Raw genomic sequence first — 109741 nt, 5'->3', positions numbered from 1 at the left:
CAAATTCGGCCGCGTCAACAAGCCGGCACGGCCCTGGCTCGGGCTCTACTCGACCGAGATCGACAACCGCGTGGTGGTGATCGGGATCTCCGCCAACGGCCCGGCCGCCCGCGCCGAGCTCAAGACCGGCGATGTCATCCTCGCCGTGGACGGCGACAAGGTCACGAGCCAAACCGCCTTCTACAAGAAGATGTGGGCGCTCGGCGCCGCCGGCGTCGACGTGCCGCTCACGGTGCATCACGAAGGCGTCACCTTCGACGTCACGGTGACGTCGACCGATCGCTTCAAGCTCCTGAAGGCGCCGAAGCTGCATTGATCCCAAGGACTGATCCCAAGGCTTGAGGACGCGGGCGATGACCGAGGCCGTGGTGGACGACATCGTGGCCGTGCTGCCGCCGCTGCTCAACGCGCTGGAAGCGCTCGGCTACTTCCAGCGGTATTTGCACCCGCCGGCCTTCGCCTCCGTGATGAACGCAATCGGCGCACCGGACGAGGCGCTGCAGGCCGCAGACACCGCGATTGGAGGGTGGCCGGAGCAGTTCGCCGGCCTCCGCGAGCGGCTCGATCGCGCCTGCAACGAGACGCTAGCCGCCTTTGCCGGCATCCGTGAGGTCGAACGCGGCAACGGCGATCTCGTCGCCGTCTTCCGGGCCCTGCGCCATGTCCCGCGCGCGCAGGAGGCGCTCTACCCGCTGGCGGCCCAGTTTCCGCCCGTGAGCAGCTTCTTTCTCAACGCCGCCAATCGCCAGAATCGCGATCTGCTATCACGACTGGAAACGGGCGCAGGCGAGCACACCGGCATCTTCCACGACCACAACGAGCCCGGCAGCCGCGGCGGCTTCTCGGTCTATGTCCCCGAATATTACACGCCCGTGCGCGCCATGCCGCTGGTGGTGGCGCTGCATGGCGGCAGCGGCAACGGCCGCGGCTTCCTGTGGAGCTGGCTACGCGATGCCCGCAGTCTCGGCGCAATCCTGGTGGCGCCGACCGCGACCGGTCCGACCTGGGCGCTGATGGGCGATGACACCGACACGCCGAACCTCATGCGCATCCTCGATACGGTGCGCAGCCGCTGGAGCGTCGATGCCTCGCGCATGCTTCTGACCGGCATGAGCGACGGTGGCACCTTCTGCTACGTCACCGGACTCGACCGCGCCTCGCCCTTCACCCACCTCGCGCCGGTCGCGGCGACCTTCCATCCGCTGATGGCGGAAATGGCGGACGCAACGCGCCTGCAAGGCCTGCCGATCTTCATCACTCACGGCAAGCTCGACTGGATGTTTCCGGTGCAGACCGCGCGGCAGACGCAGGCGGCGCTGTCCGCCGCCGGCGCCGACGTCACCTATCGCGAGATCGACGACCTCAGCCACACCTATCCGCGCGAGATCAACGCGGAGCTGCTGCAATGGCTGAATGGCAAATGAACAACCTCTCCTTAGATGCGCCGCATGGCCGCGGAACCATCGTGCCGTGCCGACGTTATCGGCGCGACACCGGAGGCTCGCGATGAGAACTTTTTTCGGAATGATCCTGGGCGCGTTGCTGCTTGCGGGCGGCGTCTATGTCTATGACTCCATGCAGACGTCGTCCGTCGCCAATGGCGAGGTCGCGACCACCAATCGCACCATTGTGAACTGGGATGTCGCGAAGGCCGATTGGGATGCGCTGCGCGATCGGGCGCACAAGGACTGGGTACGGATCTCGTCGAAGTAACGAGCCGATCATGAACAAGGTGCCGTCGCGAACACCGCGGCGGCGCCTTTGTGCTGACCACAATCAACGATACGCGCGTCAGTTCATCTTGGCCTTGCGGGCGTCGGCGATGACCTGCTCGAACTCAGCCATGCTGAGCACGCCGGGCACGCGGTATTTGCCGACGATGAAGGACGGGGTGCCTTGGAAGCCGAAGGCTTCAGCCTGCTCGTTGTTGCGCTTGAGGACGGCGTCGATGTCCTTGGCGTGGCCGGTGAGATCGCGCTTCAAGCGGTCCATGTCGACCCCGGCAGCCGCGAGCAGCTCGTTGATGCGCGGCTCGGTCAGGCGCGAGCTGACGCCCATCATGGCGTCATGAGCCTGGTGGTACTTGTCCTGGAATCTGGCCGCGAGCGCGGTCCGCGCCGCCGTGACCGAAACCGGCCCAAGGATCGGCCAGTCCTTCATCACCAGCCGCACCTTGCCATCATCCTGGACGACCTGGCGCAGCTCCGGCTCGAGCTTGCGGCAATAGGGGCAATTGTAGTCGGACCATTCGACGATGGTGATATTGCCGTCGGGATTGCCTGCGACGGGCGTGTCGGGATCGCGCAGCACCTTGGCTTCGGTCAGCACCTCGTCATCGCCGGTCGCCGCGCGCGCCGAGGCGATCCCACCCACCGCGAGAGCACCCGCCCCGATCAGCGTCAGCGCCACGCGTCGCGTCGGCACAAGGCCCTTATTCCTGAATCCAGCCATATCTCGTCCCGTTTCGGTCCCATCTCCATCGATACGGATCGAGACCGGCAATTGTTACAACTCATATAGAGCGTCGCGGCGGCGATGTCATCGCACCAGCAGCGTGACCGCCAGCGGCACCAGGAACGAGGTCACCAGAGCGTTCAGGCTCATGGCGATGCCGGAGAAGACGCCGGCGATCTCGTCGACCTGGAACGCGCGGGCGGTGCCGATGCCATGCGCGGCAAGGCCGGCGGCAAAGCCGCGGGCCCGGTAATCGGTGATGCCGGTGCGGTTCATCAGCGGCGTCACGATGATTGCGCCCATGATGCCGGTGAGGATCACCGCGACGGCCGCCAGCGATGGATCGGCGTGCAGCGATTCGGCGATGCCCATGGCGACGCCGGCGGTGACCGATTTCGGCGCCAGCGACAGCACGACATCGCGCGGCAGTCCGGCGAGCTCGGCCAGCAGCACCACAGACACCACCGCCGTGACCGAGCCTGCGATCAGCGCCACCAGCATCGGCACGATCGAGGCGACCACGCGCTTGCGATTCTCATAGAGCGGCACGGCGAGCGCGACCGTCGCAGGCCCGAGCAGGAAGTGCACGAACTGCGCGCCGGCGAAATAGGTCGTGTAGGAGGTGCCGGTCAGGAGCAGGAACGCGCCGATGATCCACATCGCATGCAGCACGGGATTGACCAGCGGATGGCGCCGCGTCGCCAGCGAGACCGCGTCCGTGGTTGCATAGACCAGCAGCGTTACGGTCAGCCACAGCAGTGGCGATTGCGAAAGATAGACCCAGAGCGAGAACGGATTGTCCTTCATCGCGCGTCTTGTTGCTTCAACAGGCGGCTGACGAGGCGGAAGGTCAGCACGGTCGCGAGCAGCGTGACGACCACGGACAGCGCGAGCACAAGGGTGATCGCGATGCCGTGAGAGGCGAGCAGATCGAGCTTCTGCACGACGCCGACGCCGGCCGGCACGAATAATAGTGAGAGATGGGCCAGCAGGCCCTTGCTCGCCGTCTCGACACCGTCATTGCGCAGCGGCCCGCGCGCGAGCAGCGTAAAGCGGTCGCGCGTCATCAGCAGGATCAAGAGCAGCAGGAGGCCCAGCACTGGTCCCGGCAACGGCAGGCCGAGGCCGCGCACGACGGCTTCGCCGATCAACTGGCAGAGCAGGATGAGACCGAGACTTGCAAGCATGACCATCGCATCAAGGGATGCGCTGGCACGCTTGTCAATCGCCGCTATGCGCGGGACGCGCGCGGTTCATGCGAAGTCGCAAGGCGTGGCAGCATCGCCATCAGTGTCCCGGTCATCGTGGCGATCAGCGTTGCCTTGCCGTCATGCTCGGCGTAGGCCTTTGCCTCGCAGAAGGTGAGTGTGCGGCCGGGCTTGACCACCTCGGCCTTGAAGACGAACCGCTCGCCGCGGGCGGGCGCGAGCAGCGTGGTCTTGAATTCGACGGTGAGGATATCGGCCTCCGGCGGCATCAAGCTGAAGGCCGCAACGCCGCAGGCATTGTCGAGCCCGGCCGTGATGATGCCGGCATGAATGAAACCGTTCTGCTGTGTGAGGGCCGGCGCATGCAGCATCGCCAGCTCGACCTCGCCCGGTGCGAGACGGACGATCACGATGCCGAGCGTGCGCATTGCCGGCTGGCCATCGAACATGGCGATGGAAGCCGCGCGATAGCCCGGGTTTTTCGACTCGAAGGCGGTCATGGCTCAGGCCTCGGCTGGTTCGGCAAGATGCCTCGAGGCCGCTTCGCGGATGACATCGGCAAACGGTACGGACTTCCGCAATTGGCGATCCATGTGCACGCCGGTGATCTCGCACGTCGCTGCGAGTTCGCCGGTTTCGGCATTCGTCATGTCGTGCCGGAAGCGGATCGACTTGTCGCTGATCTCGAGCAGATGACTGCGGATCTCGACGATGTCGCCGGCGAGCAGCTCGCGCTTGTAGGCAATGTTCTGCTGCACGGCGGCCATGCCGCGGCCGGAGCTGCGCAAGTAGCTCGGCGTCAGGCCGAGGCGGGCGAACAGGTTCCAGTTGGCCTCGTCGAACTTGCCGACATACCACATGATGTTCATGTGCCCGACATGGTCGCATTGCCACGGATAGACCGTGCCGCGATAGGTCGCCTCCTGTTCCATCGCACTCCCTCCGGCTTTTTCGTCTTTGAGCCTTGATACGGTAGCGTATCAAACCCGTGTCGCGTTAGCAATACGGCACCGTATCAAGACCGAGTGAGGCTTCCTTCATGAGTGACGGCAAGGGCGATGTCTGGGTCGAGGCTGGATTTGCCGAGCTCGCCCGCGCCGGGGTGGAGGGCGTGCGGGTCGAGGTGCTCGCCAAGAATCTCGGGGTCACCAAAGGCGGCTTCTACCGGCGCTTCGCCGACCGCGCCGCGCTGCTCGATGGCATGCTGGAAGCATGGCGCAAGGGCCGCATCGCCGCGATCGCGCAGCAGACAAGTCTCGACGGGCAAACGCCCCGCGAGCGGCTGAGGGCGGTGATCCAGCTTTATTCCGAGCGGCTCAATCCGGAAGGGATGGCGATCGAGCTCGCGATCCGGCAATGGGCCCGCTCGGACGAGAACGCCGCGGCGGCGGTGGCGAGCGTCGACGCGGCACGGCTCAAGCACGTCGGCGAACTCTATCGCGCGACCGGTCTTGCGGCCGAGGAAGCCGACGCGCAGGCTTTTCTGTTCTACTGCTTCATCTTCGGCCAGAGCCTGTTGTTCGGCGAGAGCGGTCCGCGCAAGCGGTCGCAGCTCGTGGCGAAATCGGCCGAGAAGCTGCTCGACTGAGCATGATCCGGACCCGAAGGGCCGCGTAAGCGCAAAGTGTGCAGTGGTTCTCCGAAAAGATCATGCTCGAAAAATTCAGGCGAAATGGCCGGAGCGTTGCTCCGGCCATCGTGTCAATTCGAAGCTCAGGCGGCGCCCTTCAGCTTCTTGGTGCATTCGCTGTAATAGCCGCCGCCCTTCTGAATCCACTTCAAGCCGCCATTGCCGTTGGTGGTCTTGTTGGCGTTGTACTGGTCGACGCAGGTGTGCAGGCGCGCCTTCCCTGGAGTCTCCTTGGCATATTTCGGATCGACCGCGTTCGGATAGACCGCGGGTCCCGCCGGCAGAGCCGGCGCGGCGGCCGGTGCCTCCTCCTTCTTCGCCTGCTTCGGCTCCGCAGGAGCGGCGGGCGCAGCCGCGGTGGGCGCAGCGGCAGGCGTCGCATCGGCGCCGCACTGGGCCTTGCGGAAGTCATTCCACTTCATGGTCCCGAGCGAGCCGTCCTTCTTGGCGGCCTGGTATTTCGCGCTGCACTCCTGCGCGGTCAGTGCCTGCGCCGGCGCGCTCGTCAGCAATGCCGCAACACCGGACGCTGCAATCGCACACAACAGTTTCGTCTGAATGGTCATCCCTGGGTCTCCTCCTTGGTCTTCCCCGACGGAAGCGAAACGAGGATTGCTATCCTAGCGTGCCGGCCGCTTCCGACAAGGATGCGATGAGTTGCGCCGGCAAAATATAGTGATCCCGCCGGCTCAACTCATTCATGTCGCGTTCAGCAACGCGAGCCGACGTTTCAGCCCTTCGCAATTCTCGCAAGCAGAGTGCACCACATGACCTTAACGTCCCGCCTCGCCGCCGTCGCTCTCGCCTCCCTGCTCGTCACCGGCACCGCCTTCGCGCAGACCGCCGCGCCGGCCGCCAAGACCGATACGAAGACCGATACTGCTGCCACCGCCGACAAGAAGGCGCCGAAGGAACGCTCGGCCGAGTCGCTCGAATGCTCCAAGCAGGCGGACGCCAAGGGATTGAAGGGCAAGGAGCGCAAGAAATTTCGCCGTGAGTGCAAGAAGGAAGCGAGGGCCGGCACCGCCGCGCCTGCCGCTCCTGCCGCCCCGGCCGCCGACAAGAAATAAGTCCGTCACGATCCCCTGCGAGCATCCGCGAGAGGCGTCGCGCATTGGGGCATGACGAGCCTGCAATTGTGCGCCTCCAGCCGATTTGCGATAAGGTGGTGTGAAGCAAATCACCGCCTCCCTGCCGTTCGAATGGCCGAGCCGTGCCAAGATCTTGAGCACGGTGGAGACGCTCGTCATCGGCACCGCCGGCGGCCTCGCGTTTCTGCTCGCCGGTCTTCCCGGCGGGCTGATCTCGGGTTCGATGATCGCGGTCGGGATCGCCGCGATCGCCGGCCGCCAGCTGACGCTGCCGCCGATCCTGACCCAGACCGTGCTGGTGCTGCTCGGCATCTCGCTGGGCTCGGTCGTCTCGCGCCATCTGCTTCAGCAGGTCGGCGCCTATCCCCTCACCATCGGGCTGCTTGCGCTCGCCACCTTCTGCTCGACATTCGGCTCGAGCTATTACCTCCAGCGCATCCATGGCTGGGACCGCACCTCGGCTTTCCTGGCCGGCAGCCCCGGCGCGCTGTCGCAGATCACGATCCTGGCGGTCGAGCGCGGCGCCGACCTGCCGGGCATTGCGGTGGTGCAGACCATGCGGGTCATCATTCTTACTGCTGCGCTGCCGATGGTGCTGGCGATTGCAGGGGTCGCGCCCACGGCTGCGCCGTCGCTGACGACGACCATCGCCTCGCCGCTCGACCTGCTCGAGCTGGCCGCGGCCTCGCTGGCCGCAGCGCTCGTGTTGCGGCTGATCAAGTTTCCGGCCAGCTGGATGTTCGGCGCGATGATCGCCTCCAGCGTGCTGCATGGTGCCGGATGGGTCGAGGGCGGCCTGCCGGACTGGGGGCGTGGCGTGGCGCTGGTCGGTATCGGCGCGCTGATCGGCAGCCGTTTCGCGCGGATGCGGATCAAGACGCTCGCCGGACACCTCCGCGCGGCACTGGGCTCGTTTGCCGTGGCCATCGCCGTCTCCGCCATCTTCGTCGGCATCGTGGCACTGACCACGCAGGTGAAATTCTCCGACGTCGTCGTCGCCTTCGCGCCGGGTGCGATGGATGCGATGCTGGCGCTGGCCTTGACGCTGCACATCGACCCGATCTTCGTCGGCGCCCATCACCTGTCACGCTTCGTGTTCGTGACGATCGCAACACCGGGCATCGTGCACCTGTTCGGGCGCACGCAGGACGATGTGGATGATTAGCGAGTTCTCCTCATCCCGAGCTCTCGTAGGGTGGGCAAAGCGAAGCGTGCCCACCGTTTTCAGACGAGGGACTTATGGTGGGCACGGCGCTTGCGCGCCTTTGCCCACCCACACATAATTCATCCGTGAAGCAGGCCGCGCTCCGAGAGGGCCTGCCTGAAGGCCTCCACCGACGTGTGGTGATGCGCGAACAGGCCCGCCTCTCGCGCGCCCGCGACGTTGGCCGCGAGATCGTCGACGAACAGGACGGTCTCCGGCCTTACGTTGAGCTCCGACACGCAGAGGCGATAGCAGCGCGGGTCCGGCTTTGCCGACTTGAACCGGGCCGAGGTGTAGATTCGGGAGCCGAACAGCGGACGCAGGTCCGGCAGCAGCGTGTCGATGTGGTCCGCGACCAGAGTGGTGTTGTTGGTCAGGACGGCAATGTTGACGGTTTGACGCAAGCTGTCGGCAATCTCCAGCATGGCGCGATCGGCCTGCATGGAACGGCGCCGCGCCTCGACCCACTCGTCGAGCGACAGCGGATAGCCGATGCGCTCGCCGAAGCCCCGCAGATAGTCCGCAGCCTCGAGCGCGCCGGAATCGCCGAGCAGCTCGAATCCGGATTCCCAGATCGCCTTGTAGACGAACTCGCTCGTCGCCCCTGCGAGCTCCGCGAGATATGCCACTCGCTTGCTCCTGTCGTACCGACAGAGGACGTTGTCCATGTCGAACAGGACAAGCTTGACAGCATCAATCACAGCAACACTCTAGAGCATGATCCGGAAAAGTGCGAAGCGGTTTTCCGAAAAGATCATGCTCAAACAAAGACCTAAAGCGCGATGACGATTCATCCAAATCTCATCGCGCTTTAGGCTAATCCAGCGCCGGCGGCTCGAACCAGTTCGTCAACGACAATCCGCCGTCGACGACGAAGGCTGCGCCGGTGACGTAGGCGGAGAGCTTGCTCGACAGCACCGTGAGCGCCATCGGCACGAGGTCGTTGGCCTCGCCGAGACGCCCGAGCGGAATGTGCTGCGCCAGCGCGGGATCCGCGACGAAGCCACCGGCTGCGATCGCGCCGGGCACCAGCGCGTTGACGCGGATATCATGACGGCCAAACGTCTTGGCCAGCTCCTTCACCAGCATGCCCAGCCCCGCCTTCGCGGTCGAATAATGCGGCAGGTTGCGCGGGGTGCCCGCATGCAGCGAGGTGAGAAACAAGAACGAGCCCGGCCGCTTCGCCGCGATCAGCCGTCTTGCGAGCTCGCGCGCCAGGTGAAAGCCGGCATCGAGATTGACGGCGTGCATTTCCTGCCATGTCCTGCGATCGACCGCGAGCGCGTGATCGGCCTCCCGCCGCGGCGGCGAGGCGCTGTGGACGAAATGCGTGACCTCGCCCAGCGCGGCATGTGCGGCCGTCAGCAGCTCATCGCAGGCCTCGAGCCTGGCGAGATCGCCGACCCAGGGCACGGCCAGATCGGGCCTCTCGCTCGCGCTGATCGCGGCGCGCACCCGCTCCGCGTTCACATCCGCGAACATGGTGCGGACGCCCTCGCCGACCAAGCCGAGCGCGATCGCGCGGCCAATGCCGTTGCCCGCGCCGGTGACGAGCGCGGTGTCGCTTGCGGGATCGAACGGCGCGGTGAACAGGCTCATGTTGCGCTCCGAGGCTGGGGAGCGCCAGGTTAGCCCACCGCCCGGACGGACGACAATTGCGCTCCGGCCCCATTGCCGAGCGGCGCACCGGACGCTAGCCTCCCGAAAAACGGAGGAGGTTCCAAGGATGCGCACCGGCTTTCTGATGACGGGCCTGTTGCTGCTGGCTGCGCCGGCTCAGGCAGGTGACGCGCCGCCGCGGGCGACCTATGTGACGATGGTCTTGCAGGCCTTCGCCGCCAAGGTGGAATGTCCGGGCACCGATCTCGTCTATCAGGACCTCGTGCAAAAGGCGCAGCAGATGCACCTGCCCGACGGCACCACCGAGAAGGTGCGCAAGGCGATCGCCTGGATGCACACCGGCGGCAAGATGGGCGAGAAACAGGACGATGATTTGATGGCCGAGGTCGCGGTCGCGACCCAGGCGACCGACATGGACCAGCGCCGTCTCGGCATGCCCGGCTGGTGCGAGGCGCAAAAGACCAACCTCGCCGGCCTGATCCGCAGCAAGGGCGGTTAGCGACATCTGGCGGCGTTAAGCACGCCGCCGGGAAACTCCGCTCCGGCCAATAAACGTCACATTCTTCGCCAGCATGCGGGCCTCTTCGAACAGGAGACCCCCATGCGGATTGCCCATTTCGTCTTTGCCGCTGCGCTCGCGGCGAGCACCGTGACGGCTGCCCCGGCCCTGGCAAAGAATACCGACGCCCAGAAAGGCGAGGAGAAGTCGACCTCGTCATCGTCCTGCAGTGCCTATCAGCAGGCGCCGGACGGAACGTGGGAGCAGCTTCCCTGCAAGGAAACCGGCGAACACGGGCAGCCGCAGACGCAACACCGCGCCCCTGCACAGGGAACGGAACGCTGGGAGCGCTGTGGTTCCCGCGGTCAGCTCTGGTGCGGACCGCGAATGATTTTCATGGCGGCCTCGATGTGACGCCACTCCCTGGCCTCATCGGCCTCGCCGCGGCCCTCGCAGGCCTGGGCCTGCTCCGCGACCTTCGCAATCGCAGCGAAACCGTGCTGTTCGAGCATCTGCCGGGCAACGGTATGGACCTGGATTTCGGACATCATGGGCGCTCTCCCGTTTGACCAAACCACGGGGGTTCGCTCGATCGCCCCGCGCATTTCCTAGAACGACCGAGTCCCGGGCCCCGTTCCGTCCATTCCAGCACACATGACAAAGGCGGCCCGCCACGCCCGGCGGACCGCCTTCTCACCCACCCCAAAACTGCGGGTCGTCGGCCGCGTCCCCTACGCGACCGCCACCTTCTTGCGCTCGAAGTCGTTCGGCACCTCGATATCGACCTCCAGGGTCGAGACCTCGTCGCCGCGCTCGAGCCGGACGATGACCTTGGTCGGGTCCAGCATCACGTGCTTGGACACGACGGCGAGAATTTCCTCACGCAGCACACCGAGCAGATCGGGCTGGCCGCGCATTCCGCGTTCATGGGCAAGCAGGATCTGCAGCCGTTCGCGCGCGACGGGTGCCGAGGCCTTCTTGCCGCGGAGAAGTCGAAGCAGACCCATGCTCATGCAGCCCTCCGTCGCAGCAGACGATCCATCAGACCTCTGCGCTCGGCGGGAACATGCATTGTCACGTTCTCGCCGCAGAGGCGCTTGGCCGCGTCCATATAGGCCCGCGCCGGCGCGCCATCCGCGTTCGACAGAGTCACCGGCGTGCCGACGTTGGAGGCCTTCAACACGTCCTGGCTCTCGGGAATGATGCCGAGCAAGGGCGTGGCCAGTATCTCGAGAATGTCGTCGATGGTCAGCATCTCGCCGCGCGCGGCGCGCGAGGGATCGTAGCGGGTGATGAGGATGTGCTTCTCGACGCGCTCGCCCTTCTCGGCCCGCACGGTCTTGGAATCGAGCATGCCGATGATGCGGTCGGAATCGCGCACCGAGGAGACTTCCGGATTGGTGACGATCACGGCCTCATCCGCAAAGCGCATCGCCATGGAGGCGCCGCGCTCGATGCCGGCCGGGCTGTCGCAGATCACCCAGTCGAAACGGCTGCGCAACTCGGCGATGACCTTGCCGACGCCCTCTTCCGTCAGCGCGTCCTTGTCTCGGGTTTGCGAGGCCGGCAGCAGCCAGAGGTTCTCCAGCCGCTTGTCGCGGATCAGGGCCTGCGGCAGCTTGGCGACGCCCTGCACCACGTTGATGAGGTCGAACACGACGCGGCGTTCGGCGCCCATCACGAGGTCGAGGTTGCGCAAGCCGACGTCGAAATCGACGACGACCACCTTGTCGCCGCGCTGCGCCAAGGCAGCTCCCAGCGCGGCGGTCGTCGTGGTCTTGCCGACCCCGCCCTTGCCTGATGTCACGACCAGTACCTTACTCATCTGAAATGTCTCCTTTGCTGGTCAGTTCAGTGCTGTAATTCGCATGGTATTCCCCTGCAGGAAGGCCTGCGCCGGCTTGCCGCGCAGGGCCTCGTCGATGTCGTCGGCGGTCTGATAAAACCCATCGATTGCAAGCAGTTCGGCTTCGATCTTCTGGCAATAGATGCGCGCGCTGGTGTGCCCGTTCACGCCCGCCATGGCGCGGCCGCGCAGCGCGCCGTAGACGTGGATCGAGCCGCCGGCGACGACCTCGGCGCCGGAGCCGACCGAGCCGAGAATGGTGACGTCGCCTTCCGGGAAGATCACGGTCTGGCCCGACCGCACGGGGTTTTCGAGCAGCAGCGACGTCGGCTTGGTCTCGGTCTTCACTTCGGCCTTCTTCGGCGCGCTCGGCTCGATCACGCAGCTGCGCCCGCCCGACAGCAGGGGCGGCATCATGGGTGTCAGCCGGCCCTCCTCCACGCCCTCGATGCCGAGCACGCGAATGTTGCGGTCGTGAAGGCTGGTGAGCAAATGGCCGATACCGGCCTGGCTGAGGTCGACCGAGGACAGATCGATCACCACGGGCCGCCCGGCGAAGAAGCCCGGCGACCGCGCGATGGTGGCGTCGATCTCATGCAGCCAGTCCTGGACAGGAACCGTCGGCGTGAACACGAAAGCCACATAGGAGCGCCCGCGCAGGCGCACCATTTGACGTTGGACTTTTGCTGCAGCCTCCATCGCGGCCGACTCGTTCCCTGTTATTGAATGGTTAACGATGCGGCGGATTTGGTTAACGGCTGGTTAATGTCTCCGTGGGGTTACGTGGGAGGGCCCCGCCTGCGTGTCCCGGACAAGCTGCAACGCACGAGCGTTGCAGCGCAGAGCCGGGACCCAGGGCAACACGGTATGCCGATCGATGGGCCCCGGCTCAGCAGCGCACCGTCGAAGAGACGCTGCGCTGCGTCCGGGGCACGAGAGTGCAAGACTTCGCTCAGCCCTTGCGCATCTTGCTGAGCAGATAGTTATCGTAAAAATTCTCCGCGATCTGCGTGTAGAACAACAGCTCCTTCATATACGCGTCGTGGCTGTCCTTGGTCCGCTTGAACAGGTCGCTCTTGGCGGCGAGCTCGTTCAGATGCTCCTGGGTCGCGTTGTAGCAGGCCTCCAGCACCGGTTGCGGGAACGCCTTCAGCTCCGCGCCGTTGGCGATCAAGCGCTTGAGCGCCGCCGGATTCACGCTGTCGTATTTTTCGAGCATCCAGGCGCCGGCCGCCGAGCCCGCCTGGTTGACGATCGCCTGATATTGCTTCGGCAGCGAAGCCCATTTCTCGTCATTGACGATCATGTGCAGCATGGCGCCGCCTTCCCACCAGCCAGGGAAGTAGTAGTACTTGGCGACCTTCTGGAAACCGAGCTTCTCATCGTCATAGGGACCGACGAACTCGGCAGCATCGATCGTGCCCTTCTCGAGGGCCGGATAGACGTCACCTCCCGCGATCTGCTGCGGAACGACGCCGAGCCTTGCCAGCACGTGGCCGCCCATGCCTGCGATGCGGAATTTGAGACCCTTGAGGTCGTCGACGGTCTTGATCTCCTTGCGGAACCAGCCGCCCATCTGGGTGCCGGAATTGCCGCAGAGGATGGCATGCGCCTTGAACGGCTTGAGCGCCTCGTTGGTGAGATCAGCGCCGCCGCCGAAATGCCACCAGGATTCCTGATGGCGATGGTTCATGCCGAACGGTGCACCGGTGGCATAGGCCAGCGCCGGCTCCTTGCCGATGTAGAAATAGAGCGGCGTCTGCGCCATCTCCACCGAGGCGGTGCTGACGGCATCGAGCGCCTGAAGACCGGGAACGATTTCGCCGGCCGCAAAGGTCTGGATCTGGAATTTGTTGTCGGTGGCCTCAGCGACGTATTTCGCAAAGGTCTGCGCCGTGCCGTAGATGGTGTCGAGCGACTTCGGAAAGCTCGAGGTCAGGCGCCATTTGATCTCGGGCGCGCTCTGCGCGATCGCAGGTGCGGCAACCAGTGTCGCGGCGCCGGCGACTGCGCCACCCCGAAGGAATGTACGGCGTTTCATAATGGGCAATCTCCCTAGAAGTAAGTTTCAAACACATGGCCTTGCGGCTACGGTCTTCGCGGACCGTTTGCCCGTTCCTAAAGCGGAGTTCAAGATGCGCGGAACGTCTGTAGCCCGGATGGAGCGCAAGCGTAATCCGGGACGGTGCCGCCGACGCACGCGCCCCTGGATTACGCTTTCGCTCCATCCAGGCTACAAAGCACTCACTTCAAAGCAATTTCGCGCTGACGAACAGCGCGCGCACGGCGTTGGTCGCCTGCACCGCCAGAATGGCGTTACCAGCGGCGCCTTCCAGAGCCGCGATGGCGTCCTCGTGCAGGGAGCGAAACTCCATCCACTCGACCGACTTGAAGTTGGTGAGGAATTGATAGGCCTGACCGACGGTCGCGATCGCCAACGTGTCACCGTTCAACTTGATCTTGAACGTCGTGCGCAGCGGAGTTTCGGAACTTGATGGATCACTCATGGGCTGCTTCTGGAGGAGGACGGCTTAACGAAGGGGAAACGGCAGCACCTCCGCCGTCGCAGGCGAATATCAGGAATCGGTGCTGGCGCGCTGCGAAGCGGTCGCCGCCCCGCGCAGGTTCGGCACCACGACCAGGCGGTTGAACTCGCCATTGTCGTAGGCCTTGAGGAAGCGATCATAGTCCTTGATCGAGACGCAGCCGTTGGAATCGCCGCGCGGCCCGAGCATGTAGTTGTGCGTGAGCAGGCCGACGCGGCCGAGCGCACTGGTGCCCTCGGTCGGCGTCATGCGCAGTGCCCGGACACCATGGAACAGCTTTTCGCGCGGCTTGAGGTCGTAGGTCGCCGGCGGGGTCGCGCCGACCATGCGCTGGTCGACATGCTCGGGGTCGTCCATCAGCGCGCCCATGCCGGAATGAGCTTCCAGCGCCACGCCGCTCGGCAAGTACACCGCCTTGGCCGAGATGTCATAGACCGCGGTCCGCGAATCGTAGCCGAGGGCGGCAAGATCCGGCGCCTTGGCGAACAGGCCGTCGCCGGGCGTCAGCGAGGCCAGCTTGATCTTGTCCGTGAATTTCTCGAAGAAGTTGCGGTTATCGACCCTGGGGCTGGTCTCCGCATAGGCTTGGCTGGAGGCGATCTGGGCGGAGAAGTCCGCCTGGACCGGACGCGAGCGCGGCATCGGAATGAGATCGGCGTGCTGTTGCGAGGGCCTCGCCTCCTCGACCGCGGACCGGTCGTCCTCGGTCAGGATCGAGCGCCAGTCGTCGCCCTGAAGCCTCTGGGCGAGCATCGCCTTGGCGTCCCGCAGCTTGAGCTGGACCGCATTCACGGCGGAGCGCTCCAGCGCCCGCAGGCCGAGCTCGCGGGCCGGCGGGCTGCCGGAGGCCGACGCGAACCGGTCCTCGAATGAAGGGGCACTCGCCGGCGGCAAGGCAGCCGAGACCAGCGGAGCCGAGCCGCCCATATCCGCGACCCACGCGGCAGCGCCAAGCGCGAGCGCGACCGCTGCCAGAGACAGCATGATCGTCTCGGCGCGCCCAACACGGCGGCGCGACAACAGCCTCTCGGCATGTGCTGCGTCGGAAACCATCAGATCCCCAAATCGACCCCCGGGGGTACCCAACCCCCACCCGGAGACTCTATACCAGCTACCACATTGGGAGCCAAAAGTTAGGCATAATCGCGGCCGGCAAGCCCCCTAAGGTATCCAATGACCGATCCTTTCGATCTCAACCGCTTTGTCCGGGCCCAGGACCCGGTCTATCGGGACGTCCAGGGCGAGCTGGCCCGGGGCCGGAAGCAGACTCACTGGATGTGGTTCATCTTCCCGCAGGTCGCAGGCCTCGGCTTCAGCGCCATGTCGCAGCGCTACGCCATCGGGTCCCGCGCAGAGGCCGAGGCCTATCTTGCCCACCCCGTCCTCGGGGTGCGCCTGATCGAATGCACGAGGCTCGTGCTCGCGGTCGAGGGCCGGACCATCAACGCGATCCTCGGCGCGCCGGACGACGCGAAATTCCGCTCGTCGATGACGCTGTTCAGCGCGGTGTCCGGCGAGCCCGTCTTCGACCAGGCGATTGCCCGATATTTCGCAGGCGAGCGCGACGGCGCCACGCTGGAGATCCTCTCGAAGCTCGACCGACCAGCGTAACGCCAGCGTCCGGACAAACGGACGCATACGGGCGGGGCATGGCGACCCGCAACGTAAACTTCGGATTAACACCAGCTGCCTATCCTTCGGGCAAAATAATTCTCCTCCCGCGCCAATTGCCGGACTGACCATGAAAATCGGTACGCTCCTGACTACCGCCATCGTCTCGCTGTCGACCGTGGGCGGCGGCCTCGCGGTTTACGTCGCCGTGACGAAGTACCAGACGATGGAGCGCATCTCCGAGGCGCAAGGCCGGCTCGCGATCGTCCGCGCCGTCAGCGACATCCCACGCTATCTCAATCCCGAACGCGGCTTTTCCACCAACATCCTCTACGGGCCTGCGACCATCGATCCCGCGCTGCTGGCCGAGCAGGACAAGCTGCGCAAAAAGACCGACGGCGCCCGCGACAAGATGAACGCGCTGCGCAAGGAGCTGCCCGGCCCGTTCGACGACGGCAGCACCATCGGCAGCAACATCGACGGCATCAATGCGAAGTTCACCGCGCTGCGCGAGGCGATCGACAAGGCGCTGGCAGGGCCGGCGGAGGCGCGCAAGGACGCCGCCAAGAAGATCGTCGCCGACAATGCCATGCTCAACGGCGGCGTGACCGCGCTGCTCAACGAGCAGGTCCGCCGCATGGCGATCCTGAACGGCGACGCGTACCGGCAGGCCAACTACGCCAACACCGCCATGACATTGCGCGACGTCGGCGGCTTCAACTCCAGCCTGCACAAGAATCTCGTCGGCGGCAAGAAACCGGCGACCGACACCGAGAAGGCCGACATCGGCCGCTCGCAGGGCCGCAACGATCAGCTCGTGATGGCGCTGCTGGAATTGCGTGGCAATCCGGCGACGCCGGCCAACGTCGCCGCGGCGCTGGAGAAGTTCAATTCGCTCTATGTCGAGGAGTTCGGCCGCGAGCTCAAGCTGGTGAAGGACGGTGCCGTCACCGGCAAGTACGAGCACGACATGGACACTTATTACGCCGCCACGCAGCGCGGCCTCGGCACCATCATCGAGGTCCGCGACGCTTTCTACGACAATGCCGAGCATATCCTCGCCGGGGCTTCCTCGGCCGCACGCACCAGCTTCACGATCGCACTCGCCGGCCTTCTCGGCGTGCTGATCGCGAGCGTCGGCCTCGTCGTGATGGTTCGTCGCCGCGTCTGCGCGCCGATCGTGACCCTGACGACGCGGATGTCACGGCTCGCCGATGGCGAGGTCGCGGAAGGAATTCCCGGTGCCGAGCGTTCCGACGAGATCGGGGCGATGGCCGCTGCGGTTCAGGTGTTCAAGGACAACATGATCCGGGCCGACCGGCTCGCCGCCGAGAAGCAGGCCGAGAACGACGGCAAGATGCGCCGCGCACAGGCGCTCGACGATCTCACCCGCGCCTTCGAGGCCAAGGTCACCGAGCTGGTCGGCGGCCTGTCCCGGGCCTCCGCGACCATGGAAAGCACCGCGCAGTCGATGACCTCGACGGCGGCGCAGACCAACAGCCAGGCCGCCGTGGTCGCCGCCGCCTCCGAACAGACCTCGACCAACGTGCAGACCGTCGCCAGCGCCACCGAGGAGCTGACCTCCTCGATCTCCGAGATCGGCCGTCAGGTCGCACAATCCACCGAGATCGCGGCCCGCGCCGTCGACAACGCCCGCCGCACCGGCGACACCGCCCGTGCCCTCGCCGAGGGCGCGCAGAAGATCGGCGACGTCGTCACGCTGATCCAGAGCATCGCCGAGCAGACCAACCTGCTCGCGCTGAACGCGACCATCGAGGCCGCCCGTGCCGGCGATGCCGGCCGCGGCTTTGCCGTGGTCGCCTCCGAAGTGAAGTCGCTGGCCGGCCAGACCGCCAAGGCCACCACCGAGATCTCCGAGCAAATCACGGCGATCCAGACCGCGAGCGACGAGACCGTGGCCGCGATCCGCAACGTCGCCGACGTCATCGCCGAGATCGACCAGATCGGCACAGCGATCGCCGCGGCGATCGAGGAGCAGGGCTCGGCCACCAAGGAGATCGCCCGGAGCGTCCAGGAGGCCGCCCGCGGCACCCAGGAAGTCAACAGCAACATCTCCGGCGTGCAGCGCGCCGCCGACGACACCGGAGCCGCCGCGAGAGAGGTGCTGGGCGCTGCCGAGCAGCTCTCGACGCAATCGCGCGATCTCGCCGGACAGTTCGACCGCTTCCTCGGCGAGGTCAGGGCTGCCTAGGAACGCGGATTCGTAGCTTCGTAGCCCGGATGGAGCGCAAGCGTAATCCGGGACGGTGCCGTTGACGTGCGATTTCCTGGATTTCGCGGAGCCTGTCATCGGGCGGCGCTTCGCGCCGACCCGTTGGCCCCATCCAGGCTACAGAACGTCGCGCAACGCGACGTCAATACGGCGGCGCCTTGCGCGCCCGCTGTGCTTTCGCCGCCTCGATCCACCACAGCAAATCGTCGGCAAAGCGCGGGAACGAGCGCTCCAGGGCCTTGCCGCCCTCGCCGATCGGCTCGCCGTCGGCCGACAATGTCTGCGCGATCGGACCGACACCGATGGTGCTCGACACCACCACCATGCCCATCTCCGACAGCGTGCCGTGCCAGGCCGTCGCGGCGCGCGCGCCGGACAGCCGGCCGGCCGAATAGCTCACGATCGCGGCCGGACGCCAGAACCACTCTTCGAGGAAATGGTCGGTGAGATTCTTCAGGCCGGGCTGGATGCCCCAATTGTACTCGCCGGTGACGAAGACGAAGCCGTCGGCGCCGCGGATCTGACCGGCCAGCTTCTCCAACGCCTCGGGCGCCGCACCCTTGGGATATTCCTTGTACATGCGGTCCAGCATCGGCAGGCCGATCGCCTTGGCGTCGATGAATTCGACCTCCTCGCCGCGGCCCCGCAGCCGATTGATGACGAAATTCGCAAGGCGGATGCCCATGCGGTCGGAACGGTAGGAACCGTAGAGGACGAGAATGCGATTGCTCATGGCCGAACGGTAGCACGAAACCGGCGTCAGGCCCTACTCGATTTGTCGCACTATCGTCCGCGACCGCGGGCCAGCGTTTGCGACGGCATCTCGCCGAACTGGTCGCGGTAGCTTCTGGAGAAATCGCTGAGATGCCAGAAGCCAAACGCCAGCGCGACCGCCTTGACGCTATCGGCCCCGGCAAGAAGCCGCCGGCGCACCAGCCACAGCCGGCGCAGACGCAAGTAGCGGTGCAGGCTCATGCCGCGATAGCGGCGGACGACGTCGTGCATGGTGCGAACGGACAGGCCGAGCCTGTGCGCGATCTCGTCGCTGTAAATCGGCTGCGACAGGTCGTCAGAGAGCAGCGCGTGGATATCCTGGAACATCCTGAAATTCCGTCCGTCGTTGGGGCCCAGGGTCCAGCGGGCCGAAACGACGCTTTCGAAGGCCTCGTCGACGGCTCCGAGCAGAGACTCCTTCATCGCCGCGCTCTTCAACAAGAGCTCCGGTGCCTCGACCGCGCCGGACGCCTCGGCCAGCACCTCGCGAACCACGCTGCGCAGCCGGTGCAAGCCGGCCGCGGAGATTTCAAAAATCTTGAAGCTCGAGAGCGTATGCGGCCAGCCACGATCCCTCACCTCCGGCCTGAAAACCACTGAGGCGATTTGCCTCTGCACCTCCTCAATGGTGGTGTAGGCCGCGCCGCCGCTGCCGATGACCACGACCGGTCGCGCACGTTGCGAGCCGTTGAAGCGAATGGGCACGTTAAGATCGTCCATCGTGAAGCCGATCGCCGTGCAATTCCCGACGAGCTGTGCGTCAACCAACCGCGGAAAGGCGTGCGTGAAATTCACGTCGCAGCCGGGTAACGACAGGATTGTCTGCTCAGCCGAAATCTTCCGTACGAAAGGCGTGAATTCGAAATTCAGCCCGCGTATGGCGTTTCGAAATTCGTCGACGTCTGAAAAGCGAAACGTCTCGAGTGCCGCCCTCGGCACATCATCAATGCTGTTCATGGCAATAAAGAAAGCGCAGCGTCGTGTTTGACGTGCGTCCGACCGCGTGCCGCTTCCCCCCTTCGATTTTTCCGTTGCACCGCAACGATCAAGCTTGTCCCGGTCAATTGAAGATGGGTTCAATTTAAAAGACAGGCCGGGACGTCATGTCCCGCCAAATTTCGATAGCATTTTCCTGAAATTTGGCGGTGCATTAATACCCCGGCATTTAATTCTCAAAATTAAAAATTAACGGATTCAAGGCGCAATAACGGACGTTGTACAGTCAAATCTTTTCAATTCAGGCTCCTGCCATGATGGCAAATTCGCCTGCTGATATTCTGGTCGAGTTGGAAGATGCAGTCGCAACGTGTCCGCTGGACCGCTGCACTCGCATCCTCTCCGGGATTTTGCAGCTGCTCACCAGCAGCCGCGACCGGCCTCAGGAACTGCTCGCCAATGTGGCCGACGGCGTTCTGCTGCGACTGACGGAGCGGGTTGAGGCGAGCGCGCTGATTGATCTCAGCATGACAATCGCGGAGCTCGAGGTGGCTCCGCCGAAGACCGTGCGACGCCTCGCCTCGCACCACGATCCGGAGGTGGCGTGCCCCGTCTTGCTCGGATCGCAGTCGCTGTCCGCGGCCGATCTCAAGTCGATCGCGGCCGCGACCGGCGAACGGCAGCAATGTGCGATCGCCGCCCGCGCGCCTATCGATCCGCTGGTGATCGAGACGCTGATCAAGGGCGGCGCCCGCAGCGTCTGTATTGCGCTGATCGGCAACACAGAGGCACGATTCTCCGATGCCGCTTACGTTGCGCTGGTTGAGAGGTGCCTGACGGACGATGAACTCACCAAGGCGCTGACGCTCAGGCCGGACACGCCCGAAGCAATCATGCGGGAATTGCTGTCGGCCTCGACAGCTCCGAAATCCGGCATGGGGAAGGCCACCGTCTCGCTTCAAGCCGCAACGGCCGCGCCAATCGCCCCCGAGCTGCCCTGCTCGGCCGCCTATGCACGCGCACGGCCGGAGATCGTCGCGCTCAACCGCGTCGGCAAGCTCAACGATTCCACGGTGAACCGCTTCGCCATCCGCGGCGAGACCGCCAACCTCGTTACGGCGCTATCGGTGCTTTCGGGGGCTCCCATCGAGATCGTCGAGCATGTCATGACCGACGACGATTGCGAGGGTCTGGTCATGGCCTGCCGTGCCTCGCGGCTGAACTGGCAGACCACGTTTGCCATCCTGAGCAACCGGTGCGGCACAAGGCTTTCCTTCGCCGATCGCGAACGCGCGCAGCACATTTTCGAGGCGCTGCTTCTGTCGACCAGCCAGTGGACGGTGCGTTGGGGGGAAATTGCCGCAAGCGCCAAGGAGAGCAGCCGGGGAAATCGCGGCGTAAGGATGGGGGTTAGCCGATGAAATTCAGCGGTCGCAAAGCCTTTCGCGTGAAAATGGATCACAGGCAGCCGATCAATCTCATGGGTTCGGACGGCACCTGGCGACGCAGCTGCGTCCTGCTGGACGTGTCGCAAAGCGGCGCCAAGGTCCAGGTCGAGGGCACGCTCGACGTGCTCCGGGCCAAGGAGTTCTTCATGCTGCTGTCGTCGACCGGCCTCGCCTACCGGCGCTGCGAACTGGTCTGGATCGACGGCACCACGGCTGGCATCCATTTCATTACCACTGGCGGCAAGAAGAAACCTGCAGACGCACCAGTGCCTGCGCAGAACCCGGTCCAGAGCAAGTAGATTCGAACATTCCACCCACCGTTTTGAGTCAGGCCGTGCAGCACGTTCGAACCAGATCCGGCCACGTCATTGGTGACGGGGGCATCCGAGAGGCAGGGACAGCTCGTCCCTTCCTGCATGTGCTGGCCGACACGTCCGACAAGCTCTCAGGCGTCTGCTCGATCCTCGAGGAAAAATTCACCGTTGCGGGCGAGCGGCTCGACGCCGATTCCAAGCTGTCGCAGACGCCGGCCGCCATCGTCATCCGCGCGGAGCTGCGCGACGTCGACAATATCGCCGCCATCAAGAAGCGGGCCGGCAAGCTGGCGAAGGCCAGGAAGCGCATCTTCCTGCTCGAGCACACCTCCCACGTCTGCATTTCGCAAGCCTACGCGCTCGGGGCGACGCTGGTCCTTCCCAGCACGGTCGGCCGGACCAGACTGCTGGCGGCACTGACCGATCCGGCCGACGGCGTGTCCGCGGCGTCAGGCGACACACTGCAACCGGACAGCGCCGTCGAGGCGGCGGCGACCGCTGTCGCATCGATGTTCACGGCTGTGACCCTGTGCCAGCCGCTTGACGTCAACGGCACTAAGGAAGCCGGTCGCCAGATCGCCGATCGCATCACCCAGCATGGCCTGACGGAGTGGCTCATGACGGTGCGGCGCCATCACGAAGGAACCTATCAGCATTGCCTGCTCGTGACCGGCATTACCATCGACTTCGGACTGAGCCTCGGCGTCGGCAGGGCCGACCTGGAACGTTTGTACTCGGCTGCCATGTTCCACGACATCGGCAAGGCACGGATTCCGCTCGCCATCCTCGACAAGCCGGGCCGCCTCGATGCCGCGGAACGCGCGCAGATCGAGACGCATCCGACCGCCGGCTACGAGTTTCTCAAGGACCATGACGGGATCTCGCGGGAGATACTCGATGCCGTTCGCCATCATCACGAGTACCTCGACGGAAGCGGCTATCCCGATGCGCTCTGCGGCGAGAGCATTGGCGACATCGTACGGATTCTAACCATCTCCGACATTTTCGCAGCGCTGATCGAGCATCGGCACTACAAGCCCACCATGCCGCGCGCGGAGGCCTACGACGTTCTGTGCGGGATGAATGGGAAGCTGGAAAAGGCGCTGGTCCACTCGTTCAAGCAGGTCGCGCTCACGCGGTGAGCGCGGCAGACCGGTCTCGAACGCGGCCTAATGCGTCGCACGATGGCTGGCGCGGCGCGGGATCGACCGGCAGGCCAGCCCCTCGGCCAGCAGCTTCATGTCCTCGTGCCGGCCGCTGCGAATCAGCCGGCCGAACTCTTCAGGGGTGAAAGGAAGACTTGGATCGTCATCGATCTTGTGCCGCAGTCGCGGACCGAAGAACCGCCGAAACAGGCTAGCCAGCCGCCGCATGTCAATTCCCTCGCGCCAGCAACAAACCTCTCAGTCCGCATATTGTTCCTCCCGCAACTTCGAGATTGCAAGAGGCCGCACGCGACACCGCACCAAAAATTTCCGCCAGAGAAAAATCTCCTCTTCGTCGTGCTAATCGGCAAAACCCACGTAGCGCACGAACTCGTCGTTGTGCTCGCGCTCCGAGCGAACCGCGTTCGCGGCAAAGCCGTCGTCGGGATAGCCCATCGCGACGCAGGTCATGATGACCTCGTCCTCCGGAATCCTGGCGACCTCGCGCACGATGTCGGAGCGCATGATGCCCTGCCCGTTGATGACCGAGCCGAGACCGCGGTCCCACGCCGCGAGCACGATGCCGTAGCAGAGCGCGCCGAGATCGAAATGGCAGACCGCGCCCGGATCGAGCACGCGGTCATAGGTCAGGACCAGCGAGACCGGCGCATCGAACTGGCGGAAGCCGCGCAGCACCCAGTCCTGCCGCATCGGCTTGTCGTCGCGCGCGATTCCCATCGCGCCGAACAACTTCTTGGCGATGTCGACCTGCCGCGTGCGATGCACGCCCTGATACTCGCCGTGGCTGACGATGTCGCGCTTGACCTTGGCGCCGCCGGCCATCTCCTCCATGTTGCGGCGGCGCACCTCTTCCAGCGGATGGCCTGTGAGCACGTGGACATGCCAGGGCTGGGTGTTCATCGACGACGGCGCGCGCTTGGCGTTCTCGATGATCGCCTCGATCACCGCGCGCGGCACCGGCTCGTTCCTGAAGCCGCGCACGCTGCGGCGCGACTGGACCAGCGTTTCGAATTCCACCTCTTGAACCTCCCTACCCGTTCATCCGCCTGCATCACGGCACGACGCCGTTGCCGATGCGGCGCGCAAAACCTATGCTAACGGCCAAGCAAGACCAAGAACCCTGTGAGGAAGCCCCATGGCCGCACCGCTCGATCCCGTCATCGCCCAGATCATTCCGCTCATGCCGATGCGCGATCCCGCGGTCATGACGCCACAGAGCGCCCGCGATTCCTTGCGCGCACTGGCTGCCTCGCGCGCCGCCATCCCGCCCCCGCCTGTCGGCAGCGTGCAGGATATCAAGGTGACAGGCGGCGCCGTCCCGCTTCCCGCGCGGGTCTACCGGGCCGGCACCACGCCGGCACCGACCGTGGTGTTCTTTCATGGCGGCGGCTGGGTTGCGGGCGACCTCGAAACCCACGACCGGCAGGCGCGCAACCTCGCGATCGAGACCGGCGCTGTCGTCGTCTCCGTCGACTATCGCCGCCCGCCCGAGACACGCTTTCCCGGTGCCTTCGAGGACGCCTTCAGCGCGGTACGTGACGTCCTCGACCGCGTCGCAGAATTTGGCGGCGATGCGAAGCGCCTCGGCGTCGCCGGCGACAGCGCCGGCGGCAATCTCGCGGCGACCACCGCGATCGCCTGCCGCGATGCCGGCATCGAGCTCGCCGCACAATTGCTGGTCTATCCCGTGACCGACGTGCTCGGCGCCTACGCCGATGCGCGCGAGAACGCGCGCTATCCCTCGCGCGCCGAAAATGCCGACGGCTACTTCCTCACGCGCGCGACGATGGAATGGTTCTGCGGCCACTATCTCGCCGATCCCGCTCACGCGAGCGACTGGCGCGTCTCGCCGCTGCGGGCCGCCTCACTGGCGGGCGTTGCGCCGGCGATCGTGACCACCGCCTGGTTCGATCCCTTGCGCGACGAAGGCGCCGCCTATGCGCGCGCGCTGGAGGCGGCCGGCGTCCGGGTCAAGCACCATGAGGGCCCCGGCCTGATCCACGGCTATTTCGGCATGGGCGACGCCTCGGACGTCGCGCGCGCCGAAGCGCAGCGCGCGCGGGCCGACTTCAAGACGTTGCTCGCACGGGGTGTATAGCCCCTAGCTGCGACGGGCCCGTTGCGCGTCGGTGTGCCCCCAGGTTTCGTCCCAATCCTGACCCGAGGCGTCGACCACGCGGCCACCGGCTTCAAAGAACTTGTTCGGCACCTGGAAGATCGCCAGGATCAAGGCCCCGTCCGGACACCAGGCCGCGTGCCGGCTGCCCGCCTCGCGCCAGATGAATTCGCCGGCCTTGCAGGCAATGCCCTTGGCCGGCCCCTCCTTGTCGACGAGCGCGCCTTCGATGACGTAGCTCTGCTCGATGCCGACATGCTCGTGATCGGGCAGCACCGAGCCCGGCGCAAAGCGCATCAGGGCGGTCATCAGACCGCTGCTCCGATCGAACAGCAGCGTCTTGGCCTCGCACCCTGGAAAGCGCGTCTTCTGCCAGTCCATGTTTTGCGGCTGAACCAAGTGAGAATGCCGATCGGCGGATTGTTCGCCCTTCGGGATCGCGGCGTCCATCACCATACTCCCTTCATCTCGACCGAACCGAGGCTAGCAGGATTGTCCGGCCGGGTCAGCGAGCGGTGCAACAAGACATTTGCCGATCGCGCGCGAAGAATCGGCAAGCGGACGGACCACAGGCGTCGATCTTGCTTGATTGCGCCATGATTCCCGGCTCCAATCCGCCCCGCCATTTCTGGTCTAGGGAGACACCTATGATGAAGCGGATTTTCCTCGCAGCGATCGTCGCCACCTTTGCAGCCGGCTCGGCCTTCGCGCAAGAAACCTGCGAGAGCAAGGCCGTCGGCAAGGACGGCAAGCCGCTCGCCGGCGCTGCCAAGACCTCGTTCCTGAAGAAGTGCAAGGCGGATGCCTGCGCACCCAAGGCCGTCAGCGCCGACGGCAAGCCGCTCGCCGGCGCCGCCAAGAACAGTTTTATGAAGAAGTGCGAAGTCAGCGCGTAAGGCGCAGTGCATTCGCGGCAGCGTTAGCGAACAATCGCTCCACGAACTCCGTCATGCCCGGGCTTGTCCCGGGCATCCACGTTCTTCATGACCCTTGAAAGTTCGTGGATGGCCGGGACAAGCCCGGCCATGACGATGCGGAGACACTTCACTCCCGCTTGAACCGATAGTCGAACGCAGCGCCCAGCGGCTTGATCCACCACTACGACCGCAACCCCGGCGCCTCCTGCCCGGTGCGCGCGACATATTCCGTGTAGCCGCCGCCGTACTGGTGGATGCCCTCCGGCGTCAGCTCCAGCACGCGGTTCGACAGGACGCTGAGAAAATGCCGGTCATGCGAGACGAACAGCATGGTGCCCTCGAAATCCGACAGCGCGGTAATCAGCATCTCCTTGGTGGCGAGGTCAAGATGGTTGGTCGGCTCGTCCAGCACCAGAAAGTTCGGTGGATCGAACAGCATCTTGGCCATGACGAGGCGCGCCTTCTCGCCGCCCGACAGCACCCGGCAACGCTTCTCGACATCGTCGCCGGAAAATCCGAAGCAGCCGGCGAGCGCGCGCAAGCTACCCTGCCCCGCGGTCGGAAACTGATCCTCCAGCGACTGGAACACGGTGCGCTCGCCGTCGAGCAGATCCATCGCGTGCTGGGCGAAATAGCCCATCTTGACGCTGCCCCCGAGCGCCACCGTGCCCTCGTCGGGTTCGCTCGCACCGGCAACCAGCTTGAGCAGCGTCGACTTGCCGGCGCCGTTGACGCCCATCACGCACCAGCGCTCGCGGCGGCGGATCATGAAGTCCAGCCCGTCATAGATGCGCTTTGAGCCGTACCCCTTGTGCACCTTCTTGAGCACCACGACGTCCTCGCCCGAACGCGGTGCCGGCAGAAAATCGAACGCGACGCTCTGGCGGCGGCGCGGCGGCTCGACCCGCTCGATCTTGTCGAGCTTCTTCACCCGGCTCTGCACCTGGGCTGCGTGAGAGGCGCGCGCCTTGAAGCGCTCGATGAACTTGATCTCCTTCGCCAGCATCGCCTGCTGGCGCTCGAACTGCGCCTGCTGCTGCTTCTCGTTCTGCGCCCGCTGCTGCTCGTAGAATTCGTAATTACCGGTGTAGGTGGTGAGCGAGCCGGAATCGATCTCGATCACCTTGGCGATCACGCGGTTGATGAACTCGCGGTCATGCGAGGTCATCAGCAGCGTGCCTTCGTAGTCGTGCAAAAATTTTTCCAGCCAGATCAGGCTTTCGAGATCGAGATGGTTGCTCGGCTCGTCGAGCAGCATGACGTCGGGACGCATCAAGAGAATGCGCGCCAGCGCCACGCGCATCTTCCAGCCGCCGGAGAGCTTTCCGACGTCGCCGTCCATCATCTCCTGGCTGAAGCCGAGGCCGGAGAGCGCTTCGCGCGCGCGACCATCGAGTGCATAGCCGTCCAGCTCCTCGAACCGGTGCTGCACCTCGCCATAGCGCGCGATGATCTCGTCCATCTGATCGGCCTTGTCAGGATCGGCCATATCCGCCTCGAGCTCGCGCAATTCGGCCGCGACCTCGCTGACGGGACCGGCGCCATCCATCACCTCGGCCACGGCGCTGCGGCCAGACATCTCGCCGACGTCCTGGTTGAAATAGCCGATGGTGATGCCGCGATCGGTCGAGACCTGCCCCTCGTCGGGCAGTTCCTCGCCGGCGATCATCCGGAACAATGTGGTCTTGCCGGCGCCGTTCGGGCCGACGAGACCGATCTTCTCGCCCTTGTTGAGGGCCGCGGAGGCTTCGATGAACAGGATCTGGTGGCCGGCTTGCTTGCTGACGTTGTCGAGGCGGATCATGAGGTCTTTTTGGGGGATTTTTGCGTTGCAGCGTCATAGGGCATGCGGGCCTCGAGGGGAAGCCCGGCGGGACAGTGATTCCACCCTCGCCGGGCGCCGATTCCGTCAGTTCACCAGGTCGAGGCGGGTACGGTGTGAAGCGACAAGCGGCTGCCCGACGGACCTCGGCAGATCGGCGCAATAAAAAGGCCCCGGTTGACGCCGGGGCCTGAGTTCACTGGGAAGATTCCAGATCAGTAGCGCGCCGCGACCGGAGCACCGAAACCGCCGAAGCGATAGTTCAGCCGAACTGTGACCATGTCCACGTCCTGGCTAACCCCGCTGCCGGTGAGGACGACCCCGCCGGGTGTGACCACACCTGCGTATCCAAAGTTGTCACGTCCCATCCAGAGATGGTCGTACTCGACACCGACCGACCAGTTCGGCGCAAAACCATATTCCCAGCCGACACCCAGGGCACCGCCCCAGCGCGTATGACTTGCCGAAGCCAGTCCGACCCCCGTGACGTTATTGAATATATCGAAGCGATTGTGGGTCACGGCGGCGCCGCCCTTCACGTAGAGCAGCGAAGCGTTCCATGCCCAACCGAGTTGCGCAGTGAACAGCCCAATGCCATCGATCTTGCCGGTCGTCGAGATCAACGGATCGATCAGGCTGACGCGCGTGTTCTTGATATCAGCCCAGTCGCCCTGCGCTTCCAAGCCGAGCACAAACTGATTGATTTGCCAGCGGTAGCCAATCTGTCCGCCAACCAGACCTCCGGAGCGATCGGCGCAGCCACCTGCCAGCGTCCCAGCGGGCGTTACGAAGTCGACGCAACCATGGCTTTGCCCCCAGCCTCCGTTGGCTCCGATGTAGAATCCGCTCCAGTTGTAGACCGCCACCACGGGTGCCGGCGGCGGCGCCTTGGCGGCCATGTCGGCCGCCTTGGCAGGAGCCGCCATAGTCAGTGCCGCCATGTTCAGTGCCGCGAAACCGACCGCAGCCATCAAAAGTTTTTTCATTGAATTGTCCCCTTGCTCAGCTCTCGTCTGTTCAAAAAAGCTCAGCCTCCTATGCAGGCTGGCGTGCATAAGCTCTGCGAACACATGAAAGCCTATGCGCGAAGGGATCATCGGCCCGTACCAAAATGGCAACACTCGAGCGTTATCACTATGCACGCTACCGTGCTTACTCGTCGCTCGATACTTGCGGGGGCGAGGTGCTGTCCCGCTCACCGGCAAGCCAGGCCTGAATGCATGCCGATGGAATGAGCCGCCGTGGAAGATGCGGATTGATCGTGCCGGCAAAGACGGACAGGCCTTCATCGAGCTTTGCGCGCGCGAACACCTTGGCGTCGTGCTCCGTCGTAAAAGTTCGCGTCTCGCGCGGACTCCGCTGTCTCGGCAGGATGCCTCGCCGCTGCACCTCAAAGGTGACATACCACGTTGGTGTCAAACGCCATCACCTGTTTCTTGATACGATGCCTCAGGAATCCCTCGCGCCCCGTCTCAGCATCGTGTCGCGCGTGCAGTGATGAGCCAGTTGATCCAAATCAATGGTCGGCGCGTTCATTGAGATTGCCCGAAGCCGGACATAACTCTCTTCGGGCTCACGGGGCAGCCGGCCTGCTGACCGCGGGAGCATCCGGGTCGCACCCGCGATACATGCCATGCAGTTGCTTGCCTTCGAGGAAAATGGTTCGGGACGTTAGACCTCCGCGACTGTCAAGCCGCCGCTGCACTGGCGCGGGGTACATCGAATACAGCATCAAAGTTGCGCCCCGATCCGTGAAGGTGCGTCCGTTCCTGCCGAAGTCCCACGCGGCATGAAAGGCCAATCTCGCTCTCGAGGTCACGCAAATATTGTCCGGAGCGATGGTTGCCAGCACAATCGTGCAGGCGGAGGCGCAAAGCCCGTCAATGACGACCGACTGACGCGAAGCACGCATTTTTTCGTACATTTTCACGTAGTAGGCGATCGATCCGCCGCGATCACCCGCAATGCGTACCGCGGAATGGCCCGGACCTGCGCCAGCCAGCAAAAGCATTCCTGCGAGGAAACCTGCTGCCGGAACTCTCATGTCGCTCGCTCGATGATGCGTGATGCCGATGGGTGGTGTGTTGTCCCAAGCTTGCGTGAGAAGAAGAGCTTGGGTCGTTTGGCTCGAGACAAGTTTCAGACAGGCAGATCGCCGCGGACATCGGTGCAGAGCGGATCGGCTTGCAGCGCCAAGGGCCGATCGGAAGATGACAGTCGCAATGAGATCTCGCGGCGCTTGCTCTGGAGCTGGCCGCCGAGCGGTAGCGGGACGGCGGCAGGCCTGCCGTCGTCCCCCGCGCTCGTCTCAATACCGATAGTACGGGTACTGGCCGGGGCACACCCAATTGCCGTAGGTGTCGTACGTGCAATTGCTGTACGCGCCGTAGGCGCCATAGGCCCCGGCTGCCGCGGCTCCTACCGCCGCCGCGCCTAGACCATAGGCCGCGCCCCTATATGCCCCGCGGTACACTCCACGAGCCACTGCCGCGCGCGCCACAGGACGGCCTTGTACCGGTCGATATCCGTAACCACGCCCAGCGACGCCATACCGGCCTCCTGCAACGCGGTATCCGCCGCCTCGTACATGCGCAACCCGCGCGCCGCCATGGACCGCTCCAGCGCGCATGCCGCCACCATGAAACCCACCGCCGCCACGGCGCGCGTATGCATCGTCGGGAACAAGGCTGATCGTGACGAAGACCAGAGCGGCCAGAGCAAAGAGAAGGAATCGAAGCATGACATTCCTCCATGACTTGCAAGGGGTGCCGTGCACTGGCGAGGCGATGCCGCTCGGGGATCGGCACCCGACGAGAGCCTTTGCTTCCACTCAAATGGACATTTGATTTGGATCAAATGTCTGCAACTTTGACTTCAGCTTTTTTGAAGTCTTCAGATCTGTCGTTCGCGGATCACAATTTTCCGCCGGACGTGCGCGCGTTCGTCACGCGGCCAATAGGGATTCTCCAGGCACATCGCTGCAAGTCCGATCGCCGCGGCCCGGCACTGATCCCACGATGTATAGGCGCACTCGAAATACGTGCTGCCACCCCACTCCCATTTCTGAAGGCAGACGGGGCGCCTGGGATCGAAAGTTTGAGCTGTAGCCGCGCCAACCATCAGGATCGCCGCACTGCCCAGCATCAGCCAACGGAGCATCCGCATCGCCACCTCCCTTGAATGTCAGCAAAGCTTCAGGTCGACCGCCGCTCTGCTGTCGATATATGTCACCCGGCCAGAATACCCTCAAGGCAGCCGCTGGAACGAAAGCGCCACCGCGCCCAAACCCATGCAAGCAGGATGCGATCGATGAGAATCAGAAGGTCGGCACTTCCCGTTGCGAAATCGTCGATCCGAGACGAAGGGCCGGGGCGAGCGGAATGGCATAGGTACTGCCTTATCACCTTGCCTGAGGAAGGCTCACGCGCCGGCCAACTGCTGGTGGTCAAGGTGGCGTCCGGTTCACACCTCACGGCTGACATCGGTGCGTCGGTCGGAATTTGTCGAGGTGGGCCATAATCAGACCTCAGGTTGTGAAAGCGCATCTGATGCAGACCCCTGCGGCCGCGAAGAAAGGACCCGCACTGGTTCAGTCTCAGTGGGGAACTGCCTCGATGACCTGGTAGTGCGAGCCTGCGCGAGCTGTGCCGCGCATCTCAAATCCGGCCGTTCGACATAGCGCGGAATACTCGTCGTAGCTCCGTTCAAGCGCCCCGAGCATGACGAGCATATTTAGGTCGCTGAATTTCGAGATCGGCCCCTCGTTCGGGGGCTCCACCACACGTTCAATGAGGAGTAATCTGGCTTCAGCCGTCATAGCGCGGCGGCAGGTCTTCAGGATAGAAATCGCTTCCTTATCGTCCCAATCGTGGATAATCGCCCGCATCACATAGGCGTCAGCCCCCTCCGGGATGGTTTCAAAGAAACTGCCTCCGACGATTTCGCATCTGTCGGCGACACCATGTTGGTTCAGAACTTCGGCCGCCTTGGCAACCACGTGAGGCTGATCGAACAGCGTTCCGCGCAGGCCCTTGTTTACGGCGAGAATTCCCGCCAGCAGTTGGCCTTCACCACCCCCGATATCCGCGACGTGACGAAAGCTGCTAAAATCGTAGGCGGCGATAATAGCTTCGATCGCGCCGCGAGAATTGGCCGTCATGGCTCGGTTGAAGATCGCGTTCTCATCTGGACGGGTGCTGCGATACTCCCATACGCTCTGACCATTGAGATGCCGAAAGGCACTCTCGCCGGTGCGGACGCTGTGTTCAAGATGGCCCCAGGCCTGCCAGGCATAAGGTCGGCCGACATATGCGGCCCAGCCGTCGAGTGGAGTCGGCGAGTCGGAACGAAGACACTCGCCCATCGGGGTGAGCGAGAACGTTTTGTTCTCGGCCTCATGGAAAACACCGACAGAAGCCAGCGCCCGCAAGAGCCGATAAAGTGTCCTCGGATGCGATCCGCTGAGCTGAGCAAGTTCGTTGCTGCTTAGGGGCCCGCGACTAAGGTGGTCGGCTATGCCAAGGCGGGCCGCCACGTGAATGGCCTGCGAAATCTGATAACCGTTAGTCAGCCGCGTAAGGTCCGACAAAGCATTGGTCGCCATGGTCTCACCTCCTGCTGCTGCCCCGCACAAAAGATGCATCGAGTACGAGACTTCCCGCAAACGGATGAAATCTCAGAAATTGCGGTGCGCACGATGTAACATAACGAAGATCCTTCAGATTCGAGGCCCGCTTAGGGTCACATGAGCTGACATTCAACGCAAACGCACGACAGTCCGTTCACGGCGGCAGAAATGCTCCTGCTACTGATCCGATGACCTCGGTGCTAGCTGCCGGTTGATAGGATCGGGCGAAAATGAAACGAGATGTCAGGGGTATCTCCGCTTCGGATCGACCATCCTGGCCGATGAGTATCAATCCGGCGCCGCCATTTGCGACATTCAGAATAATCGGCTCGCCGCTCCATGTCTTGATCGGGGCCATTGCTATGATGAGGAATTCGCCGACAGGCTGGTCGAAATATTGGATGCGCAATTGCGGACCGACTTCGGCCACAGCAAGTTCAAGGCCGAACTGCTGGGCGCGTGCGTAAACTCTAGCCAGACTCACGGTATCGGACGCGAACCCAAGCTGCGCAGGCGATAGATCGACAAGCTCCACATTTGTCTTCCGAGAGCTAACGATGAACGTCGGCCGAGCAAGGATTTCAGCGGCCTGACCACCGACATTGCAACCCTTGCTAACGAGCTCGTTGCGCAACGCAAGAGAGTCAGCGAAGGTACCTATTGTGATCGTCTTCCATGTCGCAACGTCGCGCCCGGACTTGATAGGCTGTTGCGACGCTGGGTCCGAGCGCGGCTTGAGCTTCAGGTGGTTCTGCAACACATGGCGGGCTGCGCATTGAGCGGACGCGGCGCTCGCAAAGGGAATGACGCAGACCGCCCAGAGTGCGCAAGCCAAAACGTAGGAGCAAACTCGCCTTGAATGGTCATTGCGTGCCGCGCACCGGGCTCGGCTTCTGAAAGTAAACATGGCAAATGGCTTTTCTAAAACGTTGGACAGAAAAGCCCGCCTCCGAGTCAATGGGAAGAACGGAGGGAAATGAGTCCAATGAACATTTCCGCGGCCGACTTTGAAATAAGTCCGGAGGCGGGGCCTGTGGCCAAAGTATTCCAACTTCCAAATGGCGGGCGGCAGTCCGTAAGCCTGATAGCCCGTCCGCCCCACCAGTCCTACCGGGAATGATGGCGCCGAAAAATAGCACCCGGAGCAAATCGGCTCAACGCCAAAGCCGCGCGGAGCCATTGTTCCGCGCCGCGATCCCGCGTCGGAGCCATCACGCTCCGAAAGCGGCAATACCTGCCGCGGCGGCCTGCGCATCCTGGGTTGACTGCATGCCCGAGACGCCGATCGCTCCGACCACCGTGCCGTCGCGCAGGATTGGAAGGCCGCCCTCCAGAGGCGTCAGGTTGGTCATGCCCAGCAATCGCCAATGAAGGCCGCCGTCCGCCAGGGCGGATTCGAACGCCCCGGTCGGCCGCCTGAAATCGACGGCCGTCTTCGCCTTCTGCTGCGCGACGAGCACGCTGCCATGCTGCGCCTGATCGAGACGGTACAGCAGGACGAGATGGCCGCCGCTGTCGGTAATGGCGATGACCATGGGCCAGCCATGACGTTGCGCTTCGGCACGCGCCGCATCGGCCACGAGCGTCGCCTCGTCGAGCGTGATCGGGGCGCCATAGAGAGGCGTCAGGGCCGCCAGAGCGACGTTTGCTGCGCAGGAAGCCGGTTTCGTCATAAGAAGCTCCAGGTGATTGGGAGCCCATTCACAACACATCACACCTATGATGATAATGACCGCCAATATGGATATATTATCTCACTTATCGGAAGAATAACATTGACCTCGCTTGCAGACTACGCGGTGTTTCTGGCTATCCTCGACGAGAGAAGCCTGACGTCCGCGGCAACGCGTCTTGGCAGATCGCTGCAATCGGTGAGCCGTTCGCTTGCGCGGCTCGAAGACGATCTTGGCGTAGAGCTCGTATCGCGCACGACGCGGCGCCTGCATCCAACACAGGCGGGCCTCGAATTTGCCGATCGGATCCGCCTTGCGCTCACAACCATCGATGCTGCGCGTGAAGACCTGCTCGCCAGCAACCGGCGCCTTGCCGGCACCATCCGCGTCGGTACGTCGAGCCTGTTCGGCCCCGAATATGTGACTCCCGTGCTGAGCCAATTCCTGACGCGGAATCCGGAGATCGACCTCGAACTCGTCCTGTCCGATGAGCGTGTCGATCTCGTCGCCGAGAAGCTCGATTTTGCGGTTCGCATCGGCAATCTGCCGGACTCGAACTTGCGGATTCGCCGTCTCGGTGGACTGAGCTGGGCCGTGTTCGCTGCGCCAGCCTATCTCGCGGCCCATGGTCGGCCCGAGCATCCAGAAGAACTATCCCGTCACGAATGCGTGTTGCGAGCCGGTGATGATGACAGATGGGTATTCAACGGCGACAGGCAGCGTATCGAAGTCCATGGTCGCTTTCGGTCGGAAAGTGCCGCGGCACGCAACGCGGCCGTCGCGTCCGGCTTTGGCATCGGGATCGCCCCGCTTTGGCAGGTCCGCAGGCTCATCGATCAGGGGATCGTCGAGCAGATCCTTGTCGGTCAAGAGCCGCCGCCCATCCCGCTCCAGATCGTCTGGCCCAAGCGAGGGGCTGGCGCGATGCCTCGGCGGGTTCGCGCCACCATCGAGTTCGTCGTGGCGCGGTTGTCCGCCCAGCGGATATGACGACCGTCTCTCGCGAGTTGACTCTTAAGCCCTTCGCATCAGCTTGAGCGAGGCTGCCAGCCGCAGGCTGCGCTTGCCGGCGAGCGCGATGCCTTCGAGCTCGCCGCTGTCTTCCGTGCAGGTCCCGGAGAAGCCGATGCCGACCTCGAGGCCGCCAAACACGGGGTTCTCCCCTTTCGCCGGCGTGTGCTCCTGGTTCAGCATCTCGCCCTTCCAGCGGCCGTCTGCCGAGGAATAGGCGCCGAGATAATAAAAGAACGCATCGCCTCCGAGGATGCGCCCGTCGATCAGCAGCATCACGCCGGACAGGCCGGCATCGACGCCGTCGAGCGCGCTCAGCTTCATCCCATAGAGCCCGTTGGCGATGCCGCCCGGTCCGACCGTCCCGTTCGGCGGCAACCCCTCGTCGTCGAGGCGGGTGAGATGGGCCCAGAACCTGGCGCCCGGCATGGTGTCCGCGCCGCCCTCGAGACGGATCTGGTTGCCGTAGAGCCGGCCGCGCGCCCCGATCGAGGCGACGTCGGCGCCCATCATCGGCTTGTAGCTGGGATCGAGGTTGTGCCGCTCGGTGATGACCTGGGCGATGATCTCGCCGTCGCGCTCGACATAGGTGCCGAGATGCGCGAAGCCCGAATTGCCGCCAAGCATCCTGCCGTCATGCAGGCACATGATGCTGCAGCCGAACGCATCGTTGACGCCGTATTCAACCTTGTAGAGCCCGTCCAGCAACGCCCTGAACCCGCAAAATCGAAAAACAATTGCCGGCTACCTAGCATCGTCACCGCACCGAGGCCACCGGCTTTTCCGCGCAGGACCGCTCACGGGACGTTCGCCGCCATGATGTCATCATACCCCTGTTTTGCCCGACGGGTCAAATTGATTTCGTAAAATCCGCAATCGAAGTGATTTCAGTGACTTGGCTACTGTGCATGGGGTCGTTTTTCGAGTTTATTGCTTGCCGTGCCGGGAGCGCCTTCATCAGCCGTCAGTGACGCTTGAAATACTGCACCTCGCGCTCGTGCTTCTCGGCGGCCGCACGGCTCCTGAAGGTCCCGAGGTTACGGCGCTTGCCGGTCTTCGGATTCACCTTGCGTGAATAGAGGCGGTATTGGCCCGATGCCAGTTTGCGGATCATGATCGCGCTCCGTTTTGCCGGGACGTCAACGGCGCATGCGCGAGCCAGGTTCCGTCAAATCGTGGCTCTGTTCGTGAAGCGCCGCGCAATCGCGATGGCGTTCAGAAGCACAGCGTGGTGACCAGCTTGCCCTGCTTGTCCTTGATCGCATAGGGGCAGCGAATGCGTTCCAGCGCCTTCTTGGCATCCTCATCGCCGAGCGCGGCGGCGCGCTCGTAATAGGCCTTTGCGGCGTCCTTGTCCTTCGGCCCGCCGCGGCCTTCCTGCGCGAAGGCGCCCATCCGCTCCAGCGCGCCGGGATGGTTCTGTGCCGCCGCCTTCTCGAACAGTGCGCGCGCCGCGACGTCATCCTTTGCGCCGCCATCGCCTTCAGACAGCATCAGGCCGAGCTGGTACTGCGCCTCCGCATTGGTCTCGGCAGCCTTGCCGAGCAGCGCGCGCGCCTGCGCGGGATCGGCCGGCGCCGCGCCACCCGCGCCGCCGAGCGCTGCGAGATTGCTGACGCCACGGGGGTTGCCGGCCTGCGCCGCCTTCTCGAACAGCTTTCGCGCTTGCGCCTCGTCCTTGGCGACGCCCGAGCCTGTGGCGTAGGTCACACCGAGATCGACCATCGCCGCACTCGATCCCTTGTCGGCAGCCTTGCGCCAGGCGGCGATCGCCTCCGCCGTCTGCCGGTTCGCTGCATATGCACGGCCGAGCGCGAACATCGCGCGCCGCGAGGATGGCGCGGCCTGTTTGCAGAACTTGATGGCGGTCGCGATGTCGGAGGACGCGATCTCCGCGACGCCCTTCACGTCGGCCGGCTTGTCGGGATCGCTGGGATCGGCGGCGACCCGGTCGCACAGGACGAGATCGGCCGATTGCGCCTGCGCCGTCAGGGGCACGGCGAGCGCGAAGAGCATGGCAAGGAGGTAAGTCCGCATGGTCGTCACGTTGCGTCTCCGCCTCGGCAAATTCAAGGCTCAAGTCCCGACTGGCGCAGGACGGGGGTGACCTCGGGCGATGCCAGATGGCGCAGCAGCCGATCCGCGGCGTCGGCATGTTTCGCGTTCGCCACGCGGCCGGCCGAGAACACGGCCGGTGTCTGCAACTCGTGCGGGATCGGACCGACCACCTCGATGCCGCCGACCTGCTTGAGCTCGCTGACCTGCTGCACGGCAAGGTCTGCCTCGCCGGTCACGAGCCGCTCCGCGGTAAATCCCTGCTCGACGATGGCGGCCTTGGCATTGATCTCGGCCGCGATGCCCATCCGCACGATCAGCTGGGCGAAGTACACGCCGCTCGCACCGAGCCGCGAATAGGCGACGGACCGCGCTGCGAGCAGCGTCCTGCGCAGCGCGGCTTCACTGCCGATGTCGGGATGCACCTGCCCTGCCCGCACGGCGATGCCGACGAAGGAGCGCGCCAGATCAGCTGCGCTCGCGGCAACCACGCGGCCTTCGCCGATCATCTCGTCGAGCCCCTCGCGGGTGAGGATGACGAGATCGGCGGCCTCGCCCTCGCGCAACCGCTTGAGCAGCGCCAGGGTCGGCGCGAAGTCGGCATCGACATGGATGCCGCAGGTCGCCTCGAAGGCGGAGGACAGGCTGCGCATCGCGCCCATCAGGCCGAGCGTCGAGAGCATGCGAACGTTTTCCATGAGCAGGTCCTGGCGCAATCAGGCGCGGTGCATCAGCTTGAGGGCGGCAATGGACAAGTTTCGCGGCGCCGCAGTCGGCAGGCACAGCAGCGGCCGTCATCCAAATGCAAAAATCCGCCGGAGCCTTCGCTCCGGCGGATTGAGCACCAACCCGGGCCAGCCCCCCAGCCCGGGCCGGGAGGATCTTAGGCCGCGGCCTTCTTGTCGGTCGGCACGGATGAGATCGTCTTCAGGATCTGCGAAGCGATCTGGTAGGGGTCGCCCTGCGAGTTCGGACGGCGGTCTTCCAGATAGCCCTTGTAGCCGTTGTTGACGAAGGAATGCGGAACGCGGATCGAGGCGCCGCGGTCGGCAACGCCATAGCTGAACTTGTTCCACGGCGCGGTCTCGTGCTTGCCGGTCAGACGCTTGTCGTTGTCCGGGCCGTAGACGGCGATGTGGTCCATCAGGTTCTTGTCGAAGGCGGCCATCAGCGCCTCGAAGTACTCCTTGCCGCCGACCGTGCGCATGTACTCGGTCGAGAAGTTGGCGTGCATGCCGGAGCCGTTCCAGTCGGTGTCGCCGAGCGGCTTGCAGTGGAATTCGATGTCGATGCCGTACTTCTCGGTCAGGCGCAGCATCAGGTAGCGGGCCATCCACATTTCGTCAGCGGCCTTCTTGGAGCCCTTGCCGAAGATCTGGAATTCCCACTGGCCCTTCGCGACTTCCGCGTTGATGCCTTCATGGTTGATGCCGGCAGCCAAGCAGAGGTCGAGATGCTCTTCGACGATCTTGCGGGCGACGTCGCCGACGTTCGAGAAGCCGACGCCGGTGTAGTACGGGCCCTGCGGCGCCGGATAGCCGGCGGTCGGGAAGCCGAGCGGACGGCCGTCCTTGTAGAAGAAGTATTCCTGCTCGAAGCCGAACCAGGCGCCGGCGTCGTCGAGGATGGTGGCGCGCTTGTTGGACGGATGCGGGGTCTTGCCATCGGGCATCATGACTTCGCACATCACGAGCACGCCGTTGGTGCGCGCACCGTCCGGAAACACCGCGACCGGCTTCAGCACGCAATCGGAGCTGTGGCCTTCGGCCTGCTGGGTGGAGGAGCCATCGAAGCCCCAGAGCGGAAGCTGCTCGAGCGTCGGGAACGACGCGAATTCCTTGATCTGAGTTTTGCCGCGCAAATTCGGAGTCGGCGTGTATCCGTCGAGCCAGATGTACTCGAGCTTGTACTTGGTCATTGAGCCTCTCTGTAGATGATGCGAAAGGTTGGGGGCCCGGGAGGCCCCCGCACGTTTTGTACCCGGCCATCATCGGCCGGCGCTTCCCAAGCATTTAACGTGCCAAAAGGCCGCAGTACGGGCGGTTTTCCACCGCGGCCGGCTCGTCCTCGCCGCGGACGAGCCACCCACGTCACCGTGCGTCATAGCCGCGCACCTCCACGTAAAGCTGCACTGCAAAAATCCCGCGGAAAACGCCCGAATCTGAAGCAGCGGACACCGCCCCGGAGGTTGCCGACTAAACGCGCATCAACGTCCGGCAATTTTCGCAAACTCTCCCACCCCTCCCCGGCAACCTTCGGAATGGCTCAAGCGTTGGTCAGCGGCAGCGTGCCTTGGAGGATGCAGAAGGCTATCTGCCCACAAATTGGGCGGAAACTGATTTCCTTTTCAGCACTTTCCAATCCGGGAAGCGCGGCCGATATGGGGATTCCAGTAACCACAATCGAACGAGTCGGGCGCACCATGGAGGCCAAGGCGCTTCGACCAAGGAGAAATCGCAATGATGAACAATGGTCTGAGTCACGGATCTGCGAAGATCTACCAATTCCCCGTCGGCGGCCGTGCGGCTCTCGGGGGACGCCGTTATGGCGAGACCCGCCTTCCCGCCGATCACGCCTCGCTGCCCTCGAACGTCTCGATCTGCAGCGACAGCTGGTATCATCAGGATGCGGTCGACGAAGCCAAGCCCAAATGGGAACGCTGATGACAGTTGCTGGTTTGATAGCGCCGGGCTCTCGCAAGTGGCCGGCAGCAGTTTGAAAAGGGTCGAAACAACGGTGTTTCGGCCCTTTTTGATTCCTGGTGAACTTCCGGCTAGAGCCCGGGCTTCTCGATCACCGCGCAGGCCGTGACCGGCCGCTTCAGGTGCTTGACCGTGGTCGCTCCAGTCTTGCCGATGACGAGCGTGATCCCCGCCCCCGAATAGCGTGCGCCCGAGACCGACAGCCGCTTGGCGAGTGTGACGGGCTCGCCGTCGATCTGGAGGAAAGCGCGCTTGTCGTAGTCATAAAATCCCACGATGAACTGGGTACCATCGGCGCAGCGGTAGGTCTTGAACGTCTGCGCATCCGCCTGCCGCGCGTAGCCAATTCCGCCCGCCAGCATGGCGACCGCCAAAACAATGGCCTTGTGTCGGCTCATGATCGCCCCCTGTAATGGCCTGAAGGATGCCGCAGCGCATCCAGTGGAACCATAACCCAAGCCGATCCCATGCAAGACTCTTCCCTAAAAGACTCCCATGTTCGCCATCTCGCCCTGCAAGGCGCCAGCAATTTTCGCGATCTCGGCGGCTATCCGACCACCGATGGCCGCACCACGCGCTGGCGGCACATCTTCCGCTCCAATCATCTCGGCCAGCTCACCGCGGCCGATGTCGAGATCGTCCGCGCGCTGGGCGTCAGAAGCGCGTTCGATTTCCGTGGGCTGGAGGAGCGCGCGGCCGGCGTCTGCGTCGTGAACGAGATCACGGTGCACTCGCTGCCGATCGAGCCAACCGTCGTCGCCGCGCTGCGCGCCGAACTCGCCCGGGGCACGCTGACCGCGCCGGTGGCGCTGGAGCTCATGCGCGAGTCCTATCGCAACTATGTTCGCCACAACACGCATAGCTTTCGCGCGCTGTTCGGCCATCTGCTCGAAGACCGCGCGCCGCTCGTGATCCACTGCACCGCCGGCAAGGACCGCACCGGCTTTGCCAGCGCGCTGATCCTGCATGCGCTGGGCGTGCCCGACGATGTCATTGCCGAGGACTACCTCTTGACCAACCGGCACTACAAGCGCGACGCGTCAAACGCCTCCGATCTTCCGGCCGATGTTCTCGACGCGATCGGCAGCGTCGAGACCTCGTACCTCGCGGCCGCGTTCGAAGCGGTCGGCAGCGAATATGGCGATCTCGAAACCTATCTGCGCGATGGGCTCAAGCTCGGCACGGCCGAGCGGACCGCGTTGAAGGCGCGCTATCTGCAATCATAGGCCACCGCGCCGGGAGAACGATGATGCAAGACAAGGTCCTGATCGTGACCGGCGCATTCGGCGCGCTTGGCAAGGTGGTTGCGGAGACCGCACAGGCGCGCGGCGCGCGCGTTGCCGGCATCGATCACGCGCCTTCGCGGAGCTCGGCAAGGCCTGAGAGCATCGAGATCGGCGGCGTCGACCTGTCCGACGCGGCGCAGGCGAAGACGGCCGTTGAGACGGCGGCCAAGCACTTCGGCCGGCTCGACGCGCTGATCAACATCGCCGGCGGCTTCGCATTCGAGACCATTGGCGACGGCGACATCAAGACCTGGCAGCGCATGCATGCGCTGAATGTCCTCACCGCGCTCAACACCTCGCGCGCGGCGCTGCCGCACCTCGTCGCATCCAAGGCTGGCCGCATCATCAATATCGGCGCGATGGGCGCGCTCCAGGCCGGCAGCGGCATGGGCCCCTATGCCGCCTCGAAAGCCGGCGTGCATCGCCTGACCGAAGCGCTCGCCAGCGAGTGGAAGGGTAAGGTCACGGTCAACGCCGTGCTGCCCTCGATCATCGACACCCAGGCCAACCGCGCCGACATGCCGAAAGCGGACTTTTCCAAATGGGTGACGCCACAGGAGCTCGCAGAGGTGATCCTGTTCCTCGCCAGCGATGCCGCCAGCGGCGTCACCGGCGCGCTGATCCCGGTAGGTGGACGAGTATGATTACGCATTGATCGATGGTCCGAACATCGGCTTGATTCAATCGGAGCCGAGAAGGCACTAGACTAGCCGCGACTGATTCTCCGATCGGAACTCCCTTGGAAACCGCGCTTTACCTGCCCGTCAAACGCTTCCTCGAAGAGCTCGGCTTCACGGTCAAGGGCGAGATCGGCGGCTGCGATCTCGTCGGCCTCAGCGCCGGCGATCCGCCGGTCGTGGTGATCGGCGAGCTCAAGCTCGCCTTCAATCTCGAGCTGATCCTGCAGGCGGTCGATCGCGCACCGGCCGGCGACGAGGTCTGGATCGCGGCGAAGATGTCGGCGCGCGGCAAGGGACGCGAGAGCGATGCGCGCTATCGCAATCTCTGCCGCCGCCTCGGCTTCGGCATGCTCGGGGTGACCGATCGCGGCCAGGTCGAGGTTCTGGTGAAGCCGCCAACCACGGCGCCCCGCCGCGAGCCGAAGGTGCGCTCGCGCCTCGTCGCCGAGCATCAGCGGCGCCAGGGCGATCCGGTGCTTGGCGGCAGTACCCGCGCACCGATCATGACGGCCTATCGGCAGCAGGCGCTGGCCTGCGCATCAGAGCTCGCGACAGGTCCGCGGCCCGTACGCGAGCTGCGTGTGCGCTGTCCCGATGCCGGCAAGATCTTGCTTAACAATGTGTATGGCTGGTTCGAGCGCGCCGAGCGGGGAATCTACCGGCTCACCGAAGCCGGACACGCTGCCCTGAAACGCTGGCCTCAGCAGCGGGCGGTGGTCGGCGCCGGTGCTGCGTCACCGCCATGACACCCGACCGGTGCATAGCTGAGCTGCCACACCAATTACATATTGCAATGCAACATTCGCGGCACTAGGTATCCCGGCATCAAAACGAGGCCGTTATGAGCGCAGACTGGAATACCAAATATGGCACGCGGCGCGTGCGCCACGATCCGCCCACCCTGGACGAGGCGATCTTCGCCGCTGTCGGCATCACCGACGATCAGGCGCAGCAGGCCGAGATCGCCGCAGCCCTGATGGGAATGCCGCTCGAGATCGTGCAGGCCGAGGTGAAGAAGCAGGCCCGCAGCAACAGCCGCATCACGGCCACGCGGGTGATCGCCGGCGAACAAGGCGCGCAGCGCTCCGTCGTGGTCGAACGCCGCATCGTCCGCCGTTTCGGCAACGACAAACGCACCGGCACCTGAGCGTTCATTTCGCCACCCAGAATACGAAAGCGGACCGGTTTTGCCGGTCCGCTTTTTGATTCCCGTGCGCGATTTGGGCTACGCGGCGCGATTGCCGTACATGCTTGAGATCAGCTTCCAGCAAGTGCTGTTGAAGCTGAGAAGAGCGCGCCCGGCCGTGAAGGGCGAGGCCGCGAGATCGGCGAGCTCGGCCTCAGGCGTCTTGGCGAGGTCGATCGTCCCGGTCGATTCGCCGTGGCGGAAAGCCAGATGCGCCCCGAACTTCCGGGCGAGCGCCCGCATCGCGTGATTCTCGGCACCCGTCGTGATGCGCAGCTGCTTGTAGCCTTTCCAGCGCGCCTCCGCGATCAGGCGGCGGAACAGCACTGTGCCGACACCCTGGCGGCGCGCGGACGCTTCCACACTGAAGGCGACTTCAGGCAAGGAATCGCCTTCCGGCGGATGCAGTTCGGCCGCACCGCGGACCATGCCATCGACGATATAGGCAACGATCACGGTGCCGTCCTCGGCGCAGCGGGCGGCGTAGCGCTCGATGAAGCTGTCGTCGAGAAAGCCGTTGAAACGGTCGTGCCGGCTTGCGGCATCGAGCCTCAGCAGGTGATCGCGCAGAAGCGGCAATTCTTCCTGCTGGATCAGGGTCCGCACATAGCCCGGGGCAGTGCGGACGGTCTCTTCAAGTACCACGTCAGAACTCCTCTTGGTGTCCCTCGAGGAGGCGTTCGAATCCCTAGGACCCCTATATTGTGCATCGCACCATGATTTTCAAGACGGAGACCTGCCCAAGTTAGAGGCAGCGGAAGCGACCAATTGGTTAATAAAATCAATATCTCGTGGTCTTACAGGACCAGCTGCGTCTGGGTCACCACGGCGACCAGCTTGCCATCCTCGGTTTCCAGCCGGGTGGTCCAGATCTGGGTCCGCCGGCCACGATGGACCGGAGTGGCCGTGGCGATGACAGTGGTCCCCTCCTTGGCGCCGCCGATGAAGTTGGTCTTGCTCTCCAGCGTGGTCGTGCCCTTGGCGTCCTCGGGCAAGTTGATCACGGTCGCCGCTGCGCCGACGGAATCGGCCAGCGCCATCACCGCCCCGCCATGGATGGTGTGGTGAAGCGTGCAGAGATCGGGCCGGACCGTCATCCGCGCCACCACGCGATCCTTCCCGGCTTCGACGAACTCGACGCCTTTGAGCTCGGCGAACGGCATCTTCATCGCTTTAAGTTTCTCGAGCGGCGTCATCAAAAGCCCTCCCAATTCATTGTTGTCTCAACGTGAATGGCTTCGCACGGCAAAGCAATGACGTCCGAGGTAATGGCCACCGTGACATTGTCCGCTGCATGAGCGCATATGGTCTCGCCATGCGCCACTTCCCGCCCCGCCGCATCGTCTGCCTGACCGAGGAAACGGTCGAGACGCTCTATCTGCTCGGCGAGCAGGACCGCATCGTCGGCGTGTCCGGCTACGCCGTCCGCCCGCCGCAGGTGCGGCGCGAAAAGCCGCGGGTGTCAGCCTTCGTCTCAGCGGACATCCCGAAGATTCTGGCATTGGAACCGGACCTCGTACTGGCCTTCTCTGATCTCCAAGCCGGCATCGTCGCCGACCTCGTCCGCGCCGGCATCGATGTCCATGTATTCAACCAGCGCGACGTCGCCGGGATCCTGGCGATGATCCGCACGCTGGGTGCACTGGTTGACGCCGCCGGGCGCGCGGAAGACCTTGCGCAAAGTTTCGAGCGGCGCCTCGCGGCGATCGCAGCGACGCCCCGCCCCTCGCCCCGACCAAAAGTCTATTTCGAGGAGTGGGACGATCCATTGATCTCCGGCATCGGCTGGGTTTCCGAATTGATCGAGATAGCCGGCGGTGCGGATGCGTTTGCCGAGCTGCGACATCGGCAGGCGGCGAAGGAGCGCATCGTCTCGGCGGAGGCAGTGCGCGAGGCCGCGCCCGATGTGATCCTTGCCTCCTGGTGCGGCAAGAAAGTCGTGCCTGCCCGCATCCGCCAGCGCGATGGCTGGAGCAATATCCCCGCCGTGCGCGACGACCGCATCGTCGAGATCAAGTCGCCGATCATTCTCCAGCCCGGGCCGGCGGCGCTGACGGATGGGCTCGATGCGATCGTTGCGGCGTTGTGGGGTTGAGCGCGAATGAGCTGACCGCAGCTCTCGTGTCCCGGACGCGCTGCGACGCCATAGCGCGTCGAAGACGCGCGTAGACGCGCTGATGGCGTTGCTGCGCAGAGCCGGGACCCATCTCTCGACGGATTTCGGTGCCGCGTGGACCCCGGCTCTGCAGCGCACCGCTGAGAAGCGCTGCGCTGCGTCCGGGGCACGCGATTTTGCTCACGTTACCGCATTCACGACCTGATATTCCGGCCGCCGCCACACTTCGCCTGAAATCACCTCCTCTATGATCCCGGCCGCCTTCATCACCTCGCCCTCGCCGATATACAGCGGCGTAATCCCGAACCGCATGATGTCGGGCGCGCGGAAATCGCCGATGACGCCGCGCGCGATCAGGGCCTGCATGGCGGCGTAGCCGCCGTCGAAGGCGAAGGAGACTTGCGATCCACGCTGCTCTTGCGCGCGCGGCGTCACCAGCTTCAAGGACGGGCAACGGCGTTCGACCTCCGCAATCAGGAGATCGCCGAGCGCCAGCGAGCGCGCACGAACCTCCTTGATATCGACGCTGTCCCAGATGTCGAGCGAGGCCTCCAGCGCCGCCATGGCCAGCACCGGCGGGGTGCCGACGCGCATGCGCTCGACGCCGCCGGCCGCCGCATAGGCGAGCTCGAACGCAAACGGCTTTGCGTGGCCCATCCAGCCGGACAGGGCGGCACGCACGCTGTCGGCGTGGCGCGGGGCAACATAGAGGAAGGCCGGCGCGCCCGGGCCCGCGTTGAGATATTTGTAGGTGCAGCCGGCGGCGAAATCGGCGCCGCAGCCGGAGAGATCAACCGGCAGCGCACCGGCGGAATGGGCGAGATCCCAGACCGTGACGATGCCGAGCGCATGCGCTTTCGCCGTCAGTCCCGCCATGTCGTGGCGGCGGCCGGTGCGGTAATCCACCTCGGTGATGTAGAGCACCGCAATCTCCTCGGATAACGCGGCCTCGATCTCCTCCGGCGCCACCAGGCGCAATTGATGGCCGCGCCCGAGCGTCGCAATCAGGCCTTCGGCCATGTAGAGGTCGGTCGGGAAGTTGCCGGTGTCCGACAGCACGATCTTGCGGGACGGGGTCATGTCGAGCGCGGCGGCGAGTGCCTGATAGACCTTCAGGGACAGCGTGTCTCCGACCATCACCGAGCCGGCTGCAGCACCGATCAACCGCGCGATGCGATCGCCGACATGGCGCGGCTGGACATACCAGCCTGCGGTGTTCCAGGCGCGGATCAGCTCGTTGCCCCACTCGTCGGTGATCACGCGATTGACGCGCTCGGCAACGCCCAGCGGCAGCGCACCAAGCGAGTTGCCATCGAGATAGATCACGCCGTCAGGCACATGGAACAGCGCCTTGGTGTCGTCATAGACGCGAAGCCTGGTCATGGACATCCCTACAGAATCGTACGCACGCGCCAGAGTTCGGGAAACAGCTCGACCTCCAGCATGCGCTTGAGATAGCTGACGCCGCCGGTGCCGCCGGTGCCGCGCTTGAAGCCGATGACGCGCTCGACCGTCGTCACGTGGTTGAAGCGCCAGCGGCGGAAATAGTCCTCGAAATCGACCAGCTTCTCGGCCAGTTCGTAGAGCATCCAGTGCGTCTCCGGCGCCTCGTAGACGATACGCCAGGCCTGCAGCACGCCTTCATTGAAGCTATGGGTTTCGCGAACATCGCGCGCCAGCACCGCCGCAGGCATCTTGAGCCCGTTGCGGTCGGCGAGCCGCAGCACCTCGTCATAGAGGCTTGGCGTCGCGAGCTCGGCCTCGAGCAGCTTCGTCGTCTCCGCATCGTGCGCATGCGGCTTCAGCATGGCGTGGTTGCGGTTGCCGAGCAGAAATTCGATCAGCCGGTATTGGCGCGACTGGAAGCCCGAGGATTGCCCGAGCTGCGAGCGGAAACGGGTATATTCGCTGGGGGTCATGGTCCGCAGCACGTCCCAGGCGTTGTTGAGCTGCTCGAAGATGCGCGACATCCGCGCCAGCATCTTCATCGCGGACTGCACCTGATCCCGTGAGATCGCACGGCGCGCGGCGCTGAGCTCGTGGATAGCGAGCCGCATCCACAGCTCGGTGGTTTGATGCTGGATGATGAACAGCATCTCGTCATGCGCTTCCGACAGCGGATGCTGCGCGCCAAGAATCGCATCCAGCGCAAGGTAGTCGCCATAGGACATGCGCCGGGCGAAATCGGTCTCGGCGCCTTCGCTTGCAGGATCGTAATCGCGGGACGTCATGACGGATCCTTTCGATCGATCTTCCCCGGCTTTGCTCAGTCGAGGCCGATCAGGCGGGCGGTGATCGGCGAGGACGGGTCCTTCAGCCCGTCGATCACGGTAAAATGGTTGAGACCGGGATCGATGACGAGGTGCGTCGGCACGTCGAAGCCGGTCCAGATATTGGCCATCAGATCGGACTGGCGGATGAATTCGGGCCGCTCGCTGCCGCCGACCCAGGCGGTCACAGGCGAATGCCCGCGCGGCAAGTGCAGCGCCGCGCTTTCCAGCATCGCCTCCTCCATCGTCATGCGCAGCGTCTCGTTCATCCTGGTCTTCAGGAGTGGACGCAGATCGTGCAGGCCGCTGATCGAGAGCGTGCCGGCGATGCGGTTGTAGACGGCGGACTCGAGCCGGCTGTCGTCGCACAGCATGCGCGTGACGAGATGGCCGCCGGCGGAATGGCCAGCGAGCCGGATCGGCCCCGAGACGAGCGCAGCCGCTTTGGTGACAGCGGCGGCGATTTCTGCGGTGATATCGGAGACGCGTGCGGCCGGCGTCAGCGTGTAGCTCGGCAGCGCCACCGTCCAGCCATGATGGCGCGCGCCTTCGGCGAGATCGGTCCAGGTCGATTTGTCGAAGCGCATCCAGTAGCCGCCATGGACGAACACGACGAGGCCCTTGCTGTCGCCGCCGGGCAGGATCAGGTCGAGCTTCTGGCGCTCGCCGGCGCCATAGGCGATGTCGGGGCGAAGCTCCGTCAGCCCGGCGCGGTAGGCCGCCGCTCGCTCCGCCCACAGCGCCGGCATCTTGTCCGAGCCCGGGATATGGGCCGAATTGGCATAAGCGTCATCCCAATCGCGCATCGTTGCTCCCGAGGACTCGTCCAGCGAACCGGACACCAGTCTGCCACCGGCACGGCCGGCATCCTAGTCTTTCTTTTAAGCTTAAAGCATTTGGAGAGCCGGTGGATTGGGCAGCGACCGCTACGAGCCGAGGTGTCTTAGGGTGGGCAAAGCGAAGCGTGCCCACCACTTCATTCGGGTGAGGAACGACGGTGGGCACGGCGCAAGAGCGCCTTTGCCCACCCTACGATATCTCGATCGCTACGCCTTCTCGACCCCGCACCATTCCGCGATGAACAGCGCCATCGCCTTGGTCGTCTTCTTCAGTGACTCCAGGTCGACGAACTCGTTGAAGCCATGCATCTCGCCTCCGCTGGCACCAAAGCACAGGCTCGGAATGCCGTGGTTGAGGCCGTAGAAGCGCGTATCGGTCAGCGCGGTGAAGACGAGATCCTCTGGCATGCCGCCATAGACCTTGTTGAAGGCCTTGCCGAACGCAGCCTCAGGCTCCGCCGCATCGGTCAGTTCATAGCCTTCCGACAGGAAGCCGGACCATTCGACCTGTGGCGGATTGTTGGCGAGGAAACGGTGGTTGCGCGAAGCGGCGGCGACGCAAGCCATGATCTCCTTCTGGTGATCGGCGATCGACCAGCCCGGCAACACCGCAATCCGGCAGTCGACGTCGCACCAGGCCGGCACGCTCGAGGCCCAGTCGCCGCCCTTGATGACGCCGGCGTTGAAGTTGACGGGATGGTCGAGCGTCTTGAAGTGACGGTCGGCCTTGGCCCGCTCGTTCCATTCGATCTCGAGCTTTTGCAGCGCCTGGATCAAATGATACGCCGCCATGATCGCGTTCGCGCCGGAGCCTGCAAAGGCAACATGGGTCGGGTGCCCCTTTACGCGCAGACGAAACCAGATCACGCCGACCTGTGAGCGCACCATTTTGCCGCCGGTCGGCTCGGGAATGAAGCAGGCATCGGCACGGTAGCCGCGCTGAAGCGTCGAGAGTGCGCCGACGCCGGTGCTCTCCTCCTCGATCACCGATTGGAAATGGATCCGTGCCGTCGGCCTGAAGCCCGCGGCCTTGATCGCATCGAGTGCGTAGAGCGCGCCGATCGTGCCCGACTTCATGTCGCAGGCACCGCGGCCAAACATCTTCCCGTTCTTGATGACGGGTGAGAACGGCGGCGTATCCCACAATTCCAGCGGGCCCGCCGGCACCACGTCGCAGTGCCCCTGCAGGATCAGCGACTTACCGCCATTGGTCTGCGGACGGTAGGTGCCCACCACGGACCGCGCCTTCGAAAAGTCGTGCTCGATCGGGCCGAAGCCGCGCAGATCCTTCAAATCGTCGACATCGATGTGCCAGTCGTCGACCTCGTAGCCGCGTTCACGCAGGAGGTCGCCGATCATGTCCTGGCACGGCCCTTCGGCCCCGCGGGTCGAAGGGATCGCGACGAAATCGCTTGTGGTTGCAAGCTGAGCTTCGAAGCCGGCATCGACGGCGTCAAGAATCCTCTGCTGCGTTTCGGCATTCATTCGGGCAACTCCAGGCATTCCAATGGTCCCAAGGAGTGCGCAAACTAGCCGATTTCAGCCGTTCGGGTACTCCACAAAATAAGCATCCCGCAATGCATCTTCGAGCAGCCGGCCCGCCGAATAGCCATTCAGCGTCGCAGGCCGGGTCACGCCGTCGAGCAGGCGCGGGCACGGCTCCGGGGCGCCGAGCACGGTGCGGACTGGAATGCGCTCCGCATAGATCGGCAACGCGTAGTCCTCGTCGTCGTCGGCGACGCCCTTGGCGCGGATCTTGGCCGAGGCTTCCTCGATCTCCATCGCGATGAAGGACGTTGCCTTGATCTCCTGCGTCGTGCTCTGTCGCAGGCCAGCGGTGCGATCCGGAAAGAAGCGGTCGACCATCGCGATCACTGCCCGCTCCTTCTCGTCAGGGTCGGTGACGAGATAGGCCGTACCGAATGCCATCACCGCGCGGTAGTCGGCGGAGTGGTTGAAGCCGCAGCGCGCCAGCACGAGGCTGTCGAGATGGGCGACCGTCAGGCAGACACGCTCGCCCTTGGTCTGGTTGCGCAACATGCGGCTGGCGCTCGATCCGTGCCAGTAGAGCTTGGTGCCCTCCCGCCAGAAGAAGGTCGGCGTGCAATAGGGCTGGCCATCGATCGCGTAGGAGACGTGGCACAGCATCGAGGAATCCAGGATGCGATGAACCGTCTCGTGATCATAGAAGCCGCGGTCGTGCCGGCGCTTCACCTGGTTGCGCGCCGATGTCGGGTAGGAATTTGAGGTCTCGGTCTGGCTCACGGCCGCTCCTGCTCGGATTGGAACAATTCCAGGCCAGTTGTAGCCGTGGATTTGGTCTGCGATAGTGCCAATTCCATGCAAAAAATTCCGACCAATTCTCCGGCGCCCGCCAAGCCTCCTTTTCCGTCAAAGCCCGAGCTGCCGCTCGATCTTACCGGGGCGCACATCACTCCAGGCGCTTCCGCGGCGCACCGGCTGTACCAGGCGCTGTGCGAGATGATCGTGTCCGGGCTCGTCAAGCCGGGCGAGCCGCTGCCGCCATCGCGGACGCTGGCCAGGCAGACCGGCTTCCGGCGCAATGCCGTCGTCGCCGCCTATGAACGCCTGATCGCCGACGGCTTTGCCGACGCAACCGTCGGGTCCGGAACGTTCGTCGCGACACGTATCCCCGCGAGGGGGGCCGCCGAGCCGAACAAGCCGAAGGTGGTCGTCGAAACGCCCAGGCAAGGCGCATTCGCTCTCGGCTGCACTCATATCGACGAACGCGCCGTGCAGCGTTTTCGCGCTTTCGTCGGCCGCCGCATGCGCGCATTCGGGTCCGAGCACCTGCATTATGGCGACCCTCGCGGCAGCCGCGAGCTGCGTGTGGCGATCGCCGACCATCTGTTGTCGGCGCGGGGTCTGCGTTGCGACCCCGATCAGATCATGCTGACGTCGGGCACGCTGCACGCGCTGCGCATCGTGTTGAGCGCGATCCTGAAATCCAACGACCAGGTCTGGTGCGAGGATCCAGGCTATCCCGCCGCGCGAAAAACCGTCGCCCATTGCGGCTATCGCGCCGTGCCAATTCCCGTCGACGAGTACGGGATGCGTGTCGCCAAAGGCCGCATCGCGGCGCCGTCCGCGCGCGCGGCCTACGTCACACCGTCGCACCAGTTCCCGCTTGGCGTGCAGATGTCGATGCCGCGGCGGCTCGAGCTTCTGGACTGGGCGAGGCAAGTCGGCGCATTCGTGCTCGAGGACGATTACGATAGCGAATTCCGCTATGACGGCGCACCGCTGATGTCGCTCGCCGGCATCGATCGCCTCCAGCGCGTGATCTACCTGGGCACGTTTGCCAAGACGCTGTTTCCGGGCCTGCGCATCGGTTATTGCGCCCTGCCCGAACGCCTGATCGCGGACGTGACGGCTGCGCGCGCGGCGCTCGATCGCTTTCCCGGCACGCTGATGGAAGGCGCGGTGGCCGACATGCTCAATTCCGGTGCCTTCGCCGCGAACCTGAAGCGCGTGCGAAAACTCTATCGCGAGGCACGCGACGTGCTCGCCGAAACGCTGGAAGTCGCATCGGATGGCGCGCTTTCGGTGCCGGTGCCCTCGCAAGGCCTGCATCTTGTCGCCCGGTTCGATCCTTCGGTCGATCTGTCGGTGGCAGCGCATGCCAAGCACGCGGCCGGCGCAGAAGGCTGGCTATTGGCCGACACCTATTCGCGCGGGCGTCCTCTGCCCGGCTTCGTGCTGGGATTTTCGGGGCACCCGGTTCCACAGCTCGTGGCCTCCGCCGAACGTCTCGCGAGGGAATCGCGCGCGGCGTTGGGCGCAAGGGGAAGATCGACCCGCCGGGCGTGACGAAGCTTTACTATCAGAATCGCCCGCCGCTCCCTAGATTGCGGCATCGATGCCGGGACCTCACATCATGCTGCTTCGCCACACGACCTGCCTCTTGCTGCTGATCTCCATCGCGCTTGCCTCGACGGCACGCGCAGGCACCATCGGACGCGAGCAGGACATCGTCGATCTGAAGCTCGGCCAGCGCGTGCTCGTGGATGACGGAACCTGCCCCGCCGGCCAGGTCAAGGAAGTCCGCGGCGCGAAGATGACCGACAAAGGAGTCTCGCGCACGAGCTCCTGCGTGCCGCGGCACGGGCCGAAATCGAGATGATGATCTGAGAAGCTACTTCGCCGGATCGAACATGCACTGCAGCGTCGGTTTGGCGATCTTGGTGAAGGTCGGGCCGATCTCGCTCTGCTTGGAGGCCGGCACCCAATCGGTCTCGATGGTGGGCACGCCGGTCTCGCTGATGCCGCGCAGCAGTGCTTCGCGCAGATCGCGGTCCTCGACGGCCGCGGCGGCGTGATCGTGCAGACAGCCGCAGACCTCCTCCGGATGCTCCCAGCGCCCGAGCATGCGCGGCGCGCACTGGCGCACGAATTCGCTCCGGGGATCGGGTAGCCTGGAGGGTGCGCGCGCTTGCGCCTGAACGGAACCGATCGCCAGAAGGGACACGAACGCTGCGGCGCAGAGACGAAGCAACATGATGGGCTTTGCCGGCTGTTTTCTTTGCGATCAAAAGCGGGCGGCGACCATGATCGGCTGCGCTGCCGGGACCGTGACGGGCGAGCCGCTGTACTGGAAGGTGCCGACCCCGGGGAGATTGCCGTCGGGCGAACCCGCCAACGAGGAGCCGGCGAGCACGAAACCGAAAGCAAGGATGAGGCTGAGCGCGCGCATGAACTTGTGTCCCAATTCGGTGGCCGGCGGTGCGCCGTCGTCGTTGTGACGCTGATAACCATGGGCCGTTTCGCGCGTGATGCGCGAAAAGCTGAAAATGGTTTCGTCTTCGTGAGAATTGTTTCGTCCCATTCAACAGGACGAAACAATTCTCGGAAAATGCCAGTCATTTCAGACAGGTTTCGCTGCAGGCCAAAGTGGCCTGCCAAGTTCCGGAACCAGCGTGGACACGCGCCTGGCACCGGTGCCGTCACGCGGCCGCCGCGCGCGCTTCACATGCATTTTACGTTTTTCTGCTGAAGAGGACGGCAAACGAGGGCTGGGTCCGATCGAACCGGGGGTGGTTCGGCAGCGACCCAAGCCATCGAAACCGAGACGCCCGGATCATCGGGCGCATTCACGTCAGGGATGGCCACCATGATGGCGGGAAATCGCGCAACGCGGCGCGATGCGGAACCACGGACGGACCGCGGAGATCAACCACCCGTTCGCGGCAGCGCCGGCGAAATGGCGCTGCAATCGAGCCGCGGCTTCGAGGCCGCGCCGCAGATGTTCGTGCGGCTGACCGGCTCTCATCTCGCGAAGCCGCGCGATCGTCGCTGAGCGAACGCAAGCGCGTCACTCCGTGAAGAACTCGCCGCACTTCTGGACGTTTGCGTCCGCCGGCCCCCACGGCATGATCGGCACGGTCGAGGTCGAGTTCTTGGGCGAGCCTTCGATCAGCTTGTCCGAATAGACCATGTAGACCAGCACGTTGCGCTTGGCGTCGCAGCCGCGCACGATCTGCATCTTCTTGAAGAACAGCGACCGGCGCTGGCGGAACATGTCGTCGCCCTGCTCCATCTTGTGCTTGAACTTGATCGGGCCGACCTGGCGACAGGCCAGCGAAATGTCCGAGACCTCCTCGGCAAGACCGAGCCAGCCCTTGAAGCCCCCCTTCTCCGGCACCGTGAAATGACAGGCGACGCCCTCGACTTCAGGATCGTCGAGACCATAGGTCGCGAGCTTGTCGTTCGGGCTCATCCATTTGAACACGGTGGAGCGGCGGAAGATCAGATCGGGCTCATCGGCCGCAGATGCCGACGCCATTGGTGCGGCCAGAGCCAGGAGGAATAAAGCAAGGCCTTTCAAGCGGATGCTGGAAAGACCAGGGAAACGAGATGACATGAAGTTCTCCGGTAGCAAGTCCCCGCAATGTAGGAACGCAAGCGACGATCGGGAAGGCGACGCACCGTCAAGCGCGGCCGCCGTTTACCGCTCCGTGAGGCTTTTTTGCTACGTGTCGAACAAAAGTAACTGACGGCAGAACCGCCCTGCTGGTGAACGCGTATCCCCTTTGTGAGACTAACGTTTGATTTGGATTATGGATTCGAGGATGAGCAGCGTGAACGGGTCGGGTTCTTCCGCCAAGCCGGCGCGGCTATGGCAGGTCGCCATTTTGACGGCGGCGGGCGCGATCGGCACGACCGGCCAGGCCGACGCAGCGTTTTATTATTGGACGGACTATTCCGACGGGTCCTATTACGCCCGGCAGAATCGGCTTCCCGAAATACCGCGCCAGAAACCGCAAATGCGTGGCGCCGCAAGCAAGAAAGAAAGCGTCGTCGAGAAGGAAGCCGGCACCAAGCCGCAAGGACCGCTCGTCATCGTCGTCTCGATCGACCGGCAGAAAGCGACGGTCTACGACAGCACCGGCGTCTTCGCGGAATCCCCGGTGTCGACGGGCATGAAGGGCCACTCGACGCCGATGGGTGTGTTCAGCGTCATTCAGAAGCACAAATTCCACCACTCCAACATCTATAGCGGCGCGCCGATGCCGTACATGCAGCGGATCACCTGGTCCGGCGTCGCGATGCATGCCGGCGTGCTGCCGGGCTATCCCGCCTCGCATGGCTGCATCCGCATGCCGATGGCGTTCGCGATGAAGATGTGGAACTGGACCAGGATGGGCGCGCGCGTGATCGTGGCGCCCGGCCAGATGTCGCCGCAAAGCTTCTCCCACCCCCTGCTCGCCTCCATGCGCGTGCCGCCGCAGCCCGCGGCGAGCCTCGCGCCGCAGACCAATGTCGCCGACAAGGCCGACAAGGGCGCCGCCGCAACCAAGCCGGTCGAGACGAAGACGGCCAGCGCCGACAGCGTGCTCGATCTGCGCACCTCCGTCGGCCACGCCGTGATGTCGGATGTGACCACCGGCAATGCGCCCGCGCGCGAGGAAGCCGCAGCAGCGGCCGACAAGGCCAAGACGGCCGAGGCATCTGATACGGCCAAGCCCCAGTCGGAAGGCGCGACCAAGCCGGCGAACGACGACAAGCCTGCCGACAAGGTCGAGGCTGTGAAGGCCGAGCCGGCCAAGACGGAGGCGGTGGACTCTGCGAAGACGCCCATTGCACAGGCCACGGCACCGGCGCTCGCCGCCTCGCCCGATGCGAAGAAGGACGAGAACCGCGTTGCCGATCCTGCGCTGGCGGCAAAGCCTGAAGCGCCCAAGCGCGCCGGCCAGATTGCCGTCTTCATCAGCCGCAAGGATTCCAAGCTCTATGTGCGGCAGAATTTTGCGCCGCTGTTCGAGGTGCCCATCACGATCGCCGCGGGCGAGCGACCGCTCGGCACGCATGTCTTCACCGCCGAAGTCGACAAGGCCGATGCCAATGCGCTGCGTTGGTCGGTGGTGTCGCTGCCCGTCTCCGCCCGTTCCGCGGCACGCGAGGACGACGGCCGCGTATCGCGCCGCCAGCGCGGCGCCGCCGTGATCCCCGTCGCCGCAAAACCGGTGGTCGCGCCGGACAGCCCGGCTGAAGCCCTCGACCGCATCTCGGTCCCCACTGAGACCATGGCGAAGATCAACGAGATGCTGACGTCAGGCGGCTCGATCATCGTCTCCGACCAGGGCATCAACCAGGGCGAGACCGGCGAAGGCACCGACTTCATCGTCCGCCTGTACTAGCTCGCACGCAGCGCTCGATAACGCGGTGTTGACGCGTGAGGTGACTGTGGCGGAGTAATCTGCCCTCGGATCATTTCGGGGACGCCGTCATGATGAATCGCAGGACCGTGCTGAGCGTCACTCTTGCAAGTGCACTCGCGCCCGTAGCGCGCGCCCTTGCTGATGGCGGGATGAGCCGGATCTCGGCCTACGCCTTCTCCTTCCCCGCTTTGTCCGGCGACGACATCCGCCTCGCCGCGTTCACCGGCAAACCGCTGCTGGTGGTGAACACCGCCTCGCTCTGTGGCTACACGCCGCAATATGCCGGCTTGCAGGAGATCTGGAGCGAGTTTCGCGAGCGCGGGCTGACCGTGATCGGCGTGCCCTCCAACGATTTCGGTGGCCAGGAGCCCGGCGGTACCAGCGAGATCACGCAGACCGCGCATCACCAATATGGTGTTACCTTCCCGGTTGCGGCCAAGGCCGTCGTGGTCGGAGCAAGAGCGCACCCCTTCTACAAATGGGCCGCCGAGGCCCGACCGAAGGAAGTTCCGCGCTGGAACTTCCACAAATACCTGATCGGCCGCGACGGCTATATCGCCGCGGTCTTTCCCTCCGCAATCGAACCGGCCGACACGCGGATCAAAACGGCCATTGCCAAGGCGCTGGCCGATAGTTGACTCGAGGCGCCCCCATCCGGCTGGGCACAATTGTGGCGGGGCGTCAAACAGCCGTTGCAATGGCGAGGGCCTACCATCTAGGCTAGGATCGTTTGGGGCAGGACGGTTCTTGCCGCAGGCGAAAAGCCGCGGCGGAACAACGGGATCAATCTCGAGGACAACACCATGCGTGTGGCGGCAGGACTGATTTTGGCAAGCGCGATGTCGGTTGCGATGACCGGCGCAGCATGGTCGCAGACACCGGCCGCGAAGCCCGCAGCCGCGGCGCAAGCCGCACCGGCGGCAACGCCAGCGGCTGCAACGCCCGCTGCGGCTCCGGCGCCTGCAGCAGCGGCTGCGGCTCCAGCGGGTTTCGTCAATCCTCCCCCGCCCAAGCAGGCGCCGCAGCCGGCACGCGCGGCCTGCAACACGCCGGGCGCCCTCGGCGTCGCCCGCACCGTCGAGATCGACACCACGGGCGGTCCCGGCTTCGGCTTCGAGCATTTCAAGGAGCTCGACTTCCTGCGCGACCACGAGGTGGTGCTGACCTTCGACGACGGCCCCTGGCCGAAGAACACGCCCGCGGTGCTGAAGGCGCTCGCCGATGAATGCACCACAGGCATCTTCTTCTCGATCGGCAAGCACGCGACCTATGAGCCGGAGATCCTCAAGCAGGTCTACGCCGCCGGCCACACTGTGGGCAGCCACACTTGGTCGCACGCCAACCTGAACAACAAGAAGCTTAACGAAGCGCAACGCAAGGAAGAGATCGAGAAGGGCCTTTCTGCGGTGAAGTGGGCGCTCGGCGGCATCTCGCCCGCGCCGTTCTTCCGCTTCCCGGCACTCCAGCATCCGCCGGAGATGGTCACCTATCTCGGCAACCGCAATGTCGGGATCTTCTCCTGCGACATCGACTCGTTCGACTTCAAGGCCTCCAAACCCGAGAAGGTGGTCGAGACCGTGATGAAGAAGCTCGACACCAAGGGCAAGGGCATCATCCTGATGCACGACTTCCAGAAGCACACTGCGGAGGCCCTGCCCGAGTTGCTCAAGCGGCTGAAGGCCGGCGGCTACAAGGTGGTGGCGATGCGCGCCAAATTCCCGGCCTCGTCGCTGCCGGAATACGACCAGGAGCTGCTCAAGGACGCAAAGCTGCCGACGGTGAGCCAGCGCCCGGTCAATTCCGTGGTGACGACCGTTTCCGAATAGAAGGCCATTGTCTTTCCGCATCGAAGGCTACGTCATCGTGTCAGCGGACGGCATGCTGGCCGACGCCGGTCACGTCATGCCCGACAGCCTGAAGTTCGAAGCCGACAAGCTGTTCTTCGAGCAGGCGCTCGATCGCGCCGCGCTGATCGTGCATGGCCGGCACTCGCACGAGCAGCAACCGAATTCGCCCAAGCGCAAGCGGCTGATCCTGACCCGCAAGATCAAGGACCTCACCGTCGATCCGGAGATGCCGAACGCGACGCTGTGGAATCCGGCGCATGCGAGCTTCGAGGCGGCCTGCGCCTTCGCGGACGTCGCCTCCGGCATGGTCGCCATCATCGGCGGCCCGGTCGTGTTCGACCTGTTCATGGACCGCTACGACACGTTCTGGCTGTCGGAGGCTCCGCAGGTGCGGCTGCCCGGCGGCGAAGGCTGCTTCGTCGGCGTGCCCCAGCAGAGGCCTCACGAGGTGCTGGCTTCGCACGGGATGAAGCCGGGCGCGCCGTACCTCCTCGACGCGGCGCATGAGGTGACCGTGACCCCGTGGCGGCGGGGGTAGCCTGCCGGCAGTGCCGGCGGCGCTCACGCCGGCTTCAACTCAAAACTAGAAAAACAACCCCATGCAAAGTACCGGCAATACCATACCGTTCCGCATCTTACTGGTCTGGCGTGCTAAAATTAGTCCCGCCGCCGGCCGGCGCAAAGCCGGCTAGCATATTTGCCGAGACCCGATAATCAGCCCCGACGGCGGTCGTGGCGCTATAGCCAACGTCCGAGGCGCGGCGTCAATACGAGCCGACGACCGAGACACACCGCATCAATAGACTGAGACAAAAGAGCAAGACTGACCACGGCCAGAATGAGCGACGACTGCACGACGACAGGTCCGACGGACGCTTCCGGATTGAATGACGATGTCGCCCCGATATCGTCCTTGCTACCGGCATTCGGCTTCACCGCCGATCAGATGGAGACGGATGCGAACGTCGCCGCCTGGCGGGAGGCTGTCGCCACGCTGTTCGAGGTCGACGAGCTCGCCGCAGGCGAACCGGGCCCGTTTCGCGCCGACATCAGCTCCTACGCCATGGGGCCGGTGCTGATCGGGCTGAGCCGTGCCAGCGGCCAGCGTTTCCGCCGGACGGCCGAAACCATCGCGCGCAGCGGCGTCGACCACATCATCCTCCAGCTCTATCTGAAGGGTGGCTATGACGGCGTCGCGGGCACCCGGCCGATGCGGGTGCGCGCCGGCGACATCTGCCTGTTCGACCTCGCCCAGACGCTGGAGACCAAGGCGACGGCTTTCGAGAATGTCACGCTGGTCGTGCCGCGCCCGATGTTCGGCACCCACCTCTTGCGGGTCGACGACCTACACGGCCTCGTCCTGCCGGGCAGCAGCGTGATCGCACGACTGCTGGCGGGGCATCTCACCGCGCTCTTCGAATTTGCGCCGCGCATGACGCTCGACGAATGCCAATCGGTGGTCGAGGGCACGGTCTCGCTGCTGGCCGCCTGCCTGCGCAACGAAATCGAACGTGGCGACGCTGATGCCGACCATACCGTCGCTGCGAGTCCGTCCCTGATGCGGATTCGTCAATATATCGAGGCTGGCCTTGCCAGCGAGGATCTGTCGGCCAATTCGATCGCGGCCCGTTTCGGCCTGTCGCGGGCCTCGCTGTACCGGCTGTTCGCGCCGGTCGGCGGCATCGCCGACTACATCCGCAGCCGCCGGCTGCACCGCGCCTTCTTCGATCTCGCCAATTCGGGCGCGCGTGGTCCGCGGATCAGCGAGGTCGCGCGGCGCTGGCGGCTCGGGACCGACGCGCATTTCACGCGCTCGTTCAAGGCAGCCTATGGCATCACGCCCCGCGCCGCGCGCGAGGCCGCATTGCTCGGCCTGCGGCGCGGCAGCGATGGAGTGAGCAGCGCGACGATTTCCCGCTGGATGCGCGAGATCGCGCCCCCGAGAGCGGATTGACCGCTACACGTCGCCGTAGGCCGCCTCGGCCGGGCGCGTGGTGCGGCCATAGCCGATGATCATGCAGAGCGCGCCGATGATCGACAGGTTCTTGAGCGCGTCGACCAGCATCTTGGCGTTGTCGGGAGCCGCCATGTTCCAGAAATCGTAGAACAGGACGGTCGCGACGGCGACGTAGATGATCAGCAGCATCGCGAAGAAGCGCGCGCCGAAATTCAGCGCAATCATCAGCCCTGCGATGATCTCGAGCCCGCCGACCGCGATCGCCAAGAGCTGCGGCGTGGTCATGGCCGCCGCCGTCTCGACCTGCTTGGCGTAGGGCGCGATGACGTCAGGCACCACGACCCTGGTGGCGATGAAGTCGGCGGTCGCCTGGATGGCAAAGAGCTTGGTCGCGCCCGTGTAGATGAACAGCACGGCGAACAGGATTCGCCCGAAAGTCACGAACGCTGGCATGATCGGCCTCTTGGCTCAGGCTTTTAGAATTCGGCGTCTTGACGCGAGGACCGGACAATTATGAAGAGTCGTGCGACGGTTTACAAACGGGGAAATGGCGAAAACTGTTTTGAAAAGATTGAAGTGCGGATGCGCGGGAGGTCTGCTCCCTCGCCCCACTCTTGGTGTGAATGATGCTTCGGCGTCGGGACTGGGCTCCCTCTCCCGCTTGCGGGGTGGGGGTGTCTCCGCGGCGGGATTGTCGAGAAATGCGGAGGCTGTCCCTGGGTGGCAAGAGCCCTCACCCGCCGCGCTCTGCGAGCGCGTCGGCCTCTCCCGCAAGCGGGAGAGGCGAAGAGCCCGACCCCTTACGTAAACAACGTCGGCTGCTGCCGCGAGGCGCGCTCCTGCGCTTCGACGACGGCCACGGCCGTCATGTTGAGGATGCCGCGCGCCGTCACCGACGGGGTGAGGATGTGCGCGGGACGCGCCGGGCCGACCAGAATCGGGCCGACGGGCAGCGCGTCCGCCAGCGACTTGATCATCTGATAGGCGACGTTGGCGGTATCCAGGCTCGGCATGATCATGATGTTGGCCTCGCCCTCGAGCTTGGAGTGCGGCAGCACCAACTTTCGCGCAGCAGCCGAAAGTGCCGTATCGCCCTGCATCTCGCCGTCCGCCTCGATCTCCGGATGCTTCTCCTTGAGCAGCTGCGTCGCCCGCCGCATCTTGCGCGAGGACTCGGTATCGTAGCTGCCGAAATCCGAGTGCGAGACGAAGGCGATCTTCGGCTTGATGTTGAAGCGCTGCACGTGGACGGCGGCGAGCGAAGCGATCTCGGCAAGCTCCTCCGCGCTCGGGTTGGGCCGAACTTGGGTGTCGGCGATGAAGAAGGCGCCCTTGCTGGTAATCAGCAGCGCCAGCGCCGCGTAGTCGCTGATCCCCGGCGAGAAGCCGACGATCTCGCGGACATGGCGCAGATGACTCATGTAGCGGCCCTCGACGCCGCAGAGCATGGCGTCCGCTTCGCCGCGCGTCACCGCAAGCGCCGCGATCACCGTGTTGTTGGTGCGTACCACCGTGCGCGCGGCGTCCGGCGTCACGCCGCGGCGGCCGGCGACCTCGACATAGGACTGCACGTAGGAGCGGTAGCGCGGATCGTCCTCGGGATTGACCAGGTCGAAATCCTTGCCGGCCCGGATCGACAGACCGCAGCGCTTGATGCGTGCCTCGACCACGGAGGGACGGCCGACCAGGATCGGCCGCGCCAGCTTCTCCTCCAGCACGACCTGCGTCGCGCGCAGCACGCGCTCGTCCTCGCCTTCGGCATAGATCACGCGGACCGGCTGGGTCTTGGCCTTGACGAACATCGGCTTCATGACGAGGCCGGAGCGGAAGGCGAAGCGCTCGAGCAGCGCGCGATACTCGTCGAAATTGGTAATGGGGCGCGTCGCGACACCGGACTCCATCGCCGCCTTCGCCACTGCCGGCGCAATGCGTAAGATAAGCCGAGGATCAAACGGACTCGGGATCAGCGAGCCCGGGCCGAAGCCGCCCGCCTCGCCGGTGTCGAGGCTGCCCTGGGAGACCGCATCCGACGGCGCCTCGCGCGCGAGCTGCGCGATGGCCTCGACCGCGGCGTGCTTCATCTCCTCGTTGATCGCGGTGGCACCGACGTCGAGGGCGCCGCGGAAGATGAAGGGAAAGCAGAGGACGTTGTTGACCTGGTTCGGATAGTCGGAGCGGCCGGTGCAGATCATGGCATCGGGGCGCGCCTTTCGCGCCTCTTCCGGCATGATCTCCGGCACGGGATTGGCGAGCGCCATGATCAGGGGCTTGTCGCCCATCGCCTTGGCCATATCCGGCTTGAGCACGCCGGGTGCCGAGAGCCCGATGAAGATATCGGCGCCGCCGATGACGTCGGCAAGCGTGCGCTTGTCGGTCTTCTGCGCATAGACCGCCTTCCAGCGGTCCATCGAGGTGTTGCGCCCCTCATGCACGAGACCGTCGATGTCGCAGACCCAGATGTTCTTGCGCTGCGCGCCCATCGAGACGAGCAAGTTCAGCGTTGCGAGCGCAGCGGCCCCTGCCCCCGAGGCCACGATCTTGACGTCGGACAGCTTCTTGCCGTTGAGCCTGAGGCCATTGCTGATGGCGGCGGCAACGATGATGGCGGTGCCGTGCTGGTCGTCATGGAAGACCGGGATCTTCATGCGCTCCTTCAAGCGCGTCTCGATCTCGAAGCATTCCGGTCCGCGGATGTCTTCCAGATTGATGCCGCCGAAGGTCGGCTCGAGTGCCGCCACCGTCTCGACCACGCGATCGATGGTGTCGGCGGCGATCTCGATGTCGAACACGTCGATACCGGCGAATTTCTTGAACAGGACCGCCTTGCCTTCCATCACCGGCTTGGAGGCCAGCGGGCCGATATTGCCGAGGCCGAGCACCGCGGTGCCGTTGGAGACCACCGCGACCAGATTGGCGCGCGTGGTGAGCGTGGCCGCCTCGGCCGGGTTCTTGGCGATCTCGGTGCAAGCCGCGGCAACGCCCGGAGAATAGGCCAGCGCGAGGTCGCGCTGGTTGGCAAGCGGCTTGCTTGCCTGGATCTCGAGCTTTCCGGGGCGCGGCAGACGATGGTAGGCCAGCGCCGCCTGGTGGAGATCATCAGAATAGGACGACATGCGGTGTCTCGCCTCGCGTTACCGGCCTCAAAATGCATCGTCCGGAGCTGCCGCCCAAGCGGAACGGTATTTCCGGGTCATGGAAACGGGATGAAGCACGCCGGGTGCCTCGGTGGCAACATCCGATTGCGTCCCCATCAACAGGGCGCGCGGTCAAACATTTGAAAACCATAGCTTTCCCTGGACCGCGCGGCGTTTCGCGAATATGGCAGGTTGCGCGGCGCAAAACGAGCAACTGGAGCTGGGGAATGAAGCGAATCCTGATCGGCCTGATCGTGGCAGCCGTGCTCGGCGCGGGCGGATGGTTTGGCTTCAATCTCTACGTCCAGCATCGCGCTACCGCCGAGGTCGAGGCGGCTTTCGAGCAGATCCGAAAGCAAGGCGGCAAGGCGAGCCATGGCAAGGTCGGATTCGAGTTCGCGACCCGGACGCTGACGATCGAGAACATCAATGTCGAGCCTGCCCAGCCGGAGCTAGCCAACGTCAAGATCGCAAAGGTCACGGCCGTCGGTGTACGGCAGGCAGATGAAGCCCATTTCTCGGCCGACAGCATTGAGGTTTCAGGGGTCGAGGTCGCCTTCACGTACACCGAGCGAGCGAAGCTGAAAGCGAACTACAAGATCCCGCAGATCGCCGCTCGCGACTTTTCCGGTCCCACCCGTGCAGCCAGCGCTACGCTGTCCGGCTCGATCATCGACATGTACCGCTTTATGCTCGCGCAATACGCAACTGTCTCGGCGTCCTCGATCGTGGTGCCGACCGTCGCGGTGACCGTCGATGCGGGCCCCGGCAATGCCGGCAGCGGAGATTTCGTCTATTCCGGACTTGCGGTCCAGAACATCAATCGCGGCAAGATCGAAACGGCGAAGACGGACCGCATCACCTATACGCTCGACATGACACAGCCGGGCAAGCCCGCGAAAATGACCGGCGAGCTGTCCGGTCTGGCCGCCTACGATTTCGACGCAAGCGCCGTGACGGCCGCGCTCGATCCGCAAGGGTCGAGCGACGACGGTTTCCACAGGGTCTATCGACGCATCTCGGCCAATTCGTACGCGGTGACGATGGCGCCGGGCGTTCGTGTACAAATCGACAATGTCGCCATCGACGACATCGCGATCCGGCCTTCGAAATTCCGCCTGGCCGAAATCATGACGTTAATGCCGGCTGACGGCTCGATCCCGACGCCGGCGCAGTCGCGCGATATGATCGAGAAGGTGGCCGACTTGTTCGACGGGTTTCGGATTGGCAAGGCCGAAATCGGCAAACAAACGGTCGAGACGCCGCAAGGAACGGCACGGCTCAATGCCGTCAAGTACGATCAGAACGAATTCGCGCTGGAAGGCCTCGATGCGCCGACGCCTCGGGGGCAGATCAAGGTGGAGCGCTTTGCGCTCAGGTCGTTCAGGATGGCGAACCTGCTGCGCTGGACGGCGAGCCTCGCAAATCCCGGTCAACCACCCTCGCTCGATCGAATGCTTGGCCTATTCAGCGTGCTCGATGGCGCCGAGGTCAAGGGCGTGGTGGCGCCCTACAAGACCACGAAGAAGCTGGTCACGATCGACACGCTGAGCGTGGACTGGGGACAGCTGATCGGCTCGATCCCGAGCAAGGCACGCGTCGTCGCGAAACTGGTCACGCCGATCGATCCATCCGATCCGAGGCAGCTTCCATTGATCGCCGCCGGGATCGACAACCTCGCGATCGACCTCGACCTCGGCGCGGGGTGGACCGAGCAGTCCAACAGCCTGGTTCTGGAGCCAGCGACCCTCGATGTCGGAGGGATCGCGCGAGCGCAATTGCGCGTCGCGCTCGGCAACGTGCCGCGCGAGGTGTTTTCCGCTGATCCAGCACAGCTCATGAGTCAGTCCGCTCGAATTGAGGCTGGCACCATCGAGCTCTCAGTGCGCGACAAAGGCTTCGTCGATTCCGCGGTGGCGCAGAATGCACGGGGACGAAACGTCAGCCGCGACGCGGCGCGCCAGACGCTCGTCGACAGCGTGAGGGCGCAGCGCGCGGAAGTCGCTGCCGCAAATCCCGAGGCGGGCACGGCCGTGGATGCGATCGCAAGCTTCGTCGAGACGCCGGGCCAGACGCTCGTCATCAAGGTCACGCCGCGCGCCAAGGCCCCACTGATGCAATTGATCCAGCTTCTGCAAACCGACCCGGAGAGCGCGCTGGCGCAGTTCCGGATCGAGGCATCGACGGGGCTGTAGGGAAGAGACGGTCTCGTGTCCCGGACGCGCTGCAGCGTGTAACGCTGCTGCGCAGAGCCGGAACCCAGAAAGCCGTTGTTCGCCGCGACATGGGCCCCGGCTCGGCAGCGCATCACTCGCGTGCTGCGCTGCGTCCGGGGCACGAGACTAGAAACCGCCAAACTCACTTCTGCGGCAGGTTCACCCGCACATGCAGCTCGCGGAGCTGTTTTGTGGTGGCTTCCGACGGGGCGCCCATCAGGAGGTCCATGGCCTGCTGGTTCATCGGGAACAGCGATATCTCGCGCAGGTTCGTGGTGCCGCAGAGCAGCATCACGATGCGATCGACGCCGGCCGCCATGCCGCCATGCGGCGGGGCGCCGTACTGGAAGGCGCGGTACATGCCGCCGAAGCGCTCGACCACTTCCTGCTCGCCGTAACCTGCGATCTCGAACGCCTTCACCATGGCTTCCGGCACATGGTTGCGGATGCCGCCCGAGGCGATCTCGTAGCCGTTGCAGGTGATGTCGTACTGGAACGCCTTGATGGTCAGCGGATCCTGGCCCTTCAGCGCCTCCAGGCCGCCTTGCGGCATCGAGAACGGGTTGTGCGAGAAGTCGACCTTCTTGTCGTCCTCGTTGTACTCGTACATCGGGAAATCGACGATCCAGGCGAGCTCAAACCGCTCCTTGTCGGTGAGGTTCAGCTCCTCGCCGACCTTGTTGCGGGCGAGACCTGAGAACTTCCAGAACTTGTCGGGATCGCCGGCGACGAAGAAGGCGGCATCGCCTTCCTTGACGCCGAGCTGCGCGCGGATCGCCGCAGTGCGCTCAGGCCCGATGTTGTTCGCGAGGGGACCTGCGCCCTCGCCGCCCTCGCGCCACATGATGTAGCCGAGGCCGGGCTGGCCCTCGCCCTGCGCCCACGAGTTCATGCGGTCGCAGAACGCGCGGCTGCCGCCACCGGTCGCCGGGATCGCCCAGACCTGGTTCTTGGGATCCTCGAGCATGCGCGCGAACACCTTGAAGCCGGAGCCGCGGAAGTGCTCGGAGACGTCCTGCATCTCGATGGGGTTGCGCAAATCAGGCTTGTCGCTGCCGTATTTGCGCAGCGCCTCCGCGAACGGAATCCGGCGCCAGTTCTTGCTCACCGGCTTGCCCTTGGCGAATTCTTCAAAGACGCCCGTGATCACCGGCTCCATGGCCGCAAAGACGTCTTCCTGCGTGACAAAACTCATCTCGACGTCGAGCTGGTAGAACTCGCCGGGCAGACGGTCGGCGCGCGGGTCCTCGTCGCGGAAGCAGGGCGCGATCTGGAAGTAGCGGTCGAAGCCCGACATCATCAGCAGCTGCTTGTATTGCTGCGGCGCCTGCGGCAGCGCGTAGAACTTGCCGGGATGAATGCGCGAGGGCACCAGGAAGTCGCGCGCGCCTTCCGGCGAGGACGCGGTCAGGATCGGGGTATTGAACTCGAAGAAGCCCTGCCCCTCCATGCGCCGGCGCATCGACTTGATGATCTCGACGCGCGTCATGATGTTCTGGTGCAGTTTTTCGCGCCGCAGGTCCAGGAAGCGATATTTGAGCCTGATGTCCTCGGGATATTCCTGGTCGCCGAACACAGGCAGCGGCAGGTCGCCGGCCGGGCCCAGCACCTCGATCTCGCTGACATAGATCTCGACCTTGCCGGTCGGCAAATCGTCATTGTCGGTGCCCTCGGGGCGGCGGCGGACCTTGCCATCCATCTTGACCACGAATTCCGAGCGCAGCTTTTCGGCCAGCGAGAACGCCGGCGAGTCCGGGTCGACCACGCACTGGGTCAGGCCGTAATGGTCGCGCAGGTCGATGAACAGCACGCCGCCATGGTCGCGAACGCGATGGACCCAGCCCGAGAGGCGGATGGTCTCGCCGATGTTGCTCTCGCGGAGCGCGCCGCATGTATGTGACCGGTAGCGATGCATGGTCGTCCCAAAATCAATGTCGGAGGAAGCGAATCGGACGGCCTATCACGGCCGGTCCGAAGTTGCGGCAGGGTTTACCCGACGAGGCCCAAAGCAGCAACCCGAGGCGGCAACCAAGGGAACGGCCTGTTTTAGGCTGGAAGCGCCCATTTTTGGCTTATCAGGGCGGGAGCCTTTGCCGATGGCCGTTCCAGCCCTATCTTGAGGCCATGACGGTGCATTTCCCCTTCCAGAACTCCTATTCGGCGCTGCCGGACAGCTTCTTTGCCCGCGTCGCGCCCACACCAGTGGCCGCGCCCCGGCTGATCAAGCTGAACCGGCCGCTGGCGATCCAGCTCGGGCTCGATCCGGACCTCCTGGAGACCCCGGAGGGCGCCGAGATCCTGGCCGGCAAGACGGTTCCCGCGGGGGCAGATCCCATCGCCATGGCCTATGCCGGCCACCAGTTCGGGCAGTTTGTTCCCCAGCTCGGCGACGGCCGCGCCATCCTGCTCGGCGAGGTCATCGACAAAGACGGCGTCCGCCGCGACATCCAGCTCAAGGGATCTGGCCCCACCCCGTTCTCCCGCCGCGGCGACGGCCGCGCCGCGCTGGGGCCGGTCTTGCGCGAATACATCGTCAGCGAAGCCATGTATGCGCTGGGCATCCCGACCACGCGCTCGCTCGCTGCGGTCGTCACCGGCGAGCATGTCATCCGCGAGACCGCCCTGCCGGGCGCGGTGCTGACCCGCATCGCCTCGAGCCACATCCGCGTCGGCACCTTCCAGTTCTTCGCCGTCCGCCGCGACACCGAGGCGATCCGCCGGCTCGCCGACCACGTCATCGCGCGCCACTATCCGGAGCTGCTCTATGCGGAGCGGCCCTATCACGCCCTGCTCGCCGCCGTCGTCGCACGCCAGGCCGAGCTCATCGCGCGCTGGCTGCTGGTCGGCTTCATCCACGGCGTGATGAACACCGACAACAGCTCCATCTCGGGCGAGACCATCGATTACGGCCCGTGTGCTTTCATGGACGCCTACAATCCCGCGCAGGTGTTTTCGTCAATCGACGAGATGGGCCGCTATGCCTATGCCAACCAGCCGCGCATCGGCTTGTGGAATCTGACGCGCCTTGCCGAATGCCTGCTGCCGCTGTTCTCGGACGAGCAGGAGAAGGCGGTCGCGGAAGCCCAGGACATTCTCGGCGCCTTCTCCGACACGTTCAGCGCCGCCTATCAGGCCGGCCTGCGCAAGAAGGTCGGCCTGTTCACGGAGCGCGACGGCGACGAGGCGCTGATCCAGGACCTGCTCGACGCCATGGCCAAGAACCAGGCCGACTTCACCCTCACCTTCCGCAAGCTGGGCGACGCTGCGGCCGATGACGCTGCCGACGTGCGCGCCCAGTTCATGGAGCCCGCAGCGTTCGACGAGTGGGCCAAGCGCTGGCGCGCGCGCATCGCGCTGGAGCAGCAAGGCGCGGCCGAGCGGCGGGCCGCCATGCACGCCGTCAATCCGATCTTCATCCCGCGCAACCACCGCGTCGAGGCCGTGATCCAGGCCGCCGTCAACGACGACAATTACGCGCCGTTCGAGGAGCTGGTGAAGGTGCTGGCAAAACCGTTCGAGGACCAGCCGGACTACGCCGCCTACGCCGATCCACCGCTGCCCGACCAGCGGGTGCTGCAGACGTTCTGCGGGACGTAGCGAAAAGCTTCAAAGGGGCCGTCGTGATCACGCAACTCCCAGACGACTTTCGGTTCGGCGGCCCCGAAATGCAGCTCTGCACCCTCGCAATTCGGATCGCGGACCTCGCCGAACGCTTCGGCTTTACGTTGATCCACTACGACGACGACGGCCTCGGTCGGGCCGCCTCGATGTTCGTAAGGCTGGAATCCGGGCGGGCCCTTCTTCTGACCGAGCACGCGCATGCAGTCGAGCACCTGGGTTCAAAGGGCCCTGTGGTTGAGGTTGATGCGCGGGATATCGCGGAGATCGATGTCGAACCGTTTGTCGACGAAGTACTGGAAGCTTTCCAGCTGTCCCGCGCGGATGTTGACTGGATCGCCCCGATCGACAAAGCCCGTGCGCTCGATTGGATCCGACATTGGGCCGACTATTTCGCGAAGCGAGATCAAGCCGGCAACGCAGAGCGGCTGAAATGAATGGTCCGCTCACCAACGACGAGATCGAGGCGATCAAAGCGCGATGCGAACAGGCTACCGCCGGTCCGTGGAAATCCTTCATCGAGAAGCGCGATAAAATCAGCGGTCCAGACTTTATACAAACCGAAGGCGAAGACATCTACCTCACCGGCGCGACACTCGCCGACCAAGAATTCATCGCCCACGCGCGACAGGATATTCCAAGACTGATCGCCGAGATCGAGCGCTTGCGCACGGTCAATCGTTAGCCCCCCTACTTCGTCGCCTTCCTCACGCCGCCGAACGATGCCACGTCGAACTTCTCGGGATCGACGGTCTCGTAGCGTGACCACTCCATGTCCGGCATCTTGCCGTAGCGCTCGGCCCACACCTTGTCCGTCGTCGTGTTGCCGGGCGCGACGGGGCGAAGCTCGAAATGCAGCACCTTGTTTGGGCCGATCTCGCCGATCGTATCCTTCGCCTTGACGGTCGCGCCCACCGCGAGCGGCTCGCCCTTCGGCCCAATGATGCGGCCGAGCTGGACGTAGCGGGTGTAGACGATGCCGCCATTGGGATAGGTATGCTTGAGCACGACATAGCGGCCGCAGCCGCCGATCCCGGGCAAATCGGCCGGCGCCTGCTCGCTGGTCTCGATCTTGACGACGACGCCGTCCGCCATCGCCGCCACCGGGGCGCCCGGCTTGTCGGCGGCGAAATCGACGCCGGGATGCTCGTCCTGGGTCCAGCATCCGCAGGACGTCATCGCCCTGTCCGCCGGCTTGTCGGCGCGCGGAAAGCTGCGCGGGGTCAGGAATTCGTTGACCAGCAGTCCCGACTCTTGCGGCGTGGTGTAGACGTGGATCGCATAGAGCGACAGCTTGCTCCCGATGGGCACTTCATTCGGGAGAAAGCCGCTGACGACATCCTGAATGTAGACATCGAGCTCCCGCCCCTTGGCCGACCGCACGCGGATACAACTCGAGACCTGCAAAGCATCAATATCTTGTTTGGATATGCCGCCCATGAGCATGGATTGCTTGAGCGCAAAAACCTCGCAAGGCTTACCGTAAGAGGCGAGCGTGACGTCGAGCTTCAGCGGAAGCATGGGAACGACGTCGAGGCCGCTTGCGGGCCGCCGCCGCGCCAGGAATTCATCGAGATCGGTCTCCTTGTAGCGGGCGAAGTTGAACTCGGCGGCGGTCGCACGCGGGACGGTGCTCAGCACGGCAAGCAGGACGGAGACAGCAAGCAATCCCAGCTTGCGGAAGACACGCGGCGGCATTCGGGAAACTCGTGATGCAATGAGGCTTGGACCCAGCAAACCATGACCGCATCTTCACGGCAAGGTAGCCCCTCCACTGCAGCGCAATCGTGAGGCGCCGTCCCCGTCGCATCTGCCCTCGGAGGCGTGTCCACATCTTCAGCACGCCACTGGAACCGCTGTCATCAAACTGAAACATACGCGCTCTAACCGCCTGTCAGGGTCGTCTTGCCGGAGACGTCCATCCTCCAACGGTCCCGACACAGCGCGCCATGCCCTTCAAATTCATCCATCTCACCGACACGCATCTCGCGAACCCGGGACTGAAGCTCTATGGCCTCGATCCGCGCGCCCGGCTGGATGCGGCGATCGCCGACATCAACAAGCACCAGTCCGATGCTGCGTTTGCAGTCGTGACCGGCGACCTCACCCATTGGGGCGAGGCTGAATCCTACGCCAATTTTGCCGAGGCGATGGCGGCGCTGAAGATTCCGTACATCGCCATGGTCGGCAATCACGACCGCCGCGTCACCTGCCTCGACGCGCTGAAAGCCGCGCCGCGCGATGCCAACGGCTTCGTGCAGGGCACGCGCACCACCGAGCACGGCCTGTTCGTCTTCCTGGACACGCTGGACGAGACCAGCCACGCCGGTGAGATGTGCGAAAGGCGCCTCGGCTGGCTGGCGAGCACGCTGGCTGCCGCGCCGGCCGACCAGCAATTCGTCGTGTTCATGCACCATCCGCCCTTCCCGGTCGGCGTCCACGCCATGGACGAGATCGGGCTGAAGCAGAGCGCCGAATTCGCGGAAGTGATTGCGCCCTATCGCGCGCGCATCCGCCATTTGTTCTTCGGCCATGTGCACCGGCCGATCTTCGGCAGCTACGGCAAGATCCCGTTCTCGACGCTGCGCGGCACCAACCACCAGGTCTGGTTCGAGCTCGACGCTGCCGCCACCGAGCACCTCGCCAGCCACGAGCCGCCGGCCTATGGCGTCGTGCTGATCGACGAGGACAATCTCGTGGTGCACAGCCACGATTTCCTCGACCAAAGTCTGCGCTTCCCCTTCGAACCGCCCGCGGGAATGAACGGCCGCGACTATGCGCTCAATTTTCCCGGCGCGATGAGATGAGTCTCGCCGAACCCGCGGCTCTCCCGGTCGCGACCTCCGCGGCGGCGCGGCCGGATGTCCTGAAACGCCTTATCGTCCGTTTCAAAGCCTCGCTGCCGGCCTATCTGCTGCTGTTGCCGTCGCTGGTCTTCCTCGCGCTGTTCACCTATGGCGCGATGGGGCGCGTGCTCGTCGATGCGCTCTATCAGCGTGCCACACCGAAGGCACCGGTGCGTTTCGTCGGCCTCGACAACATCAGCGCGGTGCTGGCCGACCCCGCCTTCACCGGCGCCGTCATCAACAATTTGATCTACGCCGTCGGCACGGCGGTGCCGAGCATCGGCCTTGCGCTGTTGTTCGCGCTGGCGCTGTCACGCACCCACGCCGTGAACAGCGCGCTTCGCGCCGCGCTGTTCCTGCCGGTGCTGATCCCGATGGTCGCGGCCTCCGCGCTGTTCCTGTTCATCTTCCTGCCCAATGTCGGCCTGCTCGACTATTACATCGGCCGCCTGCTCCCGGTGTTGCCGAACTGGCTCGGCGACCCCGACATCGCGCTCTACGCGATCATGATCATCACGATCTGGAAGAACGCCGGCTACTACATGCTGTTCTTCCTCGCCGGTCTCCAGGCCGTGCCCGAGGACGTGATGGAGGCCGCGCATCTCGACGGCGCCGGCCCGTATCAGCGCCTGCGCCACATCATCCTGCCGGAGCTCAAGCCCACCTTCCTGTTCGTCACCGTCATCGCAATCCTCAACGCGGTGACGCAGGTCGACCACGTCTTCGTCATGACCCAGGGCGGGCCGTCCAATTCGACCAACCTCGTGCTGTTCTACATCTACCAGCAGGCGGTGGAGCATTACGACATCGGCAAAGCCTCGGCCGCGACGCTGCTGACGCTCGCCGCGCTGATGGGCCTCACCGCGCTCTCCTTCCGCACCATGGCGAACCGCGAGGGCGGGCCATGAAGCTGATCGATGCGCTGTGGAAAGACGCACCGCTCGCCACAAGGGGCGAGATCACGCCCAAGCTCGGCTTTGCGCTGACCGTGCTGCTCGCGATCGTCTGGCTGATCCCGTTCCTGTGGATGGTCGTCGCGACGCTGCGCCCGGCCTCCGACGGCATCAACGCCATGGCCGAGCTGATGCCGAGCCTCAAACCCACGCTCGACAATGTCAGGGACGCCTGGGAGATCGGTGATTTCCCGCGCTACACGATCAACACCACGATCATCTGCGCCGGCATCCTCTTGGTGCAGTTCGTCACGATCACGCTGGCAGGCTTTGCCTTCGCGCGCCTGGACTTCGCCGGCAAGACGCTGATCTTCTATTTGTTCCTGATGCAGCTGATGCTGGTGCCGGTGCTGCTGATCGTGCCGAACCTGTCGCTGGTGGCGCAGCTCGGCCTCTACGACACGCTCGCCGGCGTGATGATGCCGTTCTTCGCCTCGGCCTTCGGTACCTTCCTGATGCGCCAGGCGTTCGAGGCGATCCCGACCGAGCTGGAAGACGCAGCCCTGATCGACGGCGCCAGCCTCTTCCAGCGCATCCGCCACATCTACGTGCCGCTGTCGATGCCGAGCTTCTCGGCCTTCGCCATCATTTCCGTGACCAGCCACTGGAACGACTTCCTGTGGCCGCTGATGGTAATCAACTCGCCGGACAAGCGGCCGCTCACTGTCGGCCTCTCCGTCTTCACCAAGACTGCCGAAGGCACGCAGGCCTGGGGCACCATCGCCGCGGGCACGCTGATGGTGATCGCGCCGCTGCTCGTCGTCTTCCTGATCTTCCAGAAACGCTTCATCAGCTCTTTCGTCACCTCAGGCATCAAATAGGAGATTTTCCGATGCTGTTCTCCCGCAGGCTCATGCTCGGCCTCGCCATGGCTGGCACTATGGCAGGCGCCCTCGCCTTCCCGGCTCTCGCCGGCGAAGGGCCGACCGAGGTCGACCTGTTCTTCCCCGTCCCCGTCGACGGCAAGCTCGCCCGCGACATGGGCGCCTTGATCAAGGAGTTCAACGAGACCCATTCCGGCGTCAAGGCGACCGCGGTCTACACCGGCTCCTACGACGACACGCTGATCAAGACGCGCGCCGCGATCAAGGCCGGCAAGCCGCCGGCCGCCGTGATCATGTCGGCGAACTTCCTGCTCGACATGCAGATCGAGAACGAGCTCACCAATCTCGATGCGCTGATCAAGGCCGACGGCTCCACCAAGGAGCAGTTCCTCGGCCAGTTCTTCCCGGCGCTGCAGGGCAATGCCGTGATCAGCCGCTCGGTCTACGGCGTGCCGTTCCACAATTCGACGCCGCTGCTCTACATCAACGCCGACAAGGCCAAGGAAGCCGGCCTCGATCCGAGCAAGCCGCCGCAGACCTGGGCCGAGCTCACCGACTGGGCCAAGAAGCTCACCAAGCGCGACGGCGACAAGGTCACCCAATGGGGCATCGCGATCCCCTGTGCCTACGACTATTGCGGCTGGATGATGGAAACGCTCACCATGAGCAATGGCGGGCGCTACTACAACGAGGAGTTCGGCGGCGAGGTCTATTACGACACGCCTTCGATGCTGGGCGCGCTCACCTGGTGGAACGACCTCATCTACAAGCACAAGGTCCACACGCCCGGCGCCACGCCCGGCCCGGCCGTCAGCACCTCGTTCATATCAGGCAACGCCGCGATGATGATGCTGTCGACGGGCTCGCTCACCTATGTGCGCGACAACGCCAAGTTCGCCTACAAGGTCGCCTTCATCCCGCGCAACGTCCGCAACGCCGTGCCGATCGGCGGCGCCTCGCTGATCATGCCGGCAGGGCTCGAGGCCGACAAGCAGAAGGCCGCCTGGACGCTGATCAAGTGGATGACCTCGCCCGAGAAGAGCGGCTGGTGGAGCCGCGCCACCGGCTATTTCGCGCCCAACATGGCCGCCTACAAGACGCCCGAGATGGTCGACTTCCTGAACAAGAACCCGGACGCCAAGACCGCCGTCGAGCAGCTCGACGTCGCAAAGCCGTGGTTTGCGACCTACAAGACCGTCCCGGTCCGCAAGAACCTCGAGGACGAGGTGATGCTGGTCCTCAACGGCAAGAAGCAGCCGAAGGAAGCCCTCGCCGCAGCCCAGAAGGCCGCCGACGAGACGCTGAAGCCGTACAATGCGGAGACGTCGCTAAAGCTGCCGTAAGGGGGCTTTGCGGCTTCGAGCCAAGTACGCGAATCTCGTAGGGTGGGCAAAGGCGCACAGCGCCGTGCCCACCTTCTCCGTCTCAACTCTGTTGAGCGATGGTGGGCACGCTTCGCTTTGCCCACCCTACGAAACTGAAGCAGGCGTTGGTGGGTTACGCCTTCGGCTATCACTCTACGGCTCCTCAGATCGTCACCACGATCTTGCCGAACTGCACGTTGGACTCCAGAAAGCGATGCGCCTCGACGATGTCCTCGAAGCGGAACGTCCTGGCGATGATCGGCTTCAATGTGCCATCCGACAACCCGTCGAGAATGAACGCCTTCGCCTTCGCAAGACGCGCGGGATCGCGGATGATCTCGTGCACGAGGTAGCCGCGCAGCGTCAGGCTCTTGCCAAGTACGTTGAAGAGCGGGAATGGCGTCGGCTCGGGGCTCAGGCCGCCATACTCGATCAGGATCCCGCCCGGCGACATCGCCGCGGTCAGTGGCTCGAATGCGGGACCGCCGACGGCGTCAAATACCAAGCGGACGCCCTTCGAACCGGCGATCTCCAACAGTCGCGCTCCGACAAGCTCCTCGTCCGAGGCAACAACGTGGGCGGCTCCGGCATCGAGCAGGGCCCGCCGCTTGATCGAGGTCCGCGTCAGGGCGACCGGGACAGCGCCGATCCGGTTCGCGATCTGGATCGCCGCGAGCCCGACGCTGCTTGAGGCCGCCGTGATGGCGACGACGTCGCCTCGTCCAAGGCCGGCGATGTCAACCAGCGCGCCATAAGCCGTCAGATACTGCATCCACACTGCTGCGGCTGCCTCAAAGCCGAGCTCCGGCGGATGCTTCACGATGAGTTCGGCCGGAAACGTCGCAAGCTCGGCATAGGCCGGCCATCGCACCATCGACAGCGGCGGGGCGATGCTCACGATATCGCCTCGCACAAAGCTGGTCACATCATTCCCAACCGCTTCGACGACGCCTGCCGCCTCCAGACCCAGCCCGGACGGAAATGTCGCGCTCTCGATATAGCTCCCCCTTCGCAACAGGGCCTCGGCACGGTTGAGACCGAGTGCCCTGACCCGGATCTGCACCTCGCCCGTTGTCGGCGGCGGAACGTCGACAGTCTCGATCCGCAGCACTTCGGGGCCGCCATGTTGATGAAAGCGAACGGCGCGGGCCATGGATACACTCCAAAACAGTCGAACTGAATGGAGCTATGCCGGCGCCGCGGAAGCGGATAAATCGCGCACACAAGCGAACAGTCGAAACCAGGAGTTTTCAATCATGGACCGCCTGACCAGCATGGCCGTGTTCGTCAAGGCAGTCGATCTCGGCTCGTTCGCAGCCGCGGCCGACGCCCTGGAGATGTCGGGGCCAATGGTCGGCAAGCACGTGCGTTTCCTTGAAGACCGCCTCGGGGTCCGCCTGCTCAACCGCACCACGCGGCGCCAGAGCCTGACCGAGGCAGGCCAGGCCTATTACGAGCGCTGCCGCACGGTACTCGCCGAGGCGGAAGCCGCCGACGCCGTCGTGCCCGACGAGTTCTCCGAGCCGCGCGGCAGGTTGCGCGTGACCATGCCGGCCCTGCTGGGACGGCACTGCATCGCTCCGTTGCTGATGAAACTCGCGAGGAAATATCCGCATCTCGAGCTCGACCTCTCCTTCGGCGATCCGATCGCTGACATCATCGAAGCCGGCTATGATCTCGCGATCCGGACCGGCGGTCTCGACGACCAGTCCGGTCTGATCGCGCGGCGCATCGCGAGCCAGCGCATGGTGGTATGCGGCGCGCGCTCGTATTTGCGCATTAACGGCAAGCCGAGATCGCTCGACGACCTCTCCGCGCATCAGGCGATCATCTATCGTCGCTCAGGGCGCGTCAGGCCGTGGCTGTTTCCGCAGCAAGGGGAGCTTCCGCGCGCAATCATGCCCTTGGGCAGGCTGAGGCTCGACGACCTCGAGGCGATCGCCGATGCCGCCGCGCAAGGCATGGGTCTCGCCTGGCTGCCCTACTGGCTGGTTCGCGAACGCCTCAACACCGGTGCGCTGGTCAACCTCTTCGCCGGCCAGCCTGAATTTCTCTACGACTGCCACGCGCTGTGGCCCCGTTCGCCCCGGCTGCCGCCAAAGGTCCGCACCGCCGTGGACACCCTGGCGGCGGCCCTGCCGAAGCTGATGACGTGACGGTGACCTTGCCGCATTAACTCCCCGTCCACCATCCGGCGGCCGACACGGCCGGTAACCACGAGAATTAACAGACCCTCAACGCACCCCCGACAAATCTATCAATGTTTTCGGAGATTTCGCCGTGGATCTGTTGGTTTTCGAGTTCCTGGGACTGGCCTTGGTCGCCATGTGCGTGGTCGTGGTGGCGCTGCCCTGCGCCCGCAAATCCTCGCACCGGATCCGTTACGAATAGGAATTTGGTCGGAAAGAGACGATTCCGGCCCGATGCAAGGCTCGAATTCGCTTAGAGCCCCTTGACATCACAGCACTTTCGGCAGAACGGCTGATGTCAAGTGTCATGGGCCGTTCATGGATTTGATTACCACCACCGCTGACCTCGCGGCTGCCTGCAGCCGGCTGGCCAAGCACCCCGTCATAACAGTCGATACCGAGTTTCTGCGCGAAACCACCTATTACCCGCTGCTATGCGTGGTGCAGATGGCCAGCGCCGAGGAAGCCGTGGTCATCGACGCCCTGGCCGAGGGCATCGATCTCAAACCGTTCTTCGAGCTGATGGGCAACGAGGGCGTGCTGAAGGTGTTTCACGCCGCCCGCCAGGACATCGAGATCATCTGGCACCAGGCTGGCATCATCCCGCATCCGGTGTTCGACACCCAGGTTGCCGCGATGGTGCTCGGCTACGGCGACAGCATCGCCTACGACGCGCTGGTCGAGAAGGTCACCGGCCACCGCCCGGACAAGACCCACCGCTTTACCGACTGGTCGCGCCGCCCGCTGACCAAGGAGCAGATGCACTACGCGGTCTCCGACGTCACCCATTTGCGCGACGTGTTCGCGGCGCTCGACGCCGACCTGAAGAAGCGCCGCCGCAGCGAATGGGTCTCCATCGAAATGGAAGTCCTGACCTCGCCCCGCACCTATGATTTCCACCCCGAGCGCGCCTGGGAGCGGCTGAAGACGCGGGTGCGCAAACCCAAGGACCTCGCGGTGCTGATGGAGGTCGCGGCCTGGCGCGAGCAGGAGGCGCAGAGCCGCGACGTGCCGCGCGGTCGCGTGCTGCGGGACGAAGCCATCAGCGATATCGCAACGCATGCGCCGAACTCGCTGGAAAAGCTCGCCCATCTGCGCTCGGTGCCGAAGGGGTTCGAGAAATCCAAATGGGGCGCAGACATCGTCGCCGCGGTCGAGCGCGGGCTGGCGCGGGATTTTTCGACGCTGCCGAAGCTGGAGAAACCGCGCAACAACTCCAACGGCGCGGCCATCGTCGAGCTGCTCAAGGTGCTGCTCCGGATGACCGCCGAGCGCCACGCGGTCGCAAGCAAGGTGATCGCGACCGTCGACGACCTCGAAGAGATCGCCGCGGACGATGCGGCCGACGTGCCCGCCTTGCGTGGCTGGCGCCGCGAGCTGTTCGGCGACGCCGCGCTGAAGCTCAAGCGCGGCGAGCTGGCGCTGGCCATCGAGAAGGGCCGCGTGATCGGGGTGCAGCGGGCGTAGGGCTTAGCCGCCAGCTGCCAACGCGACCCAATTGCCAGATCGTCATCCCCGCGCAACGGCGAAGCCGTTGTCGCTGGAGGTGCGAGGCGTGCAGCGCAAGGCCCTGCACGGGGAGCCTCGAAGGATGAGCGCCCCGCTGCCGCAGCCGGGCCGTCGCCCTTCGAGGGCCGCTGAAGAAGCGGCCACCCCGAGCGACAACGGCTCTGCCGTTGCGCGGGGGGTGACGGCGATAGAGATAAGCCGCGCAACTACGCCGGCGTCAGCTTCGCCACTTCGCCCTTCATGTCGTTCAGCACGCCTGAGATCGCGTCCACCAGTTCGTCGATCTGGGCCTTGGTCGTGATCAGCGGCGGGCAGATGGCGATGGCGTCGAGCATGTTGCGCGAGATCACGCCGCGCTCCTGGAGCATGCGGCTGGCGATGCCGCCGATAGCGCCGGGCGTTGCCGCTGCGGTCTTGCGCCCCTTGTCGAGCACGAGCTCGAGGGCTGCGATCATGCCGACGCCGCGGACCTCACCGACCAGCGGGTGGCTCGCGAGCTCACGTAAGCGGCCCTGCATGTAGGCGCCGAGCTCGGCGGCATGTGCGACCAGGCCGCGCTCCTCGATGATCTTGAGGTTCTCGAGCGCGATCGCCGCGCCGACGGGATGGCCGCCCGCGGTGAAACCGTGGCCGAGCACGCCGATCTTGTTGCTCTCGTCGGCGATCGGCTCGAACATGCGATCGTTCAGGATGACCGCCGACAGCGGGAAATAGCTCGATGTGATCTGCTTGGAGACCACCATCGCGTCGGGCTTGATGCCATAGGTGTCGCAGCCGAACATCTTGCCGGTGCGGCCGAAGCCGCAGATCACCTCGTCGGCGACCAGCAGGATGTCGTACTTCTTCAGGACCTTCTGGATCTTGTCCCAATAGGTCGCCGGCGGAACGACGACGCCGCCCGCCCCCATCACCGGCTCACCGAAGAAGGCCGCGATCGTATCCGGCCCTTCCTTCTGGATCAGGGCGTCGAGCTCCTCGGCGCGGCGGCTCGCGAAGGCTTCCTCGCTCTCGCCGGGGGCACCGTCCTTGTAGAAGTGCGGCGAGCCCGTGTGCAGAATGTTCGGCAGCGGCAGGTCGAACGAGCGATGGTTGTTTGGCAGCCCGGTGAGGCTAGCCGACGCGATGGTGACGCCGTGATAGGCGCGCAGGCGGCTGATCACCTTCTTGCGCTGGGGCTGACCGAGCGCGTTGGAGCGATAGGCGATCAGCTTCAACACCGTGTCGTTCGCTTCCGAGCCGGAATTGGTGAAGAACACCTTGCTCATCGTGACAGGCGCGAGCGCGACCAGTTTCTCGGCGAGGTCGATCGAGGGCCCATGCGATTTGGCGGAGAACGTGTGGTAGAACGGCAACGCCTGCATCTGCTTGTGCGCCGCCTCGACCAGCCGTTTCTCGTTGAAGCCGAGCCCGACGCTCCACAGGCCGGCCATCGCTTCGAAATAGCGCTTGCCCGCCGCGTCGAAGACATAAGGCCCCTCGCCGCGCTCGATCACAAGGGGACCTGCCTGCTGATGCGTGCGCGCGTTGGTGTAGGGATGGAGCTGATAGGCCACATCCCGGGCCTCTTGCGAATTCGGCAGCATGGACATTTGCGGAGATCCTTGAAAGCGTCACGGCACCGGCGCCGCCGGCGTCATCACTCGATGATCGAGATACTTGGCTTGGCTCAAGATACTTGGCTATTGCGACAACGCAGAACTTGCAACGTCAATGTGTCGGCAGCAAGCGCTCAGCAGCATTGCACAAAGCCGCACATGACAGGACCGCAGTGGGGCAGTCCTCACGCTGCGCCATCGTCGTCGCCATCGTCGGTGGCGGCAACGGCCTCCCTCACCTCCACCAGCGCCATCGAGAGCAAATAAACTGTCGTGGGCAGCCCAAGCCTGCGCGCCTTCTCGGCGGCACGCGACAGATCGCTCGCCAGCTCCCTGAGCTCGTCTCCCCGCGACAATTGTCACCCCATCCACCAGTCGCGGCCGTCTACACCGCAACGGCGCCGCTGGTCCTGATCAGTTCGGCGCTAGATTGAATTGTAGCAAAATTCCCGATGACATTCACTACCGCATGCCTGTAGGCGGCGGCATCGTCGGTGCCCGGCTGCCGGCACGCGACGGCATCAGTGACCACCTGGTAGCGATGGCTGCGGTGAAACCCATCGACGGCGGTGGCCAGGATGGTCTCGTCCAGGGAAAAGCCGATCAGAATGCAGCGCGTGGTGCGGATACTGGACATATAGTCCACAAACCGCGACGAGCTGTAGGCGGACGGCAGCGGGTGCTCGAACGTCATCTCTCCCGGCCGCGGCTTGGTCTCCGCGATCCAATCGGTCAGCCTGGATGCCGGATTGAACCAGGCCGCCTGCGCGATGCGCTTCAGATGCATCACCGGCCACAGATTGCCGCGCCACAGCGTCAGGAGTTCCAGGCAGCGCGCCGTCGCCGCATCGCCGTCGAGGATGACGTGGCGGCGGCCGGGGGTCAGGTACTCGACCTGAAGATCCGCACAGACCAGGATCGGCGGATCATCGTGGATGGAAGCCAGCATTTTGTTGCGCGCAGCTGCACCCGTTTCAGCGGTCGGCGAGTGCGAGGTCCCGCAGCGGTGAGGTCACCGCCCGCCCCGCCGAGGCATCGAGCACGCCAGGCCGGTCCCAATCGCCCTCCGGACGGATGATGACATAGGGATCGCTGTCCAGCGTGATGGCGTCCGGGCCCGGCTCGATCTCCAGCAGCATCTCCGTGTAGGAGAAATCGGAGAAGGTGATCTTGCGGTTGTGACCGAGCGGCTTGGCGCCGAAATGGGCCCAGAAATCGACCAGCCGATCCTGCGCCTGGCCGTAGATCTTGCGAAAACCCTTGCGCTTCACATAATCGACACTGGCCTGCACCAGCTTGAAGGAGACGCGCGAGCGCCGATATTGGTGACGCACCGCAAGCCGCTCCACCTTGGCGAAATCGCCGAAGAAGCGCACCCGCAGACAGCCCGCAGGCTCGTTGCCGACGAAGCCGATGAAATGCGCCGCGACCATGTCGTTGCCGTCGAACTCCTCCTCGAACGGACAATCCTGCTCGGCAAGATAGACCGCCGAGCGGATGGCGGTCACCAGCATGAGATCGCTGGGATCGCGCGCGAGGCGGATGGTGATGGCGCGGGAGTCGGGCTTGGCGAGAGGAATCCTAGTGCCGTGCATCTGCAAAACTCCTTGCTTGGATGATCGCGCCTGGCATGCGCATCGGCTGCCGATGCCAGGGGCGCTCGTAGCACCAAAGGTCGGGCTGGAAGCTCGGGACGGGTGCAAAGCCTGTCGCCTTCATGATGTCGCGTCCGGCCACCGTTGACGGTTGCGCATAGCAATCCGCGCCGCGAAACCTTATCTGCCGCAAATGAGCCGCGGCCTTGCCGAGACCGGCGATGCCGCGGCCCGTCGCCGCGATCGCCCAGATGTAGATGGCGGCGACGTCTTCGTTCGCCGATGCGAGATAACGCATCTCGGGCGCGGTGAGGCAGATCTCGTCGAGCAGCAGCGCATCGTGGCCGCGGTCATTGAGGAACAGGAAGGCCATGCCGCCGACGAGCTTGCCTTTCCGGCTGAACGTCAGAATACTCTGAGGATCGAGAGTGAAGTATCTTGCAAGGCCCGCTGCGCCGATCTCCACGCCCGGCACCAGCCGGTGCGCCATCTCCGAAAGCGCCGCAATTTCGGAAAATTGCGCACAGCGGACGTCGACATCCGGGCTCAGCGGCAAGGCATCGAAATCATGCCTTGCGGCAAACGAGCCCCTTTCCATACTCATATCACGCCTCTATCGTTCGAGGCTTTCATGCCCCGCTATGACGATGAGCTTAGCGGTTGGGGATCAGGAGTATGCAGCAGTTATTGCACCGGGGTGCTGCGATCATGCAGCACCGTGAAGAAGCCCTGGGCGCGTCCTGGGATGATTTGAAGCTGTTTTTAGCGTGCGCAAAATATAAAAGTTTTCGTAATGCCGCCGAGGAGCTCGGGCTCACCTCCACCACCCTGATGCGCCGCATCGACCGGCTCGAAGAGAGCATCGGGTGCAAGCTGTTCCTGCGCGACCAGAGCGGGCTCACGCTCAGCGATGAAGGCACCGCGATGATTGCCGACGTCACGCATATGGAGCGTCATGCCTTCAACGTCTTCCGCCGCGCCTCGCGATCGTCGAACGACACCTCAGGCACCGTGCGCGTCGCGGTGACGGAAGGCCCCGGCAATTTCTGGATCCTGCCGCGACTGATCGATTTCCAGAAGACCTACCGCAAGATCACCGTCGACCTTCGCTGCGCGATGGAGCAGGCCGACGTCGCGCGGCTCGAATCCGATATCGCGATCCAGCTCGAGCCGCCGACCAATCCCGACCTGATCGTCGCCAAGCTCGGCCGCCTCCATATCTATCCCTTCGTGTCCAAGGAGTACGAAAGCCTCTACGGCGTACCGGCAACGGTCGCCGAATTGAATAACCACCGCATCATCAAGCAGAGCGCGCCGCAGGTCGACGACGGCGCCTATGCCCGCGTGCTCGGATTGCAATCGCTGGAAGGTATCGTCGGGATCAAGACCAACTCCTCGGTCGGAGTGCTCTATGCGGTGGAGCGCGGCGCCGGCATCGGCTTCCTGCCGACGGTGTCGATCGCGCTCGGTGCGCCGCTCGTTGCCGTCGATCTCGGCGTCAGCCACCACGCCGATCTCTGGCTCACCTATCACAAGGAGTTCCGCACCTCCGAGCGACACAAGATCGTGGTCGACTGGCTGAAGAAGATCTTCGATGCCAGGACCTATCCCTGCTTCCGCGACGAGTTCATCCATCCGAACGCGCTGGTGCCGATGATGACGGCGGCGCGCGAGGGCTTTGGCTTGACGGGCTATGTGGCGACGACGCCGACCTAACTCCGCTGTCATCCCGGACAAGCGCGCCTCAAGCGCGCGCAGATCCGGGACCCATAGCCCCAGGGAGCAGTTGTAGCGGCGAGCTGATAACCACAAGTCTTCGCCAAACGACGGCCTGTGGCTATGGGTCCCGGATCGGCGCTTCGCTCTAGACAACGCTACGCGTTGTCGAGAGCTACGCTTGTCCGGGACGACGACCGAGCGTGGAGCTATGGCCGCAAGCGAGCGTCAGCTCACCATTTGTATTCGAAGCCGACCGTGCCCTGGTGCGAGGTGAGCTCGTTGCGGAACTTGCCGTCGTAATTGACGTAAAGCCGTGCCACGTTGGTCAGGCTGAGCGAAGCCGAGCCACCGGCATCCATGCCGTAACGGCTCTCGCCGATGCCGGGGACAATGATGTTCTGGGCGCCCAGGCTGACCTGGATGGACCCCAGGTCCTGGTGGAAATTGTCGACGAACTTGCCGTAGGCTGACAGGTCCAGAATCTTCTGCTCGATGATGAAGTAGCGGCCGATCTCGGCCCCGACCATGATGCGCGCGCGCGAGAGCGCCGTCGAGCCGACGTTGAGCGGGTCGAGCCCGCCGGACTCCTGGAACGCGGCGCTGGTGGCGCGCACATATTCCAGCGCGCCCTTGGGCACGATGCGCATCTGGTCCTTGGTCCAGTAATAGCTGATCTCGGTCAGCGCGCCGTCGACGGCGGCGCGGTAGCCCGCGGTCGCAAGGCCAAGGCCGGTGTCGCGGCTGGAACGGACCTTGCCGAAGCCGTGCACCACGGCAAAGGCCCAGGTCCAGGGGCCCTTGTCGACCGAGCCGCTGAAGCCGAGCTGGGTGAGATCGAGCGTTGCGGACTGCAGCGCCAGCGGCACGTCGATGTCGGTGTGGCTCTGGTCCACGGAGAATCCGACGTTGACGCCGGGCGCGAGCCGCGCGCCGAAACCGGCGACGCCGCCAAAGGTCTTGCGCTTGTCGCCGACAAAGTCTCCTTGCGCATCTGTCCGGACCGAGAGGCCATAGCCCTCGAACCAGGTGCGGTAGCGCGGATCTTCCGTGCTCGCCGGCGCGCCGCCGCCGCCGGGATTGGTGCGGAACGCCCGGTTGACGCCGCCGGATGCCTGGTTGCCGAGCCGCTCCAGGAAGCCCGAGCCGAGATTGAGTGTGCTGCTGCCGGCTGACTGATCGTAATTCGTCGAGGTCGGCGACGGGATCGGGGTCGGTGACGGCGTAGGCGTCGGGGTCGGCGTGGGCGTGGGCGTCGGGCTTTGCGCGAAGCTGGGCGTCGCTGCCGCCATCATCACGACCAGCGCAAACGCCATGGCAAGCGCAGCCGCGATCCGGCGGACGCGGTCCAGCCCGATCGTCTGCCGTATCCCGGAGAGCTGCGCGGCGCAGCGCATGACGATGAATCCCGAAGCAAGGTGGCGGCGCGCAAAAATGCAACACGGTCTGCGGCGCTTGCGGCGATTTGGGCCGAACTGCCACGAGGGGTCAACCGGTTGGCGCATGACGGCCGAGGCTATTGCACCGATTGTGGTTCCGCTGCCACAGGTCGCAAATTGCGCTTGAAGACACCTGGTCCGGCCTTGAAATCCGCGCGCAGCTTGCTAGCGCGCGATTTTCATGCTGCAATATCGGTCACAATCGGAATTGGCCGCTGTGCTGTGCGTTTCGCGACATTGACCCTCAAGACTCGAACAGACTTCCGGAAGCCCGTTTGTGGCGTGGCACGCGAAAAGCGGCCGCGTCTTTTTTATATCTAGTGGAGGAGACGAGCGATGCCGCAAAAGGGCACCGTCAAATGGTTCAACCCGACCAAGGGCTATGGGTTCATCAAGCCGAACGGCAGCGACAAGGACGTGTTCGTCCACATCTCCGCCGTCGAGCGTGCCGGACTCTCCACCCTCAACGAGAACCAGGTGGTTGAATTCGACCTCGTGGAGAACCGCGGCAAATCATCCGCGGAGAACCTCAAGGTCTCCTGATGTCTCTCAACTGAACGCGAGAGATCATGACGTTGCCCCCGGCTCTGCCGGGGGATTTTGTTTGGGGCGACGATCTTGCGATTGCCTCGATGGCAATTTCCGGTTATATTACCGGAAATTTGTATCGAGATGAACCGTGGCAACCAAATCTCAGCGAAAGGCCACCCGTACCCATCGTCGCCGTGCTGCGGCGCGTGGTTTGGTGCGCGTTGAAGTCCAGGCCGCTAAGAACGACGCGAGCCTTATCCGTGCATTGGCCGAAACCCTGCGCGACGAACCGGAGCGAGCAGCGGTACTCCGATCAACGCTCGCCAACGCCCTCCTCAATCCCGACGTCAAGACAGCCTTCGACGTCTTCGGATCCGAGCTTCCCGATGAAGCCTTCGACGGTGTGTTTGATCAGCCGCGGCGTGATGGCTGGCGCGAGGTCGATTTGTGAGATTTCTCCTCGACACCAACGTCATTTCCGAAATACGCAAGCGCGAGCGCGCCGACCCAAATGTCGTTCGTTGGGTTAATCAGACGCCGGCCGAACATATCGGAACCAGCGTGTTGGTTCTGGCCGAAATTCGCCGAGGCATCGAATTGAAAAGGCGAAGTGATCCGCTCCAGGCGAAGTCTCTCGACCGATGGTTTTCGCAAATGAGGACCCGACTCGCTGATCGGGTTCTTCCCATCGATGAGACCGTTGCCGAGACTTGGGCCCTTCTTGGAATTCCTAATCCGCTGCCGCTCGTTGATAGTCTGCTCGCCGCCACAGCCAAGGTCCACGGCCTGACACTGGTGACGCGCAACATCGCCGATCTTGAATCGACCGGAGTAGCTCTGCTCGATCCGTTTGCCTCGTCGTGAGCGATAGATGATTCAGCGGTCGGAATATTTCTCTGTTGCCAATAACACCAAGTGGCGCGAACTGCGGGAGGCCGTGCTCGATCCTGCCCCGCCCTGTCGACCTCGATTTCGCTGCAAGAACCTGGAAACCGGAAGCGTGAGCCAGTGGGATAGCGAATGGGTCTATCACTGGACCAGCGGCGGATGGGATTGGATGGAATGGGCTGAATTGGCTACCGAGACGGCGCATCAGCGCGAGTTCTTCCGCACAATCCTACGCCGCATCCGGTTTGCTGGAGAGCAAACGACCGCGGGTTTCCGCGTCTACGGATATGTCCGCGATGGCGAGGCAGCAGGTTACATCGAGTAAGTCTGGGGTGGCTCAGCCCACCACCGGCGCAACCAGAAAATTTTCCGACGCTGCGCTTCCCGTCGTCCTGCAGACGTCACCCTCGATGCGGACCTTGCCGGTCGCGAGCAGCCGCAGCGCTTCGGGATAGATGCGGTGCTCGACTTCGAGGATGCGCTCGGACAACGTGTCCGCCGTGTCGTGATCGCCGACGGGCACCGCGCCCTGCATCACGATCGGGCCGGCATCGGTCTCGGGGATGACGAAATGCACCGTGGCACCGGACAGCTTGACGCCGGCGCGCAGGGCCTGGCCGTGCGGGTCGAGGCCGGGGAACGACGGCAGCAGCGAGGGATGGATGTTGAGCATCCGCCCGTACCAGGCCTTGGTGAACTCGGCCGTGAACAGGCGCATGAAGCCGCCGAGGCAGATCAGCTCGATGCCATGCCGGTCGAGCGCTGCCTGCAGCACCTTCTCGAAGCCGGCGCGGTCCTTGCCGAACGGCTTGCTCTCGATCACCAGCGTGTTGACGCCGCTCGCTTCGGCCCGTTCGAGCCCGAGCGCATCGGCCTTGTTCGAGATGACGAGCGATATCTCCGCCGGGAAATCCGGCGCGCTGGCAGCCTTGATCAGCGCGGCCATGTTGGAGCCGCGACCGGAGATCAGGATGGCGACGCGGCGCTTCATCACAGCGCCAGATCGAGGTGGCCGTCATAGACGACGCGGTGCTCGCCCTCGGCCGGGATCACGGTGCCGAGCTGCGCCACGATCTCGCCGGCGTCGGTGAACACCTCGATCACCTTGTCGACCTTGTCAGGCTCGACGATTGCGATCATGCCGATGCCGCAGTTGAAGGTGCGCAGCATCTCGAGCTCGGCGATGCCGGCCTGCGCCGCCAGCCATTTGAACACCGGCAGCACCGGCAGGCGGGCGAGGTCGATGCCGACGCCGAGATGCTTGGGCAGGACGCGCGGGATGTTGTCGGTGAAACCGCCGCCGGTGATGTGGGCGAGCCCCTTCACCGCGCCGGTCTCGCGGATCGCGCGCAGGCAGGATTTGACGTAGAGCTTCGTCGGCGTCAGCAGCGCGCCGCCCAGCGTCATCACCGGGGCAAACGGCGCCGGCGCCGCGAAGCCGAGGCCGGATTGTTCCACGATCTTGCGCACCAGCGAGAAGCCGTTGGAGTGCACGCCCGACGAGGCGAGGCCAATCACGGCGTCGCCCGCGGCGATATCCTTGCGCGGCAACAATGTACCGCGCTCGGCGGCGCCGACGGCAAAGCCGCCGAGATCATAGTCGCCGTCCCTGTAGAGACCAGGCATCTCAGCGGTCTCGCCGCCGATCAGGGCGCAGCCGGATTCGCGGCAGCCCTCCGCAACGCCGGCGACGATCGCGGCGGTGGCGTCGGGGTCGAGCTTGCCGCAGGCGAAATAATCCAGGAAAAACAGTGGCTCGGCGCCCTGCACCACGAGGTCGTTGACACTCATGGCGACGAGGTCGATGCCGATCCCGCCGTGCAGGCCGGTCTCGATCGCGATCTTCACCTTGGTTCCGACGCCGTCGGTGGCGGCAACCAGGACAGGGTCCTCGAAACCGGCCGCCTTGAGGTCGAACAGGCCGCCGAAGCCGCCGATTTCGGCATCGGCGCCCGGCCGCGCGGTGGCGCGCACCATCGGCTTGATCAGGTCGACCAGGCGGTTGCCCGCGTCGATATCGACGCCTGAATCGGCGTAGGTGAGGCCGTTTTTGCGGTCGGTCATGCCCGATTTCCAGTGGGTTTGCGGCTGGTTACGTCGAATTCCGGGGACGCGCAATGGCTCGCATGGCGCTCCTGCCTATACTATGTAGACATATCAACCGGTTCAGCCTGCAACGGGCCGGATTTGAGGTCAGAACCGGTGCCGGGAAGCGCTGCGTGAGTATTCCGAATATCATTACCCTGGGCCGCATCATGCTGGTCCCGATCATCGTCTGGGCCATCGTGTCGAGCCAAATGGAGGTGGCGTTTGCCGTCTTCCTGATCGCCGGCATCAGCGATGCCGTGGACGGCTTTTTGGCCAAGCGCTTCAACATGACGAGCGAGCTCGGCGCCCTGCTCGATCCGCTCGCCGACAAGGCGCTGCTGGTCTCGATCTACATGGCGCTCGGCATCTGGGGCGCGATCCCGCGCTGGATCGTGATCCTGGTGGTCTCGCGCGACATCATGATCGTCGCCGCCGTGATCGTATCCTGGCTGTTCGACCGGCCGGTCGAGATGAAGCCGTCGAAGGTGTCCAAGCTCAACACCGTGGCACAGGTGGCGTTCGCGGCGCTGGTGCTGGCGGCGCTTGCCTTCGGCTTCAAGCCCGCGCCTTATGATATCATCCTGATGGGTCTCGTCACGGTCTTCACGCTCTCCTCCGTGTCGCTCTATCTCGTCGAGTGGCTGCGGCACATGAGCACGATCGAGGCCAAATGAGGTGGGGATGCGGCCCTGCAAAAGGCCATGTCCCGCACGATCAAGTCCGGCACGATCAAGTCCCGCACGATCAAGTCGAACCTCTTCAAACGGGCCGGCGCGCCGGCATGGAGCAAAGCAAGCGTGGCAGGCCGCGTTCATCCCCGACAATTGGCGTTTGCACTTCCGCATGCGGAGAGCCTCAGCCGGGACAACTTCCTCGAAGGCCCCGCCAATGCGGCCGGTCTCGGCCTGATCGACAGCTGGCCGGAATGGCCGAACCGGATCATGTGGCTGGCCGGCCCGGAAGGCAGCGGCAAGAGCCATCTCGCCGCGATCTGGGCCGAGGTATCAGGCGCCCGCTCGACCTCCGCCAATGCACTGACCGCTGCGGGCGTTCCCGGCGCGCTCGCCACCGGCGCGCTGGTGGTCGAGGATCTCAAGGCAAAGGATTTCGACGAGCGCGCCCTGTTTCACCTGATGAACCTCGCCCGCGAGGACGGCGCCTATGTCCTCTTCACGGGGCGCGAGGCGCCGGCCGCGCTGGAGATCGAGCTTCGCGACCTGCGCTCACGCCTGCGTGCCGTTCCGGTGGTCACCCTGCTGCCCCCTGACGACCAGCTCTTCCGCGGCCTGATCGTCAAATTCTGCGCCGACCGCCAGCTCACCGTGGACGAGAGCGTGGTCGGCTACCTCGCCACCCGCCTGGAACGGTCCTCGGCCGCCGCCCGACGCGCCGTGGAGCTGCTCGACAGCGAAGCCTTGCGGCTCGGCCGGCCCGTCACCCGGGCGCTGGCCGCCGAGCTGCTCCGGGACGCCTGATCGGCCTGCGGGCTCCCAAAGCTGCCCGACGCCCGCTTGACGCGGCGGAGCGGCGGAACATCAATGTCATCGAAACGTCATCGCTGTAACACATGCTCCCCCGGGTTTTGCGCATAAGTCGCAAAGTGAGGCGAGACAGGATGGACCGACTTCTGATGGACTCTGCGCAAGCTGTTGAAACCAAAGAGAAAGCCCCGGAAACCGAGGGCCTGCCGGCGATCGCATCCAGCCCCGAGCGGTTCATCAACCGCGAGCTGTCCTGGCTGCATTTCAACCGCCGCGTCCTGGAGGAATCGGTCAATCCCAGCCACCCCGTGCTGGAGCGGGTGCGATTCCTGTCGATTTCGGCGAATAACCTCGACGAGTTCTTCATGGTCCGCGTGGCCGGCATCAAGGCCCAGGTGCGCGAGGGCATCGCGGAGCGCAGCCCCGACGGTCTGACGCCGTCGGAGCAGCTCGCATTGATCAACCGCACCGTCTCCCAGCTCGCTTCCGACCAGCAGGCGATCTGGCGCGACCTGCGCGGCACGCTGGCCGATGTCGGCATCGTGCTGGTGGACGGCAAGGACGTCACCAAGGCGGAACGGACCTGGGTCGAGGACTACTTCCTCAACAATGTCTTCCCGCTGCTGACGCCGCTCGCGATCGACCCCGCCCACCCCTTCCCGTTCATCCCGAGCCTCGGCTTCACCATCGCGCTGCAGCTCACGCGCGCCGCCGACGGCAAGCAGATGAACGCGTTGATCCGTATGCCCGGCAAGATCGACCGCTTCATCCGCCTGCCGACCGAAGGCACGGTGCGCCTGATCTCGCTGGAACAGGCCACCGCCCTGTTCATCAACCGCCTGTTCCCCGGCTACAACCTGCACGGCCAGGGCGCCTTCCGGATCATCCGCGATTCCGAGCTCGAAATCGAGGAAGAGGCGGAAGACCTCGTCCGCCTGTTCGAGACCGCGCTGAAGCGCCGCCGCCGCGGATCGGTGATCCGGCTCGAGATCGACGCCAAGATGCCGGAAGAGTTGCGCAGCTTCGTGCAGCATGCGCTGTCGGCCGCCGACGACGAGGTCTTCCTGGTCGACGGCGTGCTCGCGATGAACGAGCTCTCTCAGCTCACCCGCCTCGACCGGCCCGACCTCGAATTCACCCCTTACGTGCCGCGCCACCCCGAGCGCGTGCGCGAGCATGGCGGCGACATCTTTGCCGCGATCCGGCAGAAGGACCTGATCGTCCACCATCCCTATGAATCCTTCGACGTCGTCGTGCAGTTCCTGCAGCAGGCCACGCGCGACCCCGATGTCGTCGCGATCAAGCAGACGCTCTACCGCACCTCCAACAACTCACCGATCGTGCGTGCGCTGGCCGAAGCGGCCGAAGCTGGCAAATCCGTCACGGCCTTGATCGAGCTGAAGGCGCGGTTCGACGAAGAAGCCAACATCCGCTGGGCGCGCGATCTCGAACGTGCCGGCGTGCAGGTCGTCTACGGCTTCCTCGAATTGAAGACGCACGCCAAACTCTCGATGGTGGTGCGCCGCGAGGGCGGCAGCCTCACGACTTACGTCCATACCGGCACCGGCAACTATCACCCGGTCACCGCGCGCATCTACACCGATCTCTCCTACTTCACCTCCGATCCGACCATCGGCCGCGATGCCGCACGCGTGTTCAATTTCATCACCGGCTATGCCGCGCCGAGCGATCTGGAAAAGATGGCGGTGTCGCCACTGACCTTGCGCCAACGCATCATCGAGCACATTCAAGGCGAGACCGCGCATGCACGGCACGGCCGGCCCGGCGCGGTCTGGATGAAGATGAACGCGCTGGTCGACCCCGACATCATCGACGCGCTCTACGAGGCCTCCCAGGCCGGCGTCCAGGTCGAGCTCGTGGTGCGCGGAATCTGTTGCCTCAGGCCCGGCATCCCCGGCCTGTCGGAAAATATCAGGGTCAAGTCGATCATCGGGCGCTTCCTGGAACACGGCCGAATCTACTGCTTCGGCATGGGCCAGGGCCTGCCCGGCGCGAAAGCGGCTGTGTATATCTCCTCCGCCGACATGATGCCGCGCAACCTCGACCGCCGCGTCGAGGTGCTGTGTCCGCTGCAAAATCCGACGGTGCATCAGCAGGTTCTCGAACAAATCATGGTCGCGAACCTGAAGGATAATGAGCAGAGCTGGCAGTTGTTGCCGGATGGGTCTTCAACGCGTATGAAGACCGCGAAGGGCGAGGAGCCTTTCAACGTCCACAACTACTTCATGACAAATCCGAGTCTGTCTGGCCGTGGAAAGTCGCTCAAGGAATCCTCGCCGCGTCGTCTCACGCGCCGGAACGAACGCCATCAATCCTGATCGGGGATTTGCGACGTGAAGCGGCCGCGCAAGCGCGGCTCGAGCGTCGCGGTTATCGACATCGGCTCCAACTCGGTCCGTCTCGTCGTCTACGAGGGACTGTCGCGGAGCCTCATCCCGATCTTCAACGAGAAGACGCTGTGCGGCCTCGGGCGCGAGGTGCAGAGCACGGGTCTGCTCGCGCCCGACGCCGTCGACAAGGCGCTGACCTCGCTCAAGCGCTTCCGCGCATTGTGCCGTGTGATGCAGGTCGGGCGCGTGTTCGCGATCGCGACCGCGGCCTGCCGCGACGCCTCCAACGGCCCAGACTTCATCGCCAAGGCCGAGCGCATCTGCGCCGTCAACATCGAGATCCTGTCGGGCCCGCGCGAGGCGCGGCTGTCGGCACTCGGCGTGATCTCCGGCATCCACCTTCCCGACGGCATCGTCGGTGACCTCGGCGGCGGCTCGCTCGAGCTGATCGACGTGCGCAAGAACGCCGTACGCAGCGGCGTGACGCTGCCGCTCGGCGGCCTCGCGCTCCAGGACCTCGCGCACAAATCGCTCAAGCGCGCCGATCGCATCGTGCGCGAGGAGCTCGACGAGCTGCCGCAGCTCACCGCAGGCCGCGGCCGCACCTTTTATGCCGTCGGCGGTACCTGGCGCGCGCTCGCGCGCATTCACATCATCCAGAGTGGCTATCAGCTCCAGGTGATGCACGGCTATTCGATTTCGGCGGCTGAAGCGCTCGACTTCTCGCGCCGTCTCCGGCGCCTCGCTGCCGCCAACATGCTCGCCGACATCGAGATCGTCGCCGACGCGCGCCGCCCTCTCCTCACCTATGCAGCGCTGGTGCTCGAGCACATCATCCGCGTTGCAAAACCCAAGAACATCGTGTTCTCCACCTTCGGCGTGCGCGAGGGCCTGCTGCACGAGAAGCTGCCGGAGACCGAGCGCAACAAGGATGGACTGCTCTGCGCGGCCGAGGAGCTGAACCAGTTGCTGTCACGCTCGGCCAAACACGCCCGCGAGCTGATCGCCTGGACCGACCGCCTGGTGCGCGTCGTGAAGCTGCGCGAGACCGAAGAGGACCGCCGCCTGCGTCACACCGCGTGCCTGCTGTCCGACATCGGTTGGCGCGTGCATCCCGACCATCGCGGTGAGCAGACGCTGAGCCTCGTCGTCAACGGCAATTTCGGCGCGATCACCCACACCGAACGCGCCTTCGTCGGCCTGTCCGTGTTCTATCGCTACGCCGGCCTCAGCGAGGAGAACCAGCCGCCGGCCACCATGCAGGGCCTGCTGACGCCGGCCCAGCTCGAACGCGCGCGCCTCTTGGGCGCTGCGTTCCGCGTCGCGCATCTGATCTCGGCGGCGCGTCCGGGCGTCTTGCCCGCCACGCATTTCCGCAGCCAGAGCCGCAAATTGATGCTGGTGTTCGAGCACCGCCTCGGCGATCTCGTCGCCGACCGCGTCGGCAGCCGCTTCCGTCAGCTCGCCCGCCTGATCGGCCGCTCGGGATCGATCGTGCGGCGCTAGAGCGCGACGAGACAGGTGCAAACGACAGGCATCTGCACCGGCATCTACTTCGCAACGAATCGGCTGCCATTCCAGCGCAGCGTCCGACTGTTTCCTTTGCCGTCGAGGAGCTCGACGAAGGCCTGATTGTTGGCCGACGATAGGCGGATGTCATGGGCGCGCACGGAGAGCACCCGGCGGTATCGCCCAGCCGTCGCGACATACACCTCGTGGAGACAGCCCGCGGAATTGCAATGAACGGCTCGGCTGCGGCATTGAAAATCGTCGAAGTGAAGAGCCACGAACTCCGCGCCCGGCACGGTCAGATAAAGCGCAAAATGTTGGGCGGCCGCAATGGAGCCTCCGCATGCGGCGTTCCATTTCTGCACATCTGCGCGAATTTCGGCCGGAAGCATGTCAATGTGCGCCGGACTCCAGGGATCCTGCGCCGTTCCGCTATGGCAAAGCGCTGGCTGCACGAGAGCGAGCGAGCCAATGACACCGCTGAGCAGCGCGCGTATGAGTTTGCTCAATTTCACGACCTTGCTCCTGCTTATTTCAGAACAGCGTTGGCATCGCGCTCCCGCGAGTGAGCCAATCCAACCGAAGCCTGGCTCGACCTGCAGCTATCTCCGGCGTATTTGATGCAAAAATATGCTCCGCAGACGAGGCGCGCTTGATGCACATCAACCCATCGGCGCCGCGCCGGCGTAAGCGAGGTGTCGAATGCGGCGCCTTCGGACGACTTCCGCCATGCCATTGCATCATGGGATTTTCCTTCTGAGCCCCGCTCGGAACGTGACGGCCCGTATTCTGTTTGCGCTTGCACTGAGCTTGTGGCCTTCGGCGCCGAATGCACAGGATGAATTGAAGCTGAGCGATGCGCAGGCGCGGAATCTCGGCGTGCGCGTGGCCCACCCGGTCGCGATCCGGACCGATCTGACGCTGCCATATCCCGTCCAGATCGTGATCCCCACACCGCAAATGTGGGTCGTCAGCGCGCCGGTGGCCGGCATGGTCGCCACTCTCCTCGTCGGGCGCGGTGATCGCGCCTCGGCCGGCCAGCCGCTGGTCACCCTGGAGAGTCCAAGTTTCGTCTCCCAGCAGCGCGACTACCTGCACGCGATCGCCCAGGAGCATCTCGCCAGCCAGCAGTTGAAGCGGAACGTCGATCTGTTTGAGGGCAAGGCCGTGCCGCAGCGGGTGCTGGAGGCCAGCCAGGCCGAAGCGCGCCAGGCCGCTCTCGTGGTCGCCGAGCGGCGTCAGATGCTGCATCTGAGCGGAATGTCCGACGATGCCATTTCTCGGCTGGCCCAGGAGGCGGCGATCAGCACAACGCTCACCGTCAATGCGCCGCAAACCGCATCCGTCGTCGAGGTCACGGTATCGCCAGGGCAGCGGCTCGACCAATCCACGCCGCTCGTCAAGCTGGCGCGACTCTCACCGCTATGGGCGGAAATCGCGGTTCCTGCGGCCAGTATCCGAGCAATCCACACCGGCGCGAAGGTCGAGATCGAGGGCTATCCCACGCCCGGCAAGGTCGTTCTGGTCTCCGAGACCATCGACCCTGCCACCCAGACCATCTTGGTTCGCGCGGAAATCCCCAACGACGGAGAGCTGCATCCCGGTCAGACAGCCGCTGCCCGCATCGGCTTTCTCTCCGCCGGCGAAAGCGCGTGGGAGATTCCCTACAGCGGGCTGGTGCGGCGGGGCGAACAGACCTCGGTATTCGCCGCCACAGCCGGCGGCTTCCGGCTGGTCCCGGTCAAGCTGGTTGCGGAAGACCAGGACCATGTCGTGGTGTCCGGTCCCATCACGGACCAGGACGAGATCGCGATCGGCGGCATCTCGGCGCTTCGCGGCATTCTCTCGGGACTGGGACAATAGATGCTCCGGCGCCTGGTCGCGTTCGCGCTTTCGCAGCGACTGTTCGTCCTGCTGAGTGTGTTGCTGCTGGTCGGCGCCGGCGCCATCCTCCTGTCCGGCCTGCCGATCGACGCGTTTCCCGACGTCTCACCGGTTCAGGTCAAGATCATCATGAAGGCGCCGGGCCTGACGCCCGAGGAGGTCGAGCAGCGCATCACGGTCCCCGTCGAGCTCGAACTGCTCGGATTGCCGCACAAGAAGGTCCTTCGTTCGACCACGAAATATTCACTGGCCGACATCACCGTCGATTTCGAGGACGGCACTGACATCTACTGGGCGCGCAACCAGGTATCGGAGCGGCTATCGAACATCGCGCGTGATTTCCCCGACGGGGTCAGCGGAGGTCTTGCGCCGATCACGAGCCCCCTGGGCGAGATGTTCATGTTCACGATCGACAGCCCCGAGCTTTCGCTCGCCGAGCGCCGGACTCTGCTGGATTGGGTGATCCGTCCCGCGCTGCGGACGGTCGCCGGCGTTGCGGACGTCAATGCGCTCGGCGGTTACGTCCGCGCCTTCGAGATCGTGCCGCGTAACGATGCGCTCGCCGCGCGCGGCATTTCCTACGACGTGTTTCGCCGGGCCATCGAAACCAACAGCCGCAATGACGGCGCCGGACGGGTGAACCAGGGCGAGGACAGCGCCCTGGTCCGGATCGAGGGCAGCATCCGATCGGTCGAAGACATCAAGGCCATCGTCGTCGACACCCGCGAGGGCGTGCCGATCCTGGTCAACGACGTGGCGAGCGTCAAAGTCGGGACGCTGACCCGCTATGGCGCAGTCACGTCGGACGGCAGCGGCGAGACGGTCGAGGGGCTCGTCCTCGGCTTGCGCGGCGCCAACGCCGGTCAGCTCGTCCGCGACGTGCGCGCCCGGCTCGCCGAGCTGCAGCCCTCGCTGCCGAAGAGCGTCTCCATCAACGTGTTTTACGACCGCAGCCGCCTGGTCAACCGCGCGGTCGGCACCGTGGTGCGAGCGCTCGGCGAGGCCACCGCCCTCGTCATCGTTCTCCTGTTGCTTTTCCTCGGCAATTGGCGGGCCTCGCTGGTGATCGCACTCACCCTGCCGCTGGCCATCGTCATCGCATTGATCGTCATGCGCATGGCCGGGATGTCGGCCAACCTGATGAGCCTCGGCGGACTTGCGATCGCGATCGGCATGTTGATCGACGCGCTGGTCGTCGTGGTCGAGAACATCGTCGGCAACCTCGGCAAGCACGAACCGGGCAAAGCGGCTCCGCTGATCCACCTGGTGTACCGTTCGGTTTGCGAAGTCCTGGAACCGGTAGCCTCGGGCGTCCTCATCATCATCATCGTGTTCATACCCCTGCTGACGCTGCAGGGATTGGAGGGGAAGCTGTTCATCCCGGTCGCGCTCGCCATCATCTTCGCGCTCACCGGTTCACTGCTGCTGGCGCTCACCGTGATCCCGGTCATGACCTCCTATGTGCTCAAGTCCGGGTCGCATCGCGATCCCATGCTGGTCCGTGCGGCGCAACGGATCTACGCGCCTGCGTTGGACTGGGCCCTGAAGAACGAGCGCAAGGTGATGGCTGCGGCGCTGATCGGCCTGCTCGCTGCGGGATTCGCCTATACCAAGCTCGGCAAGACCTTCATGCCGACGATGGATGAAGGCGACGTCATCGTCAGCGTGGAGACATTGCCTTCCGTCAATCTCGACGAGTCGCTTGCGATGAATGCGAGGCTTCAGAAGGCACTTCTGGCTGTGCCTGATATTGCCGGCATCGTCGCGCGGACCGGGTCGGACGAGCTTGGCCTCGATCCCATGGGGCCCAACCAGACCGACACGTTCCTCGTGCTCAAGCCGGCCGCCGAGCGGCAGACCGACAATCGGGAAGCCCTGCTGCAGAAGCTGCGCGAGGTCCTGACCGGCTTTCCGGGCATCTCGCTCGGCTTCACCCAACCCATCGACATGCGCGTGCAGGAGATGATCAGCGGCGTGCGTGGCGACGTCGCAGTCAAGATCTTCGGCCCCGACATCGCCAGGCTGAACGAAGCCGCGGCCAAGCTGTCGGCCATCCTGTCCGGCATCGACGGAGCCGAGGACGTCTACACCACGCTGAACGAAGGCGCTCAATATTATACGGTTGCGGTCAATCGCATGGAGGCCGGCCGCCTCGGTCTGACCGTAGATTCCATCGTAAACTCGCTCCGTACCCAGATCGAGGGTCGAACGATCGGGACCGCGCTGGAGGAAGGACGCCGCACACCGATTCTCGTCCGCGGTAGCGAGACGACCCGGGAGGCGCCGACGCTGCTGGCAAGCCTGCCGCTGACGCTCGCTTCCGGACAGCATGTCGCGCTGTCGCAGGTCGCGCGAATCCAGCGCGTGGATGGGCCGGTGAAGATCGACCGCGAAGATGGTGCGCGCATGAGCGTCGTTCGCGCCAACGTCCGCGGCCGCGACATGGTCGGTTTCGTCGAAGCAGCCCGCCAGAAGGTTGCGACCGAACTTCCGCTCCCGAACGGCTACCGGCTGACGTGGGGCGGCCAGTTCGAGAACCAGCAACGCGCCGCCGCACGCCTGTCCATCGTGGTCCCGGTCGCGATCGGTCTCATCTTCCTGCTGCTCTTCACCACGTTCGGCGCCATCCGGCAGGCTTTGCTGGTGCTGGTCAACATTCCCTTTGCCCTGATCGGGGGCGTTTTCGCACTGGTCCTGACGGGTGAGTATCTGTCGGTGCCCGCCTCGGTCGGATTCATCGCGCTGCTCGGCATCGCCGTCCTCAACGGCGTCGTTCTGGTGTCCTACTTCAATCAGCTCCGCACCCATGGCCTGAGCGAGGATCGTATCGTCGTCGAGGGTGCCATGCGCAGGCTTCGGCCCGTGCTGATGACCGCGAGCATCACGGCGCTGGGCTTGATCCCGCTGCTGTTCGCGTCCGGGCCAGGGTCCGAAGTGCAGCGACCGCTTGCGGTCGTCGTGATCGGAGGACTGTTGTCCTCCACCCTGCTCACTCTGATTCTCCTGCCGATCCTGTATCGCCGCTATGGCGGAACGTCGAAGGAGGCGAAATGACCGATCAGCCGGTCTGTCTCACGCTGATCGTGCCGCGTCAGCTCCGCGAGGAGGTGTTCGACTATCTCGCCGAACAGACCGACCTCGTTTCGGGATTCACCGCATCGCACGGAGCCGGTCACGGCGCCGAAGTTCGATTGCAGACGGCCGCCGAGCGCGTCAAGGGGCACGCCGATCAGACGGCGGTGCAGATGATCCTGGCGAGGAGCGATGCCGACAGCTTGCTCGACCGGCTGCGGATCTCATTTGCCGGAACCAAGCTCGTCTATTGGAGCACGCCGGTGACGGAATTCGGCACCATCGAGTGAAGCACCTCAAAAATCCGTCGACATCGACAACAGCACAGTTCGCGGCGAGCCTTGCGCCAGTGCGGAGAAGCCCGCGACGCCAGCCCAGTAATTGGTGTCGAACACGTTCTGGACCAGGGCCCGGAGCGTGACCGGCCGGTTGTTGATGCGCGTGGTGTAACGCGCGCCGAGATCGAGCCTGGTCCAGGCGGGAACGACCTGCGTGTTTGCCCGATTTAGATATTGCTGCCCGGTATAGATGGTGTTTGCGACCAGCGTCAGCCCGGGAGCGAACGGGGTGTCCCATTCGGCGGACAGATTGGCCTGCACCTCCGGCACTCCGATCGGCGTCTTGCCGAGCTCGGTCAACGTGCTCGTCTTCGTCAGCTCCGCATCGATCAACGTCACGCCGCCAAGAACGCGAATGCCCGGCTGCACTTCTCCGAACACGGTGAACTCCACGCCGCGATTGCGCTGCTCGGCGTCGGCCCGGAACACATTGCCGGCACCCGTCTGTCCCGACGGCTTGGTGATCTCGAACAGGCTGACCGTCGTTGCGAGCGTGCCGAGATCGACCTTGACGCCGGCTTCCTTCTGCTTGCTGAAATAGGGCGCCAGGACCTCTCCTTGATTGCTCGCCGTCGTCGGAGCAACGTCGCCCTTGCTGAGCCCTTCGATGTAGTTGGCGTAGAGCGAAACGTGGCTCCAGGGCTTGACGACCACGCCGACCATCGGCGTGTACGCCGTCTGGTCGTAGGCGGAGGTCACGGCTCCCGTGGTGGTGTTGTAGTTGTTCGACTTGACGCCCTGTTGCCTGACGCCGAGGGTGAGTTGAAGGCGCTCCTGGAAAACCGACATGGTGTCGGCCAGCGCAAGGCCGGTCAGCTCGGTGTCCGACAGCTTCGGCACGGTCGCGGGAGCCGGAACGAGCTGCTGGGGACGAGCGATCGGCGCATAGATGTTGGACGACACCGCCGTGCCGTTCACCGAGCCCCGCGAGATCTCATCCGCGTAGTAGCTCCCCTGGAAGCTCACGGCATGACTGATCGCGCCGGTCTCGATCCGGGCCCGCACACCGGCGTCGGCCACGTTCCTGTCGATGTCGAACTTGAAGTGCCCCGGCGTCGATGTGGTGTTGCCGGCCCCGTTCAGGATCGTCGGCGTGCCGAACAGACGATCGACCTGGGTCCTACCGCCGCCGGCGTCGGCAAACACCGTCACGGACTCCGTTACATCATATTCGGCGCGCGCCAGCAGCGAGTTGTCGTGGACCTTGGCCCATTCCCAGGCCTGCGTGACGTTGCGCCGCCCGACCGGCGCGGTCGGGACGGCTACGCCCGTTGCGACCAGGAACGGCCTCGTCGGCGCGTCGAACTTCTCTTCCTGATCGATGAAGTCGAGCGAGGCTCTGAACTTCTCGCCGCGATAGTCGAACGCCGCGGAGCCGACATGCGCCTCCCGGGTCTGGTTATCCAGCGGCGTATCGCCATTGTGATAGCTGCCATTGACGCGAATGCCGAATTCGCGATTTTCACCGAACCGCCGGCTCACGTCGAGATGCGTGCCGAGCTGGGTGTTTGACGCGTAGTCGGTCGTGACCCGCGTGAGATCGATGTCCCCGGCACGCTTCGGCACGATGTTGATGGTGCCGCCGACACTGCTGTTCGGCGCCATGCCGTAGAGCAGCGCCGTCGGGCCCTTGATGATCTCGATGCGTTCGACGTAGTAGGTGAACACGCGGTAGTTCGGTGCAACGCCGTAGACGCCGTTGAAGGCGATTTCTCCGACATTGCCCTCCCCGATCGGAAAACCGCGGATGAAGAAAGAATCGAAAATGCCGCCGGGTTGGCTCCCCAGGCGGACCGAGGGATCGTTGGTGACGACATCGGCGACGGTGACCGCCTGTTGATCTTCGATCTTCTTCGCCGTGTAGCTCGTGATATTGAACGGCGTATCCATGAAATCCTTGTTGCCGAGCAGGCCGACCTGGCCTCCACGGGCGACCTGCCCGCCTGCGTAGGTCGGCGGCAGTGCGCCGGGCCTCGCAACCGTCGGAGTCGCTTCCGCCTGCAGCTTGGCCCGATCATTCGCAGGCGCGCCGCGGCCCGCACTCCTGGCTGGATTGGCCCGTGGACGCACGCGCGGCTTCGGCGCGTCTGCGGTGACGGTCACCGCCGGCAACGTGCTTCCCCCCGCCGCCTCGGGCGCGGCGCTCTGCGCGCTGGTGCCGTGCAGGACGCCGTCGCTGCACAAGGCAATGGAGACCACGGAAACCGCGAAGGCTCTCGGGCTGGCGCACGTCAGAAGCGTCTTGATGCGAGCGGCAACAACAGCAACAGGACGACAAAGCACTTTCGACGACATCGCACCTTCCGATTTCATGAACATGAACGTCGGGGCGAGGTGCCGTGGGAACCTTCATCGAGTCAACGAAAGTACCCTTGAATTTCAGTAGTTTATAATAAGACAAGATCTAAATCGCGTGAGGGTTGCGCAGGACGACTCTCCACGCAACGTCCGCGCGCACGACGCGAGCTCCCGCGAAGCGCGATGCACGCCGGTCATACGAACGCAATGATGGAGAGATTCGGGCGCCTGCGCCGAACCTGTGGCCGGTGATCGCTCGCGTCCTGCCGACGCGGCACGCGTCTCGGTGATGTGGTCGCCTCTCATCGCTGGAGAGGAAGGCCGCGCCGATCAGAGCCGCAGCGTCACTCCGCGGAGGCCTTGGCGTGGCGCTCGGAGGATTCGAGCGCTGCCTGGGTCAGGCTGCGTCGGCGCCAGATGTAGCCGACCACCAGCACGACCACGACACCGAGCACGGCACAGAGATATTCGCCGCCTGCCCCGCCATGTCCGAACTGCGGCGGGATGCGCAGCGCGCCGAGCATGCTGTCCAGCGAGGTGCCCAGCGGGCCGTCGAGCAGCGTGTGCAGCTTCGGCGCGACGCCCGGGTCGGTCGCGATCACCTCGCCCGCGACCCAGCCGAGCAGCGCAGCGCCAGCCCAGACCAGGACCGGCAGCTTTGCGAGCAGCGCCATGATCAGCGCGGCGCCGGCGACGATCAGCGGCACGCTGATGGCGAGGCCGAGGATCAGGAGCGGCACGCTGCCATTGGCCGCGGCGGCGACCGCAATGACGTTGTCGAGACTCATGACGATGTCGGCGACCACGACGATCTGGATGGCGTGCCACAGATGCGAGGCTGATTCGACGTCGTCCTCCTCATCGTTTTCCGGCACCAGCAGCTTGGCCGCGATCACGATCAGCGCCAGACCGCCGATGAGCTTGAGGTACGGCAGCCCCATCAGGGTGGCGACGATGCCGGTGAAGATGATTCGCAGCATCACTGCAGCGCCGGCGCCGAAGATCATGCCCCAGAGCCGGTGGCGCGGCGAGAGACCGCGGCAGGCGAGCGCAATCACCAGCGCGTTGTCGCCGGAGAGCAGGATGTTGATCCAGATGATCTTGCCGACCGCAATCCAGAAGGTCGGTTCGGCCATCTCGTTGCGAAACTGGGTGAAGAATGCCCCGATCGTAGCGGGATCGAAGATCAGCCAGAGCCAGTCCACAATGAGTCCTTTCGCTCGTCGTCCCTAACCTGTCGGCTGATTGATCAGCCGACGATCTCGTTGCCCGAGAAGAACTGCGCGATCTCGATCGCGGCGGTCTCCGGCGCATCCGAACCGTGCACCGAATTCTCGCCGATCGACTTGGCGTAGAGCTTGCGCACCGTGCCATCGGCGGCCTTGGCCGGATCGGTCGCGCCCATCACCTCGCGGTACTTGGCGATCGCGCCCTCGCCTTCGAGAACCTGAACCACGACCGGACCGGAGGTCATGAACTCCACGAGCTCGCCGAAGAACGGGCGCGCCTGGTGGACGGCATAGAAGGTCTCGGCCTGCTCCCTGGTCATGCGGATGCGCTTCTGCGCGACGATGCGCAGGCCCGCCTTCTCGATCACGGCATTGACCGCGCCGGTCAGGTTACGCTCGGTCGCGTCGGGCTTGATGATCGAGAAAGTGCGTTCGATGGCCATAATCTTGTCCTTGGGGAAGAAAGCGGTGGTTCGGAGTTGCGGGGCTTATATCGGCGCCTTTGCCGGACGGCAAGCGACCGCCGAAACGGCCGCACAGGCGCTTCGCCGCAGGGACGGGCCGCCGGTTTCAGCTTGGATGACAACAATTTCACCCAGATGAACCCAATCTGAAACCGCCGTCAGGGTTCGGTTCAGCTTCGCCGGCATAAGCTCGGGTCCATCGAAACCGAAGCCTGATCATCAGGCGGACCGTTTCGGCGGCCTTTCCATCGACGCGGATCACCCCGCGCCGGCAGTTTTGAGGAGTTCACCATGTTGAGGAAACTTTCGCTTGCCGCTGTCGCTGCGGTCGCGCTGGGTGCCGCGCTGGCGCCGACCTCTGCATCCGCCCATTGGCATGGCGGCGGCCCGGGCTGGCACGGCGGCGGCTGGCGCCACGGCTACGGCTGGGGTGGCCCGCGCTTCTATGCCCCCGTCTCCTACGGTTATGGCGGCTGCTATGTGCGCCGGCTGGTCCCGACCCCCTGGGGACCCCGCTGGCGGCTGATCAACCGCTGCTACTGAGCCCGTCAGCACCTTCATGAGGGTACCTACGCCCCCCAGGTACCTTCCAAGAGAAGCCCCGGCGCTCCCCTCGCCGGGGCTTTGCCTTGAGCGGATAAGGCTTGGTTCATACAATTCTTACGAGAATGCCCCGCATTCCCCACGGTCAGCGAAACCATTTGGTCGGCAATGACTTGGTACCGTGTGCTTGCTTTGAAAACACGGAACTTTGCGATGGCTGGGCCTTTTGCCGATGACAGCGAACAGATTGACCGGCGCACCAGCCGCTCGATTTGCGACGCCATAGGCGAGCGGCTCCAGCAGAGCCTCCGGCCCGAACCTCGCCTCCCGGCATATCTCGAGCAGCTCCTCAATGAATTGAGGCAGCGCGAGCACGAACCGCATTGAGCATGATCCGGACCCGAAGGGCCGCGCCAGCGCAAAGTGCGAAGCGGTTTTCCGGCGCGACAAACGCAGAACGCGTTTGCGCGGAGATCATGCTCAAACAATAATCTGACGGAAAAACGGGTTGCGTTCGGCGCGCCTTGCGGTGACAAGGCCGCATGCTCTCCATCACCGACCTCTCCATCCGCCTCGCCGGACGCCTGTTGATCGACCAGAGTTCCGTGCAGATCACGCCGGGATCACGCGTCGGCCTGGTCGGGCGCAACGGCACCGGCAAGTCGACCCTGTTCAAGGTGATCCGCGGCGAGCTCGCGGCCGAGCACGGTTCGGTGACCCTGCCGCCGCGCTGGCGCATCGGCAGCCTGGCGCAGGAAGCGCCGAACGGCCCCGAAAGCCTGATCTCGGTCGTGCTCAAGGCCGACCTCGAACGCGACGCGCTGCTCACTGAGGCCGAGCACGCGACCGATCCGCACCGGATCGCCGAGATCCAGACCCGGCTGGTCGACATCGACGCACATTCGGCGCCGAGCCGTGCCGCCGCGATCCTCTCCGGCCTCGGCTTTTCCGCCGCCGATCAGCTCCGCCCCTGCGCCGAGTTCTCCGGCGGCTGGCGCATGCGCGTCGCGCTCGCCGCGACGCTGTTCGCGGCCCCCGACCTTCTGCTGCTCGACGAGCCCACCAACTATCTCGACCTCGAAGGCACGCTGTGGCTGGAGGATCACCTCGCGCATTATCCGCGCACGGTGATCGTGATCAGCCACGACCGCGACCTCCTGGAAAGCTCGGTCGACCAGATCCTGCATCTGGAGCGCGGCAAGCTTACGCTCTACAAGGGCACCTACTCCTCGTTCGAGGAGCAGCGCGCCGCGCGCGAATTGCTCGATGCCAAGCAGCTCAAGCGCCAGGAGGCCGAACGTGCGCGCCTGCAGGCCTTCGTCGACCGCTTCAAGGCCAAGGCCTCCAAGGCGCGCCAGGCGCAGTCTCGCGTGAAGATGCTGGAGCGGTTGAAGCCGATCACGGCGCTGGTCACCGAGGACGTGCGCGAGATCAGCTTTCCCGCGCCGGAGAAGATCCTGTCGCCGCCGATCATCGCCGTCGACAACGCCTCGGTCGGCTACGATCCGGCCAGCCCCGTGCTGAGCCGCGTCACCCTGCGCATCGACAATGACGACCGCATCGCGTTGCTAGGCGCCAACGGCAACGGCAAATCGACACTGGTGAAACTGCTCGCGGGACGTCTTGCGCCGTTCTCGGGCAAGGTGACGCGCGCCGACAAGCTGTCGATCGCCTATTTCGCGCAGCACCAGCTCGACGAGCTCAACGAGGACGCCTCCGCCTACGACCACGTCCGCAAGCTGATGGGCGACGCGCCCGAAGCCAGGGTGCGGGCGCGCGCCGGCGCGATCGGCTTCTCCGGCAAGGCCGCCGACACCAAGGCCGGCAAATTGTCCGGCGGCGAGAAGGCGCGGCTGCTGCTGGGGCTAGCGACTTTCTTCGGCCCCAACATGATCATCCTGGACGAGCCCACCAACCATCTCGACATCGACAGCCGCGCCGCCCTTGCGGAAGCGATCAACGAGTTTCCCGGCGCCGTGATCATGGTCTCGCACGACCGTTACCTGATCGAGGCTTGCGCCGAGCGGCTCTGGATCGTCGCCGACCGCACCGTGACCAATTACGACGGCGATCTCGACGAGTACCGCCGCCTGGTGCTGTCCGCGCGCAACGCGGAAGCCCCGCGCGAGCGCAATGTGCCGAGCGAGAAGCCGCAACGTCCAAGAGCGGACAATCGCGGCTCGCTGAAGAAGCGCATCGCGGAAGCCGAAGCCGAGATCGCCCGCGTCAGCGAGATCATCGCCAAGATCGACACCGCGCTCGCCCTGCCCGACATTTTTGCGCGCGATCCCAAGCAGGCCGCGCAATTGTCGAAAGCGCGCGCCAATGCCGCCGACGCGCTGGTGCGCGCGGAGGAGCAATGGCTGGAGGCGAGCACGCAGTTCGATGAGGCGGCGGGGTAGCGCCGCAACCGCAAGGCCCCCATCAAAACGCGCAAAACAACCCCATGCACAGTACCGGCATTATAATACCCATGGATTAGCCATTGAGCGAGCTGCTCTTTGCCCGCTCAATCGGCATCCCTTCGCATGGCAATGAGGCCGGGACGACTCAGTCCGCGTATTGCCCGGCCGCCTTGATGATCGGTGCCCAGCGGTCGATCTCACTCGTCAGCATCGTGCCCAGCGCCTCGGGCGTCGCCTTGTCCTGCGGGACCGGCTCGGTGTTGATGTCGTTGAACCGGGCAATCAGCGCGGGATCCTTGAGCGCGGTCTGCAGCGCCGCCGTCAGCTTCTGAACGACCGCCGGCGGTGTGCCCTTGGGCGCATAGATGCCGTGCCAGACGCCGAGCTCGAAACCCTTGAGGCCGGCCTCGTCGGCCGTCGGCAGATCGGGCAGGCTCTTCAGCCGCTCCTTGGTGGTGATCGCGTAGGCCTTGACCTGCTTGGCCGTGATCGGCCCGGTGGTGTTGGTGGCCTGATCGCAGGTGAGATCGATCTGCTTGCCGAGCAGATCGTTCATGATGGGACCGTTGCCCTTGTAGGGCACCGTGGTCAGCTGCTTCTGGATCGCCGTCATGAACAGCATGCCGCATAGATGTGAGGCGGCGCCGAGCCCCGCATTGGCGTAAGTCAGCTTGTCGCCCTGCTGCTGGGCGTAGGCGACCAGTTCCTTGAGCGTGGCAGCCGGGAAATCCGGACGCGCGATGATGGTCATCGGCGCGTTGGTCACGAGCCCGATCGGCGCAAAGGCCGTCTTGGTGTCATAGCTGAGATTGCGGTAGAGCGTCGCGGCGGTCGAGATGCCGACATGATGGATCAGCAGCGTGTACCCGTCCGGCTGGGCGCGCGCGGCGCGGGTCGTGCCGATGGTGCCGCCGGCGCCGGTCGCGTTCTCGACGATGACCTGCTGTCCCAGGGATTTCGCCATGCCGGCCGCCGTCAGGCGCGCGATGGTATCGGTCGGCCCGCCGGCGGCGAACGGCACCAGCATGGTGATGGTTCTCGACGGATAGTCCTGGGCGAACGCCGCGCCAAACGGCAAGAGCAGAGCCGATACGAGGGCAATCAAGAACCGCATAGTTTCCTCCAGATTGTTGTTCCCACCATCAAAGCGCATTCCGGGCCGCGCGGCCATCACGAAAGCGACTTCATCGGGAACATTGCAGCGGTCGATGGCGCACCGATGCCGACCACATCGCATTCGGTGTGACCTTGCCACTCGCCCAAGCGCTACGTCTGCGCCTCGGTTTCGCTTTCGAGCTTCATCCGCAGGGCCGCGACGATGCGATGAACCGTTTGCAGATCCTTGACCGCAAGCCCTTCCGAAAGCCTGTTGACCCACGGCATCTGCAAAGCCATGGCGGCATCGAAAGCGCGCCGCCCCTTGTCGGTCAGGATAACAAGCTGCGCTCGGCGGTGATGCGGGTTGGCCTCGAAAGCAACGAGGCCTTCTGCATGGAGGTCATTGACGATCCGCTGCACGTTTTGGCGATTGCCCCCCAGATCGCGTGCAAGCCAGGCCACCGGCTGGGGCCGCTCCGCGTGCACGATGGCGCCGAGAATCTGCCAGCGGGCGCTGGTGAGCCCGAGCCGGGCCACCAAGCGGTCCCCTGCGGTCAAGAGCAGGCTGTTCAGCCGGAACAAGTCAAGCATCAGATCGGTCAGAGCATCGCCGGCCGGCGTTCGTTGGGATTTCCGCATCCGTCACCATAAACAATTATTGACATCATGATGTCAAATTACTAGATTGCCGATAGTACCATATTGACATCATAAAACCATCTCGACGGAGTTCGTCATGGCGCACCTACGCCCACTGGACCCTGACTTTCCCATCGAACGTCAGCTCGGCATCGAGACCAGCCCTGTGGTGCTGGTGAACCTGTTCACGCTCGACAAGGCCGACGAACAAAGCTTTCTCAAGATCTGGCAAGACGATGCCGCCTTCATGAAGCAGCAGCCGGGCTTCATCTCCACCCAGCTTCACCGAGCAATTGGCGAAAGCCCCGCGTATCTGAACTATGCGGTTTGGGAATCGACGGCCCACTTCCGGGCTGCATTCACGCATCCTGAATTCAGGTCGAAGATCTCGGCCTATCCCTCATCCGCCGTCGCCTCGCCGCACCTGTTCGAGAAAGTCGCGGTGCCCGGCATTTGCGTCGCGTAGCTCGCTTCGAAAACGGCAGACCCGATGACCAAGATCATCCACTCAGTCGCGGGAGCGGTCGCACTGACGACCATTGCGACCTTCTGGCTTTCCACGGCTCTCACCGAGCTATTTGCGTCGCACGAGACCATAGCCATGGTGAAGACCGCTATACCGTGGGGTTTCCTGTTGCTTATTCCGATGCTTGCGGCGACGGGAGGTTCAGGATTCTTCCTGGCAAAGGAGCGGCGCGCCGGCCTGATCGGTGCGAAGATCAAACGTATGCCGCTCATCGCCGGCAACGGCATCCTGGTTCTGATTCCCGCCGCGTTGTTTCTTGCCTCCAAGGCGAAGGCCGCGGAGTTCGACACCACGTTCTACGCGGTGCAGACTCTCGAACTGGTCGCCGGAGTAACGAACATCGTTCTGCTCGGTCTCAATATGCGCGACGGCTTCAAGATGAAGGGCCGTTTCCGCGTTCGCCAGCCTGATCGCTTCAACACCAAGCCGATCCTCTGAGCGTGCCGCCAACCCGGCTTTTGATCGGGTCCGCCCCGCACATGTCCGGGATCTGCGGCGCAGCGATCCCCGCCTACGCGTGCTTCTTCTTCGGCTTCGCCGTCCTCGGCATCGGCTGCGGGTCCGGATTGCCTTCGATCGAGGACAGACGTCCGGACGTGAAGGTGTAGATGCCGGCGCGCGGACCGGTCGTCCAGGTGACGACGGCGACGCGGCGGCCGATGGCGTCATTGGAGAGATTGACGTTCGAGGGCGCGCCGATGCCGCGCACCACATCGCATTCGGTATGGCCGAGCGCGACCGTGCCGCCCGTCGGAGCGGGCGCCGTCGTCGAGGCATTGGCGTCAGCCGGCCCGGGAGGCGGCGCCATGCCGGGACAGGCGCCGTCGGCGCTGACGAGATCCTCGGCGCGCACCGGCTTGTCGGGGGTCAGCGGCGGGGATTCGATCGAGATGTTCTTGATGAACAGCCGGCTGGGCGTGTTGAACCATTCTGCGTCCTTCGACAGCAGATCGGTCCCCGAGCAGCCCGCGAGCAGCGGTGCTACGGCGGCCAACGCAATCATGAGCGAGCCGGGAAGCTTTTGATGTCGCACGATAAACTAATTCCCCGCGTGAAGGACCAGCCCTAAGCGATTGTCCCAACATCCCTTTGCGGCACGAAGGTGGCCAAAGCCAGCATCGCCCGAAAAGTGCAAATTATCATTAACTGCGATGAACGGCTAATTGCGCTTCTGCCACCGGCCACGCTCATCGGCCTGCCAATAGGTGACATCAAATCCCTTCGCCTTGCAATCCGTCCAGGCCGTGCGGGCGAGCGCAAGCGCATCGGGATCGTCGCCGTTGAACAGCAGCACCATGCGCTCATAGCCCTGTGCGTCCTCCGGCAGCGCGGCGCTGTCGACCAGGAAGCGGACATTGGCACCGTTGGGATTGCCCTCCTCGATAGCCAGCACGATCGGCTGATCGGCGGCATCGTTCACCCGCCATGTCGCGTGCGGCAGGAAGGAATCGTCGCGATAGGTCCACAAATGCGCGTCGAGCGCATCGGCGCGCTCCTCCGAGGTCGACTGCACCACGACGCGCCAGCCGCGCTCGAGCGATTTCTCGAGAAGCGGCGGCAACACGTTCTCTACCGTCATGTTTTGCAGATGGTAGAACAGCACTTCAGTCATGTCGGATCATTTGCGCTCGTAATGGTCGGAGACCAGGCGGTCGAGCAGGCGGACGCCGTAGCCGCTTCCCCAGCTCTGGTTGATGTCGGTCTTCGGCGCGCCCATCGCGGTGCCGGCGATGTCGAGATGCGCCCAGGGCGTGCCGTCGACGAAGCGCTGCAGGAATTGCGCTGCGGTGATCGAGCCGCCATGGCGGCCGCCGGTGTTCTTCATGTCGGCAAACTGGGAATCGATCAGCTTGTCGTATTCGGGGCCGAGCGGCATCCGCCAGACCTTCTCCCCGCTCTCGACGCCGGCCGTGAGCAGCCGGTCGGCAAGCTCGTCGTTGTTGGAGAACATGCCGGCATGCTCGGTGCCGAGCGCCACCATGATCGCGCCGGTCAGCGTCGCCAGATCCACCATGAATTTCGGCTTCACCTTCTTG

At 64.5% G+C, this 109741-nt stretch carries 120 protein-coding genes and 1 pseudogene (2 of these 121 only partly in view); 55 read left to right on the top strand and 66 right to left on the bottom strand.

What is annotated here, in order from left to right; translation table 11 throughout:
• From JQ566_RS07055 to JQ566_RS07045, 3 genes are all read left to right on the top strand, one after another.
• A protein-coding gene (locus tag JQ566_RS07055; protein WP_212371273.1) for a S1C family serine protease crosses the window boundary here: on the top strand, positions 1 to 316 show its 3' portion. It extends 656 nt beyond the left edge of the window; 316 of the gene's 972 nt are visible here — the last part of the coding sequence; the start codon falls outside the window, past its left edge; the stop codon is at positions 314 to 316.
• Between the two features lie 37 nt (positions 317 to 353).
• Complete coding sequence (locus tag JQ566_RS07050; protein WP_212371271.1) at positions 354 to 1424, top strand: carboxylesterase family protein; 1071 nt, start codon at positions 354 to 356, stop codon at positions 1422 to 1424.
• A gap of 82 nt (positions 1425 to 1506) precedes the next feature.
• Positions 1507 to 1713, top strand: coding sequence for a hypothetical protein (locus tag JQ566_RS07045; RefSeq protein WP_026312539.1), 207 nt, complete (start codon positions 1507 to 1509; stop codon positions 1711 to 1713).
• A gap of 78 nt (positions 1714 to 1791) precedes the next feature.
• Here JQ566_RS07045 and JQ566_RS07040 read toward each other — a convergent pair whose 3' ends face one another.
• The 5 genes from JQ566_RS07040 to JQ566_RS07020 all read right to left on the bottom strand — a co-directional run bounded on the left by JQ566_RS07040 (position 1792) and on the right by JQ566_RS07020 (position 4594).
• Positions 1792 to 2451 (bottom strand): DsbA family protein, encoded by a 660-nt coding sequence (locus JQ566_RS07040; RefSeq protein ID WP_212371270.1) that lies wholly within the window; start codon positions 2449 to 2451, stop codon positions 1792 to 1794.
• Positions 2452 to 2538: 87 nt separating this feature from the next.
• Positions 2539 to 3261, bottom strand: coding sequence for an LrgB family protein (locus tag JQ566_RS07035; RefSeq protein ID WP_212371269.1), 723 nt, complete (start codon positions 3259 to 3261; stop codon positions 2539 to 2541).
• Positions 3258 to 3641, bottom strand: coding sequence for a CidA/LrgA family protein (locus JQ566_RS07030; protein ID WP_212371268.1), 384 nt, complete (start codon positions 3639 to 3641; stop codon positions 3258 to 3260). Before JQ566_RS07030 ends, JQ566_RS07035 begins: the two co-directional genes overlap by 4 nt.
• 44 nt (positions 3642 to 3685) lie before the next feature.
• A complete protein-coding gene (locus tag JQ566_RS07025; RefSeq protein WP_212371267.1) occupies positions 3686 to 4162 on the bottom strand; it encodes a PaaI family thioesterase in 477 nt (158 codons plus the stop codon).
• 3 nt (positions 4163 to 4165) lie between these two features.
• On the bottom strand, positions 4166 to 4594 hold the full coding sequence (locus JQ566_RS07020; RefSeq protein ID WP_212371266.1) for an acyl-CoA thioesterase: 429 nt from the start codon (positions 4592 to 4594) through the stop codon (positions 4166 to 4168).
• A 107-nt stretch (positions 4595 to 4701) separates the two neighbouring features.
• Between JQ566_RS07020 and JQ566_RS07015 the strand changes: the two genes are divergently transcribed.
• Positions 4702 to 5250 (top strand): TetR/AcrR family transcriptional regulator, encoded by a 549-nt coding sequence (locus JQ566_RS07015; protein WP_212371264.1) that lies wholly within the window; start codon positions 4702 to 4704, stop codon positions 5248 to 5250.
• A gap of 125 nt (positions 5251 to 5375) precedes the next feature.
• Here the strand turns inward: JQ566_RS07015 and JQ566_RS07010 are convergent, their stop codons facing one another.
• Entirely contained in the window at positions 5376 to 5858 is a 483-nt protein-coding gene (locus JQ566_RS07010) for a hypothetical protein (protein WP_212371262.1), read from the bottom strand.
• A gap of 201 nt (positions 5859 to 6059) precedes the next feature.
• Here JQ566_RS07010 and JQ566_RS07005 point away from each other — a divergent pair, with 201 nt between their 5' ends.
• Positions 6060 to 6362, top strand: a complete 303-nt coding sequence (locus JQ566_RS07005; protein WP_212371260.1) for a PsiF family protein — start codon at positions 6060 to 6062, stop codon at positions 6360 to 6362.
• Between the two features lie 100 nt (positions 6363 to 6462).
• Positions 6463 to 7548 carry an AbrB family transcriptional regulator gene (locus JQ566_RS07000; protein WP_212371258.1) on the top strand — a complete coding sequence of 362 codons (1086 nt, stop codon included), beginning with the start codon at positions 6463 to 6465 and terminating at the stop codon, positions 7546 to 7548.
• A 119-nt stretch (positions 7549 to 7667) separates the two neighbouring features.
• Here JQ566_RS07000 and JQ566_RS06995 read toward each other — a convergent pair whose 3' ends face one another.
• Together JQ566_RS06995 and JQ566_RS06990 are read right to left on the bottom strand one after the other, a co-directional pair.
• The gene (locus JQ566_RS06995; RefSeq protein WP_349643301.1) at positions 7668 to 8288 is read right to left on the bottom strand and encodes an HAD family hydrolase; all 621 of its coding nucleotides are present in this window, start codon (positions 8286 to 8288) and stop codon (positions 7668 to 7670) included.
• A 115-nt stretch (positions 8289 to 8403) separates the two neighbouring features.
• A complete protein-coding gene (locus JQ566_RS06990; protein WP_212371256.1) occupies positions 8404 to 9186 on the bottom strand; it encodes an SDR family NAD(P)-dependent oxidoreductase in 783 nt (260 codons plus the stop codon).
• Between the two features lie 127 nt (positions 9187 to 9313).
• On the opposite strand from JQ566_RS06990, the gene JQ566_RS06985 reads away from it, so the two are divergent.
• Positions 9314 to 9706 (top strand): hypothetical protein, encoded by a 393-nt coding sequence (locus JQ566_RS06985; RefSeq protein ID WP_100234526.1) that lies wholly within the window; start codon positions 9314 to 9316, stop codon positions 9704 to 9706.
• 102 nt (positions 9707 to 9808) lie between these two features.
• Positions 9809 to 10057: pseudogene (locus JQ566_RS06980) on the top strand (hypothetical protein); the annotation flags it as partial.
• A gap of 14 nt (positions 10058 to 10071) precedes the next feature.
• On the opposite strand, the gene JQ566_RS06975 reads toward JQ566_RS06980, so the two are convergent.
• The 7 genes from JQ566_RS06975 to JQ566_RS06945 all read right to left on the bottom strand — a co-directional run bounded on the left by JQ566_RS06975 (position 10072) and on the right by JQ566_RS06945 (position 15082).
• Positions 10072 to 10257: a hypothetical protein gene (locus JQ566_RS06975; RefSeq protein ID WP_212371255.1), complete on the bottom strand. Its 186-nt coding sequence runs from the start codon at positions 10255 to 10257 to the stop codon at positions 10072 to 10074.
• Positions 10258 to 10437: 180 nt separating this feature from the next.
• On the bottom strand, positions 10438 to 10719 hold the full coding sequence (gene minE / locus JQ566_RS06970) for a cell division topological specificity factor MinE (RefSeq protein ID WP_212371254.1): 282 nt from the start codon (positions 10717 to 10719) through the stop codon (positions 10438 to 10440).
• A complete protein-coding gene (gene minD / locus JQ566_RS06965; RefSeq protein WP_122403481.1) occupies positions 10716 to 11531 on the bottom strand; it encodes a septum site-determining protein MinD in 816 nt (271 codons plus the stop codon). Before minD ends, minE begins: the two co-directional genes overlap by 4 nt.
• A gap of 21 nt (positions 11532 to 11552) precedes the next feature.
• Positions 11553 to 12251 carry a septum site-determining protein MinC gene (minC, locus tag JQ566_RS06960; protein ID WP_212371253.1) on the bottom strand — a complete coding sequence of 233 codons (699 nt, stop codon included), beginning with the start codon at positions 12249 to 12251 and terminating at the stop codon, positions 11553 to 11555.
• Between the two features lie 253 nt (positions 12252 to 12504).
• Entirely contained in the window at positions 12505 to 13593 is a 1089-nt protein-coding gene (locus tag JQ566_RS06955) for a TRAP transporter substrate-binding protein (protein WP_212371252.1), read from the bottom strand.
• A 208-nt stretch (positions 13594 to 13801) separates the two neighbouring features.
• Positions 13802 to 14059 carry a hypothetical protein gene (locus tag JQ566_RS06950; protein WP_212371251.1) on the bottom strand — a complete coding sequence of 86 codons (258 nt, stop codon included), beginning with the start codon at positions 14057 to 14059 and terminating at the stop codon, positions 13802 to 13804.
• A gap of 69 nt (positions 14060 to 14128) precedes the next feature.
• A complete protein-coding gene (locus JQ566_RS06945) occupies positions 14129 to 15082 on the bottom strand; it encodes a DUF2778 domain-containing protein (RefSeq protein ID WP_249139212.1) in 954 nt (317 codons plus the stop codon).
• A gap of 189 nt (positions 15083 to 15271) precedes the next feature.
• Here JQ566_RS06945 and JQ566_RS06940 point away from each other — a divergent pair, with 189 nt between their 5' ends.
• Positions 15272 to 15709, top strand: coding sequence for a DUF1810 domain-containing protein (locus JQ566_RS06940; protein ID WP_212371248.1), 438 nt, complete (start codon positions 15272 to 15274; stop codon positions 15707 to 15709).
• Between the two features lie 130 nt (positions 15710 to 15839).
• Positions 15840 to 17921: a methyl-accepting chemotaxis protein gene (locus JQ566_RS06935; RefSeq protein WP_212371245.1), complete on the top strand. Its 2082-nt coding sequence runs from the start codon at positions 15840 to 15842 to the stop codon at positions 17919 to 17921.
• A gap of 163 nt (positions 17922 to 18084) precedes the next feature.
• Here the strand turns inward: JQ566_RS06935 and JQ566_RS06930 are convergent, their stop codons facing one another.
• Complete coding sequence (locus JQ566_RS06930; protein ID WP_212371243.1) at positions 18085 to 18675, bottom strand: NADPH-dependent FMN reductase; 591 nt, start codon at positions 18673 to 18675, stop codon at positions 18085 to 18087.
• Between the two features lie 50 nt (positions 18676 to 18725).
• On the bottom strand, positions 18726 to 19673 hold the full coding sequence (locus tag JQ566_RS06925; protein ID WP_212371526.1) for an AraC family transcriptional regulator: 948 nt from the start codon (positions 19671 to 19673) through the stop codon (positions 18726 to 18728).
• Between the two features lie 293 nt (positions 19674 to 19966).
• On the opposite strand from JQ566_RS06925, the gene JQ566_RS06920 reads away from it, so the two are divergent.
• From JQ566_RS06920 to JQ566_RS06910, 3 genes are read left to right on the top strand one after another with little or no spacing between them, the layout of a single operon-like run.
• Positions 19967 to 21073, top strand: a complete 1107-nt coding sequence (locus JQ566_RS06920; protein WP_212371241.1) for a DUF2336 domain-containing protein — start codon at positions 19967 to 19969, stop codon at positions 21071 to 21073.
• The gene (locus tag JQ566_RS06915; RefSeq protein WP_212371239.1) at positions 21070 to 21399 is read left to right on the top strand and encodes a PilZ domain-containing protein; all 330 of its coding nucleotides are present in this window, start codon (positions 21070 to 21072) and stop codon (positions 21397 to 21399) included. Before JQ566_RS06920 ends, JQ566_RS06915 begins: the two co-directional genes overlap by 4 nt.
• A gap of 35 nt (positions 21400 to 21434) precedes the next feature.
• On the top strand, positions 21435 to 22556 hold the full coding sequence (locus tag JQ566_RS06910; protein ID WP_212371237.1) for an HD-GYP domain-containing protein: 1122 nt from the start codon (positions 21435 to 21437) through the stop codon (positions 22554 to 22556).
• A gap of 27 nt (positions 22557 to 22583) precedes the next feature.
• On the opposite strand, the gene JQ566_RS06905 is transcribed toward JQ566_RS06910, so the two are convergent.
• Positions 22584 to 22787, bottom strand: a complete 204-nt coding sequence (locus JQ566_RS06905) for a hypothetical protein (RefSeq protein ID WP_212371235.1) — start codon at positions 22785 to 22787, stop codon at positions 22584 to 22586.
• Positions 22788 to 22919: 132 nt separating this feature from the next.
• A complete protein-coding gene (locus JQ566_RS06900; protein ID WP_212371234.1) occupies positions 22920 to 23597 on the bottom strand; it encodes a nitroreductase in 678 nt (225 codons plus the stop codon).
• A 118-nt stretch (positions 23598 to 23715) separates the two neighbouring features.
• Here JQ566_RS06900 and JQ566_RS06895 point away from each other — a divergent pair, with 118 nt between their 5' ends.
• On the top strand, positions 23716 to 24678 hold the full coding sequence (locus JQ566_RS06895; protein ID WP_212371233.1) for an alpha/beta hydrolase: 963 nt from the start codon (positions 23716 to 23718) through the stop codon (positions 24676 to 24678).
• A 3-nt stretch (positions 24679 to 24681) separates the two neighbouring features.
• Here the strand turns inward: JQ566_RS06895 and JQ566_RS06890 are convergent, their stop codons facing one another.
• Positions 24682 to 25146, bottom strand: coding sequence for a cupin domain-containing protein (locus JQ566_RS06890; RefSeq protein ID WP_212371232.1), 465 nt, complete (start codon positions 25144 to 25146; stop codon positions 24682 to 24684).
• A 197-nt stretch (positions 25147 to 25343) separates the two neighbouring features.
• On the opposite strand from JQ566_RS06890, the gene JQ566_RS06885 reads away from it, so the two are divergent.
• On the top strand, positions 25344 to 25592 hold the full coding sequence (locus JQ566_RS06885) for a hypothetical protein (protein WP_212371231.1): 249 nt from the start codon (positions 25344 to 25346) through the stop codon (positions 25590 to 25592).
• Between the two features lie 202 nt (positions 25593 to 25794).
• Here JQ566_RS06885 and JQ566_RS06880 read toward each other — a convergent pair whose 3' ends face one another.
• The 8 genes from JQ566_RS06880 to JQ566_RS06845 all read right to left on the bottom strand — a co-directional run bounded on the left by JQ566_RS06880 (position 25795) and on the right by JQ566_RS06845 (position 33735).
• Positions 25795 to 27417 carry an ABC-F family ATP-binding cassette domain-containing protein gene (locus tag JQ566_RS06880; protein ID WP_212371230.1) on the bottom strand — a complete coding sequence of 541 codons (1623 nt, stop codon included), beginning with the start codon at positions 27415 to 27417 and terminating at the stop codon, positions 25795 to 25797.
• A 233-nt stretch (positions 27418 to 27650) separates the two neighbouring features.
• Positions 27651 to 28421 (bottom strand): outer membrane protein, encoded by a 771-nt coding sequence (locus tag JQ566_RS06875; protein ID WP_212371229.1) that lies wholly within the window; start codon positions 28419 to 28421, stop codon positions 27651 to 27653.
• A gap of 587 nt (positions 28422 to 29008) precedes the next feature.
• Positions 29009 to 29479, bottom strand: coding sequence for a hypothetical protein (locus JQ566_RS06870; RefSeq protein WP_212371227.1), 471 nt, complete (start codon positions 29477 to 29479; stop codon positions 29009 to 29011).
• Positions 29480 to 29868: 389 nt separating this feature from the next.
• Entirely contained in the window at positions 29869 to 30120 is a 252-nt protein-coding gene (locus tag JQ566_RS34960; protein WP_212371225.1) for a hypothetical protein, read from the bottom strand.
• Positions 30121 to 30327: 207 nt separating this feature from the next.
• Complete coding sequence (locus tag JQ566_RS06860) at positions 30328 to 30600, bottom strand: DUF3551 domain-containing protein (protein WP_212371223.1); 273 nt, start codon at positions 30598 to 30600, stop codon at positions 30328 to 30330.
• A gap of 430 nt (positions 30601 to 31030) precedes the next feature.
• Complete coding sequence (locus JQ566_RS06855) at positions 31031 to 32038, bottom strand: methyltransferase (RefSeq protein ID WP_212371221.1); 1008 nt, start codon at positions 32036 to 32038, stop codon at positions 31031 to 31033.
• A gap of 178 nt (positions 32039 to 32216) precedes the next feature.
• A complete protein-coding gene (locus JQ566_RS06850; RefSeq protein ID WP_349643300.1) occupies positions 32217 to 32822 on the bottom strand; it encodes a hypothetical protein in 606 nt (201 codons plus the stop codon).
• A 451-nt stretch (positions 32823 to 33273) separates the two neighbouring features.
• Positions 33274 to 33735 (bottom strand): GlcG/HbpS family heme-binding protein, encoded by a 462-nt coding sequence (locus tag JQ566_RS06845; RefSeq protein ID WP_212371217.1) that lies wholly within the window; start codon positions 33733 to 33735, stop codon positions 33274 to 33276.
• A 102-nt stretch (positions 33736 to 33837) separates the two neighbouring features.
• Between JQ566_RS06845 and JQ566_RS06840 the strand changes: the two genes are divergently transcribed.
• The gene (locus JQ566_RS06840) at positions 33838 to 34725 is read left to right on the top strand and encodes a LysR family transcriptional regulator (RefSeq protein WP_249139209.1); all 888 of its coding nucleotides are present in this window, start codon (positions 33838 to 33840) and stop codon (positions 34723 to 34725) included.
• Between the two features lie 24 nt (positions 34726 to 34749).
• On the opposite strand, the gene JQ566_RS06835 is transcribed toward JQ566_RS06840, so the two are convergent.
• The 5 genes from JQ566_RS06835 to JQ566_RS06815 all read right to left on the bottom strand — a co-directional run bounded on the left by JQ566_RS06835 (position 34750) and on the right by JQ566_RS06815 (position 38719).
• Positions 34750 to 35454: a GrlR family regulatory protein gene (locus tag JQ566_RS06835; RefSeq protein WP_212371215.1), complete on the bottom strand. Its 705-nt coding sequence runs from the start codon at positions 35452 to 35454 to the stop codon at positions 34750 to 34752.
• A 256-nt stretch (positions 35455 to 35710) separates the two neighbouring features.
• Complete coding sequence (locus JQ566_RS06830; protein WP_212371213.1) at positions 35711 to 35860, bottom strand: hypothetical protein; 150 nt, start codon at positions 35858 to 35860, stop codon at positions 35711 to 35713.
• A gap of 101 nt (positions 35861 to 35961) precedes the next feature.
• A complete protein-coding gene (locus JQ566_RS06825) occupies positions 35962 to 36783 on the bottom strand; it encodes a tetratricopeptide repeat protein (protein WP_212371522.1) in 822 nt (273 codons plus the stop codon).
• 32 nt (positions 36784 to 36815) lie between these two features.
• Positions 36816 to 37499 (bottom strand): substrate-binding domain-containing protein, encoded by a 684-nt coding sequence (locus tag JQ566_RS06820; RefSeq protein ID WP_212371212.1) that lies wholly within the window; start codon positions 37497 to 37499, stop codon positions 36816 to 36818.
• Between the two features lie 185 nt (positions 37500 to 37684).
• Positions 37685 to 38719 (bottom strand): glutamine synthetase beta-grasp domain-containing protein, encoded by a 1035-nt coding sequence (locus JQ566_RS06815; protein ID WP_212371210.1) that lies wholly within the window; start codon positions 38717 to 38719, stop codon positions 37685 to 37687.
• A 541-nt stretch (positions 38720 to 39260) separates the two neighbouring features.
• Here JQ566_RS06815 and JQ566_RS06810 point away from each other — a divergent pair.
• A complete protein-coding gene (locus tag JQ566_RS06810) occupies positions 39261 to 39464 on the top strand; it encodes a DUF2735 domain-containing protein (protein WP_212371208.1) in 204 nt (67 codons plus the stop codon).
• A gap of 110 nt (positions 39465 to 39574) precedes the next feature.
• On the opposite strand, the gene JQ566_RS06805 is transcribed toward JQ566_RS06810, so the two are convergent.
• Positions 39575 to 39901: an MliC family protein gene (locus JQ566_RS06805; RefSeq protein ID WP_212371206.1), complete on the bottom strand. Its 327-nt coding sequence runs from the start codon at positions 39899 to 39901 to the stop codon at positions 39575 to 39577.
• A 69-nt stretch (positions 39902 to 39970) separates the two neighbouring features.
• On the opposite strand from JQ566_RS06805, the gene JQ566_RS06800 reads away from it, so the two are divergent.
• The 4 genes from JQ566_RS06800 (at position 39971) to JQ566_RS06785 (ending at position 42616) form a co-directional block, all read left to right on the top strand.
• On the top strand, positions 39971 to 40729 hold the full coding sequence (locus JQ566_RS06800; protein ID WP_212371204.1) for a tyrosine-protein phosphatase: 759 nt from the start codon (positions 39971 to 39973) through the stop codon (positions 40727 to 40729).
• A gap of 23 nt (positions 40730 to 40752) precedes the next feature.
• The gene (locus tag JQ566_RS06795) at positions 40753 to 41433 is read left to right on the top strand and encodes an SDR family oxidoreductase (RefSeq protein ID WP_212371202.1); all 681 of its coding nucleotides are present in this window, start codon (positions 40753 to 40755) and stop codon (positions 41431 to 41433) included.
• Positions 41434 to 41528: 95 nt separating this feature from the next.
• On the top strand, positions 41529 to 42215 hold the full coding sequence (locus tag JQ566_RS06790; protein WP_212371201.1) for a DUF2161 domain-containing phosphodiesterase: 687 nt from the start codon (positions 41529 to 41531) through the stop codon (positions 42213 to 42215).
• 95 nt (positions 42216 to 42310) lie between these two features.
• On the top strand, positions 42311 to 42616 hold the full coding sequence (locus tag JQ566_RS06785) for a hypothetical protein (RefSeq protein ID WP_212371199.1): 306 nt from the start codon (positions 42311 to 42313) through the stop codon (positions 42614 to 42616).
• Between the two features lie 78 nt (positions 42617 to 42694).
• On the opposite strand, the gene JQ566_RS06780 is transcribed toward JQ566_RS06785, so the two are convergent.
• Together JQ566_RS06780 and JQ566_RS06775 are read right to left on the bottom strand one after the other, a co-directional pair.
• Positions 42695 to 43300: a GNAT family N-acetyltransferase gene (locus JQ566_RS06780; protein WP_212371197.1), complete on the bottom strand. Its 606-nt coding sequence runs from the start codon at positions 43298 to 43300 to the stop codon at positions 42695 to 42697.
• A 152-nt stretch (positions 43301 to 43452) separates the two neighbouring features.
• Positions 43453 to 43851, bottom strand: a complete 399-nt coding sequence (locus JQ566_RS06775) for a PaaI family thioesterase (protein ID WP_131868347.1) — start codon at positions 43849 to 43851, stop codon at positions 43453 to 43455.
• A gap of 119 nt (positions 43852 to 43970) precedes the next feature.
• Between JQ566_RS06775 and JQ566_RS06770 the strand changes: the two genes are divergently transcribed.
• Complete coding sequence (locus JQ566_RS06770) at positions 43971 to 44750, top strand: cobalamin-binding protein (protein WP_212371521.1); 780 nt, start codon at positions 43971 to 43973, stop codon at positions 44748 to 44750.
• Positions 44751 to 44951: 201 nt separating this feature from the next.
• Here JQ566_RS06770 and kynU read toward each other — a convergent pair whose 3' ends face one another.
• From kynU to JQ566_RS06745, 5 genes are all read right to left on the bottom strand, one after another.
• Positions 44952 to 46154 carry a kynureninase gene (kynU, locus tag JQ566_RS06765; protein WP_212371195.1) on the bottom strand — a complete coding sequence of 401 codons (1203 nt, stop codon included), beginning with the start codon at positions 46152 to 46154 and terminating at the stop codon, positions 44952 to 44954.
• Between the two features lie 8 nt (positions 46155 to 46162).
• The gene (kynA, locus tag JQ566_RS06760; protein ID WP_212371194.1) at positions 46163 to 47002 is read right to left on the bottom strand and encodes a tryptophan 2,3-dioxygenase; all 840 of its coding nucleotides are present in this window, start codon (positions 47000 to 47002) and stop codon (positions 46163 to 46165) included.
• 35 nt (positions 47003 to 47037) lie between these two features.
• A complete protein-coding gene (locus JQ566_RS06755; RefSeq protein WP_212371192.1) occupies positions 47038 to 47847 on the bottom strand; it encodes an alpha/beta hydrolase in 810 nt (269 codons plus the stop codon).
• Positions 47848 to 48087: 240 nt separating this feature from the next.
• A complete protein-coding gene (locus tag JQ566_RS06750; RefSeq protein ID WP_212371190.1) occupies positions 48088 to 49365 on the bottom strand; it encodes an ArgE/DapE family deacylase in 1278 nt (425 codons plus the stop codon).
• Positions 49366 to 49419: 54 nt separating this feature from the next.
• Entirely contained in the window at positions 49420 to 50145 is a 726-nt protein-coding gene (locus tag JQ566_RS06745) for a pyridoxamine 5'-phosphate oxidase family protein (protein WP_212371188.1), read from the bottom strand.
• 75 nt (positions 50146 to 50220) lie between these two features.
• Between JQ566_RS06745 and pdxR the strand changes: the two genes are divergently transcribed.
• On the top strand, positions 50221 to 51711 hold the full coding sequence (pdxR, locus tag JQ566_RS06740; RefSeq protein WP_212371186.1) for a MocR-like pyridoxine biosynthesis transcription factor PdxR: 1491 nt from the start codon (positions 50221 to 50223) through the stop codon (positions 51709 to 51711).
• Positions 51712 to 51778: 67 nt separating this feature from the next.
• Entirely contained in the window at positions 51779 to 52024 is a 246-nt protein-coding gene (locus tag JQ566_RS06735) for a DUF6719 family protein (RefSeq protein WP_212371184.1), read from the top strand.
• A 12-nt stretch (positions 52025 to 52036) separates the two neighbouring features.
• Here JQ566_RS06735 and JQ566_RS06730 read toward each other — a convergent pair whose 3' ends face one another.
• The 3 genes from JQ566_RS06730 to JQ566_RS06715 form a co-directional block, all read right to left on the bottom strand.
• Entirely contained in the window at positions 52037 to 52399 is a 363-nt protein-coding gene (locus JQ566_RS06730) for a hypothetical protein (RefSeq protein WP_212371183.1), read from the bottom strand.
• A 30-nt stretch (positions 52400 to 52429) separates the two neighbouring features.
• Positions 52430 to 52594 carry a hypothetical protein gene (locus tag JQ566_RS06725; RefSeq protein ID WP_212371181.1) on the bottom strand — a complete coding sequence of 55 codons (165 nt, stop codon included), beginning with the start codon at positions 52592 to 52594 and terminating at the stop codon, positions 52430 to 52432.
• 618 nt (positions 52595 to 53212) lie between these two features.
• Entirely contained in the window at positions 53213 to 53761 is a 549-nt protein-coding gene (locus tag JQ566_RS06715) for a CreA family protein (RefSeq protein WP_212371177.1), read from the bottom strand.
• A 208-nt stretch (positions 53762 to 53969) separates the two neighbouring features.
• Between JQ566_RS06715 and JQ566_RS06710 the strand changes: the two genes are divergently transcribed.
• The 5 genes from JQ566_RS06710 to JQ566_RS06690 all read left to right on the top strand — a co-directional run bounded on the left by JQ566_RS06710 (position 53970) and on the right by JQ566_RS06690 (position 59360).
• A complete protein-coding gene (locus tag JQ566_RS06710) occupies positions 53970 to 55538 on the top strand; it encodes a L,D-transpeptidase (protein ID WP_212371175.1) in 1569 nt (522 codons plus the stop codon).
• 89 nt (positions 55539 to 55627) lie between these two features.
• On the top strand, positions 55628 to 56197 hold the full coding sequence (locus tag JQ566_RS06705) for a glutathione peroxidase (RefSeq protein ID WP_212371173.1): 570 nt from the start codon (positions 55628 to 55630) through the stop codon (positions 56195 to 56197).
• Between the two features lie 165 nt (positions 56198 to 56362).
• On the top strand, positions 56363 to 57385 hold the full coding sequence (locus tag JQ566_RS06700; protein ID WP_212371172.1) for a polysaccharide deacetylase family protein: 1023 nt from the start codon (positions 56363 to 56365) through the stop codon (positions 57383 to 57385).
• Between the two features lie 7 nt (positions 57386 to 57392).
• Positions 57393 to 57944, top strand: a complete 552-nt coding sequence (locus tag JQ566_RS06695) for a dihydrofolate reductase family protein (protein ID WP_212371170.1) — start codon at positions 57393 to 57395, stop codon at positions 57942 to 57944.
• Positions 57945 to 58244: 300 nt separating this feature from the next.
• Positions 58245 to 59360 (top strand): helix-turn-helix domain-containing protein, encoded by a 1116-nt coding sequence (locus tag JQ566_RS06690; protein ID WP_212371168.1) that lies wholly within the window; start codon positions 58245 to 58247, stop codon positions 59358 to 59360.
• A gap of 3 nt (positions 59361 to 59363) precedes the next feature.
• Here the strand turns inward: JQ566_RS06690 and JQ566_RS06685 are convergent, their stop codons facing one another.
• Both JQ566_RS06685 and JQ566_RS06680 read right to left on the bottom strand, forming a co-directional pair.
• The gene (locus JQ566_RS06685; RefSeq protein WP_212371166.1) at positions 59364 to 59816 is read right to left on the bottom strand and encodes a DoxX family protein; all 453 of its coding nucleotides are present in this window, start codon (positions 59814 to 59816) and stop codon (positions 59364 to 59366) included.
• Between the two features lie 347 nt (positions 59817 to 60163).
• Positions 60164 to 62476 (bottom strand): NADP-dependent malic enzyme, encoded by a 2313-nt coding sequence (locus JQ566_RS06680; protein WP_212371165.1) that lies wholly within the window; start codon positions 62474 to 62476, stop codon positions 60164 to 60166.
• A 248-nt stretch (positions 62477 to 62724) separates the two neighbouring features.
• Between JQ566_RS06680 and JQ566_RS06675 the strand changes: the two genes are divergently transcribed.
• Positions 62725 to 64692, top strand: a complete 1968-nt coding sequence (locus tag JQ566_RS06675) for a hypothetical protein (RefSeq protein ID WP_212371163.1) — start codon at positions 62725 to 62727, stop codon at positions 64690 to 64692.
• 163 nt (positions 64693 to 64855) lie between these two features.
• Here JQ566_RS06675 and aspS read toward each other — a convergent pair whose 3' ends face one another.
• The gene (gene aspS, locus JQ566_RS06670; protein WP_212371161.1) at positions 64856 to 66628 is read right to left on the bottom strand and encodes an aspartate--tRNA ligase; all 1773 of its coding nucleotides are present in this window, start codon (positions 66626 to 66628) and stop codon (positions 64856 to 64858) included.
• A 209-nt stretch (positions 66629 to 66837) separates the two neighbouring features.
• On the opposite strand from aspS, the gene JQ566_RS06665 reads away from it, so the two are divergent.
• The 3 genes from JQ566_RS06665 to JQ566_RS06655 are packed head-to-tail and all read left to right on the top strand — an operon-like array spanning position 66838 to position 69016.
• Positions 66838 to 68310, top strand: coding sequence for a protein adenylyltransferase SelO (locus JQ566_RS06665; protein ID WP_212371159.1), 1473 nt, complete (start codon positions 66838 to 66840; stop codon positions 68308 to 68310).
• Positions 68311 to 68333: 23 nt separating this feature from the next.
• Complete coding sequence (locus JQ566_RS06660) at positions 68334 to 68768, top strand: hypothetical protein (protein WP_212371156.1); 435 nt, start codon at positions 68334 to 68336, stop codon at positions 68766 to 68768.
• Positions 68765 to 69016 carry a hypothetical protein gene (locus tag JQ566_RS06655; protein WP_212371155.1) on the top strand — a complete coding sequence of 84 codons (252 nt, stop codon included), beginning with the start codon at positions 68765 to 68767 and terminating at the stop codon, positions 69014 to 69016. Before JQ566_RS06660 ends, JQ566_RS06655 begins: the two co-directional genes overlap by 4 nt.
• A gap of 5 nt (positions 69017 to 69021) precedes the next feature.
• Here JQ566_RS06655 and JQ566_RS06650 read toward each other — a convergent pair whose 3' ends face one another.
• Positions 69022 to 70029, bottom strand: a complete 1008-nt coding sequence (locus JQ566_RS06650) for a M23 family metallopeptidase (protein WP_212371153.1) — start codon at positions 70027 to 70029, stop codon at positions 69022 to 69024.
• A 251-nt stretch (positions 70030 to 70280) separates the two neighbouring features.
• Here JQ566_RS06650 and JQ566_RS06645 point away from each other — a divergent pair, with 251 nt between their 5' ends.
• From JQ566_RS06645 to JQ566_RS06630, 4 genes are read left to right on the top strand one after another with little or no spacing between them, the layout of a single operon-like run.
• Positions 70281 to 71138, top strand: a complete 858-nt coding sequence (locus tag JQ566_RS06645) for a phosphodiesterase (RefSeq protein ID WP_212371151.1) — start codon at positions 70281 to 70283, stop codon at positions 71136 to 71138.
• On the top strand, positions 71135 to 72085 hold the full coding sequence (locus JQ566_RS06640) for a carbohydrate ABC transporter permease (protein WP_212371149.1): 951 nt from the start codon (positions 71135 to 71137) through the stop codon (positions 72083 to 72085). The genes JQ566_RS06645 and JQ566_RS06640 overlap by 4 nt, the downstream gene beginning before the upstream one ends.
• Complete coding sequence (locus tag JQ566_RS06635; protein ID WP_212371148.1) at positions 72082 to 72951, top strand: carbohydrate ABC transporter permease; 870 nt, start codon at positions 72082 to 72084, stop codon at positions 72949 to 72951. The genes JQ566_RS06640 and JQ566_RS06635 overlap by 4 nt, the downstream gene beginning before the upstream one ends.
• 11 nt (positions 72952 to 72962) lie before the next feature.
• Entirely contained in the window at positions 72963 to 74297 is a 1335-nt protein-coding gene (locus JQ566_RS06630; protein ID WP_212371146.1) for an ABC transporter substrate-binding protein, read from the top strand.
• Between the two features lie 184 nt (positions 74298 to 74481).
• On the opposite strand, the gene JQ566_RS06625 is transcribed toward JQ566_RS06630, so the two are convergent.
• A complete protein-coding gene (locus JQ566_RS06625) occupies positions 74482 to 75471 on the bottom strand; it encodes a zinc-dependent alcohol dehydrogenase family protein (RefSeq protein ID WP_212371144.1) in 990 nt (329 codons plus the stop codon).
• A gap of 103 nt (positions 75472 to 75574) precedes the next feature.
• Here JQ566_RS06625 and JQ566_RS06620 point away from each other — a divergent pair, with 103 nt between their 5' ends.
• Together JQ566_RS06620 and rnd are read left to right on the top strand one after the other, a co-directional pair.
• Positions 75575 to 76474: a LysR family transcriptional regulator gene (locus tag JQ566_RS06620; protein ID WP_212371142.1), complete on the top strand. Its 900-nt coding sequence runs from the start codon at positions 75575 to 75577 to the stop codon at positions 76472 to 76474.
• A gap of 351 nt (positions 76475 to 76825) precedes the next feature.
• Complete coding sequence (rnd, locus tag JQ566_RS06615) at positions 76826 to 77974, top strand: ribonuclease D (RefSeq protein ID WP_212371140.1); 1149 nt, start codon at positions 76826 to 76828, stop codon at positions 77972 to 77974.
• A 248-nt stretch (positions 77975 to 78222) separates the two neighbouring features.
• Here the strand turns inward: rnd and JQ566_RS06610 are convergent, their stop codons facing one another.
• The 5 genes from JQ566_RS06610 to JQ566_RS06590 all read right to left on the bottom strand — a co-directional run bounded on the left by JQ566_RS06610 (position 78223) and on the right by JQ566_RS06590 (position 81810).
• Positions 78223 to 79605: an aspartate aminotransferase family protein gene (locus JQ566_RS06610; RefSeq protein WP_212371139.1), complete on the bottom strand. Its 1383-nt coding sequence runs from the start codon at positions 79603 to 79605 to the stop codon at positions 78223 to 78225.
• Positions 79606 to 79796: 191 nt separating this feature from the next.
• Positions 79797 to 79967, bottom strand: a complete 171-nt coding sequence (locus tag JQ566_RS06605) for a hypothetical protein (protein WP_212371138.1) — start codon at positions 79965 to 79967, stop codon at positions 79797 to 79799.
• 29 nt (positions 79968 to 79996) lie between these two features.
• Entirely contained in the window at positions 79997 to 80560 is a 564-nt protein-coding gene (locus JQ566_RS06600) for an isochorismatase family protein (protein ID WP_212371137.1), read from the bottom strand.
• 25 nt (positions 80561 to 80585) lie between these two features.
• Positions 80586 to 81206 carry a GNAT family N-acetyltransferase gene (locus JQ566_RS06595; RefSeq protein WP_091892890.1) on the bottom strand — a complete coding sequence of 207 codons (621 nt, stop codon included), beginning with the start codon at positions 81204 to 81206 and terminating at the stop codon, positions 80586 to 80588.
• On the bottom strand, positions 81193 to 81810 hold the full coding sequence (locus JQ566_RS06590) for a hypothetical protein (RefSeq protein ID WP_212371136.1): 618 nt from the start codon (positions 81808 to 81810) through the stop codon (positions 81193 to 81195). Before JQ566_RS06590 ends, JQ566_RS06595 begins: the two co-directional genes overlap by 14 nt.
• A 71-nt stretch (positions 81811 to 81881) precedes the next feature.
• Here JQ566_RS06590 and JQ566_RS06585 point away from each other — a divergent pair, with 71 nt between their 5' ends.
• The gene (locus JQ566_RS06585) at positions 81882 to 82922 is read left to right on the top strand and encodes a LysR family transcriptional regulator (RefSeq protein WP_212371135.1); all 1041 of its coding nucleotides are present in this window, start codon (positions 81882 to 81884) and stop codon (positions 82920 to 82922) included.
• Positions 82923 to 83155: 233 nt separating this feature from the next.
• Here the strand turns inward: JQ566_RS06585 and JQ566_RS06580 are convergent, their stop codons facing one another.
• Positions 83156 to 84319 (bottom strand): autotransporter outer membrane beta-barrel domain-containing protein, encoded by a 1164-nt coding sequence (locus JQ566_RS06580; RefSeq protein WP_212371133.1) that lies wholly within the window; start codon positions 84317 to 84319, stop codon positions 83156 to 83158.
• 378 nt (positions 84320 to 84697) lie between these two features.
• On the opposite strand from JQ566_RS06580, the gene JQ566_RS06575 reads away from it, so the two are divergent.
• From JQ566_RS06575 to JQ566_RS06560, 4 genes are all read left to right on the top strand, one after another.
• Entirely contained in the window at positions 84698 to 84904 is a 207-nt protein-coding gene (locus JQ566_RS06575) for a cold-shock protein (RefSeq protein ID WP_027576280.1), read from the top strand.
• A gap of 136 nt (positions 84905 to 85040) precedes the next feature.
• The gene (locus JQ566_RS06570; RefSeq protein ID WP_212371131.1) at positions 85041 to 85343 is read left to right on the top strand and encodes a hypothetical protein; all 303 of its coding nucleotides are present in this window, start codon (positions 85041 to 85043) and stop codon (positions 85341 to 85343) included.
• Positions 85340 to 85756, top strand: a complete 417-nt coding sequence (locus tag JQ566_RS06565) for a type II toxin-antitoxin system VapC family toxin (protein ID WP_212371129.1) — start codon at positions 85340 to 85342, stop codon at positions 85754 to 85756. Before JQ566_RS06570 ends, JQ566_RS06565 begins: the two co-directional genes overlap by 4 nt.
• Before the next feature lie 7 nt (positions 85757 to 85763).
• On the top strand, positions 85764 to 86105 hold the full coding sequence (locus JQ566_RS06560; protein WP_212371127.1) for a DUF6678 family protein: 342 nt from the start codon (positions 85764 to 85766) through the stop codon (positions 86103 to 86105).
• Between the two features lie 12 nt (positions 86106 to 86117).
• Here JQ566_RS06560 and purN read toward each other — a convergent pair whose 3' ends face one another.
• Positions 86118 to 86771 (bottom strand): phosphoribosylglycinamide formyltransferase, encoded by a 654-nt coding sequence (gene purN, locus JQ566_RS06555; RefSeq protein WP_212371125.1) that lies wholly within the window; start codon positions 86769 to 86771, stop codon positions 86118 to 86120.
• Positions 86771 to 87844, bottom strand: coding sequence for a phosphoribosylformylglycinamidine cyclo-ligase (gene purM, locus JQ566_RS06550; RefSeq protein ID WP_212371122.1), 1074 nt, complete (start codon positions 87842 to 87844; stop codon positions 86771 to 86773). The genes purN and purM overlap by 1 nt, the downstream gene beginning before the upstream one ends.
• Before the next feature lie 155 nt (positions 87845 to 87999).
• Between purM and JQ566_RS06545 the strand changes: the two genes are divergently transcribed.
• The 4 genes from JQ566_RS06545 to ppx all read left to right on the top strand — a co-directional run bounded on the left by JQ566_RS06545 (position 88000) and on the right by ppx (position 93206).
• Positions 88000 to 88542 carry a CDP-alcohol phosphatidyltransferase family protein gene (locus tag JQ566_RS06545; protein WP_025035876.1) on the top strand — a complete coding sequence of 181 codons (543 nt, stop codon included), beginning with the start codon at positions 88000 to 88002 and terminating at the stop codon, positions 88540 to 88542.
• Positions 88543 to 88665: 123 nt separating this feature from the next.
• Positions 88666 to 89343 carry a P-loop NTPase family protein gene (locus JQ566_RS06540; protein WP_212371520.1) on the top strand — a complete coding sequence of 226 codons (678 nt, stop codon included), beginning with the start codon at positions 88666 to 88668 and terminating at the stop codon, positions 89341 to 89343.
• A 155-nt stretch (positions 89344 to 89498) separates the two neighbouring features.
• Positions 89499 to 91688 (top strand): RNA degradosome polyphosphate kinase, encoded by a 2190-nt coding sequence (locus tag JQ566_RS06535; RefSeq protein WP_212371519.1) that lies wholly within the window; start codon positions 89499 to 89501, stop codon positions 91686 to 91688.
• A gap of 15 nt (positions 91689 to 91703) precedes the next feature.
• Entirely contained in the window at positions 91704 to 93206 is a 1503-nt protein-coding gene (gene ppx / locus JQ566_RS06530; protein WP_212371120.1) for an exopolyphosphatase, read from the top strand.
• A 44-nt stretch (positions 93207 to 93250) separates the two neighbouring features.
• Here the strand turns inward: ppx and JQ566_RS06525 are convergent, their stop codons facing one another.
• Positions 93251 to 93724, bottom strand: a complete 474-nt coding sequence (locus JQ566_RS06525) for a hypothetical protein (protein ID WP_212371118.1) — start codon at positions 93722 to 93724, stop codon at positions 93251 to 93253.
• Positions 93725 to 93938: 214 nt separating this feature from the next.
• On the opposite strand from JQ566_RS06525, the gene JQ566_RS06520 reads away from it, so the two are divergent.
• From JQ566_RS06520 to JQ566_RS06510, 3 genes are read left to right on the top strand one after another with little or no spacing between them, the layout of a single operon-like run.
• Positions 93939 to 95072, top strand: a complete 1134-nt coding sequence (locus tag JQ566_RS06520) for an efflux RND transporter periplasmic adaptor subunit (RefSeq protein WP_212371116.1) — start codon at positions 93939 to 93941, stop codon at positions 95070 to 95072.
• Positions 95073 to 98147: an efflux RND transporter permease subunit gene (locus JQ566_RS06515; RefSeq protein ID WP_212371114.1), complete on the top strand. Its 3075-nt coding sequence runs from the start codon at positions 95073 to 95075 to the stop codon at positions 98145 to 98147.
• Positions 98144 to 98455, top strand: a complete 312-nt coding sequence (locus JQ566_RS06510; RefSeq protein ID WP_212371112.1) for a DUF3240 family protein — start codon at positions 98144 to 98146, stop codon at positions 98453 to 98455. Before JQ566_RS06515 ends, JQ566_RS06510 begins: the two co-directional genes overlap by 4 nt.
• Before the next feature lie 6 nt (positions 98456 to 98461).
• Here the strand turns inward: JQ566_RS06510 and JQ566_RS06505 are convergent, their stop codons facing one another.
• From JQ566_RS06505 to ndk, 3 genes are all read right to left on the bottom strand, one after another.
• Entirely contained in the window at positions 98462 to 100393 is a 1932-nt protein-coding gene (locus JQ566_RS06505) for a TonB-dependent receptor (RefSeq protein WP_249139304.1), read from the bottom strand.
• 752 nt (positions 100394 to 101145) lie between these two features.
• Positions 101146 to 102006 (bottom strand): TerC family protein, encoded by an 861-nt coding sequence (locus tag JQ566_RS06500; protein WP_212371110.1) that lies wholly within the window; start codon positions 102004 to 102006, stop codon positions 101146 to 101148.
• Positions 102007 to 102050: 44 nt separating this feature from the next.
• Positions 102051 to 102473, bottom strand: coding sequence for a nucleoside-diphosphate kinase (gene ndk, locus JQ566_RS06495; RefSeq protein WP_212371108.1), 423 nt, complete (start codon positions 102471 to 102473; stop codon positions 102051 to 102053).
• 312 nt (positions 102474 to 102785) lie between these two features.
• Here ndk and JQ566_RS06490 point away from each other — a divergent pair, with 312 nt between their 5' ends.
• A complete protein-coding gene (locus tag JQ566_RS06490) occupies positions 102786 to 103037 on the top strand; it encodes a sulfur globule protein precursor (protein ID WP_212371106.1) in 252 nt (83 codons plus the stop codon).
• A 542-nt stretch (positions 103038 to 103579) separates the two neighbouring features.
• Positions 103580 to 105439, top strand: coding sequence for an ABC-F family ATP-binding cassette domain-containing protein (locus JQ566_RS06485; protein ID WP_212371104.1), 1860 nt, complete (start codon positions 103580 to 103582; stop codon positions 105437 to 105439).
• A gap of 148 nt (positions 105440 to 105587) precedes the next feature.
• On the opposite strand, the gene JQ566_RS06480 is transcribed toward JQ566_RS06485, so the two are convergent.
• The gene (locus tag JQ566_RS06480) at positions 105588 to 106556 is read right to left on the bottom strand and encodes a tripartite tricarboxylate transporter substrate-binding protein (protein WP_212371102.1); all 969 of its coding nucleotides are present in this window, start codon (positions 106554 to 106556) and stop codon (positions 105588 to 105590) included.
• 152 nt (positions 106557 to 106708) lie between these two features.
• Positions 106709 to 107179 carry a MarR family winged helix-turn-helix transcriptional regulator gene (locus JQ566_RS06475; protein WP_212371100.1) on the bottom strand — a complete coding sequence of 157 codons (471 nt, stop codon included), beginning with the start codon at positions 107177 to 107179 and terminating at the stop codon, positions 106709 to 106711.
• 97 nt (positions 107180 to 107276) lie between these two features.
• On the opposite strand from JQ566_RS06475, the gene JQ566_RS06470 reads away from it, so the two are divergent.
• Together JQ566_RS06470 and JQ566_RS06465 are read left to right on the top strand one after the other, a co-directional pair.
• Positions 107277 to 107645 (top strand): antibiotic biosynthesis monooxygenase family protein, encoded by a 369-nt coding sequence (locus JQ566_RS06470; protein WP_212371098.1) that lies wholly within the window; start codon positions 107277 to 107279, stop codon positions 107643 to 107645.
• Between the two features lie 24 nt (positions 107646 to 107669).
• Positions 107670 to 108143, top strand: a complete 474-nt coding sequence (locus JQ566_RS06465) for a hypothetical protein (protein WP_212371096.1) — start codon at positions 107670 to 107672, stop codon at positions 108141 to 108143.
• Between the two features lie 73 nt (positions 108144 to 108216).
• On the opposite strand, the gene JQ566_RS06460 is transcribed toward JQ566_RS06465, so the two are convergent.
• The 3 genes from JQ566_RS06460 to JQ566_RS06450 form a co-directional block, all read right to left on the bottom strand.
• Complete coding sequence (locus tag JQ566_RS06460; RefSeq protein WP_212371517.1) at positions 108217 to 108699, bottom strand: hypothetical protein; 483 nt, start codon at positions 108697 to 108699, stop codon at positions 108217 to 108219.
• Between the two features lie 165 nt (positions 108700 to 108864).
• On the bottom strand, positions 108865 to 109317 hold the full coding sequence (locus JQ566_RS06455; RefSeq protein WP_212371094.1) for a DNA polymerase III subunit chi: 453 nt from the start codon (positions 109315 to 109317) through the stop codon (positions 108865 to 108867).
• Between the two features lie 6 nt (positions 109318 to 109323).
• Positions 109324 to 109741, bottom strand: the 3' end of a protein-coding gene (locus JQ566_RS06450; protein ID WP_212371092.1) for a leucyl aminopeptidase. The gene runs 1082 nt beyond the window's last position; the window shows 418 of its 1500 coding nt (coding positions 1083–1500); its start codon lies beyond the right edge, outside the window; its stop codon occupies positions 109324 to 109326.

This window comes from Bradyrhizobium sp. SZCCT0231 (assembly GCF_018130245.1).
GTDB lineage: Bacteria > Pseudomonadota > Alphaproteobacteria > Rhizobiales > Xanthobacteraceae > Bradyrhizobium > Bradyrhizobium japonicum_F.
This window is presented reverse-complemented; position numbering and strand designations above follow the sequence as displayed.

Excerpts from the sequence above, each read along its gene's own strand:
- JQ566_RS07050 (WP_212371271.1), top strand. The coding sequence starts at position 354 with ATGACCGAGGCCGTGGTGGACGACATCGTGGCCGTGCTGCCGCCGCTG.
- JQ566_RS07045 (WP_026312539.1), top strand. The coding sequence starts at position 1,507 with ATGAGAACTTTTTTCGGAATGATCCTGGGCGCGTTGCTGCTTGCGGGC.
- JQ566_RS07040 (WP_212371270.1), bottom strand. The coding sequence starts at position 2,451 with ATGGCTGGATTCAGGAATAAGGGCCTTGTGCCGACGCGACGCGTGGCG.
- JQ566_RS07035 (WP_212371269.1), bottom strand. The coding sequence starts at position 3,261 with ATGAAGGACAATCCGTTCTCGCTCTGGGTCTATCTTTCGCAATCGCCA.
- JQ566_RS07030 (WP_212371268.1), bottom strand. The coding sequence starts at position 3,641 with ATGCTTGCAAGTCTCGGTCTCATCCTGCTCTGCCAGTTGATCGGCGAA.
- JQ566_RS07025 (WP_212371267.1), bottom strand. The coding sequence starts at position 4,162 with ATGACCGCCTTCGAGTCGAAAAACCCGGGCTATCGCGCGGCTTCCATC.
- JQ566_RS07020 (WP_212371266.1), bottom strand. The coding sequence starts at position 4,594 with ATGGAACAGGAGGCGACCTATCGCGGCACGGTCTATCCGTGGCAATGC.
- JQ566_RS07015 (WP_212371264.1), top strand. The coding sequence starts at position 4,702 with ATGAGTGACGGCAAGGGCGATGTCTGGGTCGAGGCTGGATTTGCCGAG.
- JQ566_RS07010 (WP_212371262.1), bottom strand. The coding sequence starts at position 5,858 with ATGACCATTCAGACGAAACTGTTGTGTGCGATTGCAGCGTCCGGTGTT.
- JQ566_RS07005 (WP_212371260.1), top strand. The coding sequence starts at position 6,060 with ATGACCTTAACGTCCCGCCTCGCCGCCGTCGCTCTCGCCTCCCTGCTC.
- JQ566_RS06990 (WP_212371256.1), bottom strand. The coding sequence starts at position 9,186 with ATGAGCCTGTTCACCGCGCCGTTCGATCCCGCAAGCGACACCGCGCTC.
- JQ566_RS06985 (WP_100234526.1), top strand. The coding sequence starts at position 9,314 with ATGCGCACCGGCTTTCTGATGACGGGCCTGTTGCTGCTGGCTGCGCCG.
- JQ566_RS06975 (WP_212371255.1), bottom strand. The coding sequence starts at position 10,257 with ATGATGTCCGAAATCCAGGTCCATACCGTTGCCCGGCAGATGCTCGAA.
- minE (WP_212371254.1), bottom strand. The coding sequence starts at position 10,719 with ATGAGCATGGGTCTGCTTCGACTTCTCCGCGGCAAGAAGGCCTCGGCA.
- minD (WP_122403481.1), bottom strand. The coding sequence starts at position 11,531 with ATGAGTAAGGTACTGGTCGTGACATCAGGCAAGGGCGGGGTCGGCAAG.
- minC (WP_212371253.1), bottom strand. The coding sequence starts at position 12,251 with ATGGAGGCTGCAGCAAAAGTCCAACGTCAAATGGTGCGCCTGCGCGGG.
- JQ566_RS06955 (WP_212371252.1), bottom strand. The coding sequence starts at position 13,593 with ATGAAACGCCGTACATTCCTTCGGGGTGGCGCAGTCGCCGGCGCCGCG.
- JQ566_RS06950 (WP_212371251.1), bottom strand. The coding sequence starts at position 14,059 with ATGAGTGATCCATCAAGTTCCGAAACTCCGCTGCGCACGACGTTCAAG.
- JQ566_RS06945 (WP_249139212.1), bottom strand. The coding sequence starts at position 15,082 with ATGCTGTCTCTGGCAGCGGTCGCGCTCGCGCTTGGCGCTGCCGCGTGG.
- JQ566_RS06940 (WP_212371248.1), top strand. The coding sequence starts at position 15,272 with ATGACCGATCCTTTCGATCTCAACCGCTTTGTCCGGGCCCAGGACCCG.
- JQ566_RS06935 (WP_212371245.1), top strand. The coding sequence starts at position 15,840 with ATGAAAATCGGTACGCTCCTGACTACCGCCATCGTCTCGCTGTCGACC.
- JQ566_RS06930 (WP_212371243.1), bottom strand. The coding sequence starts at position 18,675 with ATGAGCAATCGCATTCTCGTCCTCTACGGTTCCTACCGTTCCGACCGC.
- JQ566_RS06925 (WP_212371526.1), bottom strand. The coding sequence starts at position 19,673 with ATGAACAGCATTGATGATGTGCCGAGGGCGGCACTCGAGACGTTTCGC.
- JQ566_RS06920 (WP_212371241.1), top strand. The coding sequence starts at position 19,967 with ATGATGGCAAATTCGCCTGCTGATATTCTGGTCGAGTTGGAAGATGCA.
- JQ566_RS06915 (WP_212371239.1), top strand. The coding sequence starts at position 21,070 with ATGAAATTCAGCGGTCGCAAAGCCTTTCGCGTGAAAATGGATCACAGG.
- JQ566_RS06905 (WP_212371235.1), bottom strand. The coding sequence starts at position 22,787 with ATGCGGCGGCTGGCTAGCCTGTTTCGGCGGTTCTTCGGTCCGCGACTG.
- JQ566_RS06895 (WP_212371233.1), top strand. The coding sequence starts at position 23,716 with ATGGCCGCACCGCTCGATCCCGTCATCGCCCAGATCATTCCGCTCATG.
- JQ566_RS06890 (WP_212371232.1), bottom strand. The coding sequence starts at position 25,146 with ATGGACGCCGCGATCCCGAAGGGCGAACAATCCGCCGATCGGCATTCT.
- JQ566_RS06885 (WP_212371231.1), top strand. The coding sequence starts at position 25,344 with ATGATGAAGCGGATTTTCCTCGCAGCGATCGTCGCCACCTTTGCAGCC.
- JQ566_RS06880 (WP_212371230.1), bottom strand. The coding sequence starts at position 27,417 with ATGATCCGCCTCGACAACGTCAGCAAGCAAGCCGGCCACCAGATCCTG.
- JQ566_RS06875 (WP_212371229.1), bottom strand. The coding sequence starts at position 28,421 with ATGAAAAAACTTTTGATGGCTGCGGTCGGTTTCGCGGCACTGAACATG.
- JQ566_RS06870 (WP_212371227.1), bottom strand. The coding sequence starts at position 29,479 with ATGAGAGTTCCGGCAGCAGGTTTCCTCGCAGGAATGCTTTTGCTGGCT.
- JQ566_RS06860 (WP_212371223.1), bottom strand. The coding sequence starts at position 30,600 with ATGCGGATGCTCCGTTGGCTGATGCTGGGCAGTGCGGCGATCCTGATG.
- JQ566_RS06855 (WP_212371221.1), bottom strand. The coding sequence starts at position 32,038 with ATGGCGACCAATGCTTTGTCGGACCTTACGCGGCTGACTAACGGTTAT.
- JQ566_RS06845 (WP_212371217.1), bottom strand. The coding sequence starts at position 33,735 with ATGACGAAACCGGCTTCCTGCGCAGCAAACGTCGCTCTGGCGGCCCTG.
- JQ566_RS06830 (WP_212371213.1), bottom strand. The coding sequence starts at position 35,860 with ATGATCCGCAAACTGGCATCGGGCCAATACCGCCTCTATTCACGCAAG.
- JQ566_RS06825 (WP_212371522.1), bottom strand. The coding sequence starts at position 36,783 with ATGCGGACTTACCTCCTTGCCATGCTCTTCGCGCTCGCCGTGCCCCTG.
- JQ566_RS06820 (WP_212371212.1), bottom strand. The coding sequence starts at position 37,499 with ATGGAAAACGTTCGCATGCTCTCGACGCTCGGCCTGATGGGCGCGATG.
- JQ566_RS06815 (WP_212371210.1), bottom strand. The coding sequence starts at position 38,719 with ATGACCAAGTACAAGCTCGAGTACATCTGGCTCGACGGATACACGCCG.
- JQ566_RS06810 (WP_212371208.1), top strand. The coding sequence starts at position 39,261 with ATGATGAACAATGGTCTGAGTCACGGATCTGCGAAGATCTACCAATTC.
- JQ566_RS06805 (WP_212371206.1), bottom strand. The coding sequence starts at position 39,901 with ATGAGCCGACACAAGGCCATTGTTTTGGCGGTCGCCATGCTGGCGGGC.
- JQ566_RS06800 (WP_212371204.1), top strand. The coding sequence starts at position 39,971 with ATGCAAGACTCTTCCCTAAAAGACTCCCATGTTCGCCATCTCGCCCTG.
- JQ566_RS06795 (WP_212371202.1), top strand. The coding sequence starts at position 40,753 with ATGCAAGACAAGGTCCTGATCGTGACCGGCGCATTCGGCGCGCTTGGC.
- JQ566_RS06785 (WP_212371199.1), top strand. The coding sequence starts at position 42,311 with ATGAGCGCAGACTGGAATACCAAATATGGCACGCGGCGCGTGCGCCAC.
- JQ566_RS06775 (WP_131868347.1), bottom strand. The coding sequence starts at position 43,851 with ATGACGCCGCTCGAGAAACTTAAAGCGATGAAGATGCCGTTCGCCGAG.
- JQ566_RS06770 (WP_212371521.1), top strand. The coding sequence starts at position 43,971 with ATGCGCCACTTCCCGCCCCGCCGCATCGTCTGCCTGACCGAGGAAACG.
- kynU (WP_212371195.1), bottom strand. The coding sequence starts at position 46,154 with ATGACCAGGCTTCGCGTCTATGACGACACCAAGGCGCTGTTCCATGTG.
- kynA (WP_212371194.1), bottom strand. The coding sequence starts at position 47,002 with ATGACGTCCCGCGATTACGATCCTGCAAGCGAAGGCGCCGAGACCGAT.
- JQ566_RS06755 (WP_212371192.1), bottom strand. The coding sequence starts at position 47,847 with ATGCGCGATTGGGATGACGCTTATGCCAATTCGGCCCATATCCCGGGC.
- JQ566_RS06750 (WP_212371190.1), bottom strand. The coding sequence starts at position 49,365 with ATGAATGCCGAAACGCAGCAGAGGATTCTTGACGCCGTCGATGCCGGC.
- pdxR (WP_212371186.1), top strand. The coding sequence starts at position 50,221 with ATGCAAAAAATTCCGACCAATTCTCCGGCGCCCGCCAAGCCTCCTTTT.
- JQ566_RS06735 (WP_212371184.1), top strand. The coding sequence starts at position 51,779 with ATGCTGCTTCGCCACACGACCTGCCTCTTGCTGCTGATCTCCATCGCG.
- JQ566_RS06730 (WP_212371183.1), bottom strand. The coding sequence starts at position 52,399 with ATGTTGCTTCGTCTCTGCGCCGCAGCGTTCGTGTCCCTTCTGGCGATC.
- JQ566_RS06725 (WP_212371181.1), bottom strand. The coding sequence starts at position 52,594 with ATGCGCGCGCTCAGCCTCATCCTTGCTTTCGGTTTCGTGCTCGCCGGC.
- JQ566_RS06715 (WP_212371177.1), bottom strand. The coding sequence starts at position 53,761 with ATGTCATCTCGTTTCCCTGGTCTTTCCAGCATCCGCTTGAAAGGCCTT.
- JQ566_RS06710 (WP_212371175.1), top strand. The coding sequence starts at position 53,970 with ATGAGCAGCGTGAACGGGTCGGGTTCTTCCGCCAAGCCGGCGCGGCTA.
- JQ566_RS06705 (WP_212371173.1), top strand. The coding sequence starts at position 55,628 with ATGATGAATCGCAGGACCGTGCTGAGCGTCACTCTTGCAAGTGCACTC.
- JQ566_RS06700 (WP_212371172.1), top strand. The coding sequence starts at position 56,363 with ATGCGTGTGGCGGCAGGACTGATTTTGGCAAGCGCGATGTCGGTTGCG.
- JQ566_RS06690 (WP_212371168.1), top strand. The coding sequence starts at position 58,245 with ATGAGCGACGACTGCACGACGACAGGTCCGACGGACGCTTCCGGATTG.
- JQ566_RS06685 (WP_212371166.1), bottom strand. The coding sequence starts at position 59,816 with ATGCCAGCGTTCGTGACTTTCGGGCGAATCCTGTTCGCCGTGCTGTTC.
- JQ566_RS06680 (WP_212371165.1), bottom strand. The coding sequence starts at position 62,476 with ATGTCGTCCTATTCTGATGATCTCCACCAGGCGGCGCTGGCCTACCAT.
- JQ566_RS06675 (WP_212371163.1), top strand. The coding sequence starts at position 62,725 with ATGAAGCGAATCCTGATCGGCCTGATCGTGGCAGCCGTGCTCGGCGCG.
- aspS (WP_212371161.1), bottom strand. The coding sequence starts at position 66,628 with ATGCATCGCTACCGGTCACATACATGCGGCGCGCTCCGCGAGAGCAAC.
- JQ566_RS06665 (WP_212371159.1), top strand. The coding sequence starts at position 66,838 with ATGACGGTGCATTTCCCCTTCCAGAACTCCTATTCGGCGCTGCCGGAC.
- JQ566_RS06655 (WP_212371155.1), top strand. The coding sequence starts at position 68,765 with ATGAATGGTCCGCTCACCAACGACGAGATCGAGGCGATCAAAGCGCGA.
- JQ566_RS06650 (WP_212371153.1), bottom strand. The coding sequence starts at position 70,029 with ATGCCGCCGCGTGTCTTCCGCAAGCTGGGATTGCTTGCTGTCTCCGTC.
- JQ566_RS06645 (WP_212371151.1), top strand. The coding sequence starts at position 70,281 with ATGCCCTTCAAATTCATCCATCTCACCGACACGCATCTCGCGAACCCG.
- JQ566_RS06640 (WP_212371149.1), top strand. The coding sequence starts at position 71,135 with ATGAGTCTCGCCGAACCCGCGGCTCTCCCGGTCGCGACCTCCGCGGCG.
- JQ566_RS06635 (WP_212371148.1), top strand. The coding sequence starts at position 72,082 with ATGAAGCTGATCGATGCGCTGTGGAAAGACGCACCGCTCGCCACAAGG.
- JQ566_RS06630 (WP_212371146.1), top strand. The coding sequence starts at position 72,963 with ATGCTGTTCTCCCGCAGGCTCATGCTCGGCCTCGCCATGGCTGGCACT.
- JQ566_RS06625 (WP_212371144.1), bottom strand. The coding sequence starts at position 75,471 with ATGGCCCGCGCCGTTCGCTTTCATCAACATGGCGGCCCCGAAGTGCTG.
- JQ566_RS06620 (WP_212371142.1), top strand. The coding sequence starts at position 75,575 with ATGGACCGCCTGACCAGCATGGCCGTGTTCGTCAAGGCAGTCGATCTC.
- rnd (WP_212371140.1), top strand. The coding sequence starts at position 76,826 with ATGGATTTGATTACCACCACCGCTGACCTCGCGGCTGCCTGCAGCCGG.
- JQ566_RS06610 (WP_212371139.1), bottom strand. The coding sequence starts at position 79,605 with ATGTCCATGCTGCCGAATTCGCAAGAGGCCCGGGATGTGGCCTATCAG.
- JQ566_RS06600 (WP_212371137.1), bottom strand. The coding sequence starts at position 80,560 with ATGCTGGCTTCCATCCACGATGATCCGCCGATCCTGGTCTGTGCGGAT.
- JQ566_RS06595 (WP_091892890.1), bottom strand. The coding sequence starts at position 81,206 with ATGCACGGCACTAGGATTCCTCTCGCCAAGCCCGACTCCCGCGCCATC.
- JQ566_RS06590 (WP_212371136.1), bottom strand. The coding sequence starts at position 81,810 with ATGAGTATGGAAAGGGGCTCGTTTGCCGCAAGGCATGATTTCGATGCC.
- JQ566_RS06585 (WP_212371135.1), top strand. The coding sequence starts at position 81,882 with ATGCAGCAGTTATTGCACCGGGGTGCTGCGATCATGCAGCACCGTGAA.
- JQ566_RS06580 (WP_212371133.1), bottom strand. The coding sequence starts at position 84,319 with ATGCGCTGCGCCGCGCAGCTCTCCGGGATACGGCAGACGATCGGGCTG.
- JQ566_RS06575 (WP_027576280.1), top strand. The coding sequence starts at position 84,698 with ATGCCGCAAAAGGGCACCGTCAAATGGTTCAACCCGACCAAGGGCTAT.
- JQ566_RS06560 (WP_212371127.1), top strand. The coding sequence starts at position 85,764 with ATGATTCAGCGGTCGGAATATTTCTCTGTTGCCAATAACACCAAGTGG.
- purN (WP_212371125.1), bottom strand. The coding sequence starts at position 86,771 with ATGAAGCGCCGCGTCGCCATCCTGATCTCCGGTCGCGGCTCCAACATG.
- purM (WP_212371122.1), bottom strand. The coding sequence starts at position 87,844 with ATGACCGACCGCAAAAACGGCCTCACCTACGCCGATTCAGGCGTCGAT.
- JQ566_RS06535 (WP_212371519.1), top strand. The coding sequence starts at position 89,499 with ATGGACTCTGCGCAAGCTGTTGAAACCAAAGAGAAAGCCCCGGAAACC.
- JQ566_RS06520 (WP_212371116.1), top strand. The coding sequence starts at position 93,939 with ATGCCATTGCATCATGGGATTTTCCTTCTGAGCCCCGCTCGGAACGTG.
- JQ566_RS06515 (WP_212371114.1), top strand. The coding sequence starts at position 95,073 with ATGCTCCGGCGCCTGGTCGCGTTCGCGCTTTCGCAGCGACTGTTCGTC.
- JQ566_RS06510 (WP_212371112.1), top strand. The coding sequence starts at position 98,144 with ATGACCGATCAGCCGGTCTGTCTCACGCTGATCGTGCCGCGTCAGCTC.
- JQ566_RS06505 (WP_249139304.1), bottom strand. The coding sequence starts at position 100,393 with ATGGATACGCCGTTCAATATCACGAGCTACACGGCGAAGAAGATCGAA.
- ndk (WP_212371108.1), bottom strand. The coding sequence starts at position 102,473 with ATGGCCATCGAACGCACTTTCTCGATCATCAAGCCCGACGCGACCGAG.
- JQ566_RS06490 (WP_212371106.1), top strand. The coding sequence starts at position 102,786 with ATGTTGAGGAAACTTTCGCTTGCCGCTGTCGCTGCGGTCGCGCTGGGT.
- JQ566_RS06485 (WP_212371104.1), top strand. The coding sequence starts at position 103,580 with ATGCTCTCCATCACCGACCTCTCCATCCGCCTCGCCGGACGCCTGTTG.
- JQ566_RS06480 (WP_212371102.1), bottom strand. The coding sequence starts at position 106,556 with ATGCGGTTCTTGATTGCCCTCGTATCGGCTCTGCTCTTGCCGTTTGGC.
- JQ566_RS06475 (WP_212371100.1), bottom strand. The coding sequence starts at position 107,179 with ATGCGGAAATCCCAACGAACGCCGGCCGGCGATGCTCTGACCGATCTG.
- JQ566_RS06470 (WP_212371098.1), top strand. The coding sequence starts at position 107,277 with ATGGCGCACCTACGCCCACTGGACCCTGACTTTCCCATCGAACGTCAG.
- JQ566_RS06465 (WP_212371096.1), top strand. The coding sequence starts at position 107,670 with ATGACCAAGATCATCCACTCAGTCGCGGGAGCGGTCGCACTGACGACC.
- JQ566_RS06455 (WP_212371094.1), bottom strand. The coding sequence starts at position 109,317 with ATGACTGAAGTGCTGTTCTACCATCTGCAAAACATGACGGTAGAGAAC.